This window comes from Thioclava sp. PTB-PU3-1 (assembly GCF_055666785.1).
In genome coordinates, this window is sequence record NZ_JBVNVL010000002.1 from 54,464 (window position 1) to 162,937 (window position 108,474).

A 108,474-nucleotide genomic window follows, 5' to 3' on the forward strand; every position below is an offset into this window, starting at 1 on the left:
ATCGCCGTTCTGGCGATCTTCTTCATGCTCGTGATCGGCACCCGCGGCCGCGCTGTGGTGCCCTCGCGCGCCCAGTCGATCGCGGAGCTGTCCTACGGCTTCATTCACAAGATGGTCGAAGACGTGGCGGGCAAGGACGCGCTGAAGTTCTTCCCCTATATCTTCACGGTCTTCCTGTTCATCGTCTTCTCGAACTTCCTCGGCCTGCTGCCGCGCGGCTTCACCACGACCTCGCATATCGCTGTGACCGGTCTGCTGGCGATCGCCGTGTTCGTTGCGGTGACCGTGATCGGTTTCGTCAAGAACGGCGCGGGCTTCCTGAGCCTGTTCTGGGTGGCCTCGGCACCGCTGGCGCTGCGCCCGATCCTCGCGATCATCGAGATCATCTCCTACTTCGTGCGCCCCGTCAGCCACTCCATTCGTCTTGCGGGCAACATGATGGCTGGCCACGCGGTTATGAAAGTGTTCGCTGCCTTCGCGCCGCTGATCCTGTTCTCGGGCGTCGGCATCGCCGTCACCCCGCTGTCGATCCTCGCGATCACCGCGATGTACGGGCTCGAAGTTCTCGTGGCCTTCATCCAGGCCTATGTCTTCACGATCCTGACCTGCGTCTATCTGCGCGACGCGCTTCACCCGGCACACTGACCGGATAACGGATCGAACCAGTTCACCAAATTTCTGCCACTTCCAACCTCAAGGAGTTACGACAATGGAAGGCAATATCGTTCAAATGGGTGCTTACATCGGCGCTGGTCTGGCCTGCATGGGCATGGGCGGCTCGGCTATCGGTGTGGGCAACGTTGCCGGCAACTTCCTGTCGGGCGCACTGCGCAACCCCTCGGCGGCCGCTGGCCAGACCGCGACCCTCTTCATCGGCATCGCCTTCGCAGAAGCGCTCGGGATCTTCTCGTTCCTCGTCGCGCTGCTGCTGATGTTCGCCGTCTGATCCAGCACGCTTTTCCTTGAGGGCGGGTGGGCTCATTCGGAGCCCATCCCGTGACCCGCAAGGGGATTTGTGATCAGGGTCGAGGGACGACATGGCAAGCGAAACGCAAAATACAGCGCACGCAGCCGCTGATGCGGCCCAAGGCGCGGCACATACCGCGCAAAAGGCCGGTATGCCGCAGCTCGACTTCTCGAGCTACCCGAACCAGATCTTCTGGCTCGTGGTCGCTCTGGTCGCGATCTACTGGCTGCTGACGCGCATCGCACTGCCCCGGATCGAGGCAGTTCTCGCCGATCGTCAGGGCACGATCGCGGGTGACATCGCCGCGGCCGAAGACTTCAAGCGCAAGGCCGAAGAGGCCGAAGCCGCTTACGAGAAGGCTCTGGCCGAAGCACGCGCTCAGGCGCAGAAGATCGCAGGCGAAACCAAGGCCGAGATCCAAAAGGACCTCGACGCGGCTATCGCCAAGGCAGATGCCGAGATCGCCGCACGCTCCGCGGAATCGGAAGCCCGCATCGCGGAAATCCGCGACGGCGCGCTTGCAGCGGTCGATCAGGTCGCCAAGGACACCGCCGGCGAGATCGTCGCGGCTCTGGGTGGCAATTCGGACGCATCGGCTGTTAACGCGGCTGTCGAACAACGGCTGAAAGGGTAAGACGATGAAGAAACTCTCGCTTCTCCTTCCGTTCGTGGCGGCACAGCCCGCCTTCGCAGCGACGGGCCCGTTCTTCTCGCTTTGGAACACGAACTTCATCGTGACCATCGCCTTCATCATCTTCGTGGGCATCGTGCTCTACGCGAAGGTGCCGGGCATGCTGGGCAAGATGCTCGACAAGCGCGCGACGAACATCCGCTCGGATCTCGACGAAGCGCGCAAGCTGCGTGACGAGGCGCAAGCGGTTCTCGCCAGCTACGAGCGCAAATCGCGCGAAGTGCAGGGGCAGGCCGACCAGATCGTCGCCGCCGCCAAGCGCGACGCCGAAGCCGCTGCCGAGAAGGCCAAGGAAGACCTTAAGGTCTCGATCGAGCGCCGCCTGAAGGCCGCTGACGAGCAGATCGCCTCGGCCGAGGCGCAGGCTCTGAAAGAGGTCAAGGACCGTGCCGTGTCGGTCGCCGTGGCCGCCGCTGGTGACGTGCTCGCCAAGCAGCTGAGCGCGTCGGACCGTGCCGCGATGATCGACAGCTCGCTTTCGGAAGTCGAACAGCGCCTGAACTGATCTCCCCTAACGGGTGACATTGAAAACCCCGGTCCGATGGGCCGGGGTTTTCCTTTGTCTTGGTGGCAGAGGTGATGTGGTCTCAGCGGTTATGTTCGAGACGTAAGCGCGCGGTGGCCTCGTTACGCTCGGCGCGGCGCATCGCGGCCATCTCGACCTCGACGAATTCCATATGGGCCGCGATGGCCTTGCGTGCGGCAGAGGCATCGCGGCGCTGAATCGCCTCGTTGATGGCCCGGTGCTGGTCGAGCAGCTTGCTGCGCGTGCCGCGGTTCCGGAACATCATGGAGCGATTGTAGAACACGCCCTCGGCGAGCAGGTCGAACATCGCGCGCATCATGTGGATCATAATGACGTTATGGCTCGCCTCGATGATCGCCATGTGGAACTGCGCATCGAGCTGGGCTTCCTGCGTGGGATTGCGCTTGGAATGGGCCGCTTCCATTTGGGAGAACAGCGTCTGGATCACCGCGAGATCGGTGTCTGAGCCGCATTGCGCCGCGCGCTCGGCGGCGAGCCCCTCCATGTCGCGGCGGAACGAGATGTAGTCGAACAGCGCCTGATCGTTGCGCGCAAACAGCCGGATCAGGGCAGGCGAGAAGGCGGAATCGAGCACTTCGGCGACATAGATCCCGGCCCCGGCGCGGGTGGTCAGGAGACCCGACTCCTGCAGCTCCGCGACCGCTTCGCGCAGGCTCGGACGCGAGACGCCAAGGCGTTCGGACAGCTCTCGCTCGGAGGGGAGGCGCTCACCGGGGCGCAGAATGCCCTGCAGGATGAGCTGCTCGATCTGGCGCACGACAGCATTCGCGAGCTTCTCGGATTCGATCTTCTGAAATGGCATGCACCCCTCCATGTGGTAAAGATGTATGACCAGATCGGGTCGTCGGCAATGAAAAAAGGCCGGGTTCCCCCGGCCCTTTTCCCACTCTGACGAGCGATTTAGTTGTTCGGACGAATGATGAATTCGACCCGGCGGTTGGCCTGACGACCCTCAGGGGTCAGGTTGCTCGCGATAGGTTGATCCTCGCCGCGACCCGTCGGGATCACGCGGTAGCTCGGAACGCCGCCATTGATCAGGACATTGGCCACCGACTGCGCGCGCTGACGCGACAGGCGCATGTTGTAGGCCGCATCGCCGGTGTTGTCGGTATGGCCGACGACTTCGACGGTGGTGTCCGGATAGCGGTTTAGGCTGCCTGCGAGCGTGTACAGATCGCGCTGCAGATCGGGGCGCACGGCCGCGCTGTCGGTCGCGAAGAGCACGTCTTGCGGCATCGTCACGATCAGCTGGTTGCCCTGACGCACGACGCTGACGCCGTTGGTGGTCAGGTCGCGACGCAGTTCCTGCGCCTGACGGTCGAGCTGCGAACCGATCGCGCCGCCGATCACGCCGCCGACGATCGCGCCGGCTGCGGCTTTGGTCAGCTTTTCGTCGCCTTTGCTCTTGGCGCCGAGGGCGCCGCCGATCAGCGCACCGGTGATCGCACCGGCATTGCGGTTTGCGTTCGGGCTTTGGTCGGGGTTGTTCGCCCCGGTGTAGCCGCCCGGCACACAAGCGGTAAGCGCCATCGCAGCGGCGGCGCTCAGAAGAATGGTTTTGGTCTTGAGAACGGTGGTCATGTTCTGTCTCTGCCTTCTCTGGTCGCCCCATGTCTCGAGGCTTGCCGGAAGATACGCGTAAAATTCGCGCAGGTTCCATGCCCTTTTCGTGAAGCGCGGAAATCCGCGCATCATCTGGCGGTAGAAGCGGCGGAGGGACGCTCAATCGGCCTCTGCGCGGGCGCCTTCCCAGCCCAGAATCGCGCGTTTGACGCCCAGACCCCAGTGATAGCCGCCCAATCCGCCCGATTTGCGCAAGGCGCGGTGGCAGGGAATCAGGAAGGAGATCGGGTTACGACCGACGGCAGTGCCCACGGCGCGCACGGCCTTGGGGTTGCCGATCGCCTCGGCGATGTCGGAATAGGTGGTGACCTGCCCCGAAGGGATCGAGAGCAGCGCCTCCCAGACCTTGATCTGGAACGGCGCGCCGATCAGCGTCAGCTTCGCCTCGCCGTGGCGGCTGAACGCGGCCTCGACCCAAGTACGCAGCGGCTCGGGGTCCTCGGTGAAGCGGGCGTCGGGCCAGCGGCGGGCGAGGTCGTCAAAGGTCTCGCGTTCGCCCATCTCGGCGGTGAAACCCATGCCGCAGAGCCCCTGATCTGTGCCCATCGCGATCACCGGGCCGAAGGGGCTGTCGAACCGTCCCCAGCGGATCGCAACGCCCTCGCCGCCGCGGGCAAACGCGCCGGGCGTCATCGCCTCCCAGCGCAGCACCAGATCGTGCAACCGGCCCGTGCCCGAAAGCCCCGCACGGTCGGCCACCTCGTCGAGCGGCAGGCGCTGGCTCAGCAACTCGCGCACGAAGTCGAGCGTCAGATATTGCTGGTAGCGTTTCGGAGAGACGCCCACCCAGGCCGAGAACAGCCGCTGGAAATGCGCGGGGCTCATCGAGAGCCGCGCCGAGATCGCCTCGAGCGTCAGCAACTCGCCCGCCGCTTGTGCTGCGTCGATCTCGGCCAGCGCGCGGGCGATGACCTGATAGTGGTAGCTCTCGGCAATGTCGCTGTGGTCGTTCATCACGCACCTCTTGGTTCTCGTCGATCCTAGGGCGCGGGCGGCAGGCGCGCGACCCGAAAGCTGCGGTTTGCGCGCGGCCTTGCCCTTCGCGCGCGTGGCGGGCATTAGGAAAGCATGGCCAAGCAATTCGATTATGCCACGATGAAAGAGGTCTTCGCGCGGTTCGAAGCCTCCGAGCCCCACCCCAAGGGGGAGCTCGAGCACGTCAACGCCTATACGCTGGTGGTGGCCGTGGCGCTGTCTGCGCAGGCGACCGATGCGGGGGTCAACAAGGCGACGCGGAAACTTTTCGCCGTGGCCGACACGCCCGAGAAAATGCTGGAGCTGGGCCTCGAGGGCGTGACCGAGCATATCAAGACGATCGGTCTGTTCCGGCAGAAGGCGAAGAACGTCATCAAGTTGAGCCAGATCCTCGTCGATCAATACAATGGCGAGGTTCCGTCCTCGCGCGCGGCGCTGCAATCGCTGCCGGGCGTGGGGCGCAAGACCGCGAACGTGGTGCTGAACATGTGGTTCGGCCATCCCGCGCAGGCGGTCGATACGCATATCTTCCGCGTCGGCAATCGCAGCGGCATCTGTCCGGGCAAGGATGTCGACGCGGTCGAGCGCGCCATCGAAGACAATGTGCCCGTCGAATACCAGCGCCACGCCCATCACTGGCTGATCCTGCACGGTCGCTATATCTGCGTGGCGCGCAAACCCAAATGTCAGGCCTGTCCGATCAAGGATCTGTGCCAGTTTGAGGAGAAAAACCTTTGAAACAGTATCAGGTCGTCGGCATCGGCAATGCCGTCGTGGACGTGATCGCGCAATGCGACGACAGCTTTCTCGAGCATATGGGCATCGAGAAAGGCATCATGCAGCTGATCGAGCGTGAGCGCGGCGAGACGCTGTACGGTGCCATGAAAGAGCGCACGCAGGCGCCGGGCGGCTCGGTCGGCAACACGATCGCGGGTCTGGGCAATCTCGGGCTCACGACGGCCTTCATCGGCCGCGTGCGCGACGACACGCTGGGGCGCTTCTACGAGGCGGCGCTGCATGGCGAGGGCACGGATTTCCCGAACCCGCCGGTGAAGGATGGGGAACTCCCGACCTCGCGTTCGATGATCTTCGTGACGCCCGACGGTGAGCGCTCGATGAACACCTATCTGGGGATCTCGGCAGAGGTCTCGACCGAGGATGTGAGCCTTGAGGTGGTGGAGAACACGCAGATCCTGTTCCTCGAAGGCTATCTCTTCGACAAGGATCACGGGAAGGCCGCGTTCCTGAAGGCCGCGCAGGGCTGTCACCGGGGCGGCGGCAAGGCGGGGATCGCGCTGTCGGACCCGTTCTGCGTCGATCGTCACCGCGACGATTTCCGGCGTCTGGTACGCGACCAGATGGATTACGTGATCGGCAACCAGCACGAATGGGAATCGCTTTATCAGACCGATCTGGATGCGGCGCTGAAACAGGCCGCTAAGGAATGCGAGCTGGTGGTCTGCACCCGCTCGGGCGACGACGTGATCCTGATCCGTGGCGAGGAACGCGCGACGGTTCCGGTCAAACGCGTGGTACCGGTCGATGCGACGGGCGCGGGCGATCAGTTCGCCGCCGGCTTCCTCTACGGTTACGCGACAGGGCAAAGCCTCGAGACGGCGGGTAAGATGGGCTGTGCTGCGGCGGCCGAAGTGATCGGCCATTACGGCGCACGGCCCGAGATCGATGTGAAGGCGCTCTTTGCAGAGCGCGGGCTCATCTGAGCCTGTCTGGCGCGCCCGGGATAAGGGCGCGCCGCAAGACTTAACGCATCAGCAGCATCGGCCCGAGCGGGCGACCTGCGAGAATGTGCAGGTGGTAATGCGGCACTTCCTGCACGCCGTTCTCGCCCGCATTGGTGATGCCGCGATAGCCCTCGCCGCCTTCGCCCGGGCTCGCGCCGGTCATCTTGCAGACCTCGGCCACGGTGCGGTGGAAATCGACGATCTCGGCATCGCTCGCTTCGGCGCAGAAATGATCGAGCGCGACGTAGGCGCCTTTCGGAATCACCAGCACATGCTCGGGCGCTTTCGGGGCGATGTCGCGAAAGGCCAGCGTGTGCTCGGTCTCCAGAACGGTGTCGTTCGGGATCTCGCCGCGCAGGATCTTGGCGAAGATGTTCTGATCGTCATAGGTATAGGCCATGGCCTCTCTCCTCAGTCGCGGAAGATGTAGTCGAGTTCGGCCAATTCCTGCGCCATATCGGAAGGGATGTCGAGCGCATGGGCCAGCGCGCGGGCGTTGTCCTCGATCTCGCCTCCCTCGCGCATGAGCGCGTAATTCTCGAACTCGGCATCGCGGAGCCGTTCGGACTCGTGGTGCAGATCGGCGCGGATCGTCGGCAGCATCTGCTCCACCACCTGCGGCGGCGTATGCTGCCCGGCAAGGCCGACGCGCTGCGCGTGCCCCTTGAGATAGTCGTCGGAGAACTGACACTCGATCTCGAGGATGCGGGTCTGGCATTTGTCGCGGGTGAAATCCTCGATCACGTCCAGTTCGGCGGGATCGACGCAGATCACCATGCGGTCGGCGTTCTCGTGGTCGAAGACCATCCGCATCAGCGCGCGGCGGTGACGGTTGCGCTTTTCCGGGCTGGTCTCGATGCCGCCGAGATCGGGCAGGGGGCCCATCTCGCTGAAGACGTAATCGAGGGCCGGAATGGATGAGCGTTTGCGGAACTCGGCCACCAGACGTTTCGCGACATGCCATTTCTTGCACAGGATCAGGGTCAGCGTGCGCTCGCGGCCCAAGGTCGCCTCCGCCTCCCAGAAGCGCGGCGCGAAGCGGCGGCCAATGCGGCCTCGCCCGGTGAGGAAGCGATGCAGCGCGCGACCCTCGTTCGAGACGGCGAACTCGACGCCCTCGCGCGTCCACAGCTCGCCCAGACGCTGCTTCAGGTCGCGCGCTTCGGGGCTGATCTTGCGCGCGAAGAGGTAATCCTGCGCCAGAAGCAGATCGTAGTGGTCGTTGTAGAAATTCGCGGGCATCCCGTAATCGGTGAACATCAGGAAGGTCAGCGTCCGGGTACGGATCTCGGTCTCGGGGATCAGGTGATGGACGATGGTCTGGAAGAAGGTCTCGTCGGGGATCCATGTCGTGCGGAAGAACCGCATCACATCGGGCCGCGCCTTGATGAAATCGAGCATCTGCTCCATCGTCCGCCTGCGCAGGCACCACCATTGCGAACCGATCATCATCTGCAGATCGCCGGGCACCTCGCGCGACAGCTTCAGCTGCTTTTGCAGGTTATAGGCGAGGTAGAACCGCTTGGGCTGATTGCGCTCGTTGAACCAGTGGCGATAGACCAGCCGATCTTCCTTCATCCCCGTCTTGATCCAGCCCGACGAAAAGAAGTCGAAGCTTTCGATGTAATCGACCTCTTCCGCATCGAGGAAATTATGCGCGTATTCGGCCGATTTGATCTGCATGCAATCGCCCGAGAGCATGTAGAAATGCGTGGCGCGCGGGAAATCGGCGACGGCGGCCTTCACGGCTTCTAGCGTCGCGGCGACGAGGCTCCATTCGCCCCAGCCGCATTTGACGCGCTTTTTCGCGAAGGTGACGTTGGGATTGGCATCGAGCGCGCTGCGCAGCTTGCGGTAATGCTCTGGCTTGGCGCGCGCGTCGAAATGGATCGCCACATAATCGCCTGTCTGCGTCAGCCGTTCCGCCTGCGCGATGATCCCGTCAGGATCCTTATGGGTCAGAAGAATAAAGGCGATTCGGGCCATACGGGAAACGATGCGATGTCACTTGCTGGTATTATCCGACTTGTTAGCCGGAATGAGCGTTGAAAAGACAGGACTTCTTTGCTCTTTACTCGATATTTATTATGTCTGCGTTACCCGGTCACGGGTATGCGACCTTCTGGAGGGCTTTGAATGGGATTTCCCGGTACCTGGATGACCGAGAGCGAAAGCATGGTGTATCGCGTCGTGCCGAAATGCGCCTGCTCCTCCATCGGGCAGATCATGTTCTATTCGGATCACGGGAAATTCTTCGACGGCGACATCCACGATTCCAAGACCGGGCTGCATAAGTGGTCGCAGGACGAAAGCCAGCAGCCGATCACCGAGAATGTGGTGGCGCACAAAAGCTACGCCTTCACCTGCGTGCGCAATCCTTATCAGCGCATCCTGTCGTCCTTCTTTGACAAGATCGCGGGCATCCAGCGCAACGGCAAACGCTATCGCGGCAAGCTGGTGCCGCAGCTGATCCAGAAATACGGGATCGAGGTCGGCTCTCCCGAGGACGATTTCGATTTCGATCAGGTCGCCTCGTTCCGCCGCTTCCTGCTGTTCGCGCGCGACACGATCCGTTGGCGCCGTCCGATGGAGCCGGACATTCACTGGTCGGCCATGTCAGGCCATATTTCGACCTTCATCGTCAACGGCGGGCGCTACGACAACATCTTCTTCACCGAGAAATTCAACGAGGGGATGCAGTCGGTGCTCGACGCGGTCGAGACGCCGGTGAAGGTCGATCTGGCCAAGGTGCCGCGGTTCAACGAATCCGAAGGGCACGGGCCGAAGCGCGCGCATAAGGTGAGCGATTATTTCGACGATCTGTCGCGCCACCTGATCTGGGAAATCTACAAGAAGGATTTCCAGCTGTTCCAATACGATTTCGACGATCCGGACAACAAGATGCCGGTGGGCGAGGTCGATCTGGACGAGGTGCACGCCAAGCTGGGCGACTGATCACCAGCGTTTCAGAGCGTCCTCGTCTTCATCCTTCGCGGCGACCCAGGAGGTGCCCTCGGGGCCGTGTTCCTTCTTCCAGAAGGGTGCGCGGGATTTCAGGTAGTCCATCAGAAACTCGGCGGCTTCAAACGCTGCGACGCGGTGGCGTGCGGCGGTGGCGACCATCATGATCTGCTCGCCCACGCCCAGCCGTCCGTGGCGGTGGATCACGATCACATCCGACAGGTTCCAGCGCTCAACCGCCTGATCGACGATGCCAGCGATCGCGCGCTCGGTCATGCCGGGGTAATGCTCCAGCTCCAGCGCCTCCATCGCGCCGGTGTCGTCGCGCACGATGCCGGTGAAGCTGACGACGGCCCCGACATCCGCGCGGCCCGTGCCGAAATCGGCAAGCTCTGCGCCCAGATCGAAGGGCTCGGCCTGAACGGAGACCTTCATCTCAGCCCCCCGTCATTGGCGGGAAGAAAGCCACCTCGCGCACGCCAGCTAGGGGCGCATCGAACTCCGCCAGATCCTGATCGAGCGCGACGCGCAGCGCGGAAATATCGGCAAAAGCCGCCTCGTAGCGCGGCTCGCGCGCCTTCAGCTCCTCGACCAGATCGGCCACGGTCGCGGCCTGCGTCTCGACCTTCTCGCGCGGCAGGCCGATCCGCTCGCGGACCCAAGCGAAATAGAGCACGTCAATCATGGCTCGGGTCCTTCAGATAGGGCAGGGCCTTGCGGAAATAATCCCAGCCGGTGATCGCGGTCAGCACGGCGGCGATCCAGATCAGCGCGAGGCCGACATGGGTCGCGAAATCGGCAGGCGTGGCGCCCAAGCGGATATCGCCCTCGCCTGCGCGCGGGGCCTGACCCTGTTCGAGATAGGCGAGCCCGGTGCCGAGGAACAGCACGGCGATCGCCACCATCTGCGCGGTCGTCTTCCACTTTGCGAGCTTGGTCACCCGCAGCCGCCCGGCATCTGCGCCGAGGAATTCACGCAGCCCCGAGACGAAGACCTCGCGGAACAGGATCACGGTGGCGGGCAGGATCAGCCACGGGTTCATGCCCGAATAGCCGGTCAGCACCACCAGCGCGATCACCACCATCGCCTTGTCGGCGATCGGGTCGAGCATCGCGCCGAAGCGGCTCTCCTGTTTCCACGCCCGGGCGAGGTAGCCATCGAACCAGTCGGTGACCGCCGCGCTGATGAACAGCGCAAGCGCCAGCCAGTCGGCCCAGGGGCGAGAAAAATAAAGGAACAAGACCGCCACACCGGGGGCAGCCAAGAGCCTGAGCACGGTCAGGATATTGGGAAGGGTCCATTTCATGGGAGGCAACCTAGCTGCGTGGTTCGCAAAGCGGAAGAGGGCGCGTTAACGGGTCGCGGGATCGCGATATGCATGCACCGTCCCATTACGGTCGGTAACGCGCCAGTCTCCGGGTTTGTCGCCCGGTGTGAAGTGGTCCGAGGTGATTGGTACCTTGCCGTGCCCGCCGGGGATATCGAGCACGTAGCTGGGCAGCATCGTGCCCGAGCAGCGGCGGCGCAGTTCGGCCATCAGCGCGCGACCTTCCGCGATGGTGGTGCGGAAATGCGAGGTGCCGCGCGCGAGGTCGCAATGGTGCAGGTAATAGGGTTTGACCCGCAGCTTGGTGAGGGCGCGGAGCAGCGCCTCCAGCGCGTCGGCACTCGCGTTGACGCCGCGCAGTAGCACCGTTTGCGATAGCATCGGGATGCCGCGATCCACCAGCCGCGCGATGGCATCGCGGGCGGCGGGTGTCAGTTCCCGCGCGTGGTTGGTGTGCAGCACGATCCACGCGGTCGGTGCGGCGCGAAGGATGTCGCAAAGCTGTTCGGTGATCCGCTCGGGGGCGACGACCGGCACGCGGGTATGCAGCCGGATCTGGTCGAGATGCGCGATTGCGGAGAGGCGGTCGAGCACCGCGCCCAGCCTGCGCGTCGAGAGCGTCAGCGGATCGCCTCCGGTCAGGATCACCTCGCGAATGGCCGGGGTCGCCGCGATATAATCGAGCGCCTGCATCAATTGGTCTTCCGGCAGCGGCCCGGTTTCGCCCACCGTCTCGCGGCGGAAGCAGAAGCGGCAATAGACGTCGCAGGTTTTGGTGATGTGCAGGATCACCCGGTCGGGATAGCGATGCGTCAGCCCCGGAGCGGGGGAATGCGCGTCGTCGCCGATCGGGTCTTCCAGCTCTTCGGGGCGCGTGACCAGTTCCGCCGCGGAGGGCACGAATTGCGCGGCCACCGGATCGGTCGGATCGGCAATCGCCTCGCGCATCTCGGGTGTGACGCGGATGCGGAATTCCTCGGCCACCCGCTCCAGATCTGCGCGCGCTTCCGTGGAGGTTAGCCCGTCGCGTTCGAGATCGGCCACGCGGGTCAGCGCGCGGGGGTGGCGGCTGTGATCGGTCATCTCAGCCCTTCTCGTTGAAGAAATTGTGGATCGTCTCGGCCATCGCCTCGGAGATACCGTCGACCTCCATAAGATCGATTGGTGCCGCGCGGCTGACCGCCTTGGCGGAGCCGAAATGCGCGAGCAGCGCGCGCTTGCGGGCCGCCCCGATGCCCGGGACCTCATCCAGCGGGTTCGCCATCTGCGCCTTGGCGCGTTTCGCGCGGTGGGTGCCGATGGCCCAGCGGTGCGCCTCGTCGCGCAGGCGCTGGATGTAATAAAGAACCGGCGATTGCCGGGGCAGGGCGATGGGGCGCTGACCCGTGCGGTGGAATTCTTCCTTGCCGTGGTCGCGGTCCACGCCTTTCGCGACACCGACCATTGCGACGTCGCTCACGCCCATCTCGTCCATGATCTCACGCACCGCCGAAACCTGCCCGGCGCCACCGTCGATCAGCAGAAGATCGGGCCAGGCCTCGGATTTCCGCTCCGGGTCTTCCTTCAGCAACCGGGTGAAGCGGCGCGTCAGCACCTCTTTCATCATCCCGAAATCGTCGCCCGGCGTCAGCTCCGCGTTCTTGATGTTGAACTTGCGATACTGGCTTTTGATGAAGCCCTCAGGCCCCGCGACGATCATGCCCCCCACGGCATGCGCGCCCTGAATATGCGAGTTGTCGTAGACCTCTATGCGCTCGGGCGGCTTCTCCAGCCCGAAGGCTTCTGCCACGCCCGCCAGCAGTTTCGCCTGCGCGGCACTTTCGGACATTTTCCGACCGAGGCTCTCGCGGGCATTGCGCGCGGCATTCTCGACCAGCTCTGCCTTTTCGCCGCGCTGCGGGACGGTGATCTCGACGCGGCGCTCGGCGCGTTCCGAGAGGAATTCGCTTACCAGTTCCTCATCCTCGACCGGGTGCGACAGCAGGATCAGCTTCGGCGGCGGACGGTTCGTGTAGAACTGCGCGATGAAGGCCTGCAGGATTTCGGGCGCTTCGGCGCCGGAGCCGGTCTTGGGATAGAAGTCGTGATTGCCCCAGCTCTGGTTCGCGCGGATGAAGAAGACCTGCACACAGGCCTGCCCGCCCTCCTGATGGAGCGCGATCACATCGGCCTCGGCGGTGCTGCGCGGGTTGATCCCCTGGCTTTGCTGCACGTTGGTCAGCGCCTTGATCCGGTCGCGGAGCGCAGCGGCGCGCTCGAATTCCATATCGTCGGAGGCTTGCTGCATCTGCTCCGCCAGCTCACGCTGGATCGTGGTGGACTTGCCTTGCAGGAACCGCTTCGCGTCGTCGACCAGCGCTGCGTAATCCTCCTCGGAGATCTTGCCGACGCAGGGCCCGGAGCAGCGCTTGATCTGATATTGCAGACAGGGCCGCGTGCGGGTCTCGAACATCGAGTCCGAGCAATTGCGCAGCAGGAAGACCCGCTCCAGCTGGTTCAGCGTGCGGTTCACCGCGCTCGCGCTTGCGAAGGGGCCGAAGTAATGGCCCTTCTCTTTGCGCGCGCCGCGATGCTTCTTGATCATCGGATAGGGGTGGTCCGTCGCGATCAGGATATTGGGGAAGCTTTTGTCGTCCCGCGCGAGCACGTTGTAGCGCGGCTTGAGCTGCTTGATCAGGTTCTGCTCGAGCAGCAGCGCCTCGGTCTCGGTCCGCGTCGTGAGGAACATCATCGAGGCGGTCTCATGGATCATCCGGGCGATCCGCGCCGAGTGCCCCGAGGGGCGTGCATAGTTCGAAACGCGCGCCTTCAGGTTGCGCGCCTTGCCGACATAGAGCACCTCGCCCTTCGCGTTCAGCATCCGATAGACGCCGGGCGATCCGTCGAGACGCTTGAGGTAATCCGCGATCAGCGCATGGCCCGTCATCCCGTGTTGCGGGCGCGTGGCCGCCGGGGGATCGAGGGCGTCGTTGCTGTTTACGTCGTCATTCATGAGCAGGCTTCGATTCTCCCCTGTGGCTGCAACCTCGCGAAGACGTTTTCAAGGAAAAACATGTCCACGAAATTTGGGGATAACTCTGTTGGCAAACATGTGGGACCGTGGGTTCCGACCTTAATATAAGGGTTGATAGAGTGTTTGCTCATTTTTTGAGCAAGTTACGAGTGCGTTGATTTCATTGAGAAATTTTTCGCACACTCGCCAAGCTATTGAAAGGATTACTACTTTTGTGACGGTACTGTTACAAGCCGCCGCGCAGTGCACAACTTTGGCCTGCGATTCGTTTTCAGGCTCATTCCGGACCTAATACATCGGGGGTCCGCCAGCCCAAATGTTGGCCTCCATCGACGCAGAGCAACTGCCCTGTGACGGCGGGTGCGTCCATGAAATATCCCAGCGCCGCGACGATATCTGCGGGGTCTGCGCCGCGTTCGAGGATCGTCGCCGCGCGCTGTCGGTTGAAGTGCTCTTCAGACTGGCGGGCGCCTTGCAGGGTCGGGCCGGGGCCGATCGCGTTCACACGTATAGCGGGAGCCAGCGCCTGCGCACTCGTCTGCGTGAGTGTCCACAGCCCCATCTTCGCGAGCGTGTAAGTCATGAACTCCGGCGTCAGCTTGCGCATCCGCTGATCGACCATGTTGATCACCAGCGCGCGGGCCTTGGGCTCCGCACCCGAGCGGTCGGCTTCCGGGGCCTGCGCCGCGAAATGCTGGATCAGCACGAAGGGCGCGCGCAGGTTCGACCCGATATGCCGGTCCCAGCTTTCGCGCGTGGCCGAGCGGATCGTGTCGTATTCGAAAATCGAGGCGTTGTTGATCAGCAGATCGAGAGGCCCGTCGAGCAGTTGCGCCGCGCGGGGCACCAGTTCCGCCGTCGCGGCCTCGTCCAGTAGATCGGCCTGCACGATCTCGGCGCGCACGCCTTTCGCACGGGCCTCTGCCGCCGTTGCCTCCGCGTCCTCTGCGGAGCCGTGATAATGGATTGCGACGTCCACGCCGCGCTCGGCCAGATATAGCGCCATCGCGCGTCCCAGCCGTTTCGCGCCGCCTGTCACCAATGCTCGTTTCATGCGCTGCCTCCAATGAAGAGGGCCACCATATAGGCCAGGTAAGCGGCGGTGAAAGCGATGCCGATGCCTCGGGTGATCACGCGGTTGCCGAAGATGAATGGGGCAAGCGCGATCGAGGCCGCCGCCATTACCCAAAGGTCGACATGCAGCATCTGGCTCGGCACCGGAATGTCGCCGAACAGGCCCGCGACGCCGATGATGCAGAGCAAGTTGAAGATGTTCGAGCCCACGACATTGCCGAGCGCGAGGTCCGAACGGCCCTTCATCGCCGCCGTGATGGAGGTCGCCAGCTCCGGCAGCGAGGTACCGAGCGCAACCAGCGTCAGGCCGATCACCGCATCCGAGACGCCCATCGCGCTTGCGATCTCGGAAGCGCCGCTGACAAGCCAGCTCGCCCCCAGAGGCAGCCCGATGAGCCCCGCGAGAACATAGAGCCCGATGCGCCAGAGCGGCATTTTCGGATCGACGCTCTCGACCTCTTCATCGGCTTCGGTCTCGGGTCCGGCGCCCGCGCCGCGATTGGCACGATGGGCGCGCGCCTCGCGGATCTGCCGGAACAGGATGATGCCAAGCGCGAAGAGCAGAAGCAGCGCCTGCGCCCAGCCGATCGGGCCCATGAAGCAGACGAGGATGAAGAGGATCGTCGCGCCCATCATCAGCACGAAGCTCTCGCGCGTGTCGTGCAGATCGGTGCGGATCGCGGAGATCATCGCAGGCAGGCCCAGCACCAGCAGGATATTGGCGATATTCGAGCCCACGACATTGCCGAGCGCCATGCTGGGCGCCTTGTCGAGCACGGCGGCGACTGAGACCATCAGCTCGGGTGCGGAGGTGCCGAAGGCCACCACGGTGAGCCCGACGATCAGTGCAGGAATGCCAAGGCGCAGCGACATCGCCACTGCGCCTTTCACCAGCAGGTCACCCGCCACGACCAGCAGCACCAGCCCGGCAATGATCTCGCCGAAATCCCAGATCATTTACGGCGCTCCGTCTTCTTGGCACTCTTGCTGTTGGAGGTCGTCTTGCAGGGGCAGGGGCCCCGGCCGATTTTCGGACGTCCGCAGTCGGGACAACGCGCCGATAGCCTGCCGGGTCCGCGCGGGCCCTTGATCTTCGGCATCCGCAGCTTGCCGAACATGGCGAGCACCGCCATGACGACGAGGAAGAGGGTCATGCCCTTGATGAGCATCGGGTTACAGCCCGTAGCGCGCCCAGAGCGCGCGTTCCTCGGCGGTATCGATCAGGGCGCCTGCCGTGGCCGCAGCCATCTCGCCCCCGATCTGCGCGCCGAAGCGCCGGAAGATCGAGCGTTTGGGCGCGTAAGGCACGATGCGGGTCTTCTCGCCGTAGATCTCTTTCAGCTTCGGCACCGCGTGGCCCAGCCCGTCGATCAGGCCGGTGTTTTCGGCCAGCGCCTGCCGCCCGGTCCAGATGTCGCCGGTGAAGAGGTCGCGATCCGCGGCCAGCTTCGCGCCGCGCCGGGACTCGACATGTTCCTTGAACGAGACATGCATGTCTTCGAGCAGCTTGTTCAGCCGCGCGACGTCCTCGTCCTTTTCGGGGCGGAACGGGTCCATGAAACTTTTCGAGCCGCCCGCCGTGTGGACGCGGCGCTGGATGCCGTGGCGGTTGATGAACTCGTCGAGGCCGAACCCTGCCGAGATCACCCCGATCGAGCCCACGACCGAGGTCGGATCGGCCCAGATCTGGTCTGCGGCGCAGGCGAGCCAGTAGCCGCCCGAAGCCGCGACGTCTTCGACGAAGGCATGGACGGGAATGCCTTTTTCATCCGCAAGCCTGCGGATGCGTCCCGCGATCAGCGCCGATTGCACGGGCGATCCGCCGGGCGAATTGATCAGCAGAGCGACCGCGGCCGGTTTGCCGCGCGCGAAGGCGCGCTCGATGATCGGGGCCATGGCGGCATCCGACAGGCCGGGCGCACCGGGGCGCGAGACGCCGATGGCGCCGTGCAAACGGATAACCGCGACGAAGGGCGATTTCTTGACGAAAGGGAGGCGTTGGATCAGGCTCATGTGAGGGATGTAGAGGCTCACCCCTGCCCGCGCAAGCGCAGCGATGACGGTTCCTGTCCGCGCCTGTTCGCGATTGAACCAGTCGTGACTTGCTGGCCGGGGCATGCTCGCCCCATCATCGGGGCCGGGAGGATGGATATGACCGAAGACGACAGGCTCGCCGTGATTCTGGCGGATCATGCGGGGCGCGAAGGTGCGCTGCTGCCCATTCTTCACGATGTGCAGGCCGCTTACGACTGCGTGCCCGCCGATTGCTACCAGCCGATCGCCGATGCTTTGCGGCTGAGCCGGGCCGAGGTGGCGGGCGTCGTCTCCTTCTATCACGACTTCCGCGATGCGCCCGCGGGCAAGCATGTGATCAAGCTGTGCCGCGCCGAGGCGTGCCAGTCGATGGGCGGGACCGAGATGATCGCGCGGCTGGAGCGGGCGCTGGGCATGAAAGTCGGGGAAACGAAGGGCGATGTGACCCTTGAGGCGGTCTATTGCCTCGGGCTGTGTGCCTGCGCGCCCGCCGCGATGGTGGGCGATCAGCTGGTCGGTCGTGCAAGTGCCGAACGGATCGAGGCTCTGGTCGGGGAGGTCTCGGCATGAAGATTTGGGTTCCCTGCGATGCCGCCGCCCTAGCCTGTGGAGCCGACGAGGTCGCCGCCGCAATTGCTTCGGCGGCTGGCCTGCGCGGCGAGAGCGTCGAGATCATCCGCAACGGCACGCGCGGGATGATCTGGCTTGAGCCGCTGGTCGAGATCGAGCGCGACGGTGTGCGCCACGGCTTCGGCCCGATGGTGCCCGAGGACGTGCCGGCGCTGTTCGAAGACGGCGATCACCCGAAGGCGCTCGGCCCGGTCGAGGAAATCCCCTTTTTCGCAAAACAGACCCGTCTGACCTTCGCGCGCTGCGGGCGCACCGATCCGCTCTCGCTTGCCGATTACGAGGCGGACGAGGGCTGGCAGGGTCTCAAACGCGCGCTGGAACTGGGCGGCGCGCAGACCATCGAAGAGGTCACGACCTCGGGTCTGCGCGGTCGTGGCGGTGCGGGCTTCCCGACGGGTATCAAGTGGAAGACCGTCGCCGGGGCCGAGGCGCCGCAGAAATACATCGTCTGCAACGCGGATGAGGGCGATAGCGGCTCTTTCGCGGACCGGATGCTGATGGAGGGCGATCCCTACTGCCTGATCGAGGGCATGGCAATTGCCGGGCTCGCGGTCGGCGCGACCAAGGGCTTCATCTATGTCCGCTCGGAATATCCGCACGCGATCCGTACGTTGAATGCGGCGATCAAGGCGGCGCGCACGAGTGGGATTATCGGCGACAGGCTGATGGGGCAGGGACCGGCCTTCGATCTCGAGGTTCGTGTCGGCGCGGGCGCCTATATCTGCGGCGAGGAAACTTCGCTCCTGAATTCGCTCGAAGGCAAGCGCGGGATGGTCCGCGCCAAGCCGCCGCTGCCCGCGCTGGAAGGCGCATTCGGCAGGCCTACGGTCGTGAACAACGTACTCTCGCTCGCGGCTGTGCCGTGGATCTTGGTCCACGGTGGTGCAGCCTATGCCGAATTCGGGCTGGGTCGCTCGCGCGGGACGATCCCGATCCAGATCGCGGGCAATGTCAAACATGGCGGGCTGTTCGAGACCGGTTTCGGGATGTCGCTCGGCACGCTGGTCAACGAGATCGGCGGCGGCACCGCCTCGGGGCGTCCGTTCAAGGCGGTACAGGTCGGCGGACCGCTGGGCGCTTATCACGGGCCCGATGATTTCGATCTGCCGGTCTGCTACGAGGCCTTTGCCGATCAGGGCGGGCTGGTGGGGCATGCCGGGTTCGTGGTGCATGACGACAGCGCCGACATGCTCGCGCTCGCCCGCTACGCGATGGAGTTCTGCGCCATCGAGAGCTGCGGGAAATGCACGCCCTGCCGGATCGGCGCGGTGCGCGGTATCGAGACGCTCGACCGCGTGGCGGCGGGCGATCCGGCGGCGATCGAGCTGCTGCACGAGCTATGCGAAGTGATGGAGAAGGGCTCGCTCTGCGCGATGGGGGGCTTTACGCCTTACCCGGTGCGCTCGGCGATCCGGCTCTTCCCGCAAGAATTCTCGCTCTCACAGGAGGCTGCGGCATGAAGGATTTCATCATCCCCGACGGAGTGCACGGGCCGAAACTCTCCGATATGGGCACGCCTGAAAAATCGGGCCCGCCTGTGACGCTGGTGATCGACGGCATGGATGTGAGCGTGCCCGAGGGCACCTCCGTGATGCGCGCCGCCGCCGAAGCCGGGATCACCGTGCCGAAGCTGTGTGCGACCGATATGCTGGATGCCTACGGCTCGTGCCGCCTGTGCGTGGTCGAGATCGAAGGGATGCGCGGCACGCCTGCGTCCTGCACGACCCCGGTGCGCGAGGGCATGGTCGTGAAGACCCAGACCGATCAGCTTGCGCGGCTGCGGCGCGGGGTGATGGAGCTCTATATCTCCGATCACCCGCTGGATTGCCTGACCTGCGCGGCGAATGGCGATTGCGAATTGCAAGACATGGCAGGGGCCGTGGGCCTGCGCGACGTGCGCTATGCGCCGGGCCAGAACCATGTCGAGACGCGCGCGGCGGAGGGGGCCAATCCGCTTTACATCCCGCGCGACGATTCCAATCCGTATTTCTTCTACGACCCGTCGAAATGCATCGTCTGCATGCGCTGCGTGCGCGCCTGCGAAGAGGTGCAGGGCACTTTCGCGCTGACCGTGGACGGGCGCGGCTTCGATGCCCGCATCTCCACCGGGACGGAGGATTTCCTGAACTCGGATTGCGTCAGCTGCGGCGCCTGCGTGCAGGCCTGCCCGACCGCGACCCTGCAGGAGAAGACCGTCGACGAGATCGGCGTGCCGGAGCATTCGGTGGTCACGACCTGCGCCTATTGCGGCGTGGGTTGCTCCTTCGAGGCGCAGATGCGTGGCGACCAGCTGGTGCGCATGGTGCCGTGGAAAGAGGGCAAGGCGAACCGCGGCCATAGCTGCGTGAAGGGCCGCTTCGCCTGGGGCTATGCGAACCACGGCGACCGCATCCTCAACCCGATGATCCGCGACAGCATCACCGATGCGTGGCGCGAAGTGTCGTGGGAAGAGGCGCTGGACTTCGCGGCAAAGGGGATCAAGGCGGCGCAGGCCAAACACGGCAAGGATTCCGTCGGTGTCATCACCTCCTCGCGCTGCACGAACGAGGAAACCTTCCTCGTGCAGAAACTCGCCCGCGCGGTGATGGGGACGAATAACACCGACACCTGTGCCCGCGTCTGCCATTCGCCGACCGGCTACGGGCTGAAGCAGACTTTTGGGACCTCGGCTGGCACGCAGGATTTCGACTCTGTGGAGCAGGTGGATTGCGCCGTCGTGATCGGGGCGAACCCGACCGACGGGCACCCGGTCTTCGGCTCGCGGCTGCGCAAGCGGCTGCGGCAGGGGGCGAAGCTGATCGTGGTCGACCCGCGCCGGATCGACCTGCTGGAGACCCCGCATATGGGCGAGGGGCATCACCTGCCGCTGCGTCCGGGCACCAATGTCGCGGTGCTGACCGCGATGGCCCATGTGATCGTGACGGAAGGGCTGTTCGACGAGGCCTTCATCCGCGAGCGCTGCGATTGGGACGAGTGGTCGGATTATGCCGAATTCGCCGCCGATCCGGCCCACTCGCCGGAAGCCGTCGAAGAGCTGACAGGTGTCGCGCCCGAGGCGCTGCGCCAAGCCGCGCGTACCTATGCCGCCGCGCCGAACGGGGCGATCTATTACGGGCTGGGCGTGACCGAGCATTCGCAGGGCTCGACCACCGTGATCGCGATCGCCAACCTCGCGATGATGACTGGCAATATCGGGCGTCCCGGCGTGGGCGTGAACCCGCTGCGCGGGCAGAACAACGTGCAGGGCTCCTGCGATATGGGCTCGTTCCCGCATGAATTGCCGGGCTATCGCCATGTGGCGGACGATACCGCGCGCCACGGGTTCGAGGTGGAATGGGGCGTCACGCTCGACCCCGAGCCGGGGCTGCGCATCCCGAACATGCTCGACGCCGCCGTCGCGGGGGATTTCAAGGCGATCTACATTCAGGGCGAAGACATCCTGCAATCCGATCCCGATACTCATCACGTGGCCGCGGGCCTCGCGGCGATGGACTGCGTGATCGTGCATGACCTGTTCCTGAACGAGACCGCGCGCTACGCCCATGTCTTCCTGCCGGGCTCGACCTTCCTCGAGAAGGACGGGACCTTCACCAATGCCGAGCGCCGGATCAATCCGGTGCGCAAGGTGATGGCACCCAAGGCCGGGCTGGCCGATTGGGAGGCGACGCAGGCGCTGGCCAATGCGCTGGGCGCGGGGTGGAGCTATACCCACCCGTCCGAGATCATGGACGAGATCGCGCGTACGACGCCGGCCTTCGCGGGCGTCACCTACGATCTGATCGACCAGATGGGTTCGGTGCAGTGGCCCTGTGATGACACGCACCCGCAAGGCTCGCCGGTGATGCATGAGGATGGCTTCGTGCGTGGCTCGGGGCGTTTCATCCGCACCGCCTATGTCGCGACCGAGGAACGCACCGGACCGCGCTTCCCGCTGCTGCTGACGACGGGGCGCATCCTGTCGCAATATAACGTGGGCGCGCAGACGCGGCGGACCGAGAACTCCGTCTGGCATGCCGAGGACCGGCTGGAAATCCATCCGCATGACGCCGAGACTCGCGGTATCCGCGACGGCGATTGGGTGCGTCTGGCGAGCCGGGCGGGCGAGACGTCCTTGCGCGCGACGATCACGGATCGGGTCTCGCCCGGCGTCGTCTACACGACCTTCCACCACCCCGACACGCAGGCCAATGTGGTCACCACCGACAATTCCGACTGGGCGACGAACTGCCCGGAATACAAGGTGACGGCGGTGCAGGTGGGGCTGTCGAACGGGCCCTCGGACTGGCAGGAGCTTTACACGGCACAGACCAAGCTGACACGCCGCGTCGAGGCGGCTGAATGACGGCAACCGATTGGGACATGCCCAGCGGCGCGGTGCAGCGGCTCGCCGAGGAAGTGCCGGTGGCGCTGTCCTTTGACGGGGTGACGCAGGCGGTGATGATGGCCAGCCCCGCCGATCTGGAGGATTTCGCTCTGGGCTTCGCGCTCTCCGAAGGGCTGATCGCGGACGCATCCGAGATCACCCGGCAGGAGCTGGAAGTGACCGAGGCCGGGATCGAGGCGCGCAACTGGCTGGCCGCGCCTGCGGGCGCGCGCTTTGCCGAACGCCGCCGCGCCACGATGGGGCCGGTGGGCTGCGGGCTCTGCGGGATCGAGCAGTTGGAAGAGGCGCGGCGCAAGCTTCCGCCGGTCGCACCGCCGCGTTTCACGATGACGCCGGAGCAGGCCACGGAGGCGCTCGAGACCCTGCGCGACCACCAGCCGCTGCAGGACGAGACCCGCGCCGCCCATGCGTCGAGCTTCTGGCAGCCGGGCAAGGGGATCGTGCTGACGCGCGAGGATGTCGGGCGGCACAACGCGCTCGACAAGCTGATCGGGGCGCTGATCCGGCAGGGGATCGACCCCGCAGGCGGCGCACTGGTGATGACCTCGCGGCTCTCGGTCGATCTGATCCAGAAGGTGGCGACGCTACGTATCCCGGTGATCGTCGGCCCCTCCGCCCCGACCGCGCTTGCGGTGAGCGAGGCACGGGACGCGGGCCTTACCGTTATCGCGCGCGCAGGCCGGGGCCTCGCGCTTTACACCGCGCCGCAGGAGGCCACCGCATGAAGCCTGAGAAACTCGCCGGGATGGCCAATCAGATCGCACAGTTCTTCGAGAGCCAGCCCGGCGATCAGGCGCATGCCGTCGCCGATCACATCAATGCCAACTGGGCGCCCACGATGCGCGACACGTTCCTCGCGGCGGCTGACAAGCTGGACCTGCACCCGCTGGTGAAAGCGGCCTTGCCGGAGATCCGCGCCCCTCAGCGGGGCTGATCGCCGGGCTTCACGACCGGCGCGAAGGAGAGGGTGAAGTTTTTCCCGTCCGCGAAGGGGTAGGGGGCCGCGAGCTGCTGCACCTCTCCGGTGGTCCAGTCGGGATGATCCGGGTAAGTCGCGCGCAGAAGGCCCGCGCCGGTTGCCGCATTCGTGCCGTCCCAGATCACGAAGGCCGGGCCGTCGGGCAGAGGTTTCGTAAAGTCCGAACTGGCATTCAGAACCGTCATCCGGGGCGCGCGATAGAGGATATTCGCGCCTTCCCATTGCGGCGCGATCAGGGTCGCATCCGCGCCAACGGCGGCCACCAGCTGCGGCACCAGCGTCTCGAAGGGGGCGGCATTGCGGCTCTTGCCCTGGAAGAAATGGATCGGCAGCGCGATCGTCACCAGCACGAGCAGCACTGCATAGACCTGCTGCAGCCGCCGCAGCCCGGTCGCACTGAGCCGGGGCAGGAGCCAAAGGCCAAGCGCGGGGCCCGCGAGGAACAGCAGCGGTTGCAGCCAGCGATCCTTGATCTGCCCCGCTCCGACCGCGAGCGCACCGAGCAGCAGCAGCACGAGGCCGATCACCATCACGCGCAGCATCAGCCGCAGCAGCGGTTGCGGGGCGTCGGGTTTGCTCTCCCGGTAGCGCCAGTAGAGCAGCCCGCCGACCAGCAGCGGCAAGGCGAGGAAATTCAAGATGCCTTGGCCGGTTGCGAGAACCGGACCGACAAGCCGCGCGCCCAGCGAGACGTCTTCGGCGGCGTCGAATTTCTTTGCCGAGGCGAAGGCGATCTCGGGGTGGTTCAGGATCCAGACATAGGGCGGCAGCGCAATCGCGGCGGCGATCAGCAGGGACAGGAACAGGCGACGGTCGCGGAAGGACGCGCGGAGCTCCGGAAAGCCGATCAGCGCGAGAGTCGTCGAAATCGGCAGCAGAACGAAGTTGTATTTCGACAGCAGCCCCATGCCCAGCACCAGCCCGAGCGTCACGAAGCCCGCAAGGCTGGGGCGGCGCGCGATCCACCAGATCGTGGCAAAGCACAGCGCCGCCGAGAAGGTCGCGAGGACGGAATGTGTCAGGGCGCGCTGGCTTTCCCAAGCGATTTGCGGCAGCAGCACGAGGCCCAGCGTCGCGACCCATGCCCGGCGCGGATCGAGCCGTGTGCGCATCAGCCCGTAGCAGGTCAGGACCGTGCCGCAGAGCAGGGTATTTTTCAAAAGCGCGAGGCCGAACATCGTCGGCCCGGTCACCATGAAGACCAGATGTTGCAGCCATGCGAAGAGCGGCAGTTGCGGGCCGTAGCCCCACGCGAAGCTGCGCGCATCGAAGATCATCTGCGCATCGTCGAGCCCGAGCGCGCCGCCCAAGGCGGTGCGGTAGAAGGTTTGGAAGACGAAATAGGCGACGATGCTCAGCGGCCAGATCGCATCGGGAAGGGCGTGGCCTGCGGCTCGGGGCATCGGGTCGGCGCTCATGCGGGCGTGCCTGTGGGGACGCGCATCACGGGAAGGGTCTGGAGCATGGCGCACCTATTGGCTGGCGGGACTGCCGCGCGGGGCGGACAGAGAGGGCGATACCACTTTCGACAGGCGGGCCAAAGCGCGAGATGCCCGAGTTTCGCCGGGCGTGGCCACGATGCCGCGCCCTCGGCGAGCGCGGCGCGGCGATGGCTCAGGCCTCTTTCGAGCGCTCGATATAGGCGCGCAGTTCTTCGGCCTCGTGGCGGGCGTCGCGCAGACCATCCATCGCCGCGCGCAGTTCCGCCTCGGTCTGGCTGAGCTGATTGGCCAGTTCCGCCTCGCGTTGCTCGACATAGACGAGCGCCTGATCGCGGGTCTCTTCGGCTTCATGCAACGCCTGCGCCATCTGCTCCAGCTCGCCCATATCGGCTTGGCTCACGCGGGTGAGGCGGTGGATCAACCAGCTCGCGAACCAGCCGAGAGCGAAAGCCACGAAAAGGATGATCGCTGTGGCGATGATGAATTCGGTTCTGTTCATATGACGTCCCTTCAGCCCTTCGACAGGTCCTCCGGCCGGGATTGCGGGCGCGGCGTTTCATCGCCGGGCGTCTCGACCGGAATTTCTTCTTCTTGCGGGGTGTTTTCCCCCGGTTCTGCGGCGGTGTCCCCATCGCCGTTTTCGCTTTGCGCGCCGTCTTCGGTGGCGGGCGCACCGTCGTCGGTCACGGCGCCGTTCCAATGCGGCTCGCCGTCTTCTGCGGCGCCCGTCGCATCTGCGGTGGCATCGGGCAGCGCGTCGTCGCCCACCGGCGCCTCGTCCAGCAGCACGAATTCGATCCGACGGTTCTTCTCGCGGCCTGCCTCGGTGTCGTTCGAGGCGATCGGCTGAGCTTCGCCATAGCCTTTCGCTTCGAGATTGCCGATCAGCACGCCACGGTCGAGAAGCCCGCGGATCACCGCCTGCGCGCGCTGTTGCGACAGCTGCAGGTTCATTTCCTCGCGGCCCTGATTGTCGGTGTAGCCGGCCACTTCCATCTTGAAATCGGTGCAGTTCTTCATCGATTTCGCCAAAGCGTCGAGCGCGTCCAGGCTTTCCGAGGCGACCTGCGCCGAACCCGGATCGAAATCGACCTTCTTCTTCTGCAGCGTCTCATTGAGGCGCGCGACGCATTCCTTGCCGGTCGGCAGGGCCAGCTGCTCATCGAGGCGCTTGTCGTATTTCACGCTCAGGTCGATCTGCGCGTCTTCGCCAAGCTGGCTGGTCAGGATGCGCGAGATCGTGTCGGAAGCCTGCGGATCGCCCGAGATGCCGTTGACCGAGATGCCGTCGCGGGTGACCGTGACCTTGCCGTCATGGAGCACCGAGAGCGCGTCGAGCGCGGCCAGCGTGCGCACCGGCCAACCGGCGGGAAGCTCTTTGTCGACGCGGGTCGCGCCGTGGACATTGTCGTGGCCGAGCTTGGCGCGGGCGTAGCTTTCGATGGTCTGGCGTTCGCGCGCATCGGTCACGCGGCCCTTGAGCTCGACATGGCCGTCGCCATCGCGGGTCGCGGTGAAGCTGGCCTCGGCGGCTTTCGCATCGGGGGCCGGTTCGCGCTTGGCCTTGAGCGAGAACACTCCAGGCAGGTTCGATTCCAGCTCGCCCACGACATCGTCGAATTTCTGCTGATCGACGGTCGAGGGGGCATCGAGTGCGATATCGGCATCCGAGAAGGTCACCGAGCCTGCGCCGAGATCGCCGACCGCCTTGATCGCCATCTGCGCGGCCTTGGACCAATCAGGCGACGGGGTGCCCATGCCGATGGTGCAGGTCAGCGTGCCTTTCGCGCCTGTCGCGCGGGCGGCAGTCAGGATGCGGTCGCGCGCGCGCTCGTTATCGGCGGAGCAGGCGTCGAAATGCGGGCCTTCCTCGTCGTCGATGAGGAAGCGCAGGGTGAAGGGGGTGATCACGGGGCGCGGCGCGGAGATGTCGAAGCTGAGCTTGAGATCGGTGGGGCGGCGGCGTGCGAGCGATGTTTCCACCCGGCCTTTCTCGGAGGGGCTGTCGGTGATCGCCTGAACCGAGACCTTGCCGGCGGTGACCGAAATCTTAGAGCGCGGCAGCGTCTCGATCGTGGTCATCGCGAATTGCATCGCCTCGTCCCAGCCGCCGGGCACCGGGTAATCGGCGCTCTCCAGCATGTCGGTGACGCCATCCTCGCCCGCGACTTTCGAGAGTTTCTCGACGATCGCATCGCGGTCGACCGAGGAGGGCACCAGCCCGATCAGCGAGATGCCGTTCTCGTTGCGCAGCATCTCCAGCGAGAAGGCGGGGGGCGTGATCGGCTTGGTGATCTGCGTGTCGGTATTGTCGACGACCCGCGAGCTATCGACGTATTTGTCGACCTCCGAGACCGCGCGGAACCGCTCGGCCTCGGTCGGGGCGGTGCCGGAGAGGAGGACTTGCAGCCCGTCGGTATGGATCCGCATCCAGCCGTAGCCCTGCGCCTCCATCGCGACGCGTACTTCTTGTTTCGTGGATTTCTCGACAACGGTCGCAGCGCCGCCCGCAATGACTGCGGAGACGACGAGTGCGAGGACAAAGGCGGCGATCGTCAACAAGGTGGCGCGGCTGCGCATCGGTCTCAGGCCCTCCCCCAGGGAATCTTTATCCCGTTTCCTTAAGGCGCAGGGGCGCGGGGATCAATCGAAACGCCGTTACACGATTGCGCCAACGGCGAGAAACAGCGCAGCGATGAGGCCGGTATCGCGGTTCGCGCGGAACAGTTTCAGGCAGGTGTCCGGGTCGTCGATATCGAGCTGGCGCATCTGCCAGAGCATGTGCCACCCCATCGCCCAGGGCGCGAGCAGGGAGAGCGCGAGACGCAGCGGCGACGCGCCGGGGATGAGCGCGCCCATCACCGCGATGGTCATCAGCGCAACAGAAGTCATCAGGAAGCCGCCGAGCCATTTCGCGCTGTCGTCGCCAAAGAGTCGCGCGGTGGATTTCACCCCGATCAGCGCGTCGTCTTCTTTGTCCTGATGCGCATAGATCGTGTCGTAGAACAGCGTCCAGGCCATGCCCGCGAAGTAAAGCACGACGGGCGGCCAGCTGAGGCTGCCGGTATGCGCGACCCATAGCAGCAGCGCGCCCCAGTTGAACGCGATCCCGAGGAAGATCTGCGGCCACCAGGTGAAGCGCTTGGCGAAGGGATAGATCGCGACCGGCCCGAGCGAGACGATCCCGAGGATGATCGCGGGCGTGTTGAAGGTCAGCAGGATCGCGAAGGAGATCAGCGACTGGATCACCGCCCAGCCCAGCGCCTGTTTTGTCGAGACCTGCCCCGAGGGGATCGGCCGCGAGCGGGTGCGGGCCACGCCCGCATCGATGTCGCGGTCGGTGATGTCGTTCCATGTGCAGCCCGCGCCGCGCATCAGGAAGGCCCCGATGGAAGCGCCGACCGCCAGCCACAAATCCCACCAGATGAAGCCACCTGTCGAGGACGCCGCCAGCGCGATCGACCAGTAGCAGGGCAGCAGCAGCAGCCATGTCCCGATAGGCCGGTCGGCGCGGCTCAGCCGCAGGTAGGGCCGCGTCCATGCCGGAGCCAGCCGGTCGACCCAGTTGCCGCGATAGGCATCCGCGACCGTGCCGTTCACGTCGTTCGGGGTCTCGCCCGTGCTCGCGTTTGCCGCCTCTGGCGTTTCGGTTTTTCCGCTCATACAGTCCGCCTCATGGAACGTGCCAAGATCAGGCTCTGTGTAGAGCACCCGCTGGGCGCGGGGCAAGCCGTGCCTCTGACTCAGGACGAAGCGCATTACCTCTTTGCGGTGATGCGGCTGGCCGTGAACGCCCGTGTGGCGCTGTTCAACGGGCGCGATGGCGAGTGGACGGCGGAGGTCGTCGAGGCCCACAAGAAGCGCGGTATTCTGGCCTGCGTCGAGCAGGCCGCGCCTCAGCTCGCGCCGCCCGATCTCTGGCTGATCTTCGCGCCGATCAAGAAAGAGCGCACCGATTTCATCGTCGAGAAGGCGACCGAACTGGGCTGCGCTCAGGTCTTGCCGGTGCAGACCGAGTTCACCAATTCCGCGCGCATCCGGCAGGACCGCTTGCAGGCCCATGCCAAGGAAGCGGCGGAGCAATGTATGGGCACCTATGTGCCCCCGGTCGAGGATTTGCAGGGGCTCAAGAAGCTGCTGGATGGCTGGGATCCGAGCCGTCGTATCCTCTGGGCCGACGAGGCTTTGGTCGGTCCCGCAGAGACGCTCGCGGGGCTGCAGCCCGGCCCTTGGGCGATCCTGATCGGTCCCGAAGGCGGGTTCTCGGAGGCCGAGCGCGAGAGGCTCCGCAGTCTCGATTTCGTCACTCCGGTCAGCCTTGGTCCGCGCATCCTGCGCGCCGATACGGCGGTCTGCGCGGCGATCACATTGTGGCAATCGGCGCTGGGAGACTGGCGGTGATCCGTCCCGAGGTCGCAGAAGGTTTCAAACGCTGGGGCGAGGTGATCGCCGCGGGCGTCGTGGTGGCGTTCGGCGCGTGGTTGATCTGGCTCGGCGGATTGATCCTGATGCCGCTGGGACTGGTCGCCGTGGCGCTCGGGCTCGGCTGGGCGCTGATCGGCTGGCGTCGGTTGCGCTTTGCGCGTGAAACAAATGCGCCGGGTCTGGTCGAGATCGACGAGGGCCGTATCTCCTACTTCGCGGCCAGCCGGGCGCGCGCCATTGCGGGGCCGGGCAGCAATGTCTCGGCCCTCGGGATGGGCGGCGAATTGCCGCTGCGCGAACTGGCGGAAATCCGTCTGCTGACGCTGCAGGGCCAGCAATATTGGCGGCTGCGCAGCCTCTCGGGCGAGGCGCTGCTGATCCCGCTCGATGCGGCGGGGGCGGATGCGCTCTACGATGCCTTCGCGAGCCTGCCGGGGATCGACATGGGGAAGATCTCTGCCGCGCTTGACCAAAAGTCTGCCGCACAGAGCCTCTGGACCCGCAAACAGGTTTCACGCTTGACTTGAGCCAACCCCCGCGCCACCTGTGGCGCTCCATAAAGCGACGCGAGAAAAGACATGTCCATTCCGCAGCAGGGCGGTGGCCCGATCGAGCGCTTCGAGCAACTGGCCGAATATCTGGCCGAAGGTGAGAAGCCGCGCGACGACTGGCGCATCGGCACCGAGCATGAAAAATTCGGCTATTGCGCGGACAAGCAATTGCCGCTGCCCTATGACGGCCCGCGGTCGATCAAGGCGATGCTGGAAGGTCTGCGCGACCGCTTCGGCTGGAAGCCGGTGGAAGAGCAGGGCAAGATCATCGGGCTGGAGCTGAACGGCGCGAATGTCAGCCTCGAGCCGGGCGGTCAGCTGGAACTGTCGGGCGCGCCGCTCGAGACGATCCACCAGACCTGCGACGAGGTGAACGAACACCTGCGCGAAGTGCAGTCGGTCGCCGACGATATCGGTGTGAAGTTCATCGGTCTGGGCGCGGCCCCGATCTGGACGCAAGACCAGATGCACATGATGCCCAAGGGGCGCTATCGGCTGATGACCGATTACATGGGCCGCGTGGGCGAGCTGGGCACGCAGATGATGTATCGCACCTGCACCGTGCAGGTGAACCTCGACTTCGGTTCGGAAGCCGACATGGTGCAGAAGATGCGCGTGGCGCTGGCGCTGCAGCCGGTCGCGACGGCTCTCTTCGCCAATTCGCCCTTCCTCGACGGCAAACCCAACGGCATGAAGTCCTGGCGCAGCCATATCTGGCAGAACCTCGACGACGCGCGCACGGGCATGCTGCCCTTCATGTTCGAAGAGGGCGCGGGCTACGAGGCATACGTGAACTACGTCCTCGATGTGCCGATGTATTTCGTCTATCGCGACGGCAAATATATCGACGCTCTGGGCCAGTCCTTCCGCGACTTCCTGAAGGGCGAACTGCCCGCGCTGCCCGGCGAGAAGCCGACGCTGAGCGACTGGGCCGATCACCTGACGACCGTCTTCCCCGAGGCACGCGCGAAGAAATTCATCGAGATGCGCGGCGCCGATGGCGGGCCGTGGCGGCGTCTGTGCGCGCTGCCCGCACTGTGGGTCGGTCTGCTTTACGACCAGACCGCGCTGGATGCGGCATGGGATCTGGTGAAGGGCTTCGACCACGAGACCCGCGAAGGTCTGCGCCGCGCGGCGGCGGTCGATGCGCTGCAGGGCGAGTTCAACGGCGTGAAGCTGCACGACCTCGCACGCGAGACGGTGGCGATCGCGAAGTCCGGTCTGGCGGCGCGGGCGAAGCCCGGCGCGGGCGGGATGATCCCCGACGAGACCCATTTCCTCAATGCGCTGGAAGAGAGCGTCGAGACGGGCCGCGTGCCTGCCGACGAGCTTCTCGAGAAATATCACGGCGAGTGGAATGGCGATCTGAGCAAGATCTACGCCGAATACAGCTACTGACGGGAGGGCAGGGCGGTCTGCCGCCCCGCCGTTCCTCTCACCGCGACCCCAGCCGCTCGCGCACCCATTGAGGGACCAGCACGCTTGCCGGGCCTTGGCGCGATGTGTCGAACATCGTGCTGCCCGCCGAGGGGTCGAGGTTCAGCTCCAGCGTCTCCACCCCGCACATCGCGGCGTCCTGTACGAAGCCCGCCGCCGGGTAGACATTGCCGCTGGTGCCGATCGAGACGAACAGATCCGCGGCTTCCAGCTCGCGGATGATCCGATCCATCTGATAGGGCATCTCGTTGAACCAGACGATGTCGGGTCGCGTGGCTTTGCGCCCGCACTCGGGGCAGGTGTCATGCGGCTGCATCGCCTCGGGCGCGGGCCAGCGATGGTCGCAGGCGTGGCACAGCGCGCCGAAGAGCGAGCCGTGCATGTGGATCACGTTCTGAGACCCGGCGCGCTCGTGCAGGTCATCGACATTCTGCGTCACCACCAGAACCTCGTGGCCCGGAGCGGCCTCCAGCTCGGCCAGCGCGAGATGGGCGGGGTTCGGCTGGGCCGCGCGCGCCGCCGCCCGGCGCGCGTTGTAGAAGCGGTGCACCAGCGCGGGGTCGCGCGCGAAGCCCTCGGGCGTTGCCACGTCCATGATGCGGTGTTCTTCCCACAGGCCGTCGCTTGCGCGAAACGTGCGGATGCCGCTTTCGGCAGAAATTCCCGCGCCCGTCAGAATCACGACCTTGGCCATCGCTGCGCCCTCCGTTATCACTTCACCCTATGCGTATCCTCTTTCTCTGCCTTGGCAATATCTGCCGCTCGCCCGCCGCCGAAGCGGTGACCCGTCACAAGGCCGCTGCAGCCGGGCTCGATATCGAGTTCGACAGTGCAGGCACCGGCACCTGGCATCTCGGAGAGCCGCCCTACGATCCGATGATCGCGGCGGCGGAAGCGCGCGGCTACGACATGCGCAGCCTGCGCGCACGGCAAATCCAGCCCGCCGATTACGACGGGTTCGATGTGATCCTGGCGATGGATGAGAATAACCTGCGCGATGCGCTTGACGGGGCGCCGCGCGAGATGCGCGCACAGGTGCAGATGTTCATCGACGGGCCGGAGGGGCCGCGCGATGTGCCCGATCCCTATTTCACCCGCAATTTCGATGGAGCCCTCGATCTGATCGAGGCGGGCGCGGATCAGTTGATCGCCGACCTGCTGGCCGACGAAGAAGAAAAGCGGCGCGGGCAGTAGACCGCGCGCCGCCGATCAGGCGCTTACTTGCAGAAGCCTTCCGCCGTCGCGGCGAAATTCTTGTAGCGGTCCCAGAAGTCCGAATCCGACTGGCGGTCGGACATGCGCACTTCCTGCGCGCGGTCGGGATCGTGGAAGAAGCTTGCGGCGCGGCGCTGGTCGCGATGGCTCAGCGTCATGTCCGCGACTTGCTGGATGCAGCCGCAGGTGCCGGGATTGCTGGCGCGGCCCGCTTTCTGACACGCGTTGTCGATCGGCCCGGCCGAAGCCATCGAAGCAAGCGCCATGGCGCCCGAGAACGCGCAGAGTCCGAGTGTGGTCTTGAAAATCATCTACTGCCCCTTTGTCGTTGCGGCCGGCATGTGTTTGCCGATCCTGCCTGCTCATTTGTCCGCGATTCTAACTCAAATTCAAAAAGCGGGCAACAAAACAGGCAGGATTCCGCCGGTTCGGGGCAGGGGAGGGAACCCGTTTTCTAGTCATCGCGTTGCGCGTGCACGGGCCCACTACATCTGGATGGCGTCAGCCCTCCAGATCACTCTTCGACCGGGGTGGCCTCATAGCCTGCGCCTTTCAGAGCGCTGATCACGGTGGATTCGGGCAGCCCTTCCACTTCGACCTCGCGATCTTCCAGATAGACATCGGCCTTGCCGCCGACCTCTTCGATCGCAGCCTCGACCGAGGCTTTGCAGTGCCCGCAGGTCATGTTCGGAACGGAATAGATCATCTTGCGTCTCCCGTGTTTCGTGTCTCAGGGATATGTCGGACGCGACCGGGCCGAGGTCAATGGCAGATGGCGTTCAATCCCTCTTCCCGGCCCGCTTTTTCCCCTGTATACGCGCGCCCATGACTGATCTTGATCGCATCCGCAATTTCTCCATCGTGGCGCATATCGACCACGGTAAATCCACGCTCGCCGACCGGCTGATTCAGCTGACCGGTACCGTGGCCGAACGCGATATGAAGGACCAGCTCCTCGACGCGATGGATATCGAGCGTGAGCGCGGCATCACGATCAAGGCCAACTCGGTGCGGATCGACTATCCCGCCAAGGACGGCAAAACCTATGTGCTGAACCTGATCGACACCCCCGGCCACGTCGACTTCGCCTATGAAGTCTCGCGCTCGATGCAGGCCGTCGAAGGCTCGCTGCTGGTCGTCGATGCCTCGCAGGGCGTCGAGGCGCAGACGCTCGCCAACGTCTATCAGGCGATCGACGCGGATCACGAAATCGTTCCGGTCCTGAACAAGATCGACCTGCCCGCGGCAGAGCCCGAGCGCGTGAAGGAGCAGATCGAGGACGTGATCGGGATCGACGCCTCGGACGCCGTCGAGATTTCCGCGAAGACCGGTCTGGGCATCCCGGACGTTCTGGAAGCCATCGTGCAGCGTCTGCCAGCGCCGCAGGGCGACCGTGACGCGCCGCTGAAAGCGATGCTGGTGGATTCGTGGTACGATCCCTATCTGGGCGTCGTCGTTCTGATCCGCGTCATGGATGGCGTGATCAAGAAGGGCGATCAGATCAAGATGATGAAGACGGGGGCGACCTACAAGCTCGACCGTCTCGCCGTTCTGAAACCCGCGATGGTCAATATCGACGAGCTGGGCCCCGGCGAGATCGGCGTCTTCACCGCTTCGATCAAGCAGGTGCGCGACACGAAGGTCGGCGACACGATCACCCACGAGAAGAAGCCCTGCGCCAAGGCGCTGCCGGGCTTCAAACCCTCGATTCCGGTGGTGTTCTGCGGCCTTTTCCCGGTCGATGCGAACGATTTCGAAGCGCTGCGCGACGCGATCGAGAAACTGCAGCTGAACGATGCGAGCTTCTCGGCCGAGATGGAAACCTCGGCAGCGCTCGGCTTCGGCTTCCGCTGTGGTTTCCTCGGGCTGTTGCACCTCGAAGTGGTGCGCGACCGTCTGGAGCGGGAATACGATCTCGACCTGATCACCACCGCGCCCTCGGTGGTCTTCAAGATCCACATGAAGGACGGGGAGGTGATCGAGCTTCACAACCCCGCCGACATGCCCGACCTGACCTATGTCGATCATATCGAGGAGCCGCGCATCAAGGCGACGATCCTCGTGCCGGACGAATATCTCGGCGACGTGCTCAAGCTCTGTCAGGACCGTCGCGGCATCCAGCAGGACCTGACCTATGTCGGTGGCCGCGCGATGGTCGTCTATGACCTGCCGCTCGCCGAGGTCGTGTTCGACTTCTACGACCGCCTGAAATCGGTCACCAAGGGCTATGCCAGCTTCGACTACCAGATCACCGAATATCGCGAGGACTACCTCGTGAAGATGTCAATCCTGGTCAATGACGAGCCGGTCGACGCGCTCTCGATCATGGTCCACCGCGACCGGGCCGAGGCGCGGGGCCGCGCGATGTGCGAGAAGCTCAAGGACCTGATCCCGCGTCACATGTTCAAGATCCCGATCCAGGCCGCCATCGGTGGTCGCGTGATCGCGCGCGAGACGCTGTCGGCGATGCGCAAGGACGTGACCGCGAAATGCTACGGCGGCGACGCGAGCCGGAAAAAGAAGCTGCTGGAGAAGCAGAAGGCCGGTAAGAAAAAGATGCGCCAGTTCGGGAAGGTCGAAATCCCGCAAAGCGCGTTTATCGCGGCGCTGAAGATGGATGAGTGATCCTCTTCGAATTTGACGAATAGAGGCCCGGCGATTGCGCCGGGCCTTTTCATTTCGGGCGGGTCAGTCACGGCCTTTCTGAGGAACATGGCGCGCCACCCCCACGTTCTCCACCCAGACCTATTTCAGGAGGAAACGATATGACCGACCAAGCCAAGATCGAGAAAGATTTCTGGGATGCGCTCGCATCGGATCGCACCGTGATGCTGGCGCGCGCGGGCGTCGAGACGGCAGCGCCGCGGCCGATGACGGCGATCGTCGAGGAGAAGCCCGGCCCCGTCTGGTTCTTCACCGCGCGCGACACGGAATTGATGGAAGGGCTCGCGCCCGGTGCGGGGGCGATGTTCACCTTCGCGGATAAGGGCCACAAGGTTTTCGCGACCGTCACGGGGCGTCTGACCGAACATACCGACCCCGAGTCCGTGGAGCGGCTTTGGAACCCCTTCATCGGCGCCTGGTATGAGGGCAAGGACGACCCCAAACTGGTGCTGCTGCGCTTCGATCCGGATCAGGCCGAGATCTGGGACAGCGGCAACGCGCTGGTCGCGGGCGCGAAGATCCTGCTGTCGTCGGACCCGGGCGAGTCGATGAACGACCGTGTCGCTCATGTGAATTACTGAGCCGGGCGCGTCCCTGACGTTAGAGGTAAGAAAAAGGCCCCGGAAATCTCCGGGGCCTTTGACTTTTTCGCTTAGCTATCAGGCTTGGAATTTAGCGCGCCTGACGCGCCTCGCCCGCGATCGTGTTGCCTGCAACGGACAGGTCCTGACCTGCGCCTTGCACGGTGTTGCAGGCCGCGAGGCCCAGAAGGATTACGGTCATTGCCGCCATTTGAACCGATTTCGTCATCTCTTTCGCTCTCCTATTAAGCCATCACCGGCCAACGTACGAAAAAATTTACGGTTCCGTGGAACTGGAGGCAAGGAGCGGCGTTTTGCCCTCGAACACATAAGGGAGAGCCCGAATGAAGAAGCCTCTGCGCTTATTCCTCGCCGCCCTCTCGGCCCTCGTCGTGACCGGGGTCGTGGTGATCGCAGCTCTGACTTTCGGCTTTGTCGGATGGCAGGAATTCGCGTTCGCCGTGATCGTCGGGATTGTCTTAGGAATTCCCGCAGGTCTCTGGACCGAGCGGCGCATAAAAAGGAATGACCCGTTCTGGCCGCCCCGCCAGGCATGATCCCTGTCAGAACGGTCTTGCGGCCCCTGCTTTGTCCCTCGCGGGGGCCGCACACTCCGCCCGAGCTGGTTAACTTCTTGTTAATTAAGCTCTGAAAGGCTCCGGGTTGTCCCTCCCCGGAGCCTTTCAATGTCTAAAGCCCCGTTTTTCCTTGTCCTTTGCCTCCTCGCAGCCTGCGCCTCCCCAGCGCCGCAGTTTCTCGGCGCGTCGCGGCATGACCTCACGCTCGACGGCATCGACTTCGTCGTCTTCCTCAAGGGAGACCGGGCGGAGGTGGTGCGCATGGGCTATCTGCGCCGGGCAGAGCGGGGGCGCGTGCCGCCCCTGATGATCCGCGCGGCAGAGCAGGTTTCGGGCTGCAAGGTCGCGGGACCGGCGGGCGGGCTCTATCGATCACCCTCGCTGCCCGGCGATACGGGGGAGGCGCGCTTCCAGCTCGATTGCTGATGCGACGCCCTGCCGCAGCAGCGACCGCGCGGACTTGATGCGGATCAAGGTCACATCCGCGTGATCGGAGTCAGTCTGACCACCGAAATGCGCCGCTCAATGGAGATCAGACATGCGCCTCTTCGGTATCATCTACGCCCTCGTCGGACCGACCCTCGCGGGTATCCTCATCACTGCCGCGCTGACGATGAATATGTTCACCACCAACGCGATGATCGTCTCCGCGGTAATCGGGTTCCTCGTCGCCGTGCCAGTTGCGTGGTATATCGCCAAAATGATCCGCGAAAACGCCTGACGGCGCGGCGCGGCACAGGCGTCGGGAAAATCCCAACTTCGTGAAGGGCGGAACCTCTGCGCCTTCGCCGCGCTAGTCCGGCGAGGCGCGGCGGCGTTTCGTCAATTCAAAGAGGTAATATGTCCTACGCTCCCGGCTATTCGAAAACCCAGATTTGGCTCCACTGGGCCGTCGTCCTGCTGCTCATCGTCCAGTATCTGTTCAATGACGCGATGGGGCACACCTTCCACGACCTCATGGAGAGCGGATCGGCGAGCGCCGGGGTGCTGACCTATGGTCACATCGTCCTCGGTATCGCGGTGCTCGTGCTTGCGATCTGGCGTCTGATACTGCGCGCGAGCCACGGCGCGCCCGAGCCGCCGGAGAACGATCCCGCCATTTTCCGGCGCGGCGCGGCTGCAGTCCATTGGCTCCTTTATGCGCTGCTGTTCGCGATCCCGATTGCGGGGCTCGTGGCCTATTACGGGCAGCTTGGATGGGCGGCCGAGACGCACTCGATCCTGACGACCCTGTTGCTGTGGCTGGCCGGGCTGCATGTGGCGGCCGCGCTCTATCACCAATACGTCAAGCGCGATCACCTGATCCGGCGGATGATGAAGCCGGGCGCGTGAGCGCAGCGGCGGGGTTTCCTCAGCTCGCGGAGTTGAGGAAACGCGCCACGTCGGCTTCGAATTCGCGGGGCTTCTCGGCGTGCAGCCAGTGCCCCGCGTTGTCGATTTCCTCGAAACGCGCCTGCGGGAAGAAACCGCGGATACGGTCGTGCATTTCCGGCCGCACGTAATGCGAGTCCGCGCCCGACAAGAACAGCGTCGCGCCTTCGAACTGCTTGCCCTCCAGCGCCTCGGGCCAGCCGAGGATGTCGTCCATATTCGCCTTCAATGCGGCAAGGTTGAACTTCCAGCGCGGCGGGCCGTCGCGCAGCACCAGCGACTGCAGCAGGAAGGCGCGGGTACCCGGATCGAAGACCTGCTCTCCCAGCCGCTCATCCGCGGCGGAGCGCGAGGTGAGATCGGCGATATCCATCCCCTGCATCGCCTCGATCAGCGCGCTGTGGTTGTCGCCATGATCGTAGTTCTCAGGCGCGATATCCGCGACGATGAGATGCGCGACGAGTTGCGGCTGCGTCAGGGCGAGGGTCATCGCCGCCTTGCCGCCCATCGAATGGCCCAGCACATCCGCGACCCCGCCATTCGCCTCGATCACCTCGGCGATGTCGTCGGCCATCGCCTGATAGCTGTGATCATCGTCCCAGAAACTGTCGCCATGATTGCGCATATCGAGCGCGATGACGGGGCGGTCCGCGCTCAGCCGCTTGGCGATCGCGTTCCAGTTCCGGGCCGATCCGAAAAGACCGGGGGCGATGATCAGCGGTCGCGCGCCGGGATTGCTGTCGGAGGTGTAGGGGGTCGTGTTCAACATGGCGCCTAAGCTAGATCGCCTCCCGAGGCGCTTCCAGAGCGGATGCGAAAAAATCTGCGTCCATGCGCGCAGTTGCGCTGATCTCGCGCGGCGGATAGCGTCCGGTGCGGAATTGCTGAACGCTGCGTAAGGAGAGGGCCGGATGGGGCCGGAAAAGATCAATCAGATGGTAGGGCAGGTCTCGCGGCTTCTCGCGCAGCGGCTGGGGGCGAAGGGGGCGACGCTCGAGGCGCGGGTCGCCTCGCGGGCCCGGGCGCTGCCGCGCAAGGTGCGCAAGGCGGCGCTGGTGCTGGTAGATGCCGAGCGCAAAGCGCACGCGCCCAAAATCGCCCGGCAATTGGATGCCCGCCGGGTGGAGGGCGCTTTCGCGACCTGTCGTGACTATCTCGAACCGCTGGGCGCGGCGGAGCGGCTGCGCGCCGCGGCGCTTGGCCTCGCCAGTTCGGTCGCCGTGATCGTGGTGATCGTGGGCGGCACCTTGCTGGCCGCGATGGTCTGGACCGGGGCGATCTGATCGGGTCACGCCCCCAGACATGAAAAAGGCCCCCGGATCGCGGGGGCCTTCAATTCAATCTCGGAACCGGATCACAGTTCGGGGTAGATCGGGAAGCCGCTGAGCAGGGTCGCGACCTTGGCTTTCACGGCCTCTTCGACCTCGCCATTGCCCTCTTCGCCATTCGCGGCGAGCCCGTCGACCACTTCGACGATCAGGCGCGCGATCTCGCGGAACTCTTCCTCGCCGAAGCCACGGGTGGTGCCCGCCGGGGTGCCCAGACGGATGCCCGAGGTGACCATCGGCTTTTCCGGGTCGAACGGGATGCCGTTCTTGTTGCAGGTGATATGCGCGCGGCCCAGAGCCTTCTCGGTCGCGTTGCCTTTCACGCCTTTCGGACGCAGGTCGACCAGCATCACGTGGGTGTCGGTGCCACCGGTGACGATGTCGAGGCCACCTTTCATCAGCTCGTCCGCCAGCGCCTGAGCGTTCTTCACGACCTGCTCGGCATAGCCCTTGAACTCGGGGCGCAGTGCCTCGCCGAAGGCCACGGCCTTGCCGGCGATGACATGCATCAGCGGACCGCCCTGGATGCCCGGGAAGATCGCCGAGTTCACCTTCTTCGCAATCTCCTCGTTATTGGTGAGGATCATGCCGCCACGCGGACCGCGCAGGGTCTTGTGCGTCGTGGTGGTCGCGACATCGGCATAGGGGAAGGGCGAGGGGTGCTGACCGCCCGCTACGAGACCCGCGAAGTGGGCCATGTCGACCATCAGATACGCGCCGATCTCATCCGCGATCTCGCGGAACTTGGCGAAATCGATCTGACGCGGAATGGCCGAGCCGCCCGCAATGATCAGCTTCGGCTTGTGTGCGAGCGCCAGTTCGCGGACCTGATCGTAGTCCAGCAGGCTGTCTTGCTTGCGCACGCCGTATTGCACTGCGTTGAACCACTTGCCCGACTGGTTCGGCTTGGCGCCGTGGGTCAGGTGGCCGCCCGCATCGAGGCTCATGCCGAGGATCGTGTCGCCCGGCTTCACGAGCGCGGTGAACACGCCCTGGTTCGCTTGGCTGCCAGAGTTCGGCTGGACGTTGGCGAATTCGCAGCCAAAGAGTTCCTTGGCGCGGTCGATCGCGAGGTTCTCCGCGACGTCGACATATTGGCAGCCGCCATAGTAGCGCTTGCCCGGGTACCCTTCGGCGTATTTGTTCGTCAGCACCGAACCCTGCGCCTCCATCACCGCCTTCGAGACGATGTTTTCCGAGGCGATCAGTTCGATCTCGTCGCGCTGGCGACCGAGTTCATCGGTGATCGACTTGAAGAGTTCGGGGTCACGGCTGGAGAGGCTTTCGGTGAAGAAGCCCGCATCGCGTTGGTCTTTCATGGCCATTCCTCGCAAAGATCCGGTCGCCGACCGTTTAGCGCAGATTTCACAGGGCTGAAAGCAGACAAACGACCAAATCGGTCATTTCCGCGCCGGATTGACGCTTGTCTTTCGTCCAAGCCCTTGCAACACCTTGGACATGCAGGAGGAACGCGCCGTGGCGAACCAGTATACCCATATCCATTTCGCGGCCTCCCACGCTGAGACGGCGCAGGCGGCGCTGGCCGATCTGGTCGCGCGCTACGGGCAGGTGCCGCGCTACGCGGCCGATGTGATCGTGGCGCTTGGCGGTGACGGGTTCATGCTGCAATGCCTGCACGAGGGCACCGGGCTGCCGGTTTACGGGATGAACCGCGGCTCGGTCGGCTTCCTGATGAACGACTATGTTGCTGATGATCTGCCCGCGCGGCTCGAGGCGGCGGAGCAGGCGGTGATCAATCCGCTGTCGATGAAGGCCGAGACGCAGGACGGGTTGCTGCATGAGGCGCTCGCCATCAACGAGGTCTCGCTGCTGCGCGCGGGCCCGCAGGCGGCGAAGCTGAAGATCTCGATCAACGACAAAGTGCGGATGGAGGAGCTGGTCTGCGACGGCGCGATCGTCTCCACCCCCGCCGGATCGACCGCCTATAACTTCTCCGCGCACGGGCCGATCCTGCCGATCGGCTCGGACGTGCTGGCGCTGACCGGGATCGCGAGCTTCCGGCCGCGGCGGTGGCAGGGCGCGATCCTGCCATCCTCCGCGCTGGTGCGCTTCGACATTCTCGAACCCGACAAGCGCCCGGTCATGGCCGATGCGGACAGCCGCTCGGTCAAGCCGGTCAAATGGGTCGAGGTGCGCTCCGAGCCGGAGATCGAGCACCGCATCCTCTTCGACCCCGGTCACGGGCTCGAAGAGCGGTTGATGCGCGAACAGTTCGCCTGAGGCTCAGCCCTTTGACAGCCACGCGTCGCGCTTGCGATAGATCGTAGAGGGCGCGACCCCCAGTTCCAGCGCAGCGCGCGGGATCGATCCGTCATGCCGGGTGATCGCAGCCTCTATCGCGGCGCGCTCGATCTCGGCCAGCGTGCGGTCCGCGAAAGGATCGGCCGCCGGGGCGGTGGTGGGCGCGGCACGGCTCGTCGTCGGATCGAATTCCGGCAGCATATGAGCGCGCAGCACCGGCCCGTCATGCATCACGATCGCCGCGCGGATGACGTTCATCAGTTGGCGGACATTGCCGGGCCACGGGCGGTCTTCCAGGCGGGTGATTGCCTCAGGCTCGATCTCGCTGAAGTCGCGCGCCTCCTCGGAGGCGAACCGCTCCAGCGCCATCCTTGCCAGAGGGCCGATATCCTCGCGGTGCATCCGCAGCGGCGGCATTTCGATCGTGAGCACCATCAGCCGGTAATAGAGGTCCTCACGGAGCACAGCGTTTTGCAGCATGACGCTAGGCGAGCTCTTGGCCGCGCAGACGATCCGCACATTGACGTCGACCGGCTGGCTGGCGCCGAGCGGTTTGACTTGGCCGCTCTGTAGGAACCGCAGCAGCTTGATCTGCGCGGTGGGGGCAAGTTCGCAGATATTGTCGAGCAGAAGCGTGCCACCATCGGCGGCGAGGAGAGCGCCGTCCTTGTCCTCCAAAGCGCCCGGGAAGGCCCCGCGGTTATGGCCGAAGAGTTCGCTGTCGACGCGGTCGGCGGCCAGGGCGCCGCAATCGAGCGCAATGAAGGGACCATCGGCGCGGGGGCTCGTGGCGTGAACCGCCTGGGCGCAAAGCTCCTTCCCGGTACCGCTTTCGCCCCAGATATAGACCGGCGCGGTCGAGCGGGCGGCAGCGCGGGTCCGGGCGTAGAGTGCCCGCATCTGCGGCGCGTTGCCGACGAAGTCCCCGACCGTCTCCTCGCTCGCGCTCGCGTCGTCGACATCCGAACGCAGCGACAGGCTGCGCGCGCTCTCAATGGCGCTTCTGAAGCGAGGTTCGTCGATCGGTTTGACGAGGAAGTCGATTGCGCCCTCCTGCATCGCCCGCACCGCGCGGTCGATCGAGCGGTCGGCAGTGACCGCGATGATCGCCGCATAGGGGCGCAGGGCCAGCATTTCGGCGATCAGCGTGTCGCCGTCGCGATCGGGCAGCATCAGGTCCAGCAGCACCATGCGGATCGGGTTGTCGCGGAAGATGCGCATCCCTTCCTCGGCGCTTGCCGCGAGATGGGTGATGAAGCCGGCGTTGCGCAGATAGGCGTCATAGATCGCCCGGAGCGATCCCACATCTTCGATCAATAGAAAATGTTCGGTCTCGGTGTCGACGCTGTTCCGCCCGTTTCGACTGAGGCCGTGTTGCGGACTATCCGTCTTGGAGCTGGTATCCCTGTCCGGGGTGGTCGTATCGGAGTCACTAGTTCTCATGCTGTAAATCAGTCTTCGTGTTCAAATTATTTCGGGTGGTGGCTATCAGCCGGTCGATGAAAATGAGGGCGACCCGGCCAAGATCTTGAATATCTTCATAAGTCCCATGTCGGGTTGCACTGTCAAGCGCGCGTGCATGCCGCGAGAGGGGGTGATCACCCGCCACTCCGGCCACCGCACTGAGCTTGTGGCTCAGCAATTGCAGGGCGCAGAGGTCGAAAGGGGGCAGTGCGAGCGACAGCCCGTGACGTACCGTCTCGAGATCGGCGATCAGTTCCTGTCCGAGCCCCGCCGGCAATGCCTTCTCGGCCAGACGCAGATGGGCGAGCAAACCGCGCGAGGGCGTCGTAACGCGTGGCACGGTCGTCATGCAACCAGCCTCTTCCAAGGCGCGCAGGATCGGCTGCAGGCCCAGCACCGGCTTGATGAGGCAGGCATCGGCCGCGCCTTTCTCGACGTCGCGATAGCCGCTGCACTGGATGATCGGCAGGTCCGCCCAAGGCAGGCCGGAGCGGCGAATGCTGGCGATCACCTCTGGGCCGCGGCAGCCGGGCATCTCGACATCCAGCACCGCGAGATCGAAGCGTTCGGCCCGCAGTTGCGCGGCTGCACTGTCGCCACGACCCAGCCCGGTCACCTGCGCGCCCATCGCGCTCAGGAACTGCTCGAGCACGGCGCGGCTCATCTCGCTGTCATCGGCGACGAGCACGTTCCACCCGCTCAGATCGGGCAGGGGGGCATCGCGCATCGTGGAGCTGATATCGACGGGACGGGCCGGGAGCGACACGCGGATTTCGGCCCCGCCTTCGGGCGCGTTGGCGAGGTCGATCTTGCCGCCGGCCTCTGCCACCAGCGCGTGACATATCGCGAGGCCCAGGCCTTGCCCCTCGGGGTTGCGGAACGTGGCGGGCTCGCTGCGCTGCCCTGCGCAGGCGGGCGCGCGCAGGCGATCCTCTGGGAAGCCATCGCCCTCGTCGCGCACGGTCAGCAGCAGCCCCTCGGTCGGGTCGAAGTCGAGCGACAGGTGGATCGTGCCGCGCTGGGCATAGCATAGCGCGTTGCGCATCAGATTGGCGAAGATGCGGGTGAGCGGCACGCGATCGATCGCCAGAACGGGCGGCAGATCGGGGGCCATGTGGATCGCGAGCGACATGCCCCGAACATGGGCCGCGCTTGTCCAGCGGCGGCGCACCCGTTCAAGCGCATCGGCAATGACCAAATGCGGCGGGGCGGGGCTTGAATCGGACGCGTCGGAAAGCTCGCTTGCCGCTTCATGGCTCGACGCGGCGGGCGCAGTTTTCTTCGCTCCGTCCAGATCGAGAAGCTGTGCCAGATCGCTCGCCGCTTCGCGCGCGCGCTCCAATTGTCCATGCGTGCTTTGACCGCCCGGATCGGCGAGCGCCGCATCCAGACCGCACATCACATCTGCAAGCGCGGCGCGCAGATCGTGCTGCCATAAAGGACCGAGATCGCATCGCAACGATGCGAATGGCTCCTGCGCAGCGGGATCGGGCAACTTTCGGTTCGTCAAAATAACCCCTCGATGGATGGTTCCGGGGTACGGTTCTCAAATTAACCTTCGATAGCATAAACAATAGCATAAAGCCGCACCCATTGTGGATGCGGCTTCTTAACTCGGGCGTAAACTTTTGATGTGGTGCCTATCTGCGTCGCTCAAAATGAGTGCGCTTATGATAAGCTCGGCTTATTTCTTCGGATAGCCAAGCCCCTTAAGCGCCTCGGTGATTTCGTCGAGGATTGCCGGGTCGTCGATCGTCGCGGGCATTTTCCACTCCTGCCCATCCGCGATCTTCACCATCGTGGCCCGCAGGATCTTGCCCGAGCGGGTCTTCGGCAGACGGTCCACCACGGTGGCGAGCTTGAAGGCCGCGACCGGGCCGATCTGTTCGCGCACGCGGCTCACGCATTCCTTGACCACCTCGCCATGCGGGCGGTTGCAGCCCGAATTGAGGCACAGGAAGCCCATCGGCGTCTGCCCCTTCAGGTCGTCAGCCACACCGATCACCGCGCATTCGGCGACGTCGCTATGCCCGGCAAGCACCTCTTCCATCGCCCCGGTCGAGAGGCGGTGACCCGCGACGTTGATGACGTCATCGGTGCGCGCCATGATGTAGAGATAGCCGTCCTCGTCGACATAGCCCGCGTCGCCCGTCTCGTAATAGCCGGGGAATTGCTCGAGGTAGCTTTTCTTGAAGCGCGCCTCGGCGTTCCACAGCGTCGGCAGCGTGCCCGGAGGCAGCGGCAGCTTGATCGCGATGGCGCCAAGCTGGTCCGCCTCGACCGGGTGGCCGCCCTCGTCGAGCACCTGAATGTCGTAGCCCGGCATCGGCACCGAGGGGCTGCCTACCTTGGTCGGCAGCTCTTCGATCCCGATCGGGTTCGCGGCGATGGCCCAGCCGGTCTCGGTCTGCCACCAGTGATCGACCACCGGAACGCCGAGATGTTTCTGCGCCCATTCGACGGTCGCGGGATCGGCCCGCTCGCCTGCGAGGAACAGAGCCTGCAGATCGTGCAGCGCGTAACGCTTGATCCATTCGCCGTTCGGGTCTTCGCGCTTGATCGCGCGCAGCGCCGTGGGGGCGGTGAAGAAGCTCTTGATGCGGTTGTTCTGGATGATCCGCCAGAACACGCCCGGATGCGGGGTGCCGATCGGCTTGCCCTCGAACACCACCGTGGTCGCGCCCGCGATCAGCGGGCCGTAGCAGATGTAGGAGTGGCCCACGACCCAGCCGACATCGGACGCCGCCCAGAAACGGTCGCCCGCCTCGATGTTGTAGATGTTCTTCATCGACCATTGCAGCGCGACGAGGTGGCCACCGGTATGGCGCACAACGCCCTTGGGCTGGCCGGTCGTGCCGGAGGTGTAGAGGATGTAGACCGGGTGGTTGCCCTCGACCGGCACGCACTCCGCGGGTTTCACGCCATATTGGAAGCCGTGCCACGAGAAGTCGCGCCCCTCGATCAGCTTCGCCACTTCCTGTTCGCGCTGGAAGATGACGCAGAACTCCGGCTTGTGCTCGGCCTGTTCGATCGCCTCGTCCAGAAGCGGTTTGTAATGCACGGTGCGCCCGGGCTCGAGGCCGCAGCTTGCCGCGATGATCGCCTTGGGGGTGCAGTCGTCGATCCGCACCGCGAGCTCGTGCGCCGCGAAGCCGCCGAACACGACCGAATGGACCGCGCCGATCCGGGCGCAGGCGAGCATCGCCTCCAGCGCCTCGGGGATCATCGGCATGTAGATGATGACGCGGTCGCCCTTTTCGACGCCGCGCATCTTCAGCGCGCCCGCGAGCGAGGCCACACGGGTCTGCAATTCCTTGTAGGTGATGCCCTTGGTCGAGTGGGTGATCGGGCTTTCATGCATGATCGCGATCTGATCGCCGCGCCCCTGCTCGACATGGCGGTCGACCGCGTTCCAGCAGGTGTTGACCATCCCGTCCGAGAACCATTCATAGAGCGGCGCGTTTCCGTCAAACAGGGCCTTCGAGGGCTTCTCGTCCCAGTCGATCTTCTCGGCGGCGTCCATCCAGAATTTCTCGGGATCGGCCTGCCAGGCGGAATAGACCTCTTTGTAGCCCATGCGAACATCTCCTCCTCAGGAATTTGGAGATGTGTTACGAAGCGCAACGCGTTGGCGCAAGAATGTTACCGCGCACAATAGGGTGCGACGCGAAAAAATTTGCAGAAAGCGCGAAAAATCGCCCGCAAACTTTTGCAAACTGCGGGCGAGTATTCAGCTTCTTTGCAGCCCGGGAGGGGTTTGCAAATTTCGCAGGTGCACGCGACTCAGCTGTAGTGTGCGACCGGCGTGCCCGCGATGGCCGACATGTTCAGCAACCCGCGCGAGGTAATCGACGGCGTCACGATATGCGCCTTGTTGCCCATCCCCATCAGGATCGGCCCGACTTCGAGACCGCCTGCTTTCATCTTGAGGATGTTGCGCACGCCCGAGGCCGCGTCGGTATTGGCGAAGACCAGAACGTTCGCCGCCCCTTCGAAGCGCGAATTCGGCATCAGCCGGGCGCGGGTCTCGGGATCGAGGGCCGCATCGACATGCATCTCGCCCTCGAAGTCGAAATTGACCTCACGCCGGATCAGCAAGTTCATTGCGGCGCGCATCCGCTCGCCCGAGTCGCTGTCGAGATTGCCGAACTGGCTATGCGAACACAGCGCGATCTTCGGCGTCAGACCGAAGCGCGAGACGTGGCGCGCGGCGCCGCAGACCGTCTCCATGATCTGCTCGGGCGTGGGCGCGTGATGGACATGCGTGTCGGCCACGAAAAGCGGGCCGTCTTCGAGGATCATCAGGCTCAGCGCGCCTTGGGCATGCAGCCCGTCGCGGGCGAGGATTTCGCGCACGTATTTCAGGTGCCAGAGATATTGCCCGAACGTGCCGCAGATCATCGAATCCGCTTCCTCGCGATGGACCATGACCCCGGCGATGGCGGTGGAGTTGGTGCGCATGATCGCGCGCGCCAGATCGGGGGTGACGCCGCGCCGGGCCATCAGCTCGTGATAGGTGCCCCAATAGTCGCGATAGCGGGGGTCGTTCTCCGGGTTCACGATCTCGACCGCGCCCAGATCGAGCGGCAGACCCGCCCGTTCGCAGCGCATCTCGATCACGTCGGGACGACCGATCAGGATCGGCGTGTCGGTGGTCTCCTCGATCATCGCGTTGGCGGCGCGCAGCACGCGCTCATCCTCGCCCTCGGCGAAGACGATACGACGTCTTGCGGTCGCGGCGGCATCGAAGACCGGGCGCATCAGCAGCGCGGATTTGAACACCGAGCCGTCGAGCTGAACCTTGTAGGCATCCAGATTTTCCAGCGGGCGGGCCGCCACGCCAGTCTCCATCGCGGCTTTCGCCACGGCAGATGCGACGATGCCGATCAGGCGTGGATCGAAGGGTTTCGGGATCAGGTAATCCGCCCCGAAAGTCAGCTTCTCGCCGCGATAGGCGGCGGCAGCCTCGGCGGAGGTCGTTTGCCGCGCGAGCTTGGCGATCCCCTCGACGCAGGCGATCTGCATCTCGTCGTTGATCGTGGTCGCGCCCACGTCCAGTGCGCCCCGGAAGATGAAGGGGAAGCACAGCACGTTGTTGACCTGGTTCGGGAAATCGCTGCGCCCGGTTGCGATGATCGCATCGGGCGCGACCTCGCGGGCCACGTCGGGCAGGATTTCCGGGTTCGGGTTCGCCAGCGCGAAGATGATCGGCTGCTTGGCCATCTTCTGCACCATCTCGGGCTTCAGCACGCCGGGGCCGGAGAGGCCGAGGAACATATCCGCGCCTTCGATCACCTCGTCGAGCGTGCGCAGATCGCTGTCCTGCGCATAGTCCGCCTTTTGCGGCGTCATGTCAGCTTCGCGGCCCTTGTAGACCAGCCCTTCGATGTCGCAGAGCCAGACATTCTCGCGCTTCACGCCCAGCTTCAGCAGCATGTTGAGGCAGGCGATGCCCGCCGCGCCGCCGCCGGTCGAGACGATCTTGATGTCCTCGAAGTTCTTCTTCGCGATGCGCAGCGCGTTGGTCGCAGCCGCGCCCACCACGATCGCAGTGCCGTGCTGGTCGTCGTGGAAGACCGGGATGTTCATCTTTTCGCGGCAGATCTTCTCCACGATGAAGCAATCGGGGGCCTTGATGTCTTCGAGGTTGATCGCGCCGAAGGAGGGCTCGAGCGCGCAGACGATCTCGGCCAGCTTCTCGGGGTCGTTCTCGGCGACTTCGATATCGAAACAGTCGATATCGGCGAATTTCTTGAACAGGACCGCCTTGCCTTCCATCACCGGCTTCGCGGCGAGCGGGCCGATATTGCCCAGGCCCAGCACGGCCGAGCCGTTGGTGACGACGGCGACCAGATTGCCCCGCGCGGTGTAGTCGCGTGCGGTGTCGGGATCTTCCTTGATCGCAAGGCTGGCCTCCGCCACGCCGGGGGAATAGGCGCGGGCCAGATCGCGCCCGTTGGCGAGCGGCTTCGTTGCGCGAATTTCCAGTTTTCCGGGTTTCGGCTTGGCGTGATAGTCCAGTGCCGACTGACGCAGGTTGTCCTGACGCAGCTCTTCCATGAGATCCTCCCGAAACTGGTTTAGCGCTAAACTAATTTTTCGCGCGCGACTCTCCCGTCGTTCTAGATAGCACGAAGGGGGTGATTGCAACCCCATGAAATTACGTTGCGGCATGAACTCCACGCGAGGCGGCGGGGTGGCGCGAGGTGAGCGCTTGCATCCGACGCAGGCGCGGCGCAGGATCGGGAGAACTCAACCGGCTGGACAAATTTTACGCTCCGGCCATGGCCCGGAGACCGCCGATGTCGTTGCTCGATTCTGCCCGTCAGGTGCGCGAAAACGCCTATGCGCCCTATTCGAAATTCAAGGTCGGTGCGGCGGTGCGCGGGGCGTCCGGCACCATCTATAGCGGCGTGAATGTCGAGAACGTGGCCTATCCCGAAGGCACCTGTGCCGAGGCGGGCGCGATCGCCGCGATGGTGGCGGCCGGCGAGACCGAGATCACCGAGGTCGCCGTGATCGCCGACAGTCCGACGCCCGTGCCGCCCTGTGGCGGCTGCCGTCAGAAGCTGGCGGAATTCGCGCGCCACGACACGCCGGTGACGCTGGCCACCACCGAGGGCGAGCGGCTCGACACGACGGTGGGCGATCTGCTGCCCGGTCGCTTCGACATGAGCCATATGGAAAACACCTGATGGACGCCCGCAGCATTATCCAATCGGTGCGCGACGGCAAAAGCCTGAGCGCAGATCAAGCCCAATGGTTCGCGCGCGGTCTGGCCGATGGCTCGGTCTCGGACGCGCAGGCGGGGGCCTTCGCGATGGCCGTTCTGCTGAAAGGCATCGGCACCGAGGGGCGCGTGGCGCTGACGCAAGCGATGCGCGATTCCGGCGAGGTTCTGCGCTGGGACATGCCCGGCCCGGTGATCGACAAACATTCGACCGGCGGGGTGGGGGATTCCGTCTCGCTGCTGCTGGCGCCCGCGCTGGCGGCCTGTGGCTGCTACGTTCCGATGATCTCGGGGCGGGGCTTGGGCCATACCGGCGGCACGCTCGACAAGATGGAAGCGATACCCGGCTATGACGCGACGCCCGGCATCGGCGCTTTGCGCAAGGTCGTGGGCGAAGTCGGCTGCGCGATCGTCGGCGCCACTGGGGAAATCGCCCCCGCCGACAAACGCCTCTACGGAATCCGCGACATCTCCGGCACGGTCGAGAGCATTGACCTGATCACCGCCTCCATCCTGTCGAAGAAGCTGGCCGCCGGGCTGGAAGGGCTGATCCTCGACGTGAAGGTCGGCTCGGGCGCGTTCATGGCGCGGCCCGAGGACGCGAAGGCGCTGGCGCAGAGCCTTGTCGCAACCGCGAATGGCGCAGGCTGCAAGACCACGGCGCTGATCACCGACATGGACCAGCCGCTGGGCCATTCGGCGGGCAATGCGCTCGAGGTGATCGAGGTGATGGAGACGCTGACCGGCACCGGCGTGAACGAGGCGCTGTGGGACGTGACCGCGGCGCTGGGCGGCGAGGCGCTGGTGCTCGCGGGGTTGGCCAAGGACGCGGTCGAGGGCACGGCGCGGATCGACGAGGTGCTCAGCAACGGACGCGCGGTCGAGGTCTTCGGCAAGATGGTCGCGGCATTGGGTGGTCCGAGCGATTTCGTCGAACGCTTCCCGGATCGTCTGCCCTCGGCCCCGGTGATCCGCGCGGTGGAAGCCCCGCGCGCGGGCTTCGTCAGCCGCATCGACACCCGCGCGGTGGGCGAGGCGGTGGTGCATCTGGGCGGCGGGCGTCTGGTCGGCACCGACAAGATCAACCCCTCGGTCGGTCTTTGGGAGATCGTGGCGCTGGGCGAGGACATGGCCGCGGGCGAGCCGCTGGTAACGATCCATGCCGCGAATGACCGCGACGCCGATGCCGCCGAAGCCGCCCTGCTGGCCGCGATCGAATTGAGCGACGCAGCCCCCGAAGAGCCGCCCCTGATCCACGAACGGATCGGCCCGGAGGATGTGCAATGAGCCGTGCCTTTCTGATCGTGATGGACAGCGTCGGGATCGGCGGCGCGCCCGATGCGGATCGTTTCTTCAACGACGGCGCGCCGGATACGGGCGCGAATACCGTGGGTCATATCGCGCAGGCCTGTGCGGATGGGCGCGCTGAGGAAGGCCGTTCCGGTCCGCTGAATATGCCGACGCTGGCCGGTCTGGGTCTGGGCGCGGGCGTGAAGCTCGCCTCGGGCGATGAGGCGCCGGGGCTGATGGTCGAACCTGTCGGGCTCTGGGGCGCGGCCACCGAGATCTCTCCCGGCAAGGACACGCCCTCGGGGCACTGGGAGCTGGCCGGTGTGCCGGTGCCGTGGGAATGGCATTATTTCCCCGATCAGAAGAACAGCTTCCCGCCCGATCTGGTCGCCAAAGCCTGCGAAATCGCGGGCACGGACGGCATTCTGGGCAATTGCCACGCCTCGGGCACCAATATCATCGAAGACTTGGGCGACGAGCATATCCGCACCGGCTGGCCGATCTGCTACACCTCCGCCGATAGCGTGTTCCAGATCGCAGCCCATGAGGAGCATTTCGGCCTCGACCGCCTTCTGAAGCTCTGCGAGGGACTCGCGCCGACGCTGCATGCGATGAAGGTAGGGCGTGTGATTGCGCGGCCTTTCATCGGCGAGAACGGGCAGTTCACCCGCACGCCGAACCGCCGCGATTACGCGATCCCGGCGCCGTCTCCGACGCTGCTGGACTGGGCCTATGATGCGGGCCGCGTGACCCATGCGATCGGCAAGATCGGGGATATCTTCTCGCATCGTGGCATCACCCATCTGCATAAGGGCAAGGGCGATGCCGATCTGGCCGATCACCTGATCCGGCTGGCGGATGAGGCCGAGGAGGGCTCGCTCACCTTCGCCAATTTCGTGGAATTCGACAGCCTCTATGGCCATCGCCGCGACATCTCGGGCTATGCCCGTGCGCTGGAATGGTTCGACACGGTGGCGGCCAAATTCCTCGACCGCCTGCAACCGGGCGATCTGGGGATCTTCACCGCCGATCACGGCAACGATCCAAGCTGGCGCGGCACCGATCACACCCGCGAACGCGTGCCGGTTCTGGGCGCGGGCCCCGGTATCGGGTCGCGCAGCGTGGGCAATGTGGGGTATGTCGACTTAGCGGCCTCGCTCGCCACGCATCTGAACATTCCGGCGCAAGGGCCGGGCAAAAGCTTTCTGTGAGGGACAACACAATGAGTGACCATCTGACCGTCGTCAAACATCCGCTGGTGCAGCACAAACTGACCCTGATGCGCGAGAAGGACACGTCGACCGCGTCCTTCCGGCGCCTGCTGCGCGAGATCAGCCTGCTGCTGGCCTATGAGATCACCTCGGAGCTGGAACTGACTTCGAAGAATATCGAGACGCCGCTTCAGGAGATGGACGCGCCGATCCTCGCGGGCAAGAAACTCGCGCTGGTCTCGATCCTGCGGGCGGGCAACGGTCTGCTGGATGGCGTGCTGGAGCTGATCCCGGCGGCGCGCGTGGGCTTCGTCGGCCTCTACCGCGACCCCGAGACGCTGAAGCCGGTCGAATACTATTGCAAGCTGCCGAGCGAGCTTGAGGATCGTCTGACCATTGTGGTCGATCCGATGCTGGCCACCGGCAACTCCTCGGTCGCGGCGATCGACCTGATCAAGGAAAAGGGGGCGAAGAACATTCGCTTCATGTGCCTGTTGGCGGCCCCCGAGGGTGTCGCGCGCATGAAAGAGGCGCATCCGGACGTGCCGATCGTGACTGCAGCGCTCGACGAGAGGCTCGACGATCACGCCTATATCGTGCCGGGTCTGGGCGATGCGGGCGACCGGATGTTCGGCACGAAGTAAGGCCAACGCCCTTTACTCAAAGGCAAACCCGTCTATCCTCCCCTTGGAAACATCAGGGGGTGGATATGCGACTGAAAGCAGGGGTGGCGGCCGGTCTGGGCGCGATTCTCACGCTGGGGCTGGGAGGCTTCGCATCGGAGTCGAAGGCGCAGCAATATGCGCCCGCCGAAATGCCCCCGGCGAGCTATACCGATCCGCAATATGTCGACAGTCAGGGCTGCGTGTTCGTGCGCGCGGATTATGGCGGGGCCGTGCGCTGGGTGCCGCAGATGAATAGCGACCGCGGCATCGTCTGCGGCCATACGCCCAGCCTGGCGCCCACCGTGCCGGTTGCGTCGGTAACCGTGGCTCCGAACCCTGCGGCCCGCGCCACTGCCGCGATGCGCGCGCCCTATTCGCCGACCCCGACCTCTCCGCCTGCGCCGCGCGATCCGTCGCGCGTGTCTCACAGTGTGAGCGTCGGCGGGCTCGCCCCGGTTGTGACCCACGCGCCCAAGCCGCAGAACGGCTGGACGACTGCGTTCGACGATGGGCGGCTGAACCCCTATCGCGGCCCGCGCACCGTCCACGGCAACGCACAGATGCGCGCGCGCTGGACCGAAGAGACGCCGATGCAGCTTCGCCCCACCGCGACGCCGGATCAGGTCTATGTCGAGGGCTCGCATCCGCCGGTGCCGAACTCCCGGATCGTGGTGGCGCCGACCGTCACCGTGTCGAGCAAATCGGTCGCGCCGGTCGGTTCGAACGGCAAGCAATATGTGCAGGTCGGCAGCTTCGCCAATGTCGCGAATGTCGCGACCGCGACGAAGCGTCTGCAGGCGCTGGGCCTTCCGGTCGCGACCTCCAAGACGCAGGAGCTGACGGTGGTCTATGCCGGGCCGTTTTACGATACCGCGAAGCTGAAGTCGGCGCTGGCCTCGGCGCGGCGGGCGGGCTTCCCGGATGCGCTCGTGCGCTGACGAGGCGTGAAGGCGCAAGTCGGATCAAGCGGCCCTTCGGGGCCGTTTTTCATTGCGCCGAGCAGATGTCCTGCAGCGCCACCCATTGCGCATCTTCCAGAACCGGCTTCGGCGCGGGCTGGCCCTTGAACGGGTCGGCCTCGATCAGGCCCAGCACCGACTCTCCGGTCGGGTCGAGCGCGTAGGCATAGGGTGTTGCGCTGACCCCGGCATCGCGGAAGGCGCGCAGCAGCGTGTCGCCATCGGCCCGCGCCGGGGGATGCTGCAGCAGGTCCTGCGCATATTCGGCCAGTCCGCTCTCGGGAAGGTCGCCCGTCGTCAGCAGCCGCAGCGCTGCCGCGGGGCCCAGACGGTCGAGCATCCGATGCAACGGGCGCCCTCCGGCGGCGCTGTTCTGCGCGGCGATGATGTAGCCCGCGACGACCTCGGGCGTGTCGGGCCCGTCGATCGTATCGCGTCCGACCACGGTCATCCCGCCCGGCAGCAGCCGCGCCCCTTCGAGCGCCTGCGGCAGGACCGCGATGACCGATTGTCCGGGCAGCCGCTCCGCCAGCGCGGAGAGGGCGCGATCACCGCCGGGGCTGTGACAGGCCGAGCCGGTCATCTTCACCATCTCGGAGAGCAGCTTGCGGCCGATCTCGACGCGTTTGGCCTGGGGGGCGACGCGCGCGGCATGATCGACCAGCGCCGAGGGCAACCAGAACAGCGCCACGGCGCCGACTGCCAGCAGCACCGCCCCGATGAGCACACCGCGCAGCCGCCCCGGGTGCGGGCGCTTTGCCGCGATGATCGCATGGACCTTCTCGATCGCGGCGATCATCGTCTCGTCTTCGATCTCGAGCTCTTCGCCCGGCTCCTCGGAGGGGGCGAAGATCGCGGGGCGTTTGCCGGGATTGCGGCGATGCATGGCAGGCAGCGACCAATGCGCGAGCGCCGTGCCGGAGCGCGCCTCCGACAGCACAAGCGTCGCGTCGCCCAGCGAGAGGATCACCTCGCGGCGCTGCGCGTCCGCATCGGGACGCCATATACCGATCGCCTCGAGGCGTTCATATTCGGAGAGGGCGGTCATGCGGGCCCGTTTCTGCTCTTGTTTGTCAAGAGGATAGCCGATCCTGCCGGGGGGTCAATCAAACAGCCCTGCCTGTAACGTAAACCGCCCCGCGCGGAAAGCCGAGCGGGGCGAGAGGGGGCGCAATTCAAACGAAGCGCGCGGAAAGCGAAGGGCCGCCCGCGCGGTCGTCCGTCAGGGCCGCAGATAGGCGTAGCCGTCGCGTTGCAGATCGACGAGATAGGCCGCGCCGGAGGGAACGATTTCCGCCTCTTCGACCATAGGAGGCTCCTTCCCGAGCTTCTTGGTCATCGCCGCGAGCGTGTTGGCGCAGGCGCGGAAATGGATCGGCTGACCCAGCATCGCCATTTCCTCGACGCGGGCTTTCACCGGCGAGGTGTCGGCGCGCAGCATGTTGAGCCCCGGCCCGTAGGTGACCATTTCGATCTGGACCTCTTCGCCTTTGTCTTTGTAATATTTGATCATGTTGAGCGCGTTGTTCAGCGCCATGTTCATCACTTGCGGATCGGCGCTGTTGACCTGAATGGCGATTTTCTCATTCGCCATAGCGGGCAATGCCCAAACCATCGCCGCGAGCGCAAGCCCGAGGCGGAGTCCTCCCTTTACCATCGTGATCTCCCTTTCACTTCATGGACGGCCAGCGTCAACGTGCCGCACCTGAAAAGCAAGTGGTTGCACGGACTGCTCCCGAAATTTCACGGCCTCGTGATGCGAGGGGGCGTTTCTTGGCTGAAGAAAAGACGCCCGTGATGCGTGCGCAGGGGCAATTGACCGCGCGGGGGCGAGTGTCTATCTGCTGCCTTGCGCGGATGGCTGGATGGCCGCGAGTTCCCGTAGCCCCGTGAATGCGGGTAGCCGGGGGCCCGAGGAAAGTCCGGACTCCATGAAGCAACGGTGCCGGGTAACGCCCGGGCGGGGAAACCCGACGGAAAGCGCCACAGAAAACAGACCGCCTCGGTTTCGGCCGGGGTCAGGGTGAAACGGTGGGGTAAGAGCCCACCGCGGGACTGGTAACAGGACCGGCACGGCAAGCCCCACCGGGAGCAACGCCGAATAGGGATCGCGCGCTGCGCCGCTTGCGGTGACGGCAGGGGAGCTTCGCCCCGAGCGATCCGGGTTGGCAGCTAGACCCTGTGAGCAATCGCAGGGCGAGAGGAATGGTCATCCATGGGGGTGCAAGCCCCCGGGACAAAATCCGGCTTACAGGCCATCCGCGCAAATTCTTCTTTCGCTTCAAGATCGAGGGCAAGGAACAAGCCCCCGCCCGCACGGGTTCCCGCCACTGCGGCACAGTGAGCGCGCATTGAGGCACAGGCCTCTCCATGATCGTGACTTGCGTTTCGCATCGAATTGGCCACGCTCGACGCAAAGGCGCGAACAGCCAAGACCAACTAGGGGAGAGAGATTGCCATGGGCTATACGATCGACAAGGTGATGACCGGGGCATTCGACGAGGTCGAGGCGAAAGTGCGCGAGGCGCTGGCCGAGGCGGGCTTCGGCGTGCTGACTGAGATCAACGTGTCCGCCACGATGAAGGCCAAGCTCGACAAGGACATGCCGCGCTACAAGATCCTCGGCGCCTGCAACCCGAAGCTTGCCTATGAGGCGATCGGCGTCGCGCCGCGGATCGGGGCGATGCTGCCGTGCAACGTGGTGCTGCGCGAGGTGGAGGACGGGATCGAAGTCTGCGCCGTCGATCCCGTGGCCTCGATGCTCGCGGTCGAGAATGACGACCTCACCGAAGTTGCGAGCCAGGTGCGCCAGATGCTCGCCGACGTGGTTGCCAAGCTGTAAATCGCGTGAGTTTTTTCTAGCCAAGCGCGTCCCCGCGCGCGAAGCTGTTTTAACAGGAAACCGCATTTCGGGGGAATGATATGAGCTTCGTGAAGACATTGGCCACGCTCGCGGTGGGCTTCGCCGCCGCCAAGGGCGTGGAGCGTTTCAACAAGATGGGTGGCCTCGACGGCATGAAGGACGCGCTCGGCAAAGCGGGCGAGCCCGGCGGTATGGGCGACCAGATGGGCGAGTGGGCCGAGAAGATGGGTATGCCCGGCGGCAAGGAGACCGTGCGCGGACTCTTCGGCCAGTTCGGCCTTCAGGCGGCCTCCGCGACGGCGGCGACCGAGGCAGGGCTTGGCGCGCTGATCGGGGCCATGACCGGCGCTGCGAAAACGGGCGCAGGCAATATCTCGGAGATGCTCGGCGCCGTGACCTCCGGCACGCCGGTCAACGCGATGATGGAAGATCAGGCCAAGCTGATGATCCGCGCGATGATCCAGGCCTCGAAGGCCGATGGCGAGATCGATGACACCGAGCGCCAGACCATCCTCGATCACCTGTCCGACGCCTCCGACGAAGAGATCGCCTTCGTGAAATCCGAACTCGACGGTCCGATCGACATCACCGCTCTGGCCAATGCCACCTCGGATCACATGAAGTCGCAGGTCTATTCGTCTGCGCTTCTGCCGATCACCGTCGATACCGAGGCGGAGAAGCAATATCTGGCGAATCTCGCCGCGGCGTTGGGCCTCGAGACCGAGAAAGTCGCCCAGATTCACGAGACAATGGGCAAGCCGCTGATCTGAGCGGAAAAGGGCGTCACCGCTTTATGAGCCGTGGGCGAAGAATTTTCAGCCTGCGGCCCGGTTTGCCGGTTGACTCCGCATCGCGCATCGCTAAAAGGCGGGCTTCAAGGATTCCGCGGGTGCGTAGTTTTTTCGATGCCCGGAGCTAGGAGATAAACAATGGCGAAGCCGACGACGATCAAGATCCGTCTGAACTCGACGGCGGGCACCGGGCACTTCTATGTGACCAAGAAGAACGCCCGCACCATGACCGAAAAAATGACCGTGAACAAATACGATCCGGTCGTGCGCAAGCACGTCGAATACAAGGAAGGCAAGATCAAGTAAGATCGCCTGACCTTGACGGTTAGAAGGCCGTGCCTCCGGGCACGGCCTTTTTCTTTTGGATTGGAAACTCGCTGCCCGGATCAGCCGCGAAGCGGCCCGGGCCGCGCCCGACCTCCCCCGGGGAGGGCGCATTGGCGATGTCGTTGCGGGTATCGCTGTCCTACGGGCTTGCGGGATAAAGCGCCCAGCCACCGAGCGCTGCAAAGCGCCCACCCGAGGTCGGGCGCGGCCCTCTGGAGGCATAAGACGGAGTTAGCGGGTTTACCCGGGCGAATTGCCTACGCAATCCGCGTTCGCCGCTTCGGTGGCTCCACTGGAGCCCCCGATCTGCGCCTTCAGCAATCGCGCCCCGGCGCCTCCACGGTCGGCGCGTTCGCCGCTGAGGGCTTCCACTGGAAGCCCTCCGAGGCGCGGCTCACCCCACCAGCCACAGCGACAGGTAAAGCGCGGCGAGGCCGCTGAGAATCGCCCACAGCGTGTTGCGCGTGGCGATGCCGACGCCCAGCGTCGCGAAGGCGGCGATCATCCGTGCAGGGTCGGTCTCACCGCCCGTGGCCGCAGGCCACAGCACCAGCGGCGCCACCAGCCCTGGGAGAACCGCGACCGGCGTATAGCGCAGGTAGCGCAGCGCCCATTCCGGCAGTTGCCTGTCGCCGAGGAAGCCCATGAAAGAGAAGCGAAGGAAGAACGTGCCGATCCCCAGCGCGATGATGATTCCCCAGATCAGGGCGTCTGAATATCCGTTCATTCCCGCACCGCCTTTCTACGCGCGACCCAAAGCTCGACCTGCGCACCCGTCACCATCGCGGCGACCGCGGCGATCATCAGCCCCACGCCGGAGGGCAGGAAGCTCAGCGCCAGCGCGCCGACGACCGAGACCGCCGCCGCCGCGACATGGGCGAGCGTGCGCAGCGCCGGCCCGATCATCGCGAGGAAGGTGATCGGCACCGCGAAATCGAGCGCGAATTCCGGCGGGATTTTCGCGCCCACCAGCGCGCCGAGCAGCGTCGCCACATACCAGTTCGGGCAGATCGGGCTGCAGACGCCTGCGTAATAGGCCAGCTTCTCGGCGCGGCTCATCTCCGGCTCGGCCTCGTATTCATTGGCCGCCATCGCATAGGACTGATCGACCATGAAATAGGCCACCAGCGCCTTCTGCCATGTCTTCGCCTTGCCGAAATGCGGCGTCAGCGCCGCCGAATACATGGCCATGCGCAGGTTGACCGCAAGCGAGGCCGCGAGGATCAGCAGGACCGGCGCGTGATCGCCCATCAGCTGCAGCGCTGTGAATTGCGCAGCGCCCGCGATGACCATCACCGAGAAGCCCATGACCTGCGCCAGATCGAGCCCCGCACTGGTCGCCGCCACCCCGAACAACAGCCCGAAGGGCATGATTACCAGAAGGAACGGCAGGCCATGCCGAAATCCGCGCCAATAGGCGGCTCGGATCGCGCCTTTCGGGGTCGTCCCGTTCGCGGTCATGTCCGACATGATGCTTGTCTCCCGTTCTCAGTTGCGGGACAGATAGGGAAGGATGCGGGCAAAGGCAAAGCGCGCGATTGTATTGGAGGCAATCATCTTGACCGCTGGCGAAGATGTCGGGCCGCGTGTGGTCGCGGTGATCCTTGCGGGCGGGCAGGGGCGGCGCATGGGCGGCGTCGACAAGGCGACGGTGATGCTCGCCGGACGTCCGCTGTTTGCCCATGTCGCGGCGCGGATCGGCCCGCAGGTGGCCAGGCTCGCGATCTCGGCCAATGGCGCCGCGCTGCGATTCGCCCCGATCCCTGTGCTGCCCGATCCGCCCCAGCGGCGCGGCGAGGGGCCTCTGGCGGGGCTCCTGAGCGCGCTCGACTGGGCGGCGGAGCAGGGCGCGGAGCGGCTGCTATGCGTGCCTGTCGATACGCCCTTCCTGCCCCATGATCTGGTCGCGCGGCTAAGCGGCGCTGGCGCTGCGGCCTATGCTGCTTCGGGTGGCCGTGACCATCCGAGCGTGGCGCTATGCCCGGTCGACGACCGCGCGCGCATCGCAGAGCTGTTCGCCTCGGGCGAGCGGCGCTTGCGCGCGGCTTTCCCGGACGCGGCGCCGGTGGAATTCGAGGGCAGCCCCGACCCGTTCACCAATCTCAACACGCCGGAAGATCTCGCAGCGGCGGCCGCGCATCTGGTGGAGGCGACACGGTGACTCAGGTGTCGATCCGGCACGGGCTCGCACGCGAGCATCGCACGGCTGCGGCGGGGCTCTACTGGCAGGCCTTCGGCGGCAAGCTCGGGCGGGTGATGGGCCCCGAGCCGCGCGCCCTGGGCTTCATCGCCGACGTGATCGACCCCAGCCACGCGCTCTCGGCGCTCGACGGCAACGGCACGCTCGTCGGGGTGGTCGGGTTTCGCACCCATCGCGGCTCCTTCGTCGGCGGAAGCTGGTCCGATCTGCGCAGCCATTACGGGCGCCGCGGCGGGCTCTGGCGTGGCGCCTGCCTGCATCTTCTGGCGCATGATCTGCCCGCGGGCGGGATGATGGTCGACGGGATCGCGGTGCGGCCCGAGCTGCGCGGGGCGGGCATAGGGCGCGCGCTGATCGAGGCGCTGTCCCATGAGGCGCGCAGGCGCGGCTATGCGGCGCTCTGCCTCGACGTGATCGACGAGAATCTGCGCGCACGTGCCTTGTATCAACGGCTGGGCTTCGAGGTCACGGGGCGGCGCACATCGCGGCTGACGCGGCTGGTCTTCGACTTCCGGTCGGTGCAACTGATGCGCCGCGCGCTGTGAAGGCTCTGCCTCCGCCGCGCCCATTCGTATTGGCAAAAATATCCCGGGGGTGAGGGCGAAGCCCGAGGGGGCGGGCCCCCCTCAGTCGAAACTTCCGGTGACGCGCCCCAGCAGCATGAAGGCGCGCGCGGTGCGGGTCTCGGCCATCTCGGCGATGTCCTGATCCGACGCGTTCTTTTCGAACTCCGCGAAGGTGCGGTCGAACTGGCGCAGGAAATGATGCGCCACGTCGCGGAAGATCGTGTCGCCGCGCATCCGGCCTGCGCTGAGCGCCAGAGACGAGCGGTCGCGGATGCCGCCGAGGCTGGTGATCTCGCGCCCGCGCTCGCCTTGGGCGAAGCGACGCCACAGCTCGGGCCGGGCGCGGTCGGGCTTGAGGTCATCCATGTAGATGCCGTCCTGCGCGAGCAGGTTCAGCACATCCTGCGCCGAGCGCAGCAGCTTCGCCGTCGAACGGTCTTCGAGGGCACGGCGCAACGCGCGGAAGCCTTCGGTATCGTCGGGCGAATCCGGGAAGTTCAGGGCGCGGACGAAATCCGCGACCGAGAGCGGCGCGCGCAACTCCTCGGCAGGGGTGCCGAGCGCCAGCATCGGTTCGCTGTCATCGGGCCGCGGCGGGGGCGGGGCCACCAGCGCCGCCTTGCGATCGGCCGAGGGCTGGCTCGCCTGCACGTCGCGGCGCGAGGCGAAGGTCGCGATGGTGGTTTCGGCCTGCCGGGCGACGGCGGCGATCTCGTCGAGCTTCTTCTCGACATTCTGATCGGTGCGCAGCGCCTGCTGATTGAGCCAGGCCGTGCGCATTGCCTCGATGGATTGCTTGAGAGCGGCGGTCTCGGCGCGCATCTCGCGGGTTGCGCGGGCCGTTACGGCCGCGACCCAGATCATCACGATCGGCACCGCCATCCCGACGACGAGGCTGACGGTGGCGAACAGCGATGCGGCGCGCGCGATCCCCGGGGCGAAGAACCAGAAGGCCACGACCATGAAAACCCACAGGAGGCTAAGCCCCAGCGCGATCCATTCCGGCGCGCCGGGGTATCGCGTCTTGAGGCGTGGACGACCGGCAGGCGATTGCGGTCCGCCGGGCATGGCGAACCGGTCCTTGTCCTGCTCTGCGGGTCCTTCCATTCAGGCTCTCCGTCAGTGGCGCGCGGTGAAATGCTCACCGCGCAGGGGACGACCGCGTCAGGCGAAAACGATCTTTAGGATTTCGTAGGCCTTGTCGCCGCCCGGGGTGCGAACCTCGACCGAGTCGCCCTCGTCCTTGCCGATCAGCGCACGCGCCAGCGGCGATTTCATGTTGAGCTTGCCCTTCTCCAGATCGGCCTCGGGCTCGCCGACGATCTGGTAGGTCTTCTCTTCGTCGGTGTCCTCGTCGACGATGGTGACGGTCGCGCCGAATTTCACAGCACCCGTCATCTTCGACGGGTCAATCACCTCGGCCCGGCCCAGAAGCCCTTCGAGCTCCTTGATCCGGCCTTCGATAAAGCCCTGCTTCTCGCGTGCCGAATGGTATTCGGCATTCTCCGAGAGGTCGCCCAATTCCCGCGCTTCCGCGATCGCAGCAATGATCGCAGGCCGCTCTTCGGACTTGAGCTTTTTCAATTCTGTATTGAGCGCGTCGAAACCCGCGCGCGTCATCGGTTGTTTGTCCATGGAAGGCTCCCGAATTCGGAACTGTCCCCAATTCAGGGCATCTAAATCTTCTCTGCCCCCCGGAAGTCAAGTGGACAGCGCGATTTTCGCGGCGAATTGCCGATCTCCTCAGTCTGGGAAGGGATTGTAATTTGGCGCAAGATTGTTGCGCGGCATCGCAGCGTAACAATTGCCTCGTTACGCGAGGTAGGCTAGGCAGGACGCCAGCTAGGACGACCAGCAAGGGGTTCGACAGACATGACCGACGTGACGCGCGAGTCGATGGAATATGATGTGGTGATCGTGGGCGCGGGGCCTGCAGGGCTTTCGGCGGCGATCCGTCTCAAGCAGATCGACCCGGAGCTCGAGGTCGTCGTGCTCGAGAAGGGCTCGGAAGTGGGCGCGCATATCCTGTCGGGCGCGGTGCTCGACACCAGCGGGTTGGATCAGCTGATCCCCGACTGGAAGGACAAGGGCGCGCCGATCACTGTGCCGGTCAAGAAAGACAATTTCTACATGCTGGGCGAGGCCGGGGCGATGCGCATCCCGAACTGGCCGATGCCGCCGCTGATGTCGAACCACGGCAAATACATCGTCTCGATGGGCAATGTCTGCCGCTGGATGGCCGAGCAGGCCGAAGGTCTCGGTGTCGAGATCTTCCCCGGTATGGCCGCCTCGGAAATCGTTTGGGACGGTGACCGCGTCGCCGGTGTCGTCGCGGGCGAATTCGGCAAGAACCCCGATGGCACGGAAGGCCCGGGCTACGAGCCGGGTATGGAGCTGCGCGGCAAATACGTGATGATGGCCGAAGGCGTGCGCGGCTCGCTCGCCAAGGTGGTGATGGAGAAGCACAACCTCTCCGACGGTCACTGCCCGCAGAAATTCGGCCTCGGCATGAAGGAAATCTGGGAGATCGACCCGGAGAAGCACCGCGAAGGCACCGTGACCCACACGATGGGCTGGCCGCTGGGCGGTAACGCTGGCGGCGGGTCGTTCATCTACCACCTCGAGAACAATCAGGTCTATGTCGGATTCGTGGTGCACCTGAACTACGAGAACCCGCATCTCTATCCCTACATGGAATTTCAGCGCTTCAAGCATCACCCGATGGTCGCGGAACTGCTCGAAGGCGGCAAGCGCGTGGCTTACGGCGCGCGGGCGATCTCGGAAGGCGGCTGGCAGTCTATCCCGAAACTGACCGTGCCGGGGGCGGTACTGCTGGGCTGTTCGGCGGGGCTCGTGAACGTGCCGCGCATCAAGGGCAACCATAACGCGATGCTGTCGGGCATCGCGGCGGCGGAAGCTGCGGCAGAGGCGATCAAAGGTGGCCGTTCGGGCGATGAGCTGACCGAATACGAAGCCGATCTGCGCTCGGGTCCGATCGCGAACGACCTCAAGAAGGTCCGCAACGTGAAGCCGATGTGGTCGAAATGGGGGATGGTCCCCTCGCTCGTCCTCGGCGGGCTCGACATGTGGACCAACGACCTCTTCGGTTTCTCGCTGTTCGGCACGCTCAAGCATGGCAAATCGGATGCGAAAGCGACCGGCGAGGCGAAGAACTTCAAGCCGATCGACTACCCCAAACCCGATGGCAAGCTGAGCTTCGACCGCCTGACCAATGTCAGCTTCTCGAACACCAACCATGAAGAGAGCCAGCCCTGCCACCTGAAGCTGAAGGATCCGTCGATCCCGATCTCGGTGAACCTGCCGAAATATGACGAGCCCGCGCAGCGCTACTGCCCGGCGGGCGTCTACGAGGTGGTCGGCGAGGGCGACGACGCGAAGTTCCAGATCAACTTCCAGAACTGCGTCCACTGCAAGACCTGCGACATCAAGGACCCGAGCCAGAACATCAACTGGACCACCCCGCAGGGCGGCGACGGGCCGAACTACCCGAACATGTGATCGCGAAAGGGGCCTGAGGGCCCCTTTTGCACCGGACTCTGGGAAGGCCGAATATGCCGACGCAAGCCCCGACTGGCTCGTTTCCGACCCGGCCGATCGTCGTGGTCTGTCGCCCCTTCGACGAAAACAGCGGGGGGCAGATCGTGCTCCACTCGCTGATCGACCGCATGCGGCGTCTCGGCGTCGACGCCTATGCGAGCCAGCCCTACAAGACGTACCGATCCCTGCGCCCTGCATGGCTTGGCGCGTTGAAGCGCTGGAACTATCGCCGGAAGCTGCCGGACTTTGCCGCGCATGAGAGCATGGATGTGCCCATGGCCTCCGATGCGGTCCTTGGCGATGCGATCGTTGTCTATCCGGAGACGGTCAGGGGCAACCCGCTCGAAGCCGAGCGCGTGGCCCGCTGGCTGCTGAACCGCCCCGGCCTGTTGGGCGGCAATGAGACCCTCGATCCGAGCGAGGAAGTCTTCTTCTATCAGGAAGCCTTCGCCGAAGGTCTGGCCCCCGTGTCCCCCGATCGTCTGCTGCGGGTGCGGTGGCTGCGCGAGGACATCTATCGGGATGAAAACCGTTCGCGCTCCGGCAGTTGCCGGATGATCCGGAAGGGAACGGATACGATTTCGCAAATCCCGGAAGGCGACCGCGCTATTCCGCTCGACGGTCTCAGTCACCAAGAAATCGCCGAGGTCTTCAATAAGACCGAAGTTTTCTACTGCCACGACCTCTACACGATGTACGCCTATTACGCGGCGCTGTCGGGCTGTGTGCCGGTGGTCGTCCCACGTCCGGGCTTGAGTGCGGAGGATTGGCGGGACGGCTTCGAGTTGAAGCACGGGGTCGCTTATGGTGAGGAGGAGATCGACTGGGCGCGCGCGACGCGCGATCAGTTGATTGCCGACATGGCAGCGGCCAGAGAGCAGGAAACCGAGAATGTCTTGCGCTTTCTCGCTATTCTGAAAGAGCGCTTCGGCTGATCGCGCCGGCTGCGAGGAGGAATTTGTGCCCATGCGAAACATCGTGATCTATGGCTGCGGCGGCTTCGGGCGCGAAGTGCTTCAGGTGATTCATGCGATTAACGCGGAGGCCGCGACATGGAACGTGCTCGGTTTCGCGGTCGATCCCGGCATTGAGCACCCGGAGACGGTCCACGGGCTGCCGGTCACCTCCGATCTGTCCACCTTCGGAGACGATCCGCTGCCGGATGTCGTGATCGCGATTGGGTCTCCGGCTGCACGCAAGGGCATTGCGACCCGTTTGGGCGCGCGCGGACACGCTTTTCCGGTGCTGGTGCATCCGAGGGCGTGGCTCGGTGAGAATGTCCGGCTGAGCGACGGTGTCATCATTTGCGCAGACGCCTGCCTGACGACCGATATCGAGCTGTCCGATCATGTTCACATCAATCTCAGCGCGACGGTCGGGCATGATGTGGAAATCGGATCCTTCTCGACGATCAGCCCGGGGGCGAATATCTCGGGCAATGTCCGCTTGGCGGAGGAAGTCGAGATCGGCACCGGGGCGAGCATCATTCAACGCATCCCCGTCGGCCGGGCTTCGGTGATCGGCGCGGGGGCTGCTGTGGTCCGGGAAATTCCCGAAAACAGTGTCGCGGTGGGAGTCCCCGCGAAGGTTATCCAGACCAAGAGCGATCCCGCCTGAGTTCAGAGCAGGCGCTCGATCGCCTCCCGCAAATCCCGGTCGCTCAGCAGGGCGACATCGGGATGCGTCGGGATGTTGACGAGATTGCGATACAGCTCCGTCGTCTTCGGCAGGTCAGCCAGCGGTTTGTAATATTTTCCGAAGGTCAGCTGTTTGCTGTCCAAGATCGTTTCCAAAGGGATTTCCATCGCTGCAAGATAACCCCAGCTCATGGCGGGCGCGCCGATGTTGAATGGCGTCAAAGGGCGCAGGCCAAGCTGGCGCGCGATGTCATGGACGCGCTCGGCCTGCTCGAAATACTCTTTCTCCCAAGTGTCGACCCGCTCGAGGCGGTCGATCAGAAAGGCGCACGAAATGTCGGAAATCTTGCCGTTGTTCACCCAGCAAGACGGTTCCGCTGGAACCGCCCCGTAATTGATCAGGCTGTAGAACTCTTCGGACAGCTCTGAGGGTGTAATCGCAAGACCACCTTCGCCCATGCCATAAGGCTTGGTGTGGTGCAGGCTGAGCGCCTGCCACGGCCAGTCGGGCAAATCGCGGCTGATCCCCGCCGCGTTATCCAGAAGCAGGAGTTTCCCGGTGGCCTTGGCGTATTCGATATAGGCGGAGAAGTCCCGATGAAGGCCGAACGGATTCACGACGACGAGCCCGTCGAAACTGTCTTCGGGAAGCGCCTTCAACTGATCCAGGTCGAGAAGCCCCTGATCGTCGCAATCGACAAAGTGCATATCGGCGAAGTGGCCGCGTCCCAGGTTCTGAAAGCTGAACGCGGAGCCGACCCATCGCAGCGCGCGCCCCTCGCGCAGCGCCAGAAGCTTCGCCATCGCCTCCAATGCAATTCCGGCGTTCGCGCAGGGCGTGACGGATGTTTGCGGTCCGAAGCTGAAATGCGCAGCGAATGATTCTACGAGCTTTCGATACAGAGGGCCGCGATTTGCCCAGCTGTTTTCGCCACTGCAGAGATCGAGCAGCGTGGTCACTCGAGTCATATCGGGAGATTTGGCGTTGATGAACTTGACTTGGGTATCAGTCACAAGGTGATCGTCTTTCAACTCGAAGAAGAATTTACAGGCAGACTGCTAACCTTAAAGATGTGCAATCTGCAAATACTCGTTATGCGTAGCCTTCGAGCCTGGCGAATTCTCGTCGTCTCGCCTGAAGCTGTGGTTGAGTATCCGCGCGCGACGACTTTACGTCAATTCCCTCATCACAACGCCGTGTCTGCGCAGGCGGCCTCCCGCGTGCGGTGGTTCGGCTCATTGTAATGCCCGCAGCGCGCCGTTACGCTCGATTTCAACCCGAATGAGAGGACCGTTTCGTGTCGAGTTTGAAGACCCCGCTGCGCCTTGCGCTCTTCGCCCTCTTGATGGGCTCCACCGCGCCGATGCCGCTGCTGGCTCAGGATGCGCCGAAGGCTGGCAGCGCCGAAGATGCGGCGCAGGCTGCCGATGACGCCGAGGCCAAAGGCGATGCTGGCGACACCGCGAATGACCCGAGCCCGGCAGAGGCGGGGGCTTATCTCGCCGCGCGCATCGCGTCGCAGCAATTCGATTTCGCCGAGGCCGCGCATTACTACCGCCAATTGATGACCAGCGGCGATACCAGCGGCGCGACCGCGGAAGCGACGCTCGTCTCCGAGATTGCGATCGCCGATTTCGAACGCGCCACGCCGCTTGCGCAGCAGATGGTCGAGGCCGGAACCGGCAGCCAGATCGCGGCGCTCACCGCGCTGGCGGCCGATGCGCATGACAAGAACTGGACCGGGGCGCTCGCGCTTCTCGACAGCGGTGCCGATCCCGGGCCGCTCGTGGGCGGTCTTACCAAGGCCTGGGCGTTGGCGGGCGACGGCAAGATGTCCGACGCTTCCGCAGCCTTCGACGAAGTCGGCAAGCAGCAGGGCCTTGCGGCCTTCGCGGGCTTCCACAAGGCGCTCGCGCTGGCGCTGGTCGGCGATTACGAAGGTGCCGATGCGATCCTGAGCGGTGAGCATGGCGAAAAGATCACCTCGACCCGGCGCGGTGTGCTGGCCCATGTCGAAGTGCTCTCGCAGCTCGAGAAGAACAAAGAGGCGCTGAAGCTTATCGAGGATCGCTTCGGCAAGGATCTCGACCCGCAGCTGAAGGACATTCGCACCAAGCTGGAGGCGGGCGACACGCTGCCCTTCGACGTCGTGCGCAACGCGTCCGACGGGGTGGCGGAGGTCTATTATTCGGTCGCGCAGGCGCTGATCGGGGATGCGCCCGACACGTTCACGCTGGTGCATTCGCGGCTGGCGAACATGATCCGCCCCGACATGGATGATGCGACGCTGCTGACCGCGTCGATGCTCGACCAGCAGGGCCAATACGACCTTGCCATCGAAGCCTATGCCGACATCAAGCCCGACAGCCCGATCTACCACGCCGCCGAGATCGGGCGCGCGGAATCGATGGTGCGCGCGGGCCGCAACGATGCGGCGATCGAAGTGCTCGAGAACCTGTCGCGCAGCCGTCCCAAGCTCGTGGGCGTCTGGACCGCTCTGGGCGACACGCTGCGCCGCGAGAGCCGCTTTGCCGAGGCTGCAAAAGCCTATGACAAGGCGATCGACCTGCTCGGCCAGCCCGAGCCGAAGGATTGGTTCGTCTGGTATTCGCGCGCCATCGCGCAGGAACGCTCGGGCAATTGGGACGAGGCCGAGAAGGGCTTCCGCGAGGCGCTGCGCCTCTCGCCCGATCAGCCCTCGGTGCTCAACTATCTGGGCTATTCTTACGTGGACAAGGGCGAAAATCTCGACGAGGCGCTCGACATGATCCGCAAGGCCGCCGCCGAGCGTCCCGATGCCGGCTTCATCATCGACAGCCTCGGCTGGGCGCTGTTCAAGCTTGGCCATTATCAGGAGGCGGCCGAGAAGATGGAGCGCGCCGTGGAGCTCGAGCCGCGCGATCCGCTGCTCAACGACCACCTGGGCGATGTGCTCTGGGCCGTGGGCCGTCAGCGCGAGGCGAAATTCCAGTGGCGCCGCGCGTTGTCCTTCGCGACCGACGATGCGGAGACCACCGAGGAGCTTGATCCCGACGCGATCCGCCGCAAGATCGAGGTGGGTCTGGACCAGCTGCGCAAGGAGCAGGGTCTGCCGCCGCTCGAGGATAAGGGCCCGAGCAAGGATACTGCTAAGGCTGCCCCCGAAACTCCCGCGAGCGATGCGAACAATTGACGCCTTCGCGCCGGCGAAGATCAACCTGACGCTCCATGTCATCGGCCAGCGGGCCGATGGCTATCACTTGCTCGAAAGCCTCGTGGCCTTCGGGCCGATGGGAGATCGGCTGGTGCTGCGCGACAGCGACGCGCTCTCGCTCAGCGTGGCAGGACCCGAGGCCGCAGGCGTGCCTGCCGACCCGTCGAACCTCGTGCTGAAGGCCGCGTCCCTCCTGTCGCGCCCGGCAGGGCAGGGAGCCGAGATCCATCTCGACAAATATCTGCCGCCCGCTTCGGGGATTGGCGGTGGATCGTCCGACGCGGCGGCTGCGCTGCGCGGGCTGGCTGCGCTTTGGGGCCAGCCGCTTCCGGCAGAGACCGCGCAACTCGGGGCAGACGTGCCAATGTGCCTGACGCCGCACCCCCAGCGCGTACGCGGTATCGGCGAGATGCTCGACCCCGTGGCCCTGCCGCCGCTGCCCGCGCTTCTGGTCAATCCGCGCGTGGAAGTGTCGACGCCTGCGATCTTCAAAGGGCTCGATTCGAAGGACAATCCCCCGATGCCGGAAGCGTTTCCGAGCTTCACTGGCGCGGCCGATTGCATCGACTGGCTCGCGACCCAGCGCAACGACCTGCAAGCCCCCGCCATCGCCTCCGCCCCGGTGATCGGGGAGGTTCTGGACGGGCTTATGACGCTGCCCGGCTGCCGCCTCGCGCGGATGTCGGGCTCGGGCGCCACCTGTTTCGCGCTGTTCGAGACGCTGGACGGGGCGCAGGCCGCCGAGGCGATGCTGGCCCGACGTCGCCCCGACTGGTGGCGCGCCTCCGGCATGCTCGGCGATCAGACGCAAAAGGCGCAGCCCCAAAGCCGCGCCTCTTCCTCTTGACCCAAATATCCCGGGGGGAGCCCGCAGGGCGGGGGGCGGAGCCCCCTCAGCGCAGCCGCGCGACCACGTAATCCGCCAGATCGTCCAGCATCTGCCGCAGATCGCTCTCGGGCAGCACCTTGAGCCGCTCGCGCCCGCGATCGGCCCATTCGAGGGCAGCCGCGCGGGTCTCCTCCAGCGCGCCGGTCGCGTGCAGCAATTCCAGCGCATGCTCCAGATCGCCGTCGCGCTGGTCGCCCTTGTCGATGGTGCGGGTCCAGAAGGCGCGGGCGTCCGCGTCGGCTTTCGCCAGCGCCTTGATCAGCGGCAGGGTCAGTTTGCGCTCGCGGAAATCGTCGCCCACGTTCTTGCCCATCGTCTCGGCGTCACTGAGATAATCCAGCAAATCGTCGACCACCTGGAACGCGATCCCGAGGCTTTCGCCGTAATCGTGCAGCGCCGCGATCTGATCCTCCGGTGCACCGGCCAGAACCGCGCCCGCCTCGGTCGCCGCCGAGAACAGCGCCGCGGTCTTGCCGCGCACCACCTTGTAATAGGTGTCCTCGGTCGTGTTCAGGTCTTCCGCGGCCGAGAGCTGCAGAACCTCGCCCTCGGTGATGACGGCGGAGGCGTTCGACAGGATCGACAGAACCCGCAGGTTGTCGGTGTCGGTCATCAACTGGAACGACCGCGCGAAGAGGTAATCGCCAACGAGCACGCTCGACTTGTTGTCCCAGAGCAGGTTCGCGGTCGGGCGGCCCCGGCGCTGCTTGCTCTCGTCGACCACATCGTCATGCAGCAGCGTCGCGGTATGGATGAACTCGACCGCCGCCGCGAGGTTGTGATGCAGATTGCCCTCGTAGCCGCACAGCCGCGCCGCCGCGACGGTCAGCATCGGCCGCAGCCGTTTGCCGCCCGCGCCGACCAGATGGGCGGTCACTTCGGGGATGCGCGGCGCGTTCTCCGAGGCCATGCGCTCGGCGATCAGCGCATCCACCGCCGCCATGTCGCTTGCCAAGGCTTCCGCGAGCCGGTCATGCGGTTTCGCCGTGTTGTCGGGCTTGTCGTCGAGGCTCATGTTCATCCCTTCGATCTGCCTCATCTCGACAGCCCTCGCAAGGGGCCGTAAGTGAGGGATATGAAAGAGCTACTGCGCAGCACGGACCCGGTGAAACTGGCCATGGCGACCGCCCTTCTCGAGGGCGAGGGTATAAGCACGTTTCAACTCGACGTCCATACGAGCGTGCTGGAAGGCTCGCTCGGAATCCTTCCGCGCCGCCTGATGGTGCGCGACAGCGACATGTTCATGGCGCAGGCGGTTCTGCGCGATAACGAGATCAAATCGGATTGATGCCCATGGATCGGTTCGGGCCCGATGAACTGACAGTCGATGGCTTTCTCGGCGGGCGGTTGCGCATCGCCCAGCCGCGCGCGGGCTACCGCGCGGCGATGGACCCGGTCCTGCTGGCAGCGGCCTGTCCGGCGCAGGCGGGCCAGTCGGTTCTGGAGCTCGGCTGCGGGGCAGGGGTGGCGAGCCTGTGTCTTGGCTGGCGGGTGTCGGGGCTTGCGCAAAGCGGGCTGGAACTGCAGCCCGCCTATGCCGATCTCGCCCGACGCAACGCGGCGGAGAACGGGATCGCGCTCGAGGTGATCGAGGGCGATCTGGCGAAGATGCCCGCCGATCTGCGGGCGCGCAGTTTCGATCATGTCATCGCCAACCCGCCCTATTTCGGGCCCGAGGATGGCACGCCCGCCGCCGATCCCGGCCGTGAGCGTGCGCAGCGCGAGGCGACGCCGATCAGCGCATGGCTCGACGCGGGGCTGCGGCGGCTCAAGCCCGAGGGGCGGATCACGCTGATCCAGCAGGCTGACCGTCTGGCGGACCTATTGGCGGGGCTGCACGGGCGGACCGGCGCGATCACCGTTCTGCCGATTGCGCCCCGAGTCGGCCGCGCAGCGCGCCGGGTGATCGTCACAGCGCGCAAAGGTGCACGGACCCCGCTGCAGCTTCTTGCGCCGCTGATCTTGCACTCGGCGCCGATGCACTCACGCGATGCAGAGGATTTGACGGAAATTGCGCGCGAAATCCTGCGCGAAGGTCAAAAATTGCCGATTCCGCGTTAACGCTTTCGCAAGATTTCGCGAAAATGCTGGGGATAACCCGTCGCTATACGACATTTCCGTGACACGACTCAAAACCTGTGCTGCAATCGACGGGCTGACAACTGGAGAGGAGACTGCCATGTCGCTTGGTTCGCATATCACCGAACTTCGCAAAAAACATGAGGCTCTGTCGATGGAGGTCGAGCGCGCATCGCGCAGACCCGGCATCGACGATCTCGAAATCGCTCAGATGAAAAGGCAAAAACTTAGGCTGAAAGAGGAAATCCGCCGCCTCGAAACGGCCTGAGGGCCCTCCCACGAGTTTAATCGGGCCGTCCTTCGGGGCGGCCCGTGTCGTTTGAAAGGGGCCTGTTAGCGCGCGGCGACTCAGGCCGAACCCTTCCGCGGTATCTCCTGCCCGGTCATATCCGGCGGCGGGGGCGCGGCGCGGCGACGCCGACCGCCCAGCGCCGCCAGCCCGGCGCCCCCGGCGATCATAGCCGCCGCTATCAGCAGGGTAGGCCGCGCGTCCGCAATCCCGACTGCGACCAACACCAGAGTCGAGACCAGCGGTGCGGCGTAAGAGGCGGTCCCCAGAAGCTGAATATCGCCGCGCTTCACGCCAAGATCCCATGTATAGAAGGCAAGCCCGACCGGCCCCAACCCCAAGCCGATCACCGAGGCCCAGCCGATCGCGCCCTGCGGCCAGATCGTCGGCTCCAGCGCCAGATGGGCGACGGCCGACAGGGCCGCGCTCGCGAGGCAATAGACCGCGACCGCCGCCGTCGGCACCGCGCCGAAGCGCCGCGACAGCAGCGAATAGCTCGACCATGTCAGCGCGCAGATCAGCGCCAGCCCATAGCCGGGCAGCGCCGCCGGATCGGCGGAAATCCCGCCCCCGAGGATCAGCGCCGCGCCCCCGAAAGCAAGCACCGCCCCCGCGATATGCCAAAGCGTCAGCCGCTCGCCGGGCAACAACCCGGAAAACAGCACGATCAGCAGGGGCCAGAGATAGGCGATCAGCCCGGCCTCGGCCGGGGGCGCGAGGCGCAGCGCCGAGAAATAGAGGAAATGATAGCCGAACAGCCCCGCGGTCCCGGCGAGATAGACCTTCCACGACACGTGCCGCAGCTGCCCCAGCGCACCGGTCGCTACCAGCCAGATCACGCCCACCGCGCCGCCCAACGCGAAACACAGCGCGTTCAGCATCAGGGGCGGCACCGGAGCCGATCCCACGGTGAACAGCGCCAGCAGCGCCCACAGCAATACCGCCGTGAACCCGATCGAAGTGGCCTTGCCGCGTGTCATGCTGTCCCCGCCAAAACAAAGAGGCCCGCAAAATGCGGGCCTCCGTCGAGAATGCCAAGAGGCGAAATCAGATGAAGTACTGGCCGCCATTCGCGGTGATCGTCGAGCCGGTGATGAAGCCCGCATCGTCGGAGGCGAGGAACACCACGCAGCGCGCGATTTCTTCGGGCTCGCCCAGACGACCGACCGGGATCTGGCCGATGATCGACTCGCGCACCTTCTCCGGCACCGCCATGACCATCTCGGTCGCGATATAGCCGGGGCAGATCGCGTTCACCGTGATGCCTGCGCGTGCGCCTTCCTGCGCCAGCGCCTTGGTGAAGCCCAGATCGCCCGCCTTCGCCGCCGAGTAATTCGCCTGAGCGAACTGACCTTTCTGGCCGTTGATCGAGGAGATGTTCACGACCCGGCCGAATTTGCGCTCGCGCATCTTCGTCCAGAGCGGGTGGGTCATGTTGAAGATGCCGCTGAGATTGGTGTCGATCACCTGGTTCCACTGCTCGCGGGTCATCTTGTGGAAGGGCGCGTCGCGGGTAATGCCCGCGTTGTTCACCAGAACGTCGATCGGGCCGACCTCGGATTCGATCTGCTCGATCCCCGCCGCGCAGGCGTCGTAATCGGCGACCGACCATTTGTAGGTCTTGATTCCCGTCTCCTCGGTGAACTTGGCCGCAGCCTCGTCATTGCCGGCATAGTTCGCGACGACCGTGTAGCCCGCCGCCTGCAGCGCCTTCGAGATCGCCGCGCCAATGCCGCGCGATCCGCCGGTGACCAATGCAACTCTCGCCATGATTCCTCCTCCAAATGGAATGCCCTTGAAATGCTGTTACCGAAAATGACAAGAGCGCGCAACAAAGTTGCGCGCTCTTTTTGCAGATGCAGCATTTTTTTGCCGTTAGAGGCCTTCAATGCACATTGCGACGCCCATACCGCCACCGATGCAGAGCGTGGCGAGGCCTTTTTTCGCGCCCTGACGCTTCATCTCGAAGAGCAGGGTGTTGAGGATTCGCGCGCCGCTGGCGCCGATCGGGTGGCCGATGGCGATGGCGCCGCCATTGACGTTCACCTTGCTGACGTCCCAACCCATGTCCTTGTTCACCGCGCAGGCCTGCGCTGCGAAGGCTTCGTTGGCTTCGATCAGGTCGAGATCGGAGGCTTTCCAGCCCGCCTTCTCAAGCGCCTTGCGCGAGGACGGGATCGGGCCGCAGCCCATGATCGACGGGTCGAGCCCGGCGGTCGCATAGGAGGCGATGCGAGCCAGCGGCGTGAGCCCGCGCTTCTCGGCCTCTTCCTCCGACATCAGCAGCACCGCGGCCGCACCGTCATTGATGCCGCTCGCGTTGCCCGCGGTCACCGAGCCGTCCTTGGCGAAGGCCGGGCGCAGCTTCTGCATGTTCTCGATCGTCGCGCCGTGGCGGATATATTCGTCCTGATCCACGACCGTGTCGCCCTTGCGCGTCTTCACGGTGAAGGCGGCGATCTCGTCGGCAAACTTGCCGGCCTTCTGCGCGGCCTCGGCCTTGTTCTGCGAAGCCAGCGCGAATTCGTCCTGCATCTCGCGCGAAATCTGCCACTGGGTGGCGACATTCTCGGCGGTCTGGCCCATGTGATAGCCGTTGAACGCGTCCCACAGACCGTCCTTGATCATCGAGTCGATCATCTTCATGTCGCCCATCTTCTGACCCGCGCGCAGATGCGCGACATGGGGGCTGAGCGACATGCTTTCCTGACCGCCCGCGACGACGATATCGGCATCGCCGCACATGATGTGCTGGGCGCCGAGCGCGACCGTGCGCAGGCCCGAACCGCAGACCTGGTTGATCGACCAGGCGGCGCTTTCGATCGGCAGGCCCGCGTTGATATGGGCTTGGCGGGCGGGGTTCTGGCCCTGGCCCGCGGTCAGCACCTGACCGAGGATCGTTTCGGACACATCGGACTTCTCGATCCCGGCGCGGGCGACGACGGCCTCGATCACGGCGGCGCCGAGGTCATGTGCGGGCGTATTGGCAAACGCGCCCAAAAACGAGCCGACGGGCGTGCGCGCGGCCGAGACGATGACGACATTGGTCATGGGATCCTCCTCATCACTTAAGCGGGCGCGACAGCGCGTCCGTTCTGCTGCTGCGCAGCATGGCGGAAGGGAACGAGAGGTCAAGCTTAATCCCGTCGCTCTGGAAATTGTTAACGCAACTTTATTGCGCTCTGGCTGGGGTCATGCACGTCTCCGTTGCGGTTCGTGAGACTGGCTCCACGGGGGGTGGATCGTCGGCGCGCCGAAGTAATAGCCCTGCATGCAATCGACGCCGAGGCTTGCCACATATTCGGCATCCTCCAGCGACTCGACCGCTTCGGCGATCGTGAACATCTCGAAATGGCGCGCCACGTCGAGCAGCGATTTCGTCAGCGCCTGATTGTCCGGATCGTGCGAGATGCCGCGGATGAACTGCCCATCGACCTTGATGATGTCGAAGTAGAAATCTCGCAGATAGCGGAAAGACGTGTAACCCGCCCCGAAATCGTCGAGCGCGAAACTGACGCCGCGGGCCTGCAAATCCTCCATGAAGACGCTGACGAGCTCGGGAATTTCCATCGCCGAGCTTTCGGTAATCTCCAATATGAGTCGCTCGCCGACGGTTTCATCGACCGCAAGGCCCCGATTGAGAACCTTGGTCCAGGACGCGTAGCCGATCGAGCGCGCCGACATATTGATCGCCAGGCGCAGATCCGGCTGCCCAAGAAGCGCTTTCAGACCCAGTTCGAGCGAGAGGCAATCGAGTTTCCGCCCGACCTCCGTACGTTCGATCGCGTTGATGAACTCCTTCGCGGGGATGATGCGCCCGCGATCGTCGAGAACCCGGATCAGGCCCTCGTAAAACGCGGGTCGGTCGGGGCGACAGGTCTGGATCACGGGCTGATAGGCCAGCATGACGTCTTGCCGGCCGATCGCCGCGCGCACCATGGCCAAGGCCTGCCGGCTTTGCTCGGCAGCCGCAAAGCTCAGCGGGCTATCTTCGTCACGATGCACCGGCATGGCCCTCGCGTCTCGATTCTTCATCTGCCCCTCCTTCGCCTTCGAGCCAAGCATCCGCGCAAGCGCCTAAGAAGGGGTAAAGACCGGGAAATAGGCCGGACTCGTGGTTAACGGGAAATTCGCATCCGGCGTTAAGTCGATGGTAACCGGCAGGTGCCTAGGGTGGACCTCAATGGAACAGAATGGGCGATGACGAAAATGGGGCAGCCGGCACTGCGCGGTACCAACGAGGTGCCTTTCGCGCTGGAAGAATTGTTCTACTCGCGCACCGATACGCGCGGGGTGATCCAATCGGGCAACGAGATTTTTCGGCGCACCGCGGGGTTCGAGTGGTCCGAGATGATCGGGGCGCCGCATAAGATCGTGCGTCATCCCGATACGCCGCGAGCGGTGTTCAGGGTGCTTTGGGATGCGCTGAAAAAAGGCTATCCCATGGGCGCCTATGTGAAGAACAAGGCGAAAGGCGGCGGGTGGTATTGGGTCTTCGCGGTCGTCATGCCGATCGAAGGGGGCTACCTCTCGGTCCGGCTGAAACCGACGAGCGAGCTGTCCGATGAAATCCACCAGCTCTACCGTGATCTCTCTGCGCGCGAGCGGGCGGAGTCGCTCGACCCGGAGGAGAGCGCGACGCTGCTGCGTGATTTCGCGGAGCGTGGCGGCTATTCCAGCTACACCGCCTTCATGGCCTATGCGCTGGCGCTCGAGCTTACCGAACGGGATCGTCGCCTCAATCGAAATGCCGACGAGAATACGCGGATGCTGGCCGAATTGAACACCGCGATGGGGCGGCTCACAAAGGAGCAATTCGGACTTCTACGCAGTTTCGAAGCGCTGCAATCCGTGCCGAACAACATGCGGATCGTCGCCTCGCGGCTCGAGCCGTCCGGGGGGCCGGTGTCTGCGATCTCGGAAAACTACAAAGCCTCGTCTGCTGTCATCTCGGAGCGGCTGCGCAAATTCGTTGCCGGTCGCGGCAATCTTTGTGGTCAAATGGCCTTTCAGGTCGCGCGCGCCGTGTTCCAACTGGGCTGCGCGCGTGTCCTCAACGAAATGAGTACCAATTTTATGGGCGAAGAGGCGCAGAATGATCAGCCCCGAGAGGAAGAACGCGCATTGCTGCAGTCGCTCGTCACCAAAGGCACTGCCGATGCAAATGCCGCGATGCGTCAAGCGGCCGAACTCGCCGACGATATGATGAACCAGAGCCGAGACATTCGTCGCCAACTGCTCGGGCTCGACACGATCCGCGTCCTTGGGCGCGTCGAGTGCGGGCGCATGCGGGATGCGAATGGCGGGCTCGCGGCTACGATCGACCAGCTCGACAGTTTCCATGACGATATCAAAGGGCGGCTGGAGGCCATCCTGGCCCTGTCGGAAGAGATCGAGCATTGGTTGGGGCGCTATCTACGCGCGGGGAGAAGCGCGGCGTGAGTCTCGGCAGGCCCAAGCGCCAAGGGAAACATTCTGCGTAGAACTGCGAAGAACATGGCATGCGCGGGCAGAGGCGTGGCTGGCAGTTCAGATGCGGCCCAGACGCCGGGCTCTGCAGAATGTTGCGACACGCAGACCGGGTTGCGCGGGATGCGATCGAAAATCGGGCCGCAACGGAAGACCGGTCCGGCGACAAAGCGCCTGCCGCCGCCACACCACCCTGCCTTACTTCTCGTCGATCAGTGCCTCAATGACCTTCTTCGCCTCGGGCGAATCCCATTCGGCGCCGCCGATCATCCGGCCGACCTCATGGCCGTTCTTGTCGACCAGCACCGAGACCGGAAGCCCAAGAACGCCCATCGCGCGGGCGGCGAAATTCGCGTCGTCGTGGAAGCGGGGCAGGGCGTCGATGCCCTCCTTGTCGAAGAAGGCGGCCACTTTCTCGGGTGAGTTCGAGCCGCCCGTGGCAATCGTCATCACCTGAAACCCATTCTCGCCGAACTCTTTTTGCAGCGCATTCAGCGAGGGCATTTCCTCGCGGCAGGGCGGGCACCACGTCGCCCAGAAATTGATCAGCACCACCTTGCCTTCGAAGTCTTTCATCGAATGCTCGTCGCCGCTTTCGTCGGTCACCGTAAAGGGCGGCAGCGGCAGCGGTTCGTCATAGGTGACGAGGGATTCCATCTGCCCCGATTTCACCGCATCTAGATCCGCGGCCTGCGCAACATTTGCACCCAGCGCCAGCGCCGTATAAAGGACGAGAAACCGTAACATATAGCCTCCTAGCAAGGGCCTCAGACCATGACCGATCAGACCGACGAGAACAAGTCCTCCAACGCGATGTGGGGCGGGCGTTTCGCCGCGGGACCTGACGCGATCATGGAGGCGATCAACGCCTCGATCGGGTATGATCAGCGGCTCTACGCGCAGGATATCCGCGGCAGCCGGGCCCACGCCGCGATGCTCGCCGCGCAAGGCATCATTAGTGATAAGGACGCCGAGGCGATCGGAGAAGGTTTGCTCACGGTTTTGTCAGAAATCGAAGCGGGCGGTTTTCCCTTCTCGACCGCGCTCGAGGACATCCACATGAATGTCGAGGCGCGGCTGAAGGAGGTCATCGGCGAACCGGCGGGGCGGCTGCACACGGCGCGGTCGCGCAACGATCAGGTTGCGACCGATTTCCGCCTTTGGGTGCGCGAGCAGTGCGATGCCGCGATCACGGGGCTCGACACGTTGATCCGCGCTGCGCTGACACGCGCCGAGGACGGCGCCGATTGGGTCATGCCCGGCTTCACCCATCTGCAGACCGCGCAGCCGGTGACCTTCGGCCATCACATGATGGCCTATGTCGAGATGTTCGCGCGCGACAAATCCCGCTTTGAAGATGCGCGCAAACGGATGAACGAATGCCCGTTGGGCGCGGCGGCGCTTGCCGGCACCGGCTTCCCGATCGACCGCCATGCGACGGCCGAGGCGCTGGGCTTCGACCGGCCGATGGCGAACTCGCTCGATGCGGTGTCGGATCGCGATTTCGCGCTGGAGTTCCTTTCGGCGTCTTCGATCTGCGCGGTGCACATGTCGCGCCTCGCCGAAGAGCTGGTGATCTGGTCCTCGGCGCAGTTCCGCTTCGTCGCGATGTCGGACAAGTGGTCGACGGGCTCTTCGATCATGCCGCAGAAGCGCAACCCCGACGCGGCAGAGCTGATCCGCGCCAAGATCGGGCGCATCCTCGGGGCCTCGGTCGCGCTGTTCACGGTGATGAAGGGGCTGCCGCTCGCCTATTCCAAGGACATGCAGGAAGACAAGGAGCAGGTCTTCGACGCCGCCGACAACCTGATGCTCGCGCTTGCCGCAATGTCGGGGATGATCGGCGACATGACGGTGAACGCGGACAAGCTGGAGGCCGCGGCCTCGGGCGGGTTCTCGACCGCGACCGATCTGGCCGACTGGCTGGTGCGCGAGGCGGGGCTGCCCTTCCGCGACGCCCACCACGTCACCGGCTCGCTGGTGGCCATGGCTGAGGAAAAAGGCTGCGATCTACCCGATCTGAGCCTCGAACAGATGCAGTCGATCAACCCGGCGATCACCGAGAGCGTCTTCGACGTCCTCGGGGTTCACAACTCGGTCGCCTCGCGCCAGTCTTACGGCGGAACCGCGCCCGATCAGGTGCGCGCGCAGATCGCTCGCTGGAAGGAACAGCTTGGATGAAATTCGCGGCACCGTTCCTGCTGATCGGTCTGCTTGGCGCCTGTGCCGCCGATCCGGAGCTGCACACACATGTCGGCATCAACCGTGACGGCATCAAAGTTTATCCCGCCGCCACGGCGCGCGTTGGCATCATGACCCTTTCGGTGACCCCATGACCAAGACCCTGACCCTCGCCCTGACGCTTCTTCTCTCGCTCGCCGCCTGCGGTGTCGACGGCCCGCCCGTCCCGCCGTCCGAGGCGGATGGTAGCCAGTCCCAGTAATCGAGACCTCTCATGGATCATTTCCTCTATCGCGACGGCGTCCTTCATGCAGAGGATGTGCCGATCCCCGAGATCGCGGCCGCTGTTGGCACGCCGTTCTACGTCTATTCGACCGCCACGCTGGAGCGCCATTTCAAGCTGTTCGAAGAGGCGCTCGGCTGGACGGATCACCTGATCTGCTTCGCGATCAAATCGAACTCGAACCTCGCGGTGCTGAAGGTTCTGGGCGATCTGGGCGCGGGCATGGACGTGGTCTCGGGCGGCGAATATCGCCGGGCGCGGGCGGCTGGCGTACCGGGGGATCGCGTGGTCTTCTCGGGCGTGGGCAAGACCCGCGAGGAGATCGCTTACGTCCTCGAGAACGGCATTCGCCAGTTCAATGTCGAGTCCGAGCCGGAACTGCTCGCGATTTCTGAGATTGCCGCGTCGATGGGCGTCACCGCGCCGATCGCGCTGCGGGTGAACCCAGATGTCGACGCGAAGACCCATGAGAAAATCGCGACCGGCAAATCCGAGAACAAGTTCGGCATCCCGATTGCCAAGTCCCGCGCGGTCTATGCCGAGGCGGCCAAGCTGCCCGGCATCGATGTCGTGGGCATCGACGTGCATATCGGATCGCAGCTGACCGATCTGGAGCCCTTCGAGGCCGCCTTCCTCAAGGTCCGCGAACTGACCGAGGCGCTGCGCGCAGATGGCCACGATATCCGTCGTCTCGACCTCGGCGGCGGTCTTGGGATTCCCTATGAGCGGTCGAACTCCGCGCCGCCGCTCCCCATTGAATACGGGCAGGTGATCCAGCGCACCGTCGGCGATCTGGGCTGCGAGATCGAGATCGAACCGGGCCGCCTGATTTCGGGCAATGCCGGGCTGCTGGTCTCCTCGGTGATCTGGCTGAAAGAGGGCGAGGGGCGCGATTTCCTCATTCTCGACGCGGCGATGAACGACCTCGTGCGGCCCTCGATGTATGGCGCCTATCACGACATCGTCCCGGTGATCGAAGCCGATCCGGGCACCGAATCCGCGCCTTTCGATATCGTCGGCCCGGTGTGCGAGACCGGCGACACTTTCGCAAAGGCGCGCAATCTGACGCCGCTCGGCCCGGGCGATCTGGTCGCCTTCCGTTCGGCGGGGGCTTACGGCGCGGTCATGTCGTCGGAATACAATTCGCGTCCGCTGATCCCCGAGGTTCTGGTCCGCGGCGGCGAATTCGCTCTCATTCGGGCAAGACCGAGCTTTGAGGAAATGCTCTCCCGCGATACCATCCCGGAGTGGCTCTGATCCGTAGGAAGGGAATCGGGGCCGACGGATAGGGAGAGTATGCCGGTCAGGAACTGGTTCAGCAAAGCTTCGCGCGACGCGGCGACGAAGGAGGACGGGCAGGCCGCTCTGGCCCCGCTCGCCCGGCCTATTGCGCTCACCCATGCCGGGATGATCGTCGAGCGGGGGCTGCGCGCGTTCTGGCCGCTTCTTTCGGTTCTTGCGTTGATCGCCACCGCCATCGCCTTCGCGCTGCCCGCCTATCTGGGGCCGGGCGGGCGCTGGTTCTGGCTGGTCGCGCTGATCGCGTCGCTCGTCGCGCTGGCATGGGGCGCGTGGCGGATGCGCTGGCCGCGCCGGGTGGATGCGATTGCGCGACTCGATGCGACGCTGCCGGGCCGCCCGCTTTCGGCGCTGACCGACGAGATGGCGCTGGGGCAGGACGATCCCGCCGCCCGCGCGCTTTGGATGGCGCATCTGCGGCGCATGGCCAAGGCCGCGCAAGCCGCCCGCGCGCCGCGCCCGAAACCTGATCTTGCCCGCCGCGATCCCTATGCGCTGCGTCTGACCGCGCTGACGGCCTTGGTCGTCGCGGTTATCTTCGGCGTGCCGCAGCGGCTTTTGCATCCGACCGAGGGGCTGCCGACGCCTGCGGGCTCTGCCGAAGCCGCAATGGGCCCAAGCTGGGAAGGCTGGGCCGCGCCGCCGCGCTATACCGGCAAGCCGGGGCTCTATCTGAACAAGGTCGAGGGCGACGAGCTGATCGTGCCTGAAGGCACCCGCTTTTCGATCCGGCTTTACGGGTCCTCCGGCGCGATCGGCTTTTCCGAGAGTGTCTCGAACCCTGCCGCGTTGCCCGAACAGGGTGCGGCGCAGACCGCGAGCGGCATCGAGACCCACGAATTCGAGGCCGTCCGCGACGGGCTTCTGGAGTTCAAAGGCCCCGCCGCGCGCCGCTTCAATGTGGTGGTGCGCCCCGACGAGGCGCCCTCTGTCGCGCTGGCCGGGACGCCGGATCGCCGCGCCGATGGCAAGCTGAGCTTGCCCTTCTCCGCGCAGGACGACTACGCCGTGACCAAGGGCCATGCAGTGATTTCGCTCGATCTGGCGAAGGTCGATCGCCGTTACGGTCTGCAAATTCCGCCCGAGCCGCGCGACGATCTGATCTATGATCTGCCGCTGCCGATTTCCGGCTCGCGCGCCGATTTTACCGAGAGCCTCGTCGAGGATGCCGCGAAGCACCCTTGGGCGAACCTGCCGGTGAAACTGACGCTCGATGTCGAGGACGGGCGCGGCCAGACCGGCACTTCCGGCACGCAGGAGATCATCCTGCCCGGCAAGCGCTTCTTCGACCCGCTTGCCTCTGCCCTGATCGAAGTGCGCCGCGATCTGCTGTGGTCGCGCGACAATCGCGGCTATGCCGATCAGCTGCTGCGGGCGATCTCGAACCGGCACGAGGGCTTCATCAAGCGCGAGGAGGTCTACCTGATGATCCGCCTCGTGGTCGGGCGGCTCGACGATCCCGACCTGTCCCCCGAGGCCCGCGATGAGATCGCCGAGGCGCTGTGGAAGATGGCCGAACTGGTCGAGGATGGCGGGCTCGCCGATGCGCTGGCCGCGATGCAGAAGGCGCAGGAAAAGCTCTCCGAGGCGATCCGCAACGGGGCCTCGAAAGATGAGATCGCCAAGCTCATGCAGGAGCTGAAAGAGGCGACCGACAATTACATCCGGATGCTTGCCGAGCGCTCGCAGCAGCAGGAACAGGGGCCGCAATTCGGTCAGCAGCAACAGCAGGGCCAACAGATCACCGGCGACCAGATCCAGCAGATGATGGACCAGATCCAGAAGCTGATGGAGGAAGGCCGGATGGCCGAGGCGCAGGAACTGCTCGATCAGCTCGCGCGGATGATGGAGAACCTCAAGGTCCAGCAAGGGCAGGGCGGTCAGGGCGACATGCCCGGCGGTCAGGCGATGCGCGACATGCAAGATACGCTGCGCAAGCAGCAGGAGCTGTCGGACGATGCGTTCCGCGATCTGCAGGATCAGTTCATGACCCCGGAGGAGCGCCAGCAGCAGGCCGAGAACGGTCAGCAGGGCCAGCAAGGTCAGCAAGGGCAACAGGGTCAGCAGCAAGGCCAGCAGGGTCAACAAGGCCAGCAGGGCGAGCAAGGCCAACAAGGTCAGGGCCAGCAGCCCGGCGACCAGCCCGGTCAGGGCCAAGGTCAGGACGGGCAGGCGCAGCGCGACGGTCAGGGGCAGGGCGACCAGCCGGGCATGAAAGGCGGGCAGGGCGGTGTCGACGGCCAGAGCCTCGCGGATCGCCAGCGCGCACTGCGTCGTGAACTCGACCGTCAGCGCGGGCTGCTGCCGGGCTTCGGCAACGAGGCGGGCCAGCAGGCCGAGAAGCGTTTCGACGATGCCGGGCGCGCGATGGATCAGGCCGAGGAAGCGCTGCGCGAGGGCGACAACTCGGCGGCGATCGACCGTCAGGCCGACGCGATCGAGGCGCTGCGCGAAGGGATGCGCGCGCTTGGCGAGGCGATGCGCAACGAACAGGCGCGCCGCGACGGCCAGCAGCCCGGCCAGCAGGGCAATCAGCAGGCGGGTCAGCCCGGACAGCAGGGTGGGCGTGAAATGCCGCGCGATCCGCTTGGCCGCGCGCAGGGCGAGGGCAATCAGCTTGGCACCGACCGTCAGATGCTGAATGGCGAGGATGTCTATCGCCGGGCGCAGGATCTGCTCGATGAAATCCGCCGCCGCTCGGCCGATCGTCTGCGCCCCGAGGAAGAGCTGGACTACCTCAAGCGGCTGCTCGACCAGTTCTCGAACGCGGGCTGACGCCGCGCGCCCATAAGTTCAACTTATGCGCGGCGGCAGATTATTAGGAAAACTTATTCGGTGAAGCCGTCCGAGGTCGCCTCGGGCGAGAGGCGATGCGTCAGGATCTGCAACTGGTCGTCGAGCCAGATGCGCCCCTCGTCCACCGCGACGACATATTGCGTCAGCGGCGATTTCAGCGCCGGGACTTTCGCGGCAATGTCCGGCGCGAAGGCATAGAGCAGCGCCAGGATCGCGGTGATCGCCATCACGAAGATGAAGCCGCGGCTGAAGCCAGAGCGGCGGCGGCGCGCCATTTCCGGCGAGAATTCGGCCACGCTGTCGCCCTCGCGATCCGAGGTCGCGGTGAGGGTCGAGTTGATCTCGTCGATGTCGGGCAGCCGTTCGCGTCCGCGGATCGCGCGCATGTCTTCGTCGTCCTCGCCGAGCAGGTCGGCCACGCGATCCTCTTCGGACTCGTTGAGATCGGAGAAGTCCTGCGCGCTTTTGCGGCGGCGCGCCAGATCGGCGGCGGCGGCCTCGGCAGCGCGTTCCGCGTCTTCGCTGGTCTCGCGCTCTTCGAGGTTCAATTCGTCTTGCGTCTCAAGCTCGCTCGAGCCTTCGGCGCGGCGCTGCGCGGCTTCGCGCTCGGCCTCTTCGCGCAGGATCGACAGCAGCCCGTCATCGAGCGGTTTGCGCGGGGTCGCGCCGACACGCGGGGCGGGGCCGAGGCCCGGCTCTTCCTCGTCGTCGTCCTGATCCTCGGGCTCCGGCGTCGAGACCATCGCCGCAATGGCGGCATCCGTGTCGTCCGTGCTTTGCGTCGTCACGACTGGCTCAGGTTCGGGCAGGGGCGTTGCGGCCTCGGGCTCGGGTTGTTGCTCGGGTTCGGGAAGCGGCTCGGGCTCGGAAACATGTTCGGGTTCGGAGGGTTGCTCGGATTCGGAAACGGGCTCAGATTCGGCGGGCGTCTCCGCCGTCACCTCAGCCTCAGCTTCCTCGGGTGCAGTCTCTGCCTCTGCCTCCGTCTCGGTGTCGAGATCCCAACCTTCGGGCGGGGGCGCAGCGGTGGTGGTGTCGGGTTCGGCGGAGAACATATCCTTGCTCGGCTGAAACCAGCCGTGCCCGCAATTGGAGCATTGCACATCCCGTCCGCCATCTGGGATGACAGCGTCATCCACTTCGTATTGCGCACCGCAATTGGGGCAAACCAACCGCATATTGTCCCATCCCTGCCCGTGTTGGCGTTTTGCCGTTCTGGCCAACCACTTTCTTATGTTGTAGCAAGCGCGGGCGGAATGTCCAAATGATTTGGGCCACTTAATTCGCGAAACGCGCACCAAATAAAGGGGCTGGCAGTGATCGAGCTGCAAAATGTGGCGATGAGCTATAGCGGGGCGGAGCTGTTAAGCGATATGTCCCTGACGCTTGCCCCGGGGTCATTCCATTTTCTGACCGGACCGTCGGGGGCCGGGAAGACCACATTTCTCAAATTATGCTACGCGGAATTGCTGCCGACGGCAGGGCATTTGTCCTTGTTCGGCAAGGATGTGCGCGGGATGGACCGGGACGAAATCGCCGGGCTGCGCCAGCGTATCGGCGTCGTGCATCAGGACTGCCAGTTCCTCGACCACCTCTCGGTGGAAGAGAACGTGGCGCTGCCGATGACGGTCAATCGCCGCACGCCCGACATGACCCAGCTGCGCGAATTGCTGGCCTGGGTTGGGCTGAAACGGCAGGCGAATGCGCTGCCGCCGCAACTGTCGGGCGGGGAGCGGCAACGCGTCGCTCTGGCCCGCGCGGTCATCATGTCGCCGGACGTAATTCTCGCCGACGAGCCGACCGGGAACCTCGATTGGGAGATGTCGCTGCGGTTGCTGTCGCTGCTGGTCGAGCTGAACAAGATGGGCAAGACGGTGGTGATCGCGACCCACGATCTGAACCTGATCCGGCAGGCGAAGCCGCAGGTCTCGGCACGGGTTCTGCGCATCGCGAAGCGCCATCTGCATACGGCGGGGGCCGATCTGTGAAGCTGACCTTGCTGACATTCGCCTCCGAGACGACCGGGCCGGATCGGGTCGTGCCGCCGACCGGGTTCACCGCGCGGCTGACGCTATTCACCGCCGCTGCGATGGCGTTTCTTGCGGTCTTTGCGCTGGCGCTGTCGCTGGCGACCGGGCGGCTTGCGGATCGCTGGGCGGATAGCCTCGCGCGCTCGGCCACGATCCGCATCTCTGCCCCGCCCGAGCAGATGGATGCGCAGGTCGCCGCCGTGCAGGAGGTGCTGAAGACGACGCCGGGCGTCGCCTCGTCGCGGGTGATGGGCGACGACGAGATGAAGGGCCTGCTGAAGCCGTGGTTCGGTCCCGATCTGCCGGTGGATGCGCTGCCGCTGCCCAAGCTGATTGCGGTGACCGAGACCGGCGCGGGCGTCGATGCCGAGGGGCTGCGCCTGCGGCTGCAGGCCGAAGCGCCCGGCGCGATCTTCGACGACCATACCCGCTGGCGGCGTCCGCTGGTTGCGGCGGCGGAGCGGATTCGCACGCTCGGCCTGCTGTCGCTGCTGCTGATCTTCGGCGCAATGGCGGGGATGATCACGCTGGCCGCACAGGCCGCGCTGGCCGCGAACGGTCAGGTGATCGCGACGCTGCGGTTGGTGGGCGCGAAAGACGCCTTCATCGCGCGGGCCTTCGTGCGTCGCTTCACCACGCGCGGGCTGATCGGTGCGGTGGCGGGCACGGTCTTGGGGATGCTGGCGGTGGCGCTGCTGCCTTCGACCGAGGCTGCGGGCGGCTTCCTCACCGGTTTGGGCTTTTCCGGGGCCGCATGGCTCTGGCCATTGATCATTCCGCCGATCGCCGCGATCGTGGCCTTTGCCGCCACCCGTTTCGCCGCGCTGCGTATGCTCAGGAGACTTCGCTGATGTCCGACCCTTCGCGCCGCCCCGGAAAAGTCACGCCGCTGACCCATGTGATGACCGGGCTGTACTACGTTCACATCGCGCTCGCGACGGTGCTGATCGGGGCCTGGGGGCTTGTGTTTCAGGTGTTGCCCAAGGGGCGGGCCGGCGTGCATCGCACCGCCGGAATCTGGACGCAGCATCTGCTGGATATGGCGCGGGTCTATCTGGGGCTGCGCTATGAGCTGCGCGGCACGCCGCCCGAGGGCGACTGCATCGTCGCTGCCAAGCATCAGAGCTTTTTCGACATTCTGATCCTCGCCAATCACCTGCCGCGCCGGGCTTTCGTGATGAAAAAGGCGCTGCTGAACGTGCCGGTCATGGGCTGGTTCGCGCATAAGGCGGGCTGCATTCCAATCGATCGCTCCAAGGGGGCGGAGGCGATGAAGGTGATGCTGGGCGCGGTCGAAGAGGCGCGGGCGACCCATGGGCTGGGTCAGCTGATCATCTATCCCGAGGGCACGCGCGTGCCGCCGGGCGAGAGGCGCCGCTACAAGCAGGGTGTGGGCGTGGTGGCGGAAGCCACGAAGCTGCCGGTGGTGCCCGCCGCGACCAATGCGGGCCTGTTCTGGAGCAAGCGCGGCTGGCCGATCCGGTCGGGCGTGGCGGTGACCGAGTTCCTGCCGGCGATCGAAGCTGCGGGCTCTGCGCCGCAGACGCTGGCGGCGGTCGAGGCAGTGGTCGAGCCGCGCTCGGATGCGCTGATGCTGGAGGCCGGATTCGCGCTGCCGAAGCCCTGAGCGGGTGGCGGCGGAGCGAGCCTCCGGCGGGGATATTTCTGCCAAGAGGAAGAGGTGCCGCGGCGCTGCGGGTGGCATGCGTTGAACACGTTGGCGTGATCAGCTGTCGCGAAGATCGGCGTCGAGGATTGGGTCGATCAGGCCGGGGAAGCGCGCCTCAAGGTCGTCCCGGCGCAAGGTGAGCAGGCGGCCGCGGCCGTTCGGGTTTGGCTCGTTACGGATCACGCCGGATTCCCGCAAGACCTTGAGAATGTGAGATTTCGTCGACTTCGGGACATCTGCGCCTGCCGAGCTGCAGGCCGCAGCTTCAAGCGGTCCCTCGCGCAGGTTGCGCGCGATCTCGCGTCGCGCCGGGTCGCTTAGCGCGAAGAGCACCTGCGAGAGCGACAGCGCCTCGAGCGGAGGGTGCGGGAGTTCGGGTTGTGTGTTCATGGTTCGATAATACTTGAACCATCGGCCATGTCGAGTATGTGGAGGTTCGAGAATTTTCGAACCTACGCCTCAGGAGACAGCGATGACCGACGAGACAGATCCCGGCCCGAACGGCGCCTCTCCAAGTCTGCCGACGCGGAGCCGCGCAGGCTTCGTGCTGGCGATCATGGGGCTCGTGCTGATGCTGGCCGGGGCCAGTGCGCCGTCGCCCTTCTACCCGGTCCTGCAGGCGCGGATCGGCTTTTCCTCGGCGATGATGACGGGGATCTTCGCGATCTATGCCGGGGCGCTTCTGATAACCTTGCTGGTCTTCGGGCGGCTCTCCGATCATCTCGGACGGCGACCGGTCCTGTCGGTGGGCTTCGTGCTGCTTGCGCTCGGGATGCTCGAATTCCTTTGGGCGGATACGGCGATGACGCTGCTGCTGGCACGGGTGTTGCAGGGGATGGCGAGCGGCCTGCTGATCTCGACGCTGAGTGCGAGTTCGACCGATCATGAGCCGTCTGCGCGGCCCGGTCTCGCGGCAGTCTGGAACGCGGTCGCGCCCTTGGCGGGGCTGGCGGCCGGGGCGCTCGCGGGCGGGGCGTTGCTGGCCTACGCGCCTGCGCCGCGTCTGGTGACCTTCCTCGGGCTCGCGCTGATCTATGGCCTGCTGGCGGTGCTGGTCTGGCTGCCGCCGGAAACCGCGCCGCGCCATGAGGGGACGCTGGCCTCGCTGCGCCCGCAGGTCTCTGTGCCGCCCCATATCCGTGCGGCTTTCCGGCGCGGTGCGCCCGCGGTGCTGGCGGGGTGGGGGACCGGCTCGCTATTCCTTTCGCTGGGGGCGCCGATCGTGGCGCAGGTCTTCGAGGTTCACACGGCGCTGGCGCAGGGCGCGATCGTGGCGCTGCTTTCGGGGACCGGAGCGGCCTCGTGCTACGCCACGCGCAATCTGGCGCCGCGCCGTATCGCGCTTCTGGGGACGGACGGGCTGGTGCTGGGCACGGTGCTGTCGCTCGCGGCGCTCACGACGGGGAGTTTCGCGCTCTATCTTGCGAGCGTCTTCATCGCGGGGATCGGCTTTGGTACCTGTTTCGCGGGGGTGTTGCGCTCGCTCGCGCCGCTGGCCGCGCCCGATGAGCGTGGCGGGCTGTTCGCGGCGCTGTTCACGCTGGCTTACTCGGCCTTCGGGGTGCCTGCTGTGCTGGCGGGGCTGGCCGTGCCGGAACTCGGGCTGCGGCTGACGACCGAGATCTACGGCGCGGTCATCATTGCGCTTGCGCTGGGGGCAGGGTTGATGCGCAGGCAGGCGGAACCGGCGTGAGGCCGGTTCACGATGCGCGGGGGCTTCGGTTTAGGCCGAAAGCCCCTTCGTGCCCATGTCGAGGAACTTCTTGCGCCGTGCCTTGATCAGATCGGCGGGCTTCTTGCCCTCCAGCTCTGCCAGCATCAGCGAGATTTCCGAGCCGACCGAGGCGATGGTCGCCGTGGAATCGCGCTGTGCGCCGCCCATCGGTTCGGAGATGATGCGGTCGATCACGCCGAGCTTCTTGAGATCCTGCGCGGTCAGGCGCAGCGCCTCGGCGGCTTCGCGCATCTTCTCGGAATCCTTCCACAGGATCGAGGCGCAGCCTTCGGGCGAGATCACCGAATAGACGGAATGTTCCAGCATCGCGACACGGTCGCCGGTGGCGAAGGCCACAGCGCCGCCCGAGCCACCTTCGCCGATGATGACCGAGATCAGCGGCACGCCGATCTGCAGGCATTTCTCGGTCGAGCGGGCGATGGCTTCGGACTGGCCGCGCTCTTCCGCACCCTTGCCGGGATAGGCGCCAGGGGTGTCGATCAGGGCGACGACCGGCAGGCCGAAGCGGGCGGCCATGTCCATCAGGCGGATCGCCTTGCGGTAGCCCTCGGGGCGGGCCATGCCGAAGTTGCGCTCGATGCGGCTTGCGGTGTCGTTGCCCTTCTCGTGGCCGATCACCATCACCGGCTTGTCGCCGAGACGCGCTAGGCCGCCCATCACCGCGTGATCGTCGGCGAAGTTGCGATCGCCTGCAAGCGGCGTGTACTCGGTGAAGAGCTGGTCGATATAGTCCTTGCAATGCGGACGGTCGGGATGGCGCGCGACCTGACATTTGCGCCAGGGCGACAGGTCTTTGTAGAGGTCGCGCAGCATCGCCTCGGCCTTCTTGTCGAGGGCTGACGCTTCCTTGTCGACATCCATCTCTTCGTTTTGCCGGGCCAGCGCGCGCAGCTCTTCGGCTTTGCCTTCGATCTCTGCCAGCGGCTTTTCGAATTCGAGATAGGTCATGGATCACTCCGCATCCGGAAACTCGCGCCCTTAATGTCTTCAACGCTCGGGAATTGCAACTGGGTGGCGCATGGCGGGCGCGTCCCGATTGCGGGAGCGGCGGCGCCTTGCCTCATAGGCGCGGCGGATGGGAGGTGATAGAGTGATCGAGGAAACGCGCACTTTAACCGGATGAGGGTTAATTTGGCGTATGAAGTCGAGATCAAAGAGATGCCAGCGGTGCGGCTTGCCGGGCTGGCACATAAAGGGCCTTACCCGTCGGTCGGCCCGGTCTTTCAGAAACTTGTCTCGCTGATCCCGGAGCCGTCCTGGGCGGAAGTCGAGCACGCGGCGATGATCGGGCACGACAATCCGCGCAAAGTGCCGGCGGAGGAGCTGCGCTCGCATGCCTGTTTCGCGGTGGGCGAGGGGTTCGTGATCTTCCCGCCGCTTGCGGAGATTCGCTATCCGGCCGGGAAATATGCGGTGGTGACGGTGAAGGGGCCCTATGAGCAACTGCCCGAGGCGTATCGCTGGCTGGACGAGGACTGGTTCCCGGCCTCGGGGATGGAGCACCGCGATCTGGTGGCCTACGAGGTCTATCTCAACGATCCGATGAACACGAAGCCGGAAGATTTGCTGACGGAGATCCGCTTGCCGCTGCAGGGCTGAGGCGCAGCAATTTGCGGAACTGTCATCGGGCCGTCGCACAGCGCGGCTAGATGGCGTTTGCGTGGGATTCCCCGGCGCTAGAAAAACGGAAACGCCCCGGCCGTAAGCCAGGGCGCTCCTTTTCCCTCATGCGGCCGGGCCTCCCCTCCCAACCGCTCCGGGATTCGATAACTATATCGCGATTCGTTCGCGCGCGGCTTAATCTTTAATCATTTCGGCTTGTCTTACAATCACTTCAGCTTGTTTGATTGACGCAATGTCGACGAGACGGCCTTTGTAGACGGTCGCACCTTCGCCGCGTGCCTTGGCCTCTTCCATCGCCGCAAGGATTTCACGGGCCTCCGTCACGGCCTCATCAGAAGGCGTAAAGACTTCATTTGCAAGAGAAATCTGCTTGGGGTGGATGGCCCATTTGCCCACCATGCCGAGCGTCGCCGAGCGCAGCGCCTGCGCGCGGAAACCATCGTCGTCGGAGAAATCGCCGAACGGGCCATCGACCGGCAAAATGCCGTGAGTGCGGCAGGCGGCCACGATGGCGGCCTGCGCCCAGTGCCACGGGTCGGACCAATGCTTCTCGCCGTTGCGGAGCATGTAGTAGTTTTCCTGCGTCCCGCCGATGCCGGTGGTCTGCATGCCCATCGAGGCGGCGAAGTCGGCAGCACCAAGGCTCATCGCCTGCAGGCGCGGAGAAGATGCAGCGATTTCCTCGACATGCGCGAGGCCGGCAGCGCTTTCGATGATGACTTCGAGCGAGATTTTCTTGCTGCGCCCCTTCGCGGTTTCGATCGCGGTGACGAGCGCGTCGACCGCATAGACATCCGCCGCGCAGCCGACTTTCGGGATCATGATCTGGTCGATGCGCTCGGAGCCTTCTTCGAGCAGTTCGACGACGTCGCGATACCAATAGGGCGTGTCGAGACCGTTAATACGGACCGAGAGGTATTTGTTGCCCCAGTCGATCTCGTGGCTGGCCTGAATGATGTTGCGCCGCGCCTGCGCCTTATCGTTGGGCGCGACCGAATCTTCGAGGTCGAGATTGATCACATCGGCGGCGGAGGCGGCCATTTTCGGGAAGAGCTTGGTGTTCGAGCCGGGGCCGAAAAGCTGGCAGCGGTTCGGACGGGCAGGGGGCGTGGGTTGAACGCGGAAGCTCATGAAGCGGCCTTTCGCAAGGAAGTTACGTTTTGGGTTGCGGATTGGGTATATTGTTGCGCGGCCTCTTGCAAGGCGATTTTGCAGGCGCAGAATCAGGGCCGCGCTGCAGCATTGCTGGCATCCGAAAATCCGGGTTATGCACGAAATTGCGGCGAGTTGGCGCTTTTGCCGAAGGATCTTCCGTTTTGCCGGAAATGTTGCACGGAAATCCCCAAGAAATTTTTGCGCCGCGCCCTAATATCATCAACAAACAAGACAAAACACAGACCACAGGGAGACACGCATGTCGCTGATCGACACCCCTTATCTACTGTTTCTGGGCGATGCCCCCGATCCCTTGTCCGCGAAAGTCGCGCAGGGGATCAAGGACTGGCGGCCCGAATATGCCGTCGGCCAGTACCGGATGGAGGGATGCCAGGCCGACATGGGCATCCCCGATCTCGATATCAAAGAAGCCATCGCGAAGGGCTGCAAGACGCTGGTGATCGGCGTCGCAAACCGTGGCGGCCTGATCTCGCAGGGCTGGAAGAAGGTGCTGATCGAGGCGCTGGAAGAAGGTCTCGACCTCGCGTCGGGCCTGCACAACCTGCTGCGCGACGAGCCCGATCTGGTCGCGGTCGCAAAGGCCTGCGGGCGTCAGCTGCACGACGTGCGCATCCCGGCGGTGAAATACCCGATCGCGAATGGCGAGAAGCGCACCGGCAAGCGCTGCCTTGCAGTCGGTACCGATTGTTCGGCGGGCAAGATGTATACCGCGCTTTGCATGGAGCGCGAGATGCGCGAGCGCGGCATGAAGGCCAGCTTCCGGGCGACAGGCCAGACGGGCATCCTGATCACTGGCGACGGCGTGCCGCTCGACGCGGTGATCGCGGATTTCATGGCCGGCTCGATCGAATACCTGACGCCCGACAACGATCCCGACCACTGGGATCTGATCGAGGGGCAGGGCAGCCTGTTCCACGTCTCCTATTCGGGCGTGACGATGGCGCTGATCCATGGCGGCCAGCCCGACGCGCTGATCCTCGCGCATGAGCCGACGCGCACCCATATGCGCGGGCTGCCGGGCTACAAGCTGCCCTCGCTGCAAGAGCTGAGCGATATGGCGCTGGCGCTGGCGAAGGTCGCCAATCCCGCCTGTCAGGTGGTCGGCATCTCGGTGAACACCCAGAAGATGGGTGAAGACGAGGCGAAGGCCTATCTCGCGAAGGTCGAAGAAGAAATGGGCCTGCCCACGACCGATCCGTTCCGCTTCGGTGCTGGCAAGCTGGTGGACGCGCTCGCCGCGATCTGATTGTCTCGCTTGTGACCCCTGCCGGATGCCTCCGGCGGGGATATTTGCACCAAGTCGAAGGGGGCGCGGATGATCCGGGTGAGTCATGATACGTTCAAGCTGGCGCAGGTCTTTACCATCGCGCGCGGCTCGCGCACCGAGGCGCATGTGCTGAGCGTGACGCTGGAGCGCGAGGGCGTGACGGGGCGGGGCGAATGCGTGCCCTATGCGCGGTACGGCGAAAGCCTCGACAGCGTTACCGCGCAGATCGAAAGCCTGCCGCAAGGGATTTCCCGTGCGGAGCTGCAAGAGGCGCTGCCCGCAGGCGCCGCCCGCAACGCGGTCGATTGCGCTTTGTGGGATTGGGAAGCCAAGAAGAAGGGCGTTCCGGTCTGGGAGCTGGCCGGGTTGGACAAGCCCGTGAGCCAGACCACGGCCTATACGCTGTCGCTGGACGAGCCCGAGAAGATGCGCGCGGCGGCCGCCGAGCATGCGCATCGCCCGTTGCTGAAGATCAAGCTCGGCACGCCCGAAGACATGCCGCGTCTGCGCGCAGTGCGCGAAGGGGCGCCGGAGTCGAAGATCATCGTCGATGCGAATGAAGGCTGGGAGATCGAGACTTTCCTCGACATTCAGGCCGAGCTGAAGAAGCTGGGCGTCGCGCTGGTCGAGCAACCCTTGCCTGCGGCGGGGGACGAGGCGCTGTCGGATATCCAGCGGCTGGTGCCGATCTGCGCTGATGAGAGCTGCCATACGCGCGACGGGCTTACCGATCTGCGCGGAAAATACGACGTCATCAACATCAAGCTGGACAAGACCGGCGGGCTGACCGAGGCCCTGCGGCTGCGAGATCTCGCGCGCGCCGAGGGGTTCGGTGTGATGGTCGGCTGCATGGTGGGCTCGTCGCTCGCGATGGCGCCGGCGATGCTGGTCGCGCAGGGGGCGGATTACGTCGATCTTGACGGCCCGCTGCTTCTGGCCGAAGACCGCGATGTGCCGCTGCGTTACAAGGGCAGCGTGGTGGAGCCGCCGGAGCCGGAGCTCTGGGGCTGAGTTTTCAAGGAGCAAGAATATGAGCCGGATCGTCTATCTCAACGGAGAGTATATTCCCGAGGAAGAGGCCAAGGTCTCCGTCTTCGACCGTGGTTTCGTGATGGGCGATGCGGTCTATGAGGTGACTTCCGTTCTGGGCGGCAAGATCCTCGAATTCGAAGGTCACATGAACCGGCTCGGTCGCTCGCTCGCGGAGCTGGAGATGACCTGCGATCTGAGCCGAGACCAATGGATCGAGATTCACCGCGAACTGGTCAAGCGTAACGATCTCGACGAAGGGATGATCTACCTTCAGGTCTCGCGCGGGAATGCGGGCGATCGCGATTTTCACTACCCGCCGGAGGGCACGCCCCCGACCGTGGTGCTGTATACCCAGTCGAAGCCGAACCTCGCCGACGATCCGAAGGCGAAACAGGGCATCAAGGTGATCTCGCTGCCCGACCTGCGTTGGCATCGCCGCGACATCAAGACCGTGCAGCTGCTCTATCCGTCGATGGCCAAGATGGCGGCCGAGAAGGCGGGCAAGAACGATGCGTGGTTCGTAGAAGATGGCTTCGTGACCGAAGGCTCGTCGAACAACGTCTATATCGTGAAGGGCAACAAGATCATCACGCGGCATCTGAGCCACGACATCCTGCACGGGATCACCCGCGCCTCGCTGCTGAAATATGCCGCCGAGAGCCAGATGGAGATCGAGGAGCGTCCCTTCACCATCGAAGAGGCGCAGGGTGCGGATGAAGCTTTCTTCACGTCGGCCTCGGCTTTCGTGATGCCGGTGGTGGAGATCGACGGCGAGGCGGTGGGCGAGGGCGCGGTTGGCCCGGTGGCTATGCGTCTGCGCGAGATCTATCTCGACGAGAGCCGCAAGGCCGCGATCTGATCCGCGCCGAGGCGCAACATCCTGAACTTAAATAAGAAAAGACCCCGGCCAGCCCAACCGGGGTCTTTTCCTGTCATGCGGGCGGTGTCTCTCAGGCCGCCGCATGAGCGCGGAATTGGAAGGCATCTGGCGCGATTTGCTCGGGCGCGATGCCTGTGATGACCAGTTCGGCCTGACCTTCGATCACGACGAGCGTGCCTTCGGCGCAGGTGCGGAAGGTGATGTCGTCGCGGCGGGGCGCAGAGCCGGTGAAATCGAGGGCGATGGCGTCGCCCGGTTCGAACCCGTTTATGCGCGGCAGCGGCTCGGGGCCTGCGGCGGGTGCAGGTGCCGGGGTGTGTGCGCGGGTCTCGGCCTGTTGGTTCGGATGCGCCAGCAGCGCTTCGATGCGCATCATCACGGCGGCATCGAGGTCGTTCGCGTCCTCCGCCGAAGCGCCGAGCGCCTCTTTCGGCGAAGAGACCTGCGCGGGCGCAGCGGTCATCGTGGCGGCCTCCGCTCCGGTGTCGGCGGCGGCGCGAACCTGGCGCTGGCGCGGCAGCCCCTCGGCCCAGCCGAGAAGGCATAACGCGATGGTGGTGGCGATGAACAAGGCGAGCATGGTTTCTCCTGATCTTGCCTTGATCGTCGCGACATTTTGTCGGCTGCGCAAAAGTTTTGTGAGGCCGAAACCGGCCCATTGTTCAGGGGTCGTTAACCATCAGAGAGAATGGCGAGGATTAGTATCGCGATCGGATATGGTCGCGTTTTTGGGGCTTTACCGAAACGGAAGGAGGCCGCGCGATCGGCGGCCTCCCGACACGATTCGAGAACGGGTCAGGCGTAGACTGGCTGACCGTAGTTGAGTCCGTCGGTTGCATAGATCGCGCCGCCCGCCGCCTTGAGCGCGGCATATTCGACATCCTTGAGCGTCGCGACCTGCTGGCCATTGATCGACACGATGGAGTCGCTGCCGCTTTGCGAGACGGTGAAGTCGGACACGTTGTCGAGGTCGTCCACCTCGATGCCCAGAAATTCGCCGAGCGCGCCGGGGGGCGGGTTCGGGCCGAGCTGTCCGAAATCGGTCACGGTTACCGGCGCGTCTCCCTCGTTCCAGTTGACCCCGAACCAATCCGATCCGGTGCCGCCGGTCATCGTGTCGCCGTCGTCGCCATGGAGGTAGTCGTTATTCGCCCCGCCATCGAGCAGGTCGGGCGCGCCGTCCTGATCGACGGCATAGAGTTCGTCATCGCCATAGCCGCCAAAGAGGGCGTTCGACCCTTCCGCATCCATGAGGTAATCGGCACCGAGATTGCCGCGCAGCGTGTCGTCGCCCTGGCTTCCGGTGATCGAGTCGTTGCCCGCGCCCGCGTCTATATAGTCGTCGCCCGAGCCGCCGACCGCGCCGAAGACCCCTGACGCCTCATAAAGATCGAGGAATTCGCCGAGGCTCGTCGCCTGATCCATCGCCTGCTGGTCCTCGGGGGAGAGGTCGCCGCCGTCATTGCCATCGCCGAGATAGATGTCGTCGTCGCCTGCGAGCCCCATAACGGTGTCGGTCCCATCGGTGCCACGGATCGTGTCGTCGCCCGACGTGCCTTCGGTCAGCTGATCGGGCTCGGAGATGTCGATCTCCTCGCCTGTGCCGGTGCCCTCTTCATCAGGACGAGCCGCCTCCTCGTCGTCATGGTCATCTTTATGATCGCCGCCACCGTCGAGGCTGGCCCCGACAAGGAGCGCCATCGGCAGGAAGGCGAGAAGAAGAGTCGCGAGCATCGGTGATATCCCCCTGAAATCAGAGAAAATATCCGCGACACTCACGAAAGCGTCAATAGAATGTGATCAAAATGTGGCAGGAGTAACGTCGCTTGGAAACAATCCCTCGCGCCATGCGGCCACTGTCGCCAATTACAGCCCGCTCTGCGCCAGAACCCGCGTCAGAATCGGCGTCAGACGGTCGGCCCATGCGGATTGCTGCTCGGGCGTCCCGATCAAATCGTTGCGCAGCTCGATCAGCACGTTCGGGCGGCGATGCGCCAGCGCGTGGCGGTCGATCGAGTCGCCTTCCAGATGGCCCAGATAGGGTTGGTTGTCGCCCACGCAGAGATCGCCCTCGGCTTCGAGCGCCGCGATCATCTCATAGGCGAGACGCGGATCGGCCGGGGCATGCAGGATGCCGACATCCCACGGCCGGGGCGGTCGCCCGCGCAGGCGCGGTGTAAAGGAGTGAACCGCGCAGATCACCGTATCGTCGCGCCGCGCCGCGAGCCGGGCATATTCCGCATGATAGGGGCGATAGAGCCGGTCCAGCCGCCGCTCGACCTCTGCCGCGTCGGCATGGCGGTTCGCGGGGATGATCGTGCCGTCATAAAGCTTCATCACCAGCGTCGGATCGTCTTCGCCCCGGTTCGGGTCGATCACGAGGCGCGAGAAATCGCTCGCGATCATAGGCGAGTCGAGCCGCTCCGCCAGTGCCTCGGACAGCCCCAGCGCGCCCACGTCATAGGCGATGTGGCGCGCCATATCTTCGGCGTCGATGCCCAGATCGCCGCCGCCCACCCAGTCGGGCACGGTGTTGCGCGCATGATCGCACGTGACCAGCCAGCGTCCGGGCCGTGCCTCTCCAGTGATCGAAAGGGGCTGTTTTTCGTTCATAGTCTCTTCACGCTTGCTCGATATGGCTCAGATAACGGGAAAGATTGCGCCACGCCAGTTGCGGCCCGCGACAAATTGCGCCATACGCTTACTTGGCCCACGAAATGACATCAATTTGAACGGAAAACGAGGACGCATGAGACGCCTTCGCAACGTGAAGATCGTGGCTACGCTGGGCCCTTCTTCCTCGGACTATGACAGCATCAAAGCTCTGTTCGTCGCAGGCGCGGACGTGTTCCGCCTGAACATGAGCCATGGCAGCCACGAAGAGCATCGCGCTCGGCACGCCATCATTCGCCAACTCGAAGCCGAATTCGGCCGCCCGATCGCGATCCTCGCGGATCTTCAGGGCCCGAAACTGCGCGTCGGCACCTTCGCCGCGCATGGGGCGGAGCTGGAAGACGGCGATAAGTTCCGCTTCGATCTCGACGAGACGCCCGGCGCCACGCATCGCGTGTGCCTGCCGCATCCCGAGATTTTCCAGGCGCTCGAGCCGGGCTCGGAACTGCTGGTCAATGACGGCAAGATCCGTCTGGTGGTCGATGACTGCGGCGACGATTTCGCGAATTGCACCGTCACCGTGGGTGGCACGATCTCGGACCGCAAGGGCGTGAACGTCCCCGACGTGGTGCTGCCGCTGGCCGCACTGTCGGAGAAGGACCGCAAGGATCTGGAATTCGCCTGCGAGATGGGTGTCGACTGGCTCGCGCTGAGCTTCGTGCAGCGTCCCGAGGACGTGGAAGAGGCGCGCGAGCTGGCCAAGGGCCGCGCGGCGATCCTGTCGAAGATCGAGAAGCCCTCGGCGGTGCGCAGCTTTGACGAGATTCTTCAGGCTTCGGACGGGATCATGGTCGCCCGCGGCGATCTGGGCGTGGAGCTGCCTGTTCAGGCCGTGCCGCCGATCCAGAAGCAGCTGATCCGCAAGTGCCGGACCTGGGCGAAGCCCGTGATCGTGGCGACGCAGATGCTGGAATCGATGATCGAGAGCCCGATGCCGACCCGCGCAGAGGTCTCCGACGTCGCGACCGCGATCTACGAGGGCGCCGATGCGGTCATGCTGAGCGCGGAATCCGCGGCGGGTAACTACCCGGTCGAAGCGGTCGAGACGATGAACAACGTCGCGATCTCGGTCGAGAAGGACCCGACCTACCGTGAAGTGATCGAGGCCTCGCGCCATGCGGCCCGTCAGACCGTCGCCGACGGGATCGTGGCCGCCGCGCGCGAGATCGCCGAGACCACCGACATCGCGGCGATCTGCGCCTATACGCAATCGGGCAAGACGATCGCGCTCATCGCGCGGGAGCGTCCGCGGGTGCCGATCATCGCGCTTTCGCCGATCGAGGCGACGCTGCGCCGGGTCTCGCTGACCTGGGGCGTGCATGCGGTGCCGTGCGGCGAGCTGGAGCGGTTCAAGCAGGCCGTCGTCAACGCCGCCCGCGCGGCGCGCGATTTCGGCTTTGCCGACGAGACGCAGCAGATCGTCGTCACCGCTGGCGTGCCGTTCAACGTGCAGGGCACCACGAACATCCTGCGCGTCGCGCCCTGTGATGAGCGATTGATTTACCGTACTGACCCTGAGTAACCTTTCCCGAGAGGGTTGGTGACAAGGGCGCAGGTGATGGATCTTTCTTCGGTAGATGCCGATCTCCTGCTTACGATCGGGCTGGCGATCGCGATCATCGCGATCCCGGCTGCGATCTCCGCCTTCTCCGACAGCCGCCCGCCGCGGGCGGCGACGGTCGGGATCCTGGTGGCTGGTGCGTTGATCCTGCTGGCTTTCTACGCCCGGCCGGGGGGCTATACGCTCAAGACGGTGCCAGACGCGGTGGCGCGCGTGTTGGCTCGCGTGGTCAATTACTAGCGTCCCCCTCCGGGGTATGGTCGTTCCGGATTTTTCCCTTGCCAAACTGACCTGTGGCGTCTAACAGGCCCACTCTGAACCCGCGCGGCCGGCCGAAGTGGCATGCCGAGTCGCGCTTCCACACCCTGCAAAGGAGCTGTAAATGCCCAAGATGAAGACGAAATCCGCTGCCAAGAAGCGGTTCAAGTTCACCGCGACCGGCAAGGTCAAGGTGGGTCCGGCCGGCAAGCGTCACGGCATGATCAAACGCTCGACGAAATTCATCCGCGAAACCTCGGGCACCATGGTGCTCTGCGAGGCGGATACGAAGATCGTCAAGAAATACATGCCCTATAACCGCTGAACTCGGGAGACTTGAACAATGGCACGCGTCAAATCCGGTAAGGTCACCCACGCCGCGCACAAGAAAGTGCTCAAGAAGGCGAAAGGGTATTATTCCTCGCGCTCGCGCAACTTCCGCACTGCGACCCAGGCGGTCGACAAGGCGAACCAATACGCGACCCGCGACCGTAAAGCCCGTAAGCGCAACTTCCGCGCGCTCTGGATCCAGCGTATCAACGCCGCCGTGCGCGCCGTCGATGCGGATCTGAGCTACTCGAAGTTCATCTTCGGCCTCAATCAGGCTGGCATCGAAGTGGACCGCAAGGTTCTCGCCGATCTCGCCGTGCACGAGCCCGAAGCCTTCGGCGCGATCGTCGAGCAGGCGAAAGCCGCCGCCGCCGCGTAATCGGCTGACGACAGAATTCGGGAAGGGCCGCTCCATCTGGGGCGGCCTTTTTCGTTTCGTGTGGGTGGCCGGTCGAGGAGGGGGCTCTGCCCCCGCTCGTTTCACGAGCCCCCCGGGATATTTCCACCAAGAGGAAGAAAAACGCCCGGGTCGGGCCCATCGTCGGGCACCTGACCGGGCGCTTCCCCTTGAGCGGTCATCGGCGTCCCCGCCTGTACCGCATCTCCGAGTGAACGCGATTCCGGTTAATGAACCGCTAACCTTCCTCTTGATGGAAATATCCCGGGGGTGAATGGCGAAGCCAGAGGGGGCAGCGCCCCCATCCGCCCTTTGCCTGCAAGCGCGAGGTTGCAAAGGCGCGCCGGCGCGGCTAACCCGTGGGCCAAGCAAATTCCCGGGGAATGATATGCAAGAGCTTCGCGATAAATACCTGAGCGCCGTGGCCGATGTGACCGACGAGGCCGCGCTGGAAGAGATCCGTCTGGCCGCCTTGGGCAAGAAGGGCGAGATCAGCCTGAAGATGCGTGAGCTGGGCAAGATGACCCCGGAGGAGCGCCAGACGACGGGCAAGGCGCTCAATGTACTGAAAGACGAGATCGACGCGGCGCTGCGCGCGAAGAAGGCGGCGCTGGCGGATGCGGCGCTCGATGCGCGGCTGCGCGAGGAATGGCTCGACGTAACGCTGCCGGGCCGTCCGCGGCGGCAGGGCACGATCCACCCGGTCTCTCAGGTGATGGACGAGGTCACCGCGATCTTCGCCGATATGGGCTTTGCGGTCGCCGAAGGCCCGCAGATCGAAGACGACTGGCACAATTTCGACGCGCTCAACATCGCGCCCGAGCACCCCGCCCGGCAGGAGCATGACACGTTCTTCATGCATCGCGACGAGGGCGACAATCGTCCGCCGCATGTGCTGCGTACCCATACTTCGCCGGTACAGATCCGCGCGATGCTGGAGCAGGGCGCGCCGATCCGCGTGATCGCGCCGGGTCGCGTCTACCGCATGGACATGGACCAGACCCACACGCCGATGTTCCATCAGGTCGAAGGTCTGGCGATCGGCAAAGACATCTCGATGGCGAACCTGAAATGGGTGCTGGAGGAGTTCTGCAAGGCCTTCTTCGAGGTGGACGGCGTCGAGCTGCGCTTCCGCGCCTCGCATTTCCCCTTCACGGAGCCGTCGGCCGAGGTCGATATCCGCTGCTCGTGGGAGGGCGGCAGTCTGAAGATCGGTGAGGGCGACGACTGGATGGAGATCCTCGGCTCGGGGATGGTGCATCCGAAAGTGCTCGAATCCGCCGGGATCGACCCGAATGAATGGCAGGGCTTCGCCTTCGGCATCGGGATCGACCGCCTCGCGATGCTGAAATACGGCATCCCCGACCTGCGGGCCTTCTTCGAGAGCGACCTGCGCTGGCTGAAGCATTACGGGTTCAGCGCGCTGGATCTACCGACGGTGGCTGGTGGGCTTAGCCGGTGATGCAATGGCTTTCTTCAGCCGCGGTTGTTGGTCTGTTCGTCGGGACCGTTTTTTACGCGTGGCAAAGAAAGCTTGAGCATGATTTCCAATTCCGTAAAGAAAAACGTGAATTGTATCGAGCTCTGATAACTCAAATTATCGCTCTTCGCGATGAAGTGGTGGGCGATCGCGAGCTATTCTTCCGTGAGTTACGTCGCCTTCAAGGCCGGGCGTATGAGACCCGACTAGTTGCCGGAAACGGGCTTTTTGATCGTGTCATGTTAGTTCGTGAATCACTCGTTGATGCCCGGTTGTATTTTGATGGGGAGGGGTACGAGGAAGGTGATATTCTTCGGGAAGAAAGTAAGCTCCATAGGCAAATTAACGATTTTTCGGATAAGTTCGATGCACTAGTTCGCGCTATGGATGCTGACTTACGTGATACCGTAGAATTCCTTCCTCGTTTCGATAGTTTTGGGGAGTCGAATAAAAAAGGCTGAAGCCCCCATGCCCACCCCCATCACCTTCACCTTCGGCGACAGCCGCGAACTCTGCGACGAACTCCTCACCCTGATCCGCGAAGGCAAGAAGACCGCCACCTGCGGCGCGCTCACCTATTTCACCGAAGGGGGCGAGGATATGCCGGTGGTCGGTCGCCGCGATATCGCGCTCGATTGGGACGGCAAACCGGCGGTGATGATCGAGACGGTCGAGGTCACGATCCGGCGGTTTTGCGATGTTGATGAGGATTTCGCGCTGGCCGAGGGGGAGGACGAGACGCTGGAGGGCTGGCGGCAGGGTCATCAGGCCTATTTCGAGCGTAACGGAGGTTTTACCCCCGAGATGGAACTCGTTTGCGAGCGGTTTCGCTTGGTAAAGGACTATCAAGGAGAACCCGATGGCCCAGAAGAAACGCCTCTTCGACACCCCGAAGCATGAACAAAGCCCAGAGCAGCGCCGCTTCGTCGCCCTCACGGAGATCGCCTATACGGTGGTCGATTTCGGCGCGGCCTTCTGTTTCGTCATCGGCTCGATCTTCTTCTTCTACGAGAGCCTGATGATCCCCGGCACGTGGTTGTTCCTGGTCGGGTCGCTCCTTTTCGCCGCAAAACCCTCGATCCGGCTTTGGCGGGAGTTGAAACTCCTTGAGATGGGGGATTACAAGGACCTCGCGCAGCGCAAGCAATCCTGAGGGAAGTCCGATGAAATTCACCCTGTCCTGGCTCAAGGATCATCTCGAGACCGAGGCCACCGTCGATCAGATCGCCGAGGCGCTCACCGATCTGGGTCTGGAAGTCGAGGAAGTCGTCGATCCGGCGGCGAAGCTGGAGACGTTTACGCTGGCGCGTGTGCAGTCCGCCGAGCAGCACCCCGACGCCGATCGTCTGCGGGTCTGCATGGTCGAGACGGATGAGGGTGTGACGCAGATCGTCTGCGGTGCGCCGAATGCGCGGGCCGGGATCACGGTCGTGCTCGCCAAGCCCGGCGATTACGTGCCCGGCATCGACGTGACGCTGTCGGTGGGCAATATCCGCGGGGTGGAGAGCCACGGGATGATGGCCTCCGAGCGCGAGCTGGAACTGTCGGACGAGCATAACGGGATCATCGAATTGCCGTCGGGCGAGGTGGGGCAGAAGTTCACCGACTGGCTGGCCGAGAACCGTCCCGAGGCGGTCGATCCGGTGATCGAGATCGCAATTACGCCGAATAGGCCGGACGCGCTTGGCGTGCGCGGGATTGCGCGCGATCTGGCGGCGCGGGGTCTGGGCAAGCTCAAGCCGCTCGACGTGCCGAAGGTCGAGGCTGCGTTCGAGGCTCCGATTTCGGTGACGATCGACCCGGCGCTGAAGGACAAGGGCTGCCCGCTGTTTGCTGGCCGCGTGATCCGCGGTGTGAAGAACGGGCCGAGCCCCGAGTGGCTGCAAAAGCGGCTCAAGGCAATCGGTCTGCGCCCGATCTCGACGCTGGTCGATATCACGAACTACTTCACCTACGACCTGAACCGGCCGCTCCACGTCTTCGACATGAAGAAGGTGGCGGGCAATCTGGTGATCAAACCGGCCGAGGGCGGCGAGGAGTTCCTCGCGCTCGACGAGAAGACCTATACCGTGCGCCAAGGCGACATGGTGATCTGCGACGACAATGGCGTCGAGAGCCTCGCCGGGATCATGGGCGGCGAGGAGTCCGGTGCGGATGAGGAGACGGTCGATGTGTTCCTCGAGAGCGCCTATTGGGACCCGATCACCATCGCGGCGACCGGTCGCGCGCTGAAGATCAATTCGGATGCGCGCTATCGGTTCGAGCGTGGCGTCGATCCGGCCTTCACGCTGCCGGGGCTCGATCTGGCGGCGAAGATGGTCGTCGATCTCTGCGGTGGCGAAGTGTCGGAGCTGGTGATGGACGGCGCGGTGCCGGATGTCAGCCGCGCTTACAAGCTGGACCCGGCGCGGGTGATCTCGCTCGTCGGCATGGACATTCCCGAGGCCACGCAGCGCGAGACGCTGGAAGCTCTGGGCTTCACGCTCGACGGCGACATGGCGACGCCCCCGACCTGGCGCCCCGATGTGCTGGGCGCGGCCGATCTGGTCGAGGAAGTGGCGCGCATCGCCTCGCTGACGAAGCTCGAGGGTAAGCCGATGGGCCGTGAGACGACCGGCGTGCCGGACGCGATCCTGACGCCGATGCAGCAGCGCGAGCGGATGGCGCGGCGCACGACGGCGGCGCTGGGTTACAATGAATGTGTGACCTACAGCTTCATCGACGAGGCGTCGGCCAAGCTGTTCGGCGGCGGCGCGGATGCGACCAAGCTGGAGAATCCGATCAGCTCGGAGATGACGCATATGCGCCCCGATCTGCTGCCGGGTCTGTTGCAGGCGGCCGCCCGCAATCAGGCGCGCGGCCTGAACGACCTGGCGCTGTTCGAGGTTGGCCCTGCGTTCAACGGCGGCGAGCCGGGCGAGCAGGTTCTGCAGGCGACCGGGCTTCTGGTCGGTCACTCCGCGCCGCGCGATCCCTTCGGTTCGCGCCGTCCGGTGGACCTTTATGATGCGAAGGCCGATGCCGAGGCCGTGCTGGCCGCGGTCGGCGCGCCGGCGCGTGCGCAGATCAACCGCAAGCTCGATGCGTGGTGGCATCCGGGCCGGGCGGGCAATGTGGCGCTTGGTCCGAACCTGCTGGCGACCTTTGGCGAAGTGCATCCCAAGGTGCTGCGCGAGTTGGGCGTGAAGGGCCCGGCGGTCGCCTTCACGATCCGTCTGGCAAACATCCCCTTCCCGAAGAAGAAGGGCGCGACGCGGCCCGCGCTGCAGATATCGGACCTGCAAGCGGTCGAGCGCGATTTCGCCTTCGTCGTCGATACGACTGTCGAGGCGCTGACGGCGGTGAACGCGGCGATGGGCGCCGACAAGAAGCTGATCGAGAGCGTCAATGTCTTCGACCAGTTCACCGGCGCCAAGGCCGAGGAGCAGATGGGCGCGGGCAAGAAGTCGATCGCGCTGACGGTGCGGATGCAGCCCGCGGACAAGACGCTGACCGATGCCGAGATCGAAGCGGTGAGCAAGAAGATCGTCGAGAAGGTGAGCAAAGCCACCGGCGGCACGCTGCGCAGCTAAGGTTGTCCTCGAGAGAGTGTGGAACGCCCGGTCGGAGAGACCGGGCGTTTTCTTTTGTGTGTAGGGGAGCGCGGGGCGCGACCGCCGGGTGGGCGTCGCCCTCTCAGGTTGGCGCTTTATCCCCGCCACGTCCGGGCGACCTCGACCCGCGCGCTGCCGCCACAAAAGCGCCCGCCCGAGGGGGCGGTCGGGCGTTGCCCGGGCCGCTTCGCGGCTGATCCGGGCATTCAACTCTAGCCGTTCTCACCCGAGGCTTGGGCGCGTCCCTGACCCGTCCGACCCAGCGTAATTCTTCCCTATCTTCCGAAACCCGTTAGGCTTTTCGCGAACGAGGGAAGGAGGAGCCCTTGCGTTTCGATTATCTCATTCTGGGCGGCGGCTCGGCGGGGTCGGTGCTGGCGGCGCGGTTGTCGGAGGACCCAACCGTGACCGTCTGTCTCGTCGAGGCGGGGCGCGAGGCGCGCGATATCTTCGTGCGTGCGCCTGCGCTGGTCGCGACGATGGTCGCGGGACGGCCGCCGATCCACAACTGGGCGCTGCGCACGGTGCCGCAGCCGGGGTTGAACGGGCGGCGCGGGTTCCAGCCGCGGGGCCGGGGGCTGGGCGGGTCGTCGGCGATCAACGCGATGCTCTATGCGCGCGGCCAGCCCGAGGATTACGACGGCTGGGCCGAGGCGGGCGCCGAGGGTTGGGACTGGGAGACCGTGAAGCCGTGGTTCCTCGCCTCCGAGCGCAATGCCCGCGGAGCGTCGGACTGGCATGGCGCGGCGGGACCGTTGCAGGTCGGCGACCAGCGGCGGCCACGGGCGATCAGCCGCGCTTTCATCGAGGCCTGCGCGGCCGTGCAATGCCCGCCGAACGAGGATTTCAACGGACCGCGGCAGGAGGGGGCGGGGCTCTATCAGGTCACGCAGTTCTGGGACGGTCCGCGCAAGGGCGAGCGCTGTTCGGCGGCGGCGGCTTATCTGCATCCGGTGATGGCGCGGCCCAATCTCACCGTGCTGACCCGCGCGCGCGCCGAGCAGATCGAGATCGCGGAGGGGCGCGCGACGGGGGCAATCGTCCGGCAAGGCCGCAAGCGCATGAAGATCGAGGCGGCGCGCGAGGTGATCGTCTCGGCGGGGGCGTTCGGCTCGCCGCAATTGCTGATGCTGTCCGGGATCGGGCCTGCGGATCATCTGCGCGAGGTCGGGATCGAACCGCGTCTCGATCTGCCGGGCGTGGGGACGAACCTGCAGGATCATCTAGATTACGTCATCAGCTACACGTCGCCCCGGCGCGACGTCGTGGGGCTGAACCCGCGCGGGCTGATGCGGCTGGCGCGGGCGGCGGGCGCGTGGCGCAAGCATGGCGAGGGGCTGTTCGCCTCGCCCATGGCCGAAGGCGGGGCCTTCCTGCGAAGCGATCCGAGCCTCACCCGGCCCGATTTGCAAATCCATTTCGTCGTGGGCATCGTCGATCAGCATATGCGAAAGCCGCATCTGGCCGATGGCTGGTCCGCTCATATCTGTCCGCTGCGGCCTCAGTCACGCGGGACGTTGCGACTGGCCTCGAGCGATCCGCGCGCGGCGCCCTTGATCGACCCGGAATACCTGTCCGATCCGCGCGATGCAGAGCTGCTGCTGAAAGGCGCGCGGCTTCTGGACCGGATCGCCGAGGCGGAGCCGCTCACCCCTTGGCGGGGCCGCAGGTTCTATCCGCATGACGGCACGGATGAAGGGCTGATGGCCGATATCCGGGCGCGGGCGGATACGATTTACCATCCGGTCGGCACCTGCGCGATGGGGCAGGGCGACATGTCGGTGGTCGATCCTCAGCTGCGGCTGCGTGGGATCGAGGGGCTGCGCGTTGTCGATGCCTCGGTGATGCCGCGGCTGATTTCGGGCAATACCAACGCGCCGACGATCATGATCGCCGAGCGCGCCGCCGCGTTCATTCGAGAGGATCAGTCGACGCGATCGGTGGGGTGATTGACGCCGTCGTTCCACGGCACCGGGTCCAGATCGCGCGGGTTCACCCCTTCCAGACAGGCGGCGTTCACGCCGTATTGGTTCGGGTTCGAGCGGCGTTGGTGATGGGTGTAGATGCCGCAGGTTTTGCAGAAGTAATGCTTCGCGGTCATCGTGCCGAATTGGTAGAGCGTCAGGTTGTCCTCGCCCTTCACGATGCGGATGCCCGAGAGCGGGGCCGAGACCGCCACCGCGCCGCGCCGACGGCAGAAAGAGCAGTCGCAGCGCCGCTTGGTGTTCAGCCCGTCAGAGAGCGTCACCTCCATCTCCACCGCGCCGCAATGGCAGGTCAGGCGGTGGGGCGACTGGATTTCGGGCAGCATCAGCGTCTCCGTGTGACTGTGGGGATATTGGTCTGGCGCTCGCGCGCCTCGGGGAAGGGCGGGTGGCCATGGGTGAGCCGCCAGAAGAGCGGTCCGCCAAGGCGATACCACAGCGGTAGCGTCAGAAGCACGCCCGCCACGAAGCCGCCGATATGGGCCATATGTGCCACCCCACCTGCCGTGCCGCTAGTGAATTCATTGAAGAGCTGAATCACGAACCAGAGACCGAGAACCAGCCACGCAGGCGTGGCCCAGATCTTGAAGAAGACGAGGAAGTAAAACAGCACGTCGATCCGAGCTTTCGGATGGAGCAGAAGATAGCCCCCCATCACGCCTGCAATCGCCCCCGAGGCGCCCACCATCGGCACGGTCGCATCGGGGGTCGTCGCGATCTGCGCGAAGGCGGCGGCCAGCCCGCAGGCGAGATAGAAGATCAGGAACAGGACACGCCCCATCCGGTCTTCGAGATTGTCGCCGAAGACCCACAGAAACAGCATGTTGCCCGCCAGATGCAGGATGCCCGCATGCAGGAACATATGGGTGAAAAGCCCGTGCCACGCGACGCCATGGGTCACCGCGGCAGGCCAGAGCGCGTTGTTGAGCCAGAGCTCCCGCATATCGCCGCCCCAAGGCGCGGTGAAGACATAGACCACGATATTGATCGCGATCAGGGTCCATGTGACCCACGGGGTGCTGTAAGAGGGGTTGTGATCGCGGATCGGGAACATCGCCCGAGAGGGCCACGCCCCGCACCGCTGGTCAAGGCGCTTATTGCGTGGCTTCGATCACCGTGTCGCCCTGCGCGATCAGCTCCAGCCGGTCCTGCGACAGTTTTACCGTATCGACGCGGGCCATGGCCGAGTGGAAGGCCTTCTCGACACCCATTGCGGGCTCGGGGCACATCATGCGTGTTCCGG

The 108,474-nt window shown here is 64.9% G+C and carries 116 protein-coding genes, 1 other RNA gene and 1 pseudogene (2 of these 118 only partly in view); 66 read left to right on the forward strand and 52 right to left on the reverse strand.

Annotated elements, in window-relative coordinates; all coding sequences use genetic code 11:
* The 4 genes from ACZ7GB_RS05690 to ACZ7GB_RS05705 all read left to right on the forward strand — a co-directional run.
* Positions 1-645, forward strand: the 3' portion of a protein-coding gene (locus ACZ7GB_RS05690; RefSeq protein WP_093476999.1) for a F0F1 ATP synthase subunit A. Its footprint begins 111 nt before the window's first position; 645 of the gene's 756 nt are visible here — the last part of the coding sequence; its start codon lies beyond the left edge, outside the window; the stop codon is at positions 643-645.
* Between the two features lie 64 nt (positions 646-709).
* Positions 710-946, forward strand: coding sequence for a F0F1 ATP synthase subunit C (locus ACZ7GB_RS05695; protein WP_038144344.1), 237 nt, complete (start codon positions 710-712; stop codon positions 944-946).
* Positions 947-1,037: 91 nt separating this feature from the next.
* Positions 1,038-1,601: a F0F1 ATP synthase subunit B' gene (locus tag ACZ7GB_RS05700; RefSeq protein ID WP_078522462.1), complete on the forward strand. Its 564-nt coding sequence runs from the start codon at positions 1,038-1,040 to the stop codon at positions 1,599-1,601.
* Between the two features lie 4 nt (positions 1,602-1,605).
* Positions 1,606-2,163 (forward strand): F0F1 ATP synthase subunit B, encoded by a 558-nt coding sequence (locus ACZ7GB_RS05705; RefSeq protein ID WP_078522463.1) that lies wholly within the window; start codon positions 1,606-1,608, stop codon positions 2,161-2,163.
* 82 nt (positions 2,164-2,245) lie between these two features.
* Here ACZ7GB_RS05705 and ACZ7GB_RS05710 read toward each other — a convergent pair whose 3' ends face one another.
* The 3 genes from ACZ7GB_RS05710 to ACZ7GB_RS05720 form a co-directional block, all read right to left on the reverse strand.
* The gene (locus ACZ7GB_RS05710; protein WP_078522464.1) at positions 2,246-3,007 is read right to left on the reverse strand and encodes a FadR/GntR family transcriptional regulator; all 762 of its coding nucleotides are present in this window, start codon (positions 3,005-3,007) and stop codon (positions 2,246-2,248) included.
* Positions 3,008-3,105: 98 nt separating this feature from the next.
* Positions 3,106-3,786: a YiaD family glycine zipper/OmpA-like lipoprotein gene (locus tag ACZ7GB_RS05715; protein ID WP_075773903.1), complete on the reverse strand. Its 681-nt coding sequence runs from the start codon at positions 3,784-3,786 to the stop codon at positions 3,106-3,108.
* A 141-nt stretch (positions 3,787-3,927) separates the two neighbouring features.
* A complete protein-coding gene (locus tag ACZ7GB_RS05720) occupies positions 3,928-4,782 on the reverse strand; it encodes a bifunctional helix-turn-helix domain-containing protein/methylated-DNA--[protein]-cysteine S-methyltransferase (protein WP_472157942.1) in 855 nt (284 codons plus the stop codon).
* A gap of 114 nt (positions 4,783-4,896) precedes the next feature.
* On the opposite strand from ACZ7GB_RS05720, the gene nth reads away from it, so the two are divergent.
* The gene (gene nth / locus ACZ7GB_RS05725; protein ID WP_075773905.1) at positions 4,897-5,541 is read left to right on the forward strand and encodes an endonuclease III; all 645 of its coding nucleotides are present in this window, start codon (positions 4,897-4,899) and stop codon (positions 5,539-5,541) included.
* The gene (locus tag ACZ7GB_RS05730) at positions 5,538-6,524 is read left to right on the forward strand and encodes an adenosine kinase (RefSeq protein ID WP_078600645.1); all 987 of its coding nucleotides are present in this window, start codon (positions 5,538-5,540) and stop codon (positions 6,522-6,524) included. The genes nth and ACZ7GB_RS05730 overlap by 4 nt, the downstream gene beginning before the upstream one ends.
* Before the next feature lie 40 nt (positions 6,525-6,564).
* Here ACZ7GB_RS05730 and ACZ7GB_RS05735 read toward each other — a convergent pair whose 3' ends face one another.
* Complete coding sequence (locus ACZ7GB_RS05735) at positions 6,565-6,945, reverse strand: HIT domain-containing protein (protein ID WP_075773907.1); 381 nt, start codon at positions 6,943-6,945, stop codon at positions 6,565-6,567.
* 11 nt (positions 6,946-6,956) lie between these two features.
* Positions 6,957-8,531, reverse strand: coding sequence for a DUF5928 domain-containing protein (locus ACZ7GB_RS05740; protein ID WP_472157943.1), 1,575 nt, complete (start codon positions 8,529-8,531; stop codon positions 6,957-6,959).
* A gap of 150 nt (positions 8,532-8,681) precedes the next feature.
* Between ACZ7GB_RS05740 and ACZ7GB_RS05745 the strand changes: the two genes are divergently transcribed.
* Complete coding sequence (locus tag ACZ7GB_RS05745; RefSeq protein ID WP_152843465.1) at positions 8,682-9,500, forward strand: sulfotransferase family protein; 819 nt, start codon at positions 8,682-8,684, stop codon at positions 9,498-9,500.
* On the opposite strand, the gene ACZ7GB_RS05750 is transcribed toward ACZ7GB_RS05745, so the two are convergent.
* From ACZ7GB_RS05750 to ACZ7GB_RS05790, 9 genes are all read right to left on the reverse strand, one after another.
* Positions 9,501-9,941 carry a molybdenum cofactor biosynthesis protein MoaE gene (locus tag ACZ7GB_RS05750; protein WP_472157944.1) on the reverse strand — a complete coding sequence of 147 codons (441 nt, stop codon included), beginning with the start codon at positions 9,939-9,941 and terminating at the stop codon, positions 9,501-9,503.
* A 1-nt stretch (position 9,942) separates the two neighbouring features.
* Entirely contained in the window at positions 9,943-10,191 is a 249-nt protein-coding gene (moaD, locus tag ACZ7GB_RS05755) for a molybdopterin converting factor subunit 1 (RefSeq protein ID WP_078542256.1), read from the reverse strand.
* Positions 10,184-10,813, reverse strand: a complete 630-nt coding sequence (gene pgsA / locus ACZ7GB_RS05760; RefSeq protein WP_472157945.1) for a CDP-diacylglycerol--glycerol-3-phosphate 3-phosphatidyltransferase — start codon at positions 10,811-10,813, stop codon at positions 10,184-10,186. The genes moaD and pgsA overlap by 8 nt, the downstream gene beginning before the upstream one ends.
* Positions 10,814-10,858: 45 nt before the next feature.
* Positions 10,859-11,917: a lysine-2,3-aminomutase-like protein gene (locus ACZ7GB_RS05765; protein ID WP_472157946.1), complete on the reverse strand. Its 1,059-nt coding sequence runs from the start codon at positions 11,915-11,917 to the stop codon at positions 10,859-10,861.
* 1 nt (position 11,918) lies between these two features.
* A complete protein-coding gene (gene uvrC, locus ACZ7GB_RS05770) occupies positions 11,919-13,760 on the reverse strand; it encodes an excinuclease ABC subunit UvrC (RefSeq protein WP_472158460.1) in 1,842 nt (613 codons plus the stop codon).
* A 364-nt stretch (positions 13,761-14,124) separates the two neighbouring features.
* Entirely contained in the window at positions 14,125-14,901 is a 777-nt protein-coding gene (locus tag ACZ7GB_RS05775) for an SDR family oxidoreductase (RefSeq protein ID WP_078549068.1), read from the reverse strand.
* Positions 14,898-15,878, reverse strand: coding sequence for a calcium/sodium antiporter (locus tag ACZ7GB_RS05780; RefSeq protein WP_078569791.1), 981 nt, complete (start codon positions 15,876-15,878; stop codon positions 14,898-14,900). The genes ACZ7GB_RS05775 and ACZ7GB_RS05780 overlap by 4 nt, the downstream gene beginning before the upstream one ends.
* Complete coding sequence (locus tag ACZ7GB_RS05785; protein ID WP_098412015.1) at positions 15,875-16,090, reverse strand: hypothetical protein; 216 nt, start codon at positions 16,088-16,090, stop codon at positions 15,875-15,877. The genes ACZ7GB_RS05780 and ACZ7GB_RS05785 overlap by 4 nt, the downstream gene beginning before the upstream one ends.
* 4 nt (positions 16,091-16,094) lie before the next feature.
* Positions 16,095-16,934 carry a S49 family peptidase gene (locus ACZ7GB_RS05790; protein WP_472158461.1) on the reverse strand — a complete coding sequence of 280 codons (840 nt, stop codon included), beginning with the start codon at positions 16,932-16,934 and terminating at the stop codon, positions 16,095-16,097.
* 138 nt (positions 16,935-17,072) lie between these two features.
* Between ACZ7GB_RS05790 and ACZ7GB_RS05795 the strand changes: the two genes are divergently transcribed.
* Genes ACZ7GB_RS05795 through ACZ7GB_RS05815 form a run of 5 tightly spaced genes read left to right on the forward strand, consistent with a single transcriptional unit; the run spans position 17,073 to position 22,903 of the window.
* Positions 17,073-17,525, forward strand: a complete 453-nt coding sequence (locus tag ACZ7GB_RS05795; RefSeq protein ID WP_472157947.1) for a formate dehydrogenase subunit gamma — start codon at positions 17,073-17,075, stop codon at positions 17,523-17,525.
* The gene (locus ACZ7GB_RS05800) at positions 17,522-19,045 is read left to right on the forward strand and encodes a formate dehydrogenase beta subunit (RefSeq protein WP_472157948.1); all 1,524 of its coding nucleotides are present in this window, start codon (positions 17,522-17,524) and stop codon (positions 19,043-19,045) included. Before ACZ7GB_RS05795 ends, ACZ7GB_RS05800 begins: the two co-directional genes overlap by 4 nt.
* Positions 19,042-21,927, forward strand: a complete 2,886-nt coding sequence (fdhF, locus tag ACZ7GB_RS05805) for a formate dehydrogenase subunit alpha (RefSeq protein ID WP_472157949.1) — start codon at positions 19,042-19,044, stop codon at positions 21,925-21,927. Before ACZ7GB_RS05800 ends, fdhF begins: the two co-directional genes overlap by 4 nt.
* A complete protein-coding gene (fdhD, locus tag ACZ7GB_RS05810) occupies positions 21,924-22,694 on the forward strand; it encodes a formate dehydrogenase accessory sulfurtransferase FdhD (protein WP_472157950.1) in 771 nt (256 codons plus the stop codon). The genes fdhF and fdhD overlap by 4 nt, the downstream gene beginning before the upstream one ends.
* A complete protein-coding gene (locus ACZ7GB_RS05815) occupies positions 22,691-22,903 on the forward strand; it encodes a formate dehydrogenase subunit delta (RefSeq protein WP_078569797.1) in 213 nt (70 codons plus the stop codon). Before fdhD ends, ACZ7GB_RS05815 begins: the two co-directional genes overlap by 4 nt.
* Here ACZ7GB_RS05815 and ACZ7GB_RS05820 read toward each other — a convergent pair.
* The 4 genes from ACZ7GB_RS05820 to ubiA form a co-directional block, all read right to left on the reverse strand.
* Positions 22,891-24,351, reverse strand: coding sequence for an ArnT family glycosyltransferase (locus ACZ7GB_RS05820; protein WP_472157951.1), 1,461 nt, complete (start codon positions 24,349-24,351; stop codon positions 22,891-22,893). The two genes, ACZ7GB_RS05815 and ACZ7GB_RS05820, sit on opposite strands and share 13 nt — an antisense overlap.
* Before the next feature lie 211 nt (positions 24,352-24,562).
* Positions 24,563-24,889: a hypothetical protein gene (locus ACZ7GB_RS05825; RefSeq protein ID WP_078522484.1), complete on the reverse strand. Its 327-nt coding sequence runs from the start codon at positions 24,887-24,889 to the stop codon at positions 24,563-24,565.
* Between the two features lie 11 nt (positions 24,890-24,900).
* Complete coding sequence (locus ACZ7GB_RS05830) at positions 24,901-26,970, reverse strand: OmpA family protein (protein WP_472157952.1); 2,070 nt, start codon at positions 26,968-26,970, stop codon at positions 24,901-24,903.
* Between the two features lie 78 nt (positions 26,971-27,048).
* Complete coding sequence (ubiA, locus tag ACZ7GB_RS05835; protein ID WP_472157953.1) at positions 27,049-28,053, reverse strand: 4-hydroxybenzoate octaprenyltransferase; 1,005 nt, start codon at positions 28,051-28,053, stop codon at positions 27,049-27,051.
* Between the two features lie 12 nt (positions 28,054-28,065).
* Here ubiA and ACZ7GB_RS05840 point away from each other — a divergent pair, with 12 nt between their 5' ends.
* From ACZ7GB_RS05840 to ACZ7GB_RS05850, 3 genes are read left to right on the forward strand one after another with little or no spacing between them, the layout of a single operon-like run.
* The gene (locus tag ACZ7GB_RS05840) at positions 28,066-28,791 is read left to right on the forward strand and encodes a 16S rRNA (uracil(1498)-N(3))-methyltransferase (RefSeq protein WP_472157954.1); all 726 of its coding nucleotides are present in this window, start codon (positions 28,066-28,068) and stop codon (positions 28,789-28,791) included.
* Positions 28,788-29,342 (forward strand): hypothetical protein, encoded by a 555-nt coding sequence (locus tag ACZ7GB_RS05845; RefSeq protein ID WP_472157955.1) that lies wholly within the window; start codon positions 28,788-28,790, stop codon positions 29,340-29,342. The genes ACZ7GB_RS05840 and ACZ7GB_RS05845 overlap by 4 nt, the downstream gene beginning before the upstream one ends.
* Positions 29,343-29,393: 51 nt before the next feature.
* Positions 29,394-30,764 (forward strand): glutamate--cysteine ligase, encoded by a 1,371-nt coding sequence (locus tag ACZ7GB_RS05850; RefSeq protein WP_078522489.1) that lies wholly within the window; start codon positions 29,394-29,396, stop codon positions 30,762-30,764.
* Positions 30,765-30,801: 37 nt separating this feature from the next.
* Here ACZ7GB_RS05850 and ACZ7GB_RS05855 read toward each other — a convergent pair whose 3' ends face one another.
* Positions 30,802-31,497 (reverse strand): NAD-dependent deacylase, encoded by a 696-nt coding sequence (locus tag ACZ7GB_RS05855; protein WP_472157956.1) that lies wholly within the window; start codon positions 31,495-31,497, stop codon positions 30,802-30,804.
* A gap of 29 nt (positions 31,498-31,526) precedes the next feature.
* Here ACZ7GB_RS05855 and ACZ7GB_RS05860 point away from each other — a divergent pair, with 29 nt between their 5' ends.
* The gene (locus tag ACZ7GB_RS05860; protein WP_078542237.1) at positions 31,527-31,997 is read left to right on the forward strand and encodes a low molecular weight protein-tyrosine-phosphatase; all 471 of its coding nucleotides are present in this window, start codon (positions 31,527-31,529) and stop codon (positions 31,995-31,997) included.
* A 23-nt stretch (positions 31,998-32,020) separates the two neighbouring features.
* Here the strand turns inward: ACZ7GB_RS05860 and ACZ7GB_RS05865 are convergent, their stop codons facing one another.
* Positions 32,021-32,329, reverse strand: a complete 309-nt coding sequence (locus ACZ7GB_RS05865; protein WP_078522492.1) for a hypothetical protein — start codon at positions 32,327-32,329, stop codon at positions 32,021-32,023.
* A 203-nt stretch (positions 32,330-32,532) separates the two neighbouring features.
* A complete protein-coding gene (locus ACZ7GB_RS05870) occupies positions 32,533-32,724 on the reverse strand; it encodes a heavy-metal-associated domain-containing protein (protein ID WP_075773932.1) in 192 nt (63 codons plus the stop codon).
* A gap of 119 nt (positions 32,725-32,843) precedes the next feature.
* Here ACZ7GB_RS05870 and lepA point away from each other — a divergent pair, with 119 nt between their 5' ends.
* Entirely contained in the window at positions 32,844-34,643 is a 1,800-nt protein-coding gene (gene lepA, locus ACZ7GB_RS05875; RefSeq protein ID WP_078522493.1) for a translation elongation factor 4, read from the forward strand.
* A 140-nt stretch (positions 34,644-34,783) separates the two neighbouring features.
* Positions 34,784-35,263 (forward strand): pyridoxamine 5'-phosphate oxidase family protein, encoded by a 480-nt coding sequence (locus ACZ7GB_RS05880; protein ID WP_472157957.1) that lies wholly within the window; start codon positions 34,784-34,786, stop codon positions 35,261-35,263.
* 91 nt (positions 35,264-35,354) lie between these two features.
* On the opposite strand, the gene ACZ7GB_RS05885 is transcribed toward ACZ7GB_RS05880, so the two are convergent.
* Positions 35,355-35,492 carry an entericidin A/B family lipoprotein gene (locus tag ACZ7GB_RS05885; RefSeq protein ID WP_108722389.1) on the reverse strand — a complete coding sequence of 46 codons (138 nt, stop codon included), beginning with the start codon at positions 35,490-35,492 and terminating at the stop codon, positions 35,355-35,357.
* A gap of 115 nt (positions 35,493-35,607) precedes the next feature.
* Here ACZ7GB_RS05885 and ACZ7GB_RS05890 point away from each other — a divergent pair, with 115 nt between their 5' ends.
* The 4 genes from ACZ7GB_RS05890 (at position 35,608) to ACZ7GB_RS05905 (ending at position 37,173) form a co-directional block, all read left to right on the forward strand.
* Positions 35,608-35,820: a hypothetical protein gene (locus ACZ7GB_RS05890; protein WP_078549035.1), complete on the forward strand. Its 213-nt coding sequence runs from the start codon at positions 35,608-35,610 to the stop codon at positions 35,818-35,820.
* Positions 35,821-35,949: 129 nt separating this feature from the next.
* Positions 35,950-36,267: a hypothetical protein gene (locus ACZ7GB_RS05895; protein ID WP_472157958.1), complete on the forward strand. Its 318-nt coding sequence runs from the start codon at positions 35,950-35,952 to the stop codon at positions 36,265-36,267.
* 112 nt (positions 36,268-36,379) lie between these two features.
* Positions 36,380-36,562 carry a hypothetical protein gene (locus ACZ7GB_RS05900; protein WP_078522498.1) on the forward strand — a complete coding sequence of 61 codons (183 nt, stop codon included), beginning with the start codon at positions 36,380-36,382 and terminating at the stop codon, positions 36,560-36,562.
* A 119-nt stretch (positions 36,563-36,681) separates the two neighbouring features.
* The gene (locus ACZ7GB_RS05905; protein ID WP_472157959.1) at positions 36,682-37,173 is read left to right on the forward strand and encodes a cytochrome b; all 492 of its coding nucleotides are present in this window, start codon (positions 36,682-36,684) and stop codon (positions 37,171-37,173) included.
* A gap of 19 nt (positions 37,174-37,192) precedes the next feature.
* Here ACZ7GB_RS05905 and ACZ7GB_RS05910 read toward each other — a convergent pair whose 3' ends face one another.
* Positions 37,193-37,981, reverse strand: a complete 789-nt coding sequence (locus tag ACZ7GB_RS05910) for an alpha/beta fold hydrolase (protein ID WP_472157960.1) — start codon at positions 37,979-37,981, stop codon at positions 37,193-37,195.
* A gap of 142 nt (positions 37,982-38,123) precedes the next feature.
* On the opposite strand from ACZ7GB_RS05910, the gene ACZ7GB_RS05915 reads away from it, so the two are divergent.
* Positions 38,124-38,495, forward strand: a complete 372-nt coding sequence (locus ACZ7GB_RS05915; RefSeq protein WP_472157961.1) for a hypothetical protein — start codon at positions 38,124-38,126, stop codon at positions 38,493-38,495.
* A gap of 71 nt (positions 38,496-38,566) precedes the next feature.
* Here ACZ7GB_RS05915 and glyA read toward each other — a convergent pair whose 3' ends face one another.
* Positions 38,567-39,859 (reverse strand): serine hydroxymethyltransferase, encoded by a 1,293-nt coding sequence (glyA, locus tag ACZ7GB_RS05920; protein WP_098411994.1) that lies wholly within the window; start codon positions 39,857-39,859, stop codon positions 38,567-38,569.
* Between the two features lie 157 nt (positions 39,860-40,016).
* Between glyA and ACZ7GB_RS05925 the strand changes: the two genes are divergently transcribed.
* Positions 40,017-40,781, forward strand: coding sequence for an NAD kinase (locus ACZ7GB_RS05925; RefSeq protein WP_472157962.1), 765 nt, complete (start codon positions 40,017-40,019; stop codon positions 40,779-40,781).
* A gap of 3 nt (positions 40,782-40,784) precedes the next feature.
* Here ACZ7GB_RS05925 and ACZ7GB_RS05930 read toward each other — a convergent pair whose 3' ends face one another.
* The 4 genes from ACZ7GB_RS05930 to ACZ7GB_RS05945 all read right to left on the reverse strand — a co-directional run bounded on the left by ACZ7GB_RS05930 (position 40,785) and on the right by ACZ7GB_RS05945 (position 48,326).
* Positions 40,785-42,245: a sigma-54-dependent transcriptional regulator gene (locus tag ACZ7GB_RS05930; RefSeq protein ID WP_472157963.1), complete on the reverse strand. Its 1,461-nt coding sequence runs from the start codon at positions 42,243-42,245 to the stop codon at positions 40,785-40,787.
* Entirely contained in the window at positions 42,235-43,761 is a 1,527-nt protein-coding gene (locus tag ACZ7GB_RS05935) for an ATP-binding protein (RefSeq protein WP_472157964.1), read from the reverse strand. Before ACZ7GB_RS05935 ends, ACZ7GB_RS05930 begins: the two co-directional genes overlap by 11 nt.
* Positions 43,762-43,950: 189 nt before the next feature.
* Positions 43,951-45,843 (reverse strand): propionyl-CoA synthetase, encoded by a 1,893-nt coding sequence (locus tag ACZ7GB_RS05940; RefSeq protein WP_472157965.1) that lies wholly within the window; start codon positions 45,841-45,843, stop codon positions 43,951-43,953.
* Between the two features lie 206 nt (positions 45,844-46,049).
* Positions 46,050-48,326, reverse strand: a complete 2,277-nt coding sequence (locus ACZ7GB_RS05945; RefSeq protein ID WP_472157966.1) for an NADP-dependent malic enzyme — start codon at positions 48,324-48,326, stop codon at positions 46,050-46,052.
* A gap of 242 nt (positions 48,327-48,568) precedes the next feature.
* Here ACZ7GB_RS05945 and ACZ7GB_RS05950 point away from each other — a divergent pair, with 242 nt between their 5' ends.
* The 5 genes from ACZ7GB_RS05950 to ACZ7GB_RS05970 all read left to right on the forward strand — a co-directional run bounded on the left by ACZ7GB_RS05950 (position 48,569) and on the right by ACZ7GB_RS05970 (position 53,100).
* Positions 48,569-48,961: a cytidine deaminase gene (locus tag ACZ7GB_RS05950; RefSeq protein ID WP_075773944.1), complete on the forward strand. Its 393-nt coding sequence runs from the start codon at positions 48,569-48,571 to the stop codon at positions 48,959-48,961.
* Positions 48,961-50,283 carry a thymidine phosphorylase gene (locus ACZ7GB_RS05955; RefSeq protein ID WP_472157967.1) on the forward strand — a complete coding sequence of 441 codons (1,323 nt, stop codon included), beginning with the start codon at positions 48,961-48,963 and terminating at the stop codon, positions 50,281-50,283. Before ACZ7GB_RS05950 ends, ACZ7GB_RS05955 begins: the two co-directional genes overlap by 1 nt.
* A complete protein-coding gene (locus ACZ7GB_RS05960) occupies positions 50,280-51,497 on the forward strand; it encodes a phosphopentomutase (RefSeq protein ID WP_472157968.1) in 1,218 nt (405 codons plus the stop codon). Before ACZ7GB_RS05955 ends, ACZ7GB_RS05960 begins: the two co-directional genes overlap by 4 nt.
* Positions 51,498-51,508: 11 nt before the next feature.
* Positions 51,509-52,141 (forward strand): uracil phosphoribosyltransferase, encoded by a 633-nt coding sequence (gene upp, locus ACZ7GB_RS05965; RefSeq protein WP_078522510.1) that lies wholly within the window; start codon positions 51,509-51,511, stop codon positions 52,139-52,141.
* A gap of 65 nt (positions 52,142-52,206) precedes the next feature.
* A complete protein-coding gene (locus tag ACZ7GB_RS05970) occupies positions 52,207-53,100 on the forward strand; it encodes an SPOR domain-containing protein (RefSeq protein ID WP_472157969.1) in 894 nt (297 codons plus the stop codon).
* Positions 53,101-53,149: 49 nt separating this feature from the next.
* Here the strand turns inward: ACZ7GB_RS05970 and ACZ7GB_RS05975 are convergent, their stop codons facing one another.
* On the reverse strand, positions 53,150-54,169 hold the full coding sequence (locus ACZ7GB_RS05975) for a hypothetical protein (RefSeq protein WP_078542220.1): 1,020 nt from the start codon (positions 54,167-54,169) through the stop codon (positions 53,150-53,152).
* 174 nt (positions 54,170-54,343) lie between these two features.
* A complete protein-coding gene (locus ACZ7GB_RS05980; RefSeq protein ID WP_078542219.1) occupies positions 54,344-54,778 on the reverse strand; it encodes a DsrE family protein in 435 nt (144 codons plus the stop codon).
* A gap of 196 nt (positions 54,779-54,974) precedes the next feature.
* On the opposite strand from ACZ7GB_RS05980, the gene rnpB reads away from it, so the two are divergent.
* The 4 genes from rnpB (at position 54,975) to rpmG (ending at position 57,081) form a co-directional block, all read left to right on the forward strand.
* Positions 54,975-55,388, forward strand: an RNA gene (gene rnpB, locus ACZ7GB_RS05985) — RNase P RNA component class A.
* Between the two features lie 191 nt (positions 55,389-55,579).
* The gene (locus ACZ7GB_RS05990; RefSeq protein WP_078548995.1) at positions 55,580-55,963 is read left to right on the forward strand and encodes a DUF302 domain-containing protein; all 384 of its coding nucleotides are present in this window, start codon (positions 55,580-55,582) and stop codon (positions 55,961-55,963) included.
* Between the two features lie 80 nt (positions 55,964-56,043).
* On the forward strand, positions 56,044-56,754 hold the full coding sequence (locus tag ACZ7GB_RS05995) for a tellurite resistance TerB family protein (RefSeq protein ID WP_472157970.1): 711 nt from the start codon (positions 56,044-56,046) through the stop codon (positions 56,752-56,754).
* A gap of 159 nt (positions 56,755-56,913) precedes the next feature.
* A complete protein-coding gene (gene rpmG, locus ACZ7GB_RS06000; RefSeq protein WP_011750518.1) occupies positions 56,914-57,081 on the forward strand; it encodes a 50S ribosomal protein L33 in 168 nt (55 codons plus the stop codon).
* Between the two features lie 415 nt (positions 57,082-57,496).
* On the opposite strand, the gene ACZ7GB_RS06005 is transcribed toward rpmG, so the two are convergent.
* Complete coding sequence (locus tag ACZ7GB_RS06005) at positions 57,497-57,829, reverse strand: AzlD domain-containing protein (RefSeq protein WP_078548989.1); 333 nt, start codon at positions 57,827-57,829, stop codon at positions 57,497-57,499.
* Positions 57,826-58,572 carry an AzlC family ABC transporter permease gene (locus ACZ7GB_RS06010; protein WP_414717998.1) on the reverse strand — a complete coding sequence of 249 codons (747 nt, stop codon included), beginning with the start codon at positions 58,570-58,572 and terminating at the stop codon, positions 57,826-57,828. Before ACZ7GB_RS06010 ends, ACZ7GB_RS06005 begins: the two co-directional genes overlap by 4 nt.
* Positions 58,573-58,660: 88 nt before the next feature.
* On the opposite strand from ACZ7GB_RS06010, the gene mobA reads away from it, so the two are divergent.
* A complete protein-coding gene (mobA, locus tag ACZ7GB_RS06015) occupies positions 58,661-59,263 on the forward strand; it encodes a molybdenum cofactor guanylyltransferase MobA (protein ID WP_472157971.1) in 603 nt (200 codons plus the stop codon).
* Entirely contained in the window at positions 59,260-59,847 is a 588-nt protein-coding gene (locus tag ACZ7GB_RS06020; RefSeq protein WP_472157972.1) for a GNAT family N-acetyltransferase, read from the forward strand. Before mobA ends, ACZ7GB_RS06020 begins: the two co-directional genes overlap by 4 nt.
* Positions 59,848-59,928: 81 nt before the next feature.
* Here ACZ7GB_RS06020 and ACZ7GB_RS06025 read toward each other — a convergent pair whose 3' ends face one another.
* Together ACZ7GB_RS06025 and greA are read right to left on the reverse strand one after the other, a co-directional pair.
* Positions 59,929-60,975: a hypothetical protein gene (locus ACZ7GB_RS06025; RefSeq protein ID WP_232621654.1), complete on the reverse strand. Its 1,047-nt coding sequence runs from the start codon at positions 60,973-60,975 to the stop codon at positions 59,929-59,931.
* A 57-nt stretch (positions 60,976-61,032) separates the two neighbouring features.
* The gene (gene greA / locus ACZ7GB_RS06030; RefSeq protein WP_078548983.1) at positions 61,033-61,503 is read right to left on the reverse strand and encodes a transcription elongation factor GreA; all 471 of its coding nucleotides are present in this window, start codon (positions 61,501-61,503) and stop codon (positions 61,033-61,035) included.
* A gap of 237 nt (positions 61,504-61,740) precedes the next feature.
* On the opposite strand from greA, the gene ACZ7GB_RS06035 reads away from it, so the two are divergent.
* From ACZ7GB_RS06035 to ACZ7GB_RS06045, 3 genes are read left to right on the forward strand one after another with little or no spacing between them, the layout of a single operon-like run.
* A complete protein-coding gene (locus ACZ7GB_RS06035; RefSeq protein WP_472157973.1) occupies positions 61,741-63,387 on the forward strand; it encodes an electron transfer flavoprotein-ubiquinone oxidoreductase in 1,647 nt (548 codons plus the stop codon).
* Positions 63,388-63,440: 53 nt separating this feature from the next.
* On the forward strand, positions 63,441-64,361 hold the full coding sequence (locus ACZ7GB_RS06040; protein WP_472157974.1) for a hypothetical protein: 921 nt from the start codon (positions 63,441-63,443) through the stop codon (positions 64,359-64,361).
* A 31-nt stretch (positions 64,362-64,392) separates the two neighbouring features.
* Entirely contained in the window at positions 64,393-65,043 is a 651-nt protein-coding gene (locus tag ACZ7GB_RS06045) for an acetyltransferase (RefSeq protein WP_472157975.1), read from the forward strand.
* 2 nt (positions 65,044-65,045) lie between these two features.
* On the opposite strand, the gene ACZ7GB_RS06050 is transcribed toward ACZ7GB_RS06045, so the two are convergent.
* Positions 65,046-66,023 (reverse strand): DegT/DnrJ/EryC1/StrS family aminotransferase, encoded by a 978-nt coding sequence (locus tag ACZ7GB_RS06050; protein ID WP_472157976.1) that lies wholly within the window; start codon positions 66,021-66,023, stop codon positions 65,046-65,048.
* A gap of 338 nt (positions 66,024-66,361) precedes the next feature.
* Here ACZ7GB_RS06050 and ACZ7GB_RS06055 point away from each other — a divergent pair, with 338 nt between their 5' ends.
* Together ACZ7GB_RS06055 and ACZ7GB_RS06060 are read left to right on the forward strand one after the other, a co-directional pair.
* Positions 66,362-68,236, forward strand: a complete 1,875-nt coding sequence (locus tag ACZ7GB_RS06055) for a tetratricopeptide repeat protein (RefSeq protein WP_472157977.1) — start codon at positions 66,362-66,364, stop codon at positions 68,234-68,236.
* Positions 68,223-69,104, forward strand: coding sequence for a 4-(cytidine 5'-diphospho)-2-C-methyl-D-erythritol kinase (locus ACZ7GB_RS06060; protein ID WP_472157978.1), 882 nt, complete (start codon positions 68,223-68,225; stop codon positions 69,102-69,104). The genes ACZ7GB_RS06055 and ACZ7GB_RS06060 overlap by 14 nt, the downstream gene beginning before the upstream one ends.
* 46 nt (positions 69,105-69,150) lie before the next feature.
* Here ACZ7GB_RS06060 and ACZ7GB_RS06065 read toward each other — a convergent pair whose 3' ends face one another.
* Positions 69,151-70,185 (reverse strand): polyprenyl synthetase family protein, encoded by a 1,035-nt coding sequence (locus ACZ7GB_RS06065; protein WP_472157979.1) that lies wholly within the window; start codon positions 70,183-70,185, stop codon positions 69,151-69,153.
* 36 nt (positions 70,186-70,221) lie between these two features.
* On the opposite strand from ACZ7GB_RS06065, the gene ACZ7GB_RS06070 reads away from it, so the two are divergent.
* From ACZ7GB_RS06070 to ACZ7GB_RS06080, 3 genes are all read left to right on the forward strand, one after another.
* Positions 70,222-70,434: a putative signal transducing protein gene (locus ACZ7GB_RS06070; RefSeq protein WP_075773958.1), complete on the forward strand. Its 213-nt coding sequence runs from the start codon at positions 70,222-70,224 to the stop codon at positions 70,432-70,434.
* Positions 70,435-70,439: 5 nt separating this feature from the next.
* The gene (locus ACZ7GB_RS06075; RefSeq protein WP_472157980.1) at positions 70,440-71,207 is read left to right on the forward strand and encodes a tRNA1(Val) (adenine(37)-N6)-methyltransferase; all 768 of its coding nucleotides are present in this window, start codon (positions 70,440-70,442) and stop codon (positions 71,205-71,207) included.
* A gap of 118 nt (positions 71,208-71,325) precedes the next feature.
* Entirely contained in the window at positions 71,326-71,493 is a 168-nt protein-coding gene (locus tag ACZ7GB_RS06080; protein ID WP_078548964.1) for a YdcH family protein, read from the forward strand.
* A gap of 80 nt (positions 71,494-71,573) precedes the next feature.
* Here ACZ7GB_RS06080 and yddG read toward each other — a convergent pair whose 3' ends face one another.
* The 4 genes from yddG to ACZ7GB_RS06100 form a co-directional block, all read right to left on the reverse strand.
* Complete coding sequence (gene yddG, locus ACZ7GB_RS06085) at positions 71,574-72,494, reverse strand: aromatic amino acid exporter YddG (RefSeq protein ID WP_472157981.1); 921 nt, start codon at positions 72,492-72,494, stop codon at positions 71,574-71,576.
* A gap of 67 nt (positions 72,495-72,561) precedes the next feature.
* Positions 72,562-73,284 (reverse strand): beta-ketoacyl-ACP reductase, encoded by a 723-nt coding sequence (gene phbB / locus ACZ7GB_RS06090; protein WP_078569828.1) that lies wholly within the window; start codon positions 73,282-73,284, stop codon positions 72,562-72,564.
* Positions 73,285-73,389: 105 nt separating this feature from the next.
* Positions 73,390-74,565: an acetyl-CoA C-acetyltransferase gene (locus tag ACZ7GB_RS06095; protein WP_078522528.1), complete on the reverse strand. Its 1,176-nt coding sequence runs from the start codon at positions 74,563-74,565 to the stop codon at positions 73,390-73,392.
* 141 nt (positions 74,566-74,706) lie between these two features.
* The gene (locus ACZ7GB_RS06100) at positions 74,707-75,549 is read right to left on the reverse strand and encodes an EAL domain-containing protein (protein WP_472157982.1); all 843 of its coding nucleotides are present in this window, start codon (positions 75,547-75,549) and stop codon (positions 74,707-74,709) included.
* A gap of 174 nt (positions 75,550-75,723) precedes the next feature.
* Between ACZ7GB_RS06100 and ACZ7GB_RS06105 the strand changes: the two genes are divergently transcribed.
* Entirely contained in the window at positions 75,724-76,956 is a 1,233-nt protein-coding gene (locus ACZ7GB_RS06105) for a PAS domain-containing protein (RefSeq protein WP_246831961.1), read from the forward strand.
* A gap of 225 nt (positions 76,957-77,181) precedes the next feature.
* Here ACZ7GB_RS06105 and ACZ7GB_RS06110 read toward each other — a convergent pair whose 3' ends face one another.
* Entirely contained in the window at positions 77,182-77,730 is a 549-nt protein-coding gene (locus ACZ7GB_RS06110; protein WP_078569831.1) for a TlpA family protein disulfide reductase, read from the reverse strand.
* Positions 77,731-77,757: 27 nt separating this feature from the next.
* Between ACZ7GB_RS06110 and argH the strand changes: the two genes are divergently transcribed.
* The 4 genes from argH (at position 77,758) to ACZ7GB_RS06130 (ending at position 83,521) form a co-directional block, all read left to right on the forward strand.
* On the forward strand, positions 77,758-79,164 hold the full coding sequence (gene argH, locus ACZ7GB_RS06115) for an argininosuccinate lyase (protein WP_472157983.1): 1,407 nt from the start codon (positions 77,758-77,760) through the stop codon (positions 79,162-79,164).
* On the forward strand, positions 79,161-79,319 hold the full coding sequence (locus tag ACZ7GB_RS06120; protein ID WP_165756994.1) for a hypothetical protein: 159 nt from the start codon (positions 79,161-79,163) through the stop codon (positions 79,317-79,319). The genes argH and ACZ7GB_RS06120 overlap by 4 nt, the downstream gene beginning before the upstream one ends.
* A gap of 119 nt (positions 79,320-79,438) precedes the next feature.
* The gene (gene lysA, locus ACZ7GB_RS06125) at positions 79,439-80,704 is read left to right on the forward strand and encodes a diaminopimelate decarboxylase (RefSeq protein ID WP_472157984.1); all 1,266 of its coding nucleotides are present in this window, start codon (positions 79,439-79,441) and stop codon (positions 80,702-80,704) included.
* Positions 80,705-80,743: 39 nt separating this feature from the next.
* Complete coding sequence (locus tag ACZ7GB_RS06130) at positions 80,744-83,521, forward strand: DUF4175 domain-containing protein (protein WP_472157985.1); 2,778 nt, start codon at positions 80,744-80,746, stop codon at positions 83,519-83,521.
* 53 nt (positions 83,522-83,574) lie between these two features.
* Here ACZ7GB_RS06130 and ACZ7GB_RS06135 read toward each other — a convergent pair whose 3' ends face one another.
* Both ACZ7GB_RS06135 and ACZ7GB_RS06140 read right to left on the reverse strand, forming a co-directional pair.
* Positions 83,575-84,597 carry a hypothetical protein gene (locus ACZ7GB_RS06135; RefSeq protein ID WP_472158479.1) on the reverse strand — a complete coding sequence of 341 codons (1,023 nt, stop codon included), beginning with the start codon at positions 84,595-84,597 and terminating at the stop codon, positions 83,575-83,577.
* A gap of 66 nt (positions 84,598-84,663) precedes the next feature.
* Positions 84,664-84,720 (reverse strand): annotated as a pseudogene (locus ACZ7GB_RS06140) (MJ0042-type zinc finger domain-containing protein); the annotation flags it as partial.
* Between the two features lie 138 nt (positions 84,721-84,858).
* Between ACZ7GB_RS06140 and ACZ7GB_RS06145 the strand changes: the two are divergent.
* Genes ACZ7GB_RS06145 through ACZ7GB_RS06155 form a run of 3 tightly spaced genes read left to right on the forward strand, consistent with a single transcriptional unit; the run spans position 84,859 to position 87,199 of the window.
* Entirely contained in the window at positions 84,859-85,530 is a 672-nt protein-coding gene (locus tag ACZ7GB_RS06145) for a cell division ATP-binding protein FtsE (RefSeq protein WP_078569836.1), read from the forward strand.
* On the forward strand, positions 85,527-86,423 hold the full coding sequence (locus ACZ7GB_RS06150) for a cell division protein FtsX (protein WP_078542196.1): 897 nt from the start codon (positions 85,527-85,529) through the stop codon (positions 86,421-86,423). The genes ACZ7GB_RS06145 and ACZ7GB_RS06150 overlap by 4 nt, the downstream gene beginning before the upstream one ends.
* The gene (locus tag ACZ7GB_RS06155) at positions 86,423-87,199 is read left to right on the forward strand and encodes a lysophospholipid acyltransferase family protein (protein WP_472157986.1); all 777 of its coding nucleotides are present in this window, start codon (positions 86,423-86,425) and stop codon (positions 87,197-87,199) included. The genes ACZ7GB_RS06150 and ACZ7GB_RS06155 overlap by 1 nt, the downstream gene beginning before the upstream one ends.
* 99 nt (positions 87,200-87,298) lie before the next feature.
* On the opposite strand, the gene ACZ7GB_RS06160 is transcribed toward ACZ7GB_RS06155, so the two are convergent.
* Positions 87,299-87,631, reverse strand: coding sequence for an ArsR/SmtB family transcription factor (locus ACZ7GB_RS06160; RefSeq protein ID WP_472157987.1), 333 nt, complete (start codon positions 87,629-87,631; stop codon positions 87,299-87,301).
* An 82-nt stretch (positions 87,632-87,713) separates the two neighbouring features.
* Between ACZ7GB_RS06160 and ACZ7GB_RS06165 the strand changes: the two genes are divergently transcribed.
* Positions 87,714-88,934 (forward strand): MFS transporter, encoded by a 1,221-nt coding sequence (locus ACZ7GB_RS06165; protein WP_472157988.1) that lies wholly within the window; start codon positions 87,714-87,716, stop codon positions 88,932-88,934.
* A gap of 30 nt (positions 88,935-88,964) precedes the next feature.
* Here the strand turns inward: ACZ7GB_RS06165 and ACZ7GB_RS06170 are convergent, their stop codons facing one another.
* Entirely contained in the window at positions 88,965-89,924 is a 960-nt protein-coding gene (locus tag ACZ7GB_RS06170; protein WP_078548923.1) for an acetyl-CoA carboxylase carboxyltransferase subunit alpha, read from the reverse strand.
* A 183-nt stretch (positions 89,925-90,107) separates the two neighbouring features.
* Here ACZ7GB_RS06170 and ACZ7GB_RS06175 point away from each other — a divergent pair, with 183 nt between their 5' ends.
* Positions 90,108-90,575 carry an AraC family transcriptional regulator gene (locus ACZ7GB_RS06175; RefSeq protein ID WP_168174752.1) on the forward strand — a complete coding sequence of 156 codons (468 nt, stop codon included), beginning with the start codon at positions 90,108-90,110 and terminating at the stop codon, positions 90,573-90,575.
* 198 nt (positions 90,576-90,773) lie between these two features.
* On the opposite strand, the gene ACZ7GB_RS06180 is transcribed toward ACZ7GB_RS06175, so the two are convergent.
* Entirely contained in the window at positions 90,774-91,730 is a 957-nt protein-coding gene (locus ACZ7GB_RS06180; protein WP_078522543.1) for an L-malyl-CoA/beta-methylmalyl-CoA lyase, read from the reverse strand.
* A gap of 289 nt (positions 91,731-92,019) precedes the next feature.
* On the opposite strand from ACZ7GB_RS06180, the gene dgcN reads away from it, so the two are divergent.
* The 3 genes from dgcN to ACZ7GB_RS06195 all read left to right on the forward strand — a co-directional run bounded on the left by dgcN (position 92,020) and on the right by ACZ7GB_RS06195 (position 94,933).
* Positions 92,020-93,021: an N-acetyltransferase DgcN gene (gene dgcN / locus ACZ7GB_RS06185; protein ID WP_472158462.1), complete on the forward strand. Its 1,002-nt coding sequence runs from the start codon at positions 92,020-92,022 to the stop codon at positions 93,019-93,021.
* 69 nt (positions 93,022-93,090) lie between these two features.
* A complete protein-coding gene (gene dgcA, locus ACZ7GB_RS06190) occupies positions 93,091-94,053 on the forward strand; it encodes an N-acetyl-D-Glu racemase DgcA (protein WP_078600529.1) in 963 nt (320 codons plus the stop codon).
* A 19-nt stretch (positions 94,054-94,072) separates the two neighbouring features.
* Positions 94,073-94,933 (forward strand): D-amino-acid transaminase, encoded by an 861-nt coding sequence (locus ACZ7GB_RS06195; RefSeq protein WP_472157989.1) that lies wholly within the window; start codon positions 94,073-94,075, stop codon positions 94,931-94,933.
* A 91-nt stretch (positions 94,934-95,024) separates the two neighbouring features.
* Here ACZ7GB_RS06195 and ACZ7GB_RS06200 read toward each other — a convergent pair whose 3' ends face one another.
* From ACZ7GB_RS06200 to ACZ7GB_RS06210, 3 genes are all read right to left on the reverse strand, one after another.
* Positions 95,025-95,534: a hypothetical protein gene (locus ACZ7GB_RS06200; protein ID WP_472157990.1), complete on the reverse strand. Its 510-nt coding sequence runs from the start codon at positions 95,532-95,534 to the stop codon at positions 95,025-95,027.
* Between the two features lie 215 nt (positions 95,535-95,749).
* Positions 95,750-96,688 carry a calcium-binding protein gene (locus ACZ7GB_RS06205; RefSeq protein WP_472157991.1) on the reverse strand — a complete coding sequence of 313 codons (939 nt, stop codon included), beginning with the start codon at positions 96,686-96,688 and terminating at the stop codon, positions 95,750-95,752.
* A 132-nt stretch (positions 96,689-96,820) separates the two neighbouring features.
* Complete coding sequence (locus ACZ7GB_RS06210; protein ID WP_472157992.1) at positions 96,821-97,567, reverse strand: N-formylglutamate amidohydrolase; 747 nt, start codon at positions 97,565-97,567, stop codon at positions 96,821-96,823.
* Between the two features lie 136 nt (positions 97,568-97,703).
* On the opposite strand from ACZ7GB_RS06210, the gene pyk reads away from it, so the two are divergent.
* From pyk to ACZ7GB_RS06260, 10 genes are all read left to right on the forward strand, one after another.
* Positions 97,704-99,149 carry a pyruvate kinase gene (gene pyk / locus ACZ7GB_RS06215; protein ID WP_078548906.1) on the forward strand — a complete coding sequence of 482 codons (1,446 nt, stop codon included), beginning with the start codon at positions 97,704-97,706 and terminating at the stop codon, positions 99,147-99,149.
* A 36-nt stretch (positions 99,150-99,185) separates the two neighbouring features.
* Positions 99,186-99,428, forward strand: coding sequence for a hypothetical protein (locus tag ACZ7GB_RS06220; RefSeq protein WP_078548903.1), 243 nt, complete (start codon positions 99,186-99,188; stop codon positions 99,426-99,428).
* A 142-nt stretch (positions 99,429-99,570) separates the two neighbouring features.
* Positions 99,571-99,771: a 50S ribosomal protein L35 gene (rpmI, locus tag ACZ7GB_RS06225; protein WP_078542184.1), complete on the forward strand. Its 201-nt coding sequence runs from the start codon at positions 99,571-99,573 to the stop codon at positions 99,769-99,771.
* A gap of 18 nt (positions 99,772-99,789) precedes the next feature.
* On the forward strand, positions 99,790-100,155 hold the full coding sequence (rplT, locus tag ACZ7GB_RS06230; RefSeq protein ID WP_078522551.1) for a 50S ribosomal protein L20: 366 nt from the start codon (positions 99,790-99,792) through the stop codon (positions 100,153-100,155).
* 406 nt (positions 100,156-100,561) lie between these two features.
* Positions 100,562-101,635, forward strand: a complete 1,074-nt coding sequence (gene pheS / locus ACZ7GB_RS06235; RefSeq protein ID WP_078522552.1) for a phenylalanine--tRNA ligase subunit alpha — start codon at positions 100,562-100,564, stop codon at positions 101,633-101,635.
* Positions 101,635-102,114: a hypothetical protein gene (locus ACZ7GB_RS06240; RefSeq protein WP_472157993.1), complete on the forward strand. Its 480-nt coding sequence runs from the start codon at positions 101,635-101,637 to the stop codon at positions 102,112-102,114. Before pheS ends, ACZ7GB_RS06240 begins: the two co-directional genes overlap by 1 nt.
* Before the next feature lie 7 nt (positions 102,115-102,121).
* The gene (locus ACZ7GB_RS06245) at positions 102,122-102,553 is read left to right on the forward strand and encodes an ASCH domain-containing protein (protein WP_472157994.1); all 432 of its coding nucleotides are present in this window, start codon (positions 102,122-102,124) and stop codon (positions 102,551-102,553) included.
* A complete protein-coding gene (locus tag ACZ7GB_RS06250; protein WP_472157995.1) occupies positions 102,513-102,806 on the forward strand; it encodes a YrhK family protein in 294 nt (97 codons plus the stop codon). Before ACZ7GB_RS06245 ends, ACZ7GB_RS06250 begins: the two co-directional genes overlap by 41 nt.
* 10 nt (positions 102,807-102,816) lie before the next feature.
* Positions 102,817-105,225 (forward strand): phenylalanine--tRNA ligase subunit beta, encoded by a 2,409-nt coding sequence (gene pheT / locus ACZ7GB_RS06255; RefSeq protein ID WP_472157996.1) that lies wholly within the window; start codon positions 102,817-102,819, stop codon positions 105,223-105,225.
* 347 nt (positions 105,226-105,572) lie between these two features.
* Positions 105,573-107,195 carry a GMC family oxidoreductase gene (locus ACZ7GB_RS06260; protein ID WP_472157997.1) on the forward strand — a complete coding sequence of 541 codons (1,623 nt, stop codon included), beginning with the start codon at positions 105,573-105,575 and terminating at the stop codon, positions 107,193-107,195.
* Here the strand turns inward: ACZ7GB_RS06260 and ACZ7GB_RS06265 are convergent.
* The 3 genes in view from ACZ7GB_RS06265 to ACZ7GB_RS06275 are tightly spaced (at most 40 nt apart) and all read right to left on the reverse strand, a layout consistent with a single transcriptional unit that may run on beyond the window.
* Entirely contained in the window at positions 107,171-107,557 is a 387-nt protein-coding gene (locus tag ACZ7GB_RS06265) for a GFA family protein (RefSeq protein WP_078522557.1), read from the reverse strand. The genes ACZ7GB_RS06260 and ACZ7GB_RS06265 overlap by 25 nt on opposite strands.
* Positions 107,557-108,285, reverse strand: a complete 729-nt coding sequence (locus ACZ7GB_RS06270; RefSeq protein ID WP_472157998.1) for a rhomboid family intramembrane serine protease — start codon at positions 108,283-108,285, stop codon at positions 107,557-107,559. The genes ACZ7GB_RS06265 and ACZ7GB_RS06270 overlap by 1 nt, the downstream gene beginning before the upstream one ends.
* 40 nt (positions 108,286-108,325) lie before the next feature.
* On the reverse strand, positions 108,326-108,474 hold the final stretch of the coding sequence (locus ACZ7GB_RS06275) for an META domain-containing protein (protein WP_472157999.1). It continues 259 nt past the right edge of the window; the window shows 149 of its 408 coding nt (coding positions 260-408); its start codon lies beyond the right edge, outside the window; its stop codon occupies positions 108,326-108,328.

Coding starts and splice junctions, on each gene's coding strand:
- ACZ7GB_RS05695 (WP_038144344.1), top strand. CDS start 710: ATGGAAGGCAATATCGTTCAAATGGGTGCTTACATCGGCGCTGGTCTG.
- ACZ7GB_RS05700 (WP_078522462.1), top strand. CDS start 1,038: ATGGCAAGCGAAACGCAAAATACAGCGCACGCAGCCGCTGATGCGGCC.
- ACZ7GB_RS05705 (WP_078522463.1), top strand. CDS start 1,606: ATGAAGAAACTCTCGCTTCTCCTTCCGTTCGTGGCGGCACAGCCCGCC.
- ACZ7GB_RS05710 (WP_078522464.1), bottom strand. CDS start 3,007: ATGCCATTTCAGAAGATCGAATCCGAGAAGCTCGCGAATGCTGTCGTG.
- ACZ7GB_RS05715 (WP_075773903.1), bottom strand. CDS start 3,786: ATGACCACCGTTCTCAAGACCAAAACCATTCTTCTGAGCGCCGCCGCT.
- ACZ7GB_RS05720 (WP_472157942.1), bottom strand. CDS start 4,782: ATGAACGACCACAGCGACATTGCCGAGAGCTACCACTATCAGGTCATC.
- nth (WP_075773905.1), top strand. CDS start 4,897: ATGGCCAAGCAATTCGATTATGCCACGATGAAAGAGGTCTTCGCGCGG.
- ACZ7GB_RS05735 (WP_075773907.1), bottom strand. CDS start 6,945: ATGGCCTATACCTATGACGATCAGAACATCTTCGCCAAGATCCTGCGC.
- ACZ7GB_RS05740 (WP_472157943.1), bottom strand. CDS start 8,531: ATGGCCCGAATCGCCTTTATTCTTCTGACCCATAAGGATCCTGACGGG.
- ACZ7GB_RS05745 (WP_152843465.1), top strand. CDS start 8,682: ATGGGATTTCCCGGTACCTGGATGACCGAGAGCGAAAGCATGGTGTAT.
- ACZ7GB_RS05750 (WP_472157944.1), bottom strand. CDS start 9,941: ATGAAGGTCTCCGTTCAGGCCGAGCCCTTCGATCTGGGCGCAGAGCTT.
- moaD (WP_078542256.1), bottom strand. CDS start 10,191: ATGATTGACGTGCTCTATTTCGCTTGGGTCCGCGAGCGGATCGGCCTG.
- pgsA (WP_472157945.1), bottom strand. CDS start 10,813: ATGAAATGGACCCTTCCCAATATCCTGACCGTGCTCAGGCTCTTGGCT.
- ACZ7GB_RS05765 (WP_472157946.1), bottom strand. CDS start 11,917: ATGACCGATCACAGCCGCCACCCCCGCGCGCTGACCCGCGTGGCCGAT.
- uvrC (WP_472158460.1), bottom strand. CDS start 13,760: ATGACGGGCCATGCGCTGATCGCGGATTACCTCAAGCGTCTCGACGGA.
- ACZ7GB_RS05775 (WP_078549068.1), bottom strand. CDS start 14,901: ATGAAACGAGCATTGGTGACAGGCGGCGCGAAACGGCTGGGACGCGCG.
- ACZ7GB_RS05780 (WP_078569791.1), bottom strand. CDS start 15,878: ATGATCTGGGATTTCGGCGAGATCATTGCCGGGCTGGTGCTGCTGGTC.
- ACZ7GB_RS05785 (WP_098412015.1), bottom strand. CDS start 16,090: ATGCTCATCAAGGGCATGACCCTCTTCCTCGTCGTCATGGCGGTGCTC.
- ACZ7GB_RS05790 (WP_472158461.1), bottom strand. CDS start 16,934: ATGAGCCTGATCCAACGCCTCCCTTTCGTCAAGAAATCGCCCTTCGTC.
- ACZ7GB_RS05795 (WP_472157947.1), top strand. CDS start 17,073: ATGACCGAAGACGACAGGCTCGCCGTGATTCTGGCGGATCATGCGGGG.
- ACZ7GB_RS05800 (WP_472157948.1), top strand. CDS start 17,522: ATGAAGATTTGGGTTCCCTGCGATGCCGCCGCCCTAGCCTGTGGAGCC.
- fdhF (WP_472157949.1), top strand. CDS start 19,042: ATGAAGGATTTCATCATCCCCGACGGAGTGCACGGGCCGAAACTCTCC.
- fdhD (WP_472157950.1), top strand. CDS start 21,924: ATGACGGCAACCGATTGGGACATGCCCAGCGGCGCGGTGCAGCGGCTC.
- ACZ7GB_RS05815 (WP_078569797.1), top strand. CDS start 22,691: ATGAAGCCTGAGAAACTCGCCGGGATGGCCAATCAGATCGCACAGTTC.
- ACZ7GB_RS05820 (WP_472157951.1), bottom strand. CDS start 24,351: ATGCCCCGAGCCGCAGGCCACGCCCTTCCCGATGCGATCTGGCCGCTG.
- ACZ7GB_RS05825 (WP_078522484.1), bottom strand. CDS start 24,889: ATGAACAGAACCGAATTCATCATCGCCACAGCGATCATCCTTTTCGTG.
- ACZ7GB_RS05830 (WP_472157952.1), bottom strand. CDS start 26,970: ATGCGCAGCCGCGCCACCTTGTTGACGATCGCCGCCTTTGTCCTCGCA.
- ubiA (WP_472157953.1), bottom strand. CDS start 28,053: ATGAGCGGAAAAACCGAAACGCCAGAGGCGGCAAACGCGAGCACGGGC.
- ACZ7GB_RS05840 (WP_472157954.1), top strand. CDS start 28,066: ATGGAACGTGCCAAGATCAGGCTCTGTGTAGAGCACCCGCTGGGCGCG.
- ACZ7GB_RS05850 (WP_078522489.1), top strand. CDS start 29,394: ATGTCCATTCCGCAGCAGGGCGGTGGCCCGATCGAGCGCTTCGAGCAA.
- ACZ7GB_RS05855 (WP_472157956.1), bottom strand. CDS start 31,497: ATGGCCAAGGTCGTGATTCTGACGGGCGCGGGAATTTCTGCCGAAAGC.
- ACZ7GB_RS05860 (WP_078542237.1), top strand. CDS start 31,527: ATGCGTATCCTCTTTCTCTGCCTTGGCAATATCTGCCGCTCGCCCGCC.
- ACZ7GB_RS05865 (WP_078522492.1), bottom strand. CDS start 32,329: ATGATTTTCAAGACCACACTCGGACTCTGCGCGTTCTCGGGCGCCATG.
- ACZ7GB_RS05870 (WP_075773932.1), bottom strand. CDS start 32,724: ATGATCTATTCCGTTCCGAACATGACCTGCGGGCACTGCAAAGCCTCG.
- lepA (WP_078522493.1), top strand. CDS start 32,844: ATGACTGATCTTGATCGCATCCGCAATTTCTCCATCGTGGCGCATATC.
- ACZ7GB_RS05880 (WP_472157957.1), top strand. CDS start 34,784: ATGACCGACCAAGCCAAGATCGAGAAAGATTTCTGGGATGCGCTCGCA.
- ACZ7GB_RS05885 (WP_108722389.1), bottom strand. CDS start 35,492: ATGACGAAATCGGTTCAAATGGCGGCAATGACCGTAATCCTTCTGGGC.
- ACZ7GB_RS05890 (WP_078549035.1), top strand. CDS start 35,608: ATGAAGAAGCCTCTGCGCTTATTCCTCGCCGCCCTCTCGGCCCTCGTC.
- ACZ7GB_RS05895 (WP_472157958.1), top strand. CDS start 35,950: ATGTCTAAAGCCCCGTTTTTCCTTGTCCTTTGCCTCCTCGCAGCCTGC.
- ACZ7GB_RS05900 (WP_078522498.1), top strand. CDS start 36,380: ATGCGCCTCTTCGGTATCATCTACGCCCTCGTCGGACCGACCCTCGCG.
- ACZ7GB_RS05905 (WP_472157959.1), top strand. CDS start 36,682: ATGTCCTACGCTCCCGGCTATTCGAAAACCCAGATTTGGCTCCACTGG.
- ACZ7GB_RS05910 (WP_472157960.1), bottom strand. CDS start 37,981: ATGTTGAACACGACCCCCTACACCTCCGACAGCAATCCCGGCGCGCGA.
- ACZ7GB_RS05915 (WP_472157961.1), top strand. CDS start 38,124: ATGGGGCCGGAAAAGATCAATCAGATGGTAGGGCAGGTCTCGCGGCTT.
- glyA (WP_098411994.1), bottom strand. CDS start 39,859: ATGAAAGACCAACGCGATGCGGGCTTCTTCACCGAAAGCCTCTCCAGC.
- ACZ7GB_RS05930 (WP_472157963.1), bottom strand. CDS start 42,245: ATGAGAACTAGTGACTCCGATACGACCACCCCGGACAGGGATACCAGC.
- ACZ7GB_RS05940 (WP_472157965.1), bottom strand. CDS start 45,843: ATGGGCTACAAAGAGGTCTATTCCGCCTGGCAGGCCGATCCCGAGAAA.
- ACZ7GB_RS05945 (WP_472157966.1), bottom strand. CDS start 48,326: ATGGAAGAGCTGCGTCAGGACAACCTGCGTCAGTCGGCACTGGACTAT.
- ACZ7GB_RS05950 (WP_075773944.1), top strand. CDS start 48,569: ATGTCGTTGCTCGATTCTGCCCGTCAGGTGCGCGAAAACGCCTATGCG.
- ACZ7GB_RS05955 (WP_472157967.1), top strand. CDS start 48,961: ATGGACGCCCGCAGCATTATCCAATCGGTGCGCGACGGCAAAAGCCTG.
- ACZ7GB_RS05960 (WP_472157968.1), top strand. CDS start 50,280: ATGAGCCGTGCCTTTCTGATCGTGATGGACAGCGTCGGGATCGGCGGC.
- upp (WP_078522510.1), top strand. CDS start 51,509: ATGAGTGACCATCTGACCGTCGTCAAACATCCGCTGGTGCAGCACAAA.
- ACZ7GB_RS05970 (WP_472157969.1), top strand. CDS start 52,207: ATGCGACTGAAAGCAGGGGTGGCGGCCGGTCTGGGCGCGATTCTCACG.
- ACZ7GB_RS05975 (WP_078542220.1), bottom strand. CDS start 54,169: ATGACCGCCCTCTCCGAATATGAACGCCTCGAGGCGATCGGTATATGG.
- ACZ7GB_RS05980 (WP_078542219.1), bottom strand. CDS start 54,778: ATGGTAAAGGGAGGACTCCGCCTCGGGCTTGCGCTCGCGGCGATGGTT.
- ACZ7GB_RS05990 (WP_078548995.1), top strand. CDS start 55,580: ATGGGCTATACGATCGACAAGGTGATGACCGGGGCATTCGACGAGGTC.
- ACZ7GB_RS05995 (WP_472157970.1), top strand. CDS start 56,044: ATGAGCTTCGTGAAGACATTGGCCACGCTCGCGGTGGGCTTCGCCGCC.
- rpmG (WP_011750518.1), top strand. CDS start 56,914: ATGGCGAAGCCGACGACGATCAAGATCCGTCTGAACTCGACGGCGGGC.
- ACZ7GB_RS06005 (WP_078548989.1), bottom strand. CDS start 57,829: ATGAACGGATATTCAGACGCCCTGATCTGGGGAATCATCATCGCGCTG.
- ACZ7GB_RS06010 (WP_414717998.1), bottom strand. CDS start 58,572: ATGTCGGACATGACCGCGAACGGGACGACCCCGAAAGGCGCGATCCGA.
- ACZ7GB_RS06025 (WP_232621654.1), bottom strand. CDS start 60,975: ATGGAAGGACCCGCAGAGCAGGACAAGGACCGGTTCGCCATGCCCGGC.
- greA (WP_078548983.1), bottom strand. CDS start 61,503: ATGGACAAACAACCGATGACGCGCGCGGGTTTCGACGCGCTCAATACA.
- ACZ7GB_RS06035 (WP_472157973.1), top strand. CDS start 61,741: ATGACCGACGTGACGCGCGAGTCGATGGAATATGATGTGGTGATCGTG.
- ACZ7GB_RS06040 (WP_472157974.1), top strand. CDS start 63,441: ATGCCGACGCAAGCCCCGACTGGCTCGTTTCCGACCCGGCCGATCGTC.
- ACZ7GB_RS06045 (WP_472157975.1), top strand. CDS start 64,393: ATGCGAAACATCGTGATCTATGGCTGCGGCGGCTTCGGGCGCGAAGTG.
- ACZ7GB_RS06060 (WP_472157978.1), top strand. CDS start 68,223: ATGCGAACAATTGACGCCTTCGCGCCGGCGAAGATCAACCTGACGCTC.
- ACZ7GB_RS06065 (WP_472157979.1), bottom strand. CDS start 70,185: ATGAGGCAGATCGAAGGGATGAACATGAGCCTCGACGACAAGCCCGAC.
- ACZ7GB_RS06070 (WP_075773958.1), top strand. CDS start 70,222: ATGAAAGAGCTACTGCGCAGCACGGACCCGGTGAAACTGGCCATGGCG.
- ACZ7GB_RS06075 (WP_472157980.1), top strand. CDS start 70,440: ATGGATCGGTTCGGGCCCGATGAACTGACAGTCGATGGCTTTCTCGGC.
- ACZ7GB_RS06080 (WP_078548964.1), top strand. CDS start 71,326: ATGTCGCTTGGTTCGCATATCACCGAACTTCGCAAAAAACATGAGGCT.
- yddG (WP_472157981.1), bottom strand. CDS start 72,494: ATGACACGCGGCAAGGCCACTTCGATCGGGTTCACGGCGGTATTGCTG.
- phbB (WP_078569828.1), bottom strand. CDS start 73,284: ATGGCGAGAGTTGCATTGGTCACCGGCGGATCGCGCGGCATTGGCGCG.
- ACZ7GB_RS06095 (WP_078522528.1), bottom strand. CDS start 74,565: ATGACCAATGTCGTCATCGTCTCGGCCGCGCGCACGCCCGTCGGCTCG.
- ACZ7GB_RS06100 (WP_472157982.1), bottom strand. CDS start 75,549: ATGAAGAATCGAGACGCGAGGGCCATGCCGGTGCATCGTGACGAAGAT.
- ACZ7GB_RS06105 (WP_246831961.1), top strand. CDS start 75,724: ATGGGGCAGCCGGCACTGCGCGGTACCAACGAGGTGCCTTTCGCGCTG.
- ACZ7GB_RS06110 (WP_078569831.1), bottom strand. CDS start 77,730: ATGTTACGGTTTCTCGTCCTTTATACGGCGCTGGCGCTGGGTGCAAAT.
- argH (WP_472157983.1), top strand. CDS start 77,758: ATGACCGATCAGACCGACGAGAACAAGTCCTCCAACGCGATGTGGGGC.
- ACZ7GB_RS06120 (WP_165756994.1), top strand. CDS start 79,161: ATGAAATTCGCGGCACCGTTCCTGCTGATCGGTCTGCTTGGCGCCTGT.
- lysA (WP_472157984.1), top strand. CDS start 79,439: ATGGATCATTTCCTCTATCGCGACGGCGTCCTTCATGCAGAGGATGTG.
- ACZ7GB_RS06130 (WP_472157985.1), top strand. CDS start 80,744: ATGCCGGTCAGGAACTGGTTCAGCAAAGCTTCGCGCGACGCGGCGACG.
- ACZ7GB_RS06135 (WP_472158479.1), bottom strand. CDS start 84,597: ATGTTCTCCGCCGAACCCGACACCACCACCGCTGCGCCCCCGCCCGAA.
- ACZ7GB_RS06155 (WP_472157986.1), top strand. CDS start 86,423: ATGTCCGACCCTTCGCGCCGCCCCGGAAAAGTCACGCCGCTGACCCAT.
- ACZ7GB_RS06160 (WP_472157987.1), bottom strand. CDS start 87,631: ATGAACACACAACCCGAACTCCCGCACCCTCCGCTCGAGGCGCTGTCG.
- ACZ7GB_RS06165 (WP_472157988.1), top strand. CDS start 87,714: ATGACCGACGAGACAGATCCCGGCCCGAACGGCGCCTCTCCAAGTCTG.
- ACZ7GB_RS06170 (WP_078548923.1), bottom strand. CDS start 89,924: ATGACCTATCTCGAATTCGAAAAGCCGCTGGCAGAGATCGAAGGCAAA.
- ACZ7GB_RS06180 (WP_078522543.1), bottom strand. CDS start 91,730: ATGAGCTTCCGCGTTCAACCCACGCCCCCTGCCCGTCCGAACCGCTGC.
- dgcA (WP_078600529.1), top strand. CDS start 93,091: ATGATCCGGGTGAGTCATGATACGTTCAAGCTGGCGCAGGTCTTTACC.
- ACZ7GB_RS06195 (WP_472157989.1), top strand. CDS start 94,073: ATGAGCCGGATCGTCTATCTCAACGGAGAGTATATTCCCGAGGAAGAG.
- ACZ7GB_RS06200 (WP_472157990.1), bottom strand. CDS start 95,534: ATGCTCGCCTTGTTCATCGCCACCACCATCGCGTTATGCCTTCTCGGC.
- ACZ7GB_RS06205 (WP_472157991.1), bottom strand. CDS start 96,688: ATGCTCGCGACTCTTCTTCTCGCCTTCCTGCCGATGGCGCTCCTTGTC.
- ACZ7GB_RS06210 (WP_472157992.1), bottom strand. CDS start 97,567: ATGAACGAAAAACAGCCCCTTTCGATCACTGGAGAGGCACGGCCCGGA.
- pyk (WP_078548906.1), top strand. CDS start 97,704: ATGAGACGCCTTCGCAACGTGAAGATCGTGGCTACGCTGGGCCCTTCT.
- ACZ7GB_RS06220 (WP_078548903.1), top strand. CDS start 99,186: ATGGATCTTTCTTCGGTAGATGCCGATCTCCTGCTTACGATCGGGCTG.
- rpmI (WP_078542184.1), top strand. CDS start 99,571: ATGCCCAAGATGAAGACGAAATCCGCTGCCAAGAAGCGGTTCAAGTTC.
- rplT (WP_078522551.1), top strand. CDS start 99,790: ATGGCACGCGTCAAATCCGGTAAGGTCACCCACGCCGCGCACAAGAAA.
- pheS (WP_078522552.1), top strand. CDS start 100,562: ATGCAAGAGCTTCGCGATAAATACCTGAGCGCCGTGGCCGATGTGACC.
- ACZ7GB_RS06240 (WP_472157993.1), top strand. CDS start 101,635: ATGCAATGGCTTTCTTCAGCCGCGGTTGTTGGTCTGTTCGTCGGGACC.
- ACZ7GB_RS06245 (WP_472157994.1), top strand. CDS start 102,122: ATGCCCACCCCCATCACCTTCACCTTCGGCGACAGCCGCGAACTCTGC.
- ACZ7GB_RS06250 (WP_472157995.1), top strand. CDS start 102,513: ATGGCCCAGAAGAAACGCCTCTTCGACACCCCGAAGCATGAACAAAGC.
- pheT (WP_472157996.1), top strand. CDS start 102,817: ATGAAATTCACCCTGTCCTGGCTCAAGGATCATCTCGAGACCGAGGCC.
- ACZ7GB_RS06265 (WP_078522557.1), bottom strand. CDS start 107,557: ATGCTGCCCGAAATCCAGTCGCCCCACCGCCTGACCTGCCATTGCGGC.
- ACZ7GB_RS06270 (WP_472157998.1), bottom strand. CDS start 108,285: ATGTTCCCGATCCGCGATCACAACCCCTCTTACAGCACCCCGTGGGTC.